The sequence below is a fragment of the Ruegeria sp. YS9 genome, from assembly GCF_024628725.1.
Taxonomy (GTDB): Bacteria; Pseudomonadota; Alphaproteobacteria; order Rhodobacterales; family Rhodobacteraceae; genus Ruegeria; species Ruegeria atlantica_C.
Genome location: NZ_CP102409.1, coordinates 965,628 through 1,077,378 on the forward strand (window position 1 = coordinate 965,628; position 111,751 = coordinate 1,077,378).

General features: G+C 58.6%; 115 protein-coding genes, 3 tRNA genes and 1 riboswitch (2 of these 119 only partly in view). Of the genes, 60 read left to right on the top strand and 58 right to left on the bottom strand.

What is annotated here, in order from left to right; translation table 11 throughout:
• The 5 genes in view from NOR97_RS04970 to NOR97_RS04990 are tightly spaced (at most 30 nt apart) and all read left to right on the top strand, a layout consistent with a single transcriptional unit that may run on beyond the window.
• Positions 1–141: the 3' portion of a PKD domain-containing protein gene (locus tag NOR97_RS04970; protein WP_257600401.1), read on the top strand. The gene continues 4,089 nt to the left of window position 1, outside the view; 141 of the gene's 4,230 nt are visible here — the last part of the coding sequence; its start codon lies beyond the left edge, outside the window; it ends in the stop codon at positions 139–141.
• A gap of 16 nt (positions 142–157) precedes the next feature.
• The gene (locus NOR97_RS04975; protein WP_170346492.1) at positions 158–1,555 is read left to right on the top strand and encodes a S8 family serine peptidase; all 1,398 of its coding nucleotides are present in this window, start codon (positions 158–160) and stop codon (positions 1,553–1,555) included.
• 30 nt (positions 1,556–1,585) lie between these two features.
• Positions 1,586–2,041, top strand: a complete 456-nt coding sequence (locus tag NOR97_RS04980) for a hypothetical protein (RefSeq protein ID WP_170346493.1) — start codon at positions 1,586–1,588, stop codon at positions 2,039–2,041.
• Entirely contained in the window at positions 2,034–3,008 is a 975-nt protein-coding gene (locus NOR97_RS04985) for a polyprenyl synthetase family protein (RefSeq protein ID WP_257600402.1), read from the top strand. Before NOR97_RS04980 ends, NOR97_RS04985 begins: the two co-directional genes overlap by 8 nt.
• Position 3,009: 1 nt before the next feature.
• Complete coding sequence (locus NOR97_RS04990) at positions 3,010–5,244, top strand: geranylgeranyl reductase family protein (RefSeq protein ID WP_257600403.1); 2,235 nt, start codon at positions 3,010–3,012, stop codon at positions 5,242–5,244.
• 119 nt (positions 5,245–5,363) lie between these two features.
• On the opposite strand, the gene NOR97_RS04995 is transcribed toward NOR97_RS04990, so the two are convergent.
• Complete coding sequence (locus NOR97_RS04995) at positions 5,364–5,876, bottom strand: lantibiotic dehydratase C-terminal domain-containing protein (protein ID WP_257600404.1); 513 nt, start codon at positions 5,874–5,876, stop codon at positions 5,364–5,366.
• On the opposite strand from NOR97_RS04995, the gene NOR97_RS05000 reads away from it, so the two are divergent.
• From NOR97_RS05000 to NOR97_RS05010, 3 genes are read left to right on the top strand one after another with little or no spacing between them, the layout of a single operon-like run.
• The gene (locus NOR97_RS05000; protein WP_257600405.1) at positions 5,809–6,303 is read left to right on the top strand and encodes a branched-chain amino acid ABC transporter permease; all 495 of its coding nucleotides are present in this window, start codon (positions 5,809–5,811) and stop codon (positions 6,301–6,303) included. The two genes, NOR97_RS04995 and NOR97_RS05000, sit on opposite strands and share 68 nt — an antisense overlap.
• Positions 6,300–7,031 carry an ABC transporter ATP-binding protein gene (locus NOR97_RS05005; RefSeq protein ID WP_257600406.1) on the top strand — a complete coding sequence of 244 codons (732 nt, stop codon included), beginning with the start codon at positions 6,300–6,302 and terminating at the stop codon, positions 7,029–7,031. Before NOR97_RS05000 ends, NOR97_RS05005 begins: the two co-directional genes overlap by 4 nt.
• Positions 7,031–7,738, top strand: coding sequence for an ABC transporter ATP-binding protein (locus NOR97_RS05010; RefSeq protein WP_257600407.1), 708 nt, complete (start codon positions 7,031–7,033; stop codon positions 7,736–7,738). The genes NOR97_RS05005 and NOR97_RS05010 overlap by 1 nt, the downstream gene beginning before the upstream one ends.
• Before the next feature lie 62 nt (positions 7,739–7,800).
• On the opposite strand, the gene NOR97_RS05015 is transcribed toward NOR97_RS05010, so the two are convergent.
• Both NOR97_RS05015 and NOR97_RS05020 read right to left on the bottom strand, forming a co-directional pair.
• Positions 7,801–8,805 carry an Ldh family oxidoreductase gene (locus tag NOR97_RS05015; RefSeq protein ID WP_257600408.1) on the bottom strand — a complete coding sequence of 335 codons (1,005 nt, stop codon included), beginning with the start codon at positions 8,803–8,805 and terminating at the stop codon, positions 7,801–7,803.
• Between the two features lie 31 nt (positions 8,806–8,836).
• On the bottom strand, positions 8,837–11,266 hold the full coding sequence (locus NOR97_RS05020) for an FAD-dependent oxidoreductase (RefSeq protein WP_257600409.1): 2,430 nt from the start codon (positions 11,264–11,266) through the stop codon (positions 8,837–8,839).
• Positions 11,267–11,584: 318 nt separating this feature from the next.
• On the opposite strand from NOR97_RS05020, the gene xylB reads away from it, so the two are divergent.
• Genes xylB through NOR97_RS05035 form a run of 3 tightly spaced genes read left to right on the top strand, consistent with a single transcriptional unit; the run spans position 11,585 to position 15,284 of the window.
• The gene (gene xylB / locus NOR97_RS05025) at positions 11,585–13,042 is read left to right on the top strand and encodes a xylulokinase (RefSeq protein ID WP_257600410.1); all 1,458 of its coding nucleotides are present in this window, start codon (positions 11,585–11,587) and stop codon (positions 13,040–13,042) included.
• The gene (locus tag NOR97_RS05030; protein ID WP_257600411.1) at positions 13,042–13,989 is read left to right on the top strand and encodes an aldose epimerase family protein; all 948 of its coding nucleotides are present in this window, start codon (positions 13,042–13,044) and stop codon (positions 13,987–13,989) included. The genes xylB and NOR97_RS05030 overlap by 1 nt, the downstream gene beginning before the upstream one ends.
• Positions 13,986–15,284 carry a cytochrome-c peroxidase gene (locus tag NOR97_RS05035; protein WP_257600412.1) on the top strand — a complete coding sequence of 433 codons (1,299 nt, stop codon included), beginning with the start codon at positions 13,986–13,988 and terminating at the stop codon, positions 15,282–15,284. The genes NOR97_RS05030 and NOR97_RS05035 overlap by 4 nt, the downstream gene beginning before the upstream one ends.
• Here NOR97_RS05035 and NOR97_RS05040 read toward each other — a convergent pair whose 3' ends face one another.
• Positions 15,285–16,784, bottom strand: a complete 1,500-nt coding sequence (locus NOR97_RS05040) for a CRTAC1 family protein (protein ID WP_257600413.1) — start codon at positions 16,782–16,784, stop codon at positions 15,285–15,287.
• 1 nt (position 16,785) lies between these two features.
• A complete protein-coding gene (locus tag NOR97_RS05045; RefSeq protein WP_170346505.1) occupies positions 16,786–18,003 on the bottom strand; it encodes an ROK family transcriptional regulator in 1,218 nt (405 codons plus the stop codon).
• A gap of 153 nt (positions 18,004–18,156) precedes the next feature.
• On the opposite strand from NOR97_RS05045, the gene xylF reads away from it, so the two are divergent.
• The 5 genes from xylF to NOR97_RS05070 all read left to right on the top strand — a co-directional run bounded on the left by xylF (position 18,157) and on the right by NOR97_RS05070 (position 24,219).
• Positions 18,157–19,176: a D-xylose ABC transporter substrate-binding protein gene (xylF, locus tag NOR97_RS05050; RefSeq protein WP_170346506.1), complete on the top strand. Its 1,020-nt coding sequence runs from the start codon at positions 18,157–18,159 to the stop codon at positions 19,174–19,176.
• Between the two features lie 75 nt (positions 19,177–19,251).
• Complete coding sequence (locus NOR97_RS05055) at positions 19,252–20,550, top strand: sugar ABC transporter permease (protein WP_257600831.1); 1,299 nt, start codon at positions 19,252–19,254, stop codon at positions 20,548–20,550.
• Positions 20,550–21,347, top strand: coding sequence for an ATP-binding cassette domain-containing protein (locus NOR97_RS05060; RefSeq protein WP_171614469.1), 798 nt, complete (start codon positions 20,550–20,552; stop codon positions 21,345–21,347). The genes NOR97_RS05055 and NOR97_RS05060 overlap by 1 nt, the downstream gene beginning before the upstream one ends.
• A 10-nt stretch (positions 21,348–21,357) precedes the next feature.
• Complete coding sequence (xylA, locus tag NOR97_RS05065; protein WP_257600414.1) at positions 21,358–22,665, top strand: xylose isomerase; 1,308 nt, start codon at positions 21,358–21,360, stop codon at positions 22,663–22,665.
• 198 nt (positions 22,666–22,863) lie between these two features.
• Entirely contained in the window at positions 22,864–24,219 is a 1,356-nt protein-coding gene (locus NOR97_RS05070; protein ID WP_257600832.1) for an MATE family efflux transporter, read from the top strand.
• Positions 24,220–24,229: 10 nt separating this feature from the next.
• Here the strand turns inward: NOR97_RS05070 and NOR97_RS05075 are convergent, their stop codons facing one another.
• The 8 genes from NOR97_RS05075 to NOR97_RS05110 all read right to left on the bottom strand — a co-directional run bounded on the left by NOR97_RS05075 (position 24,230) and on the right by NOR97_RS05110 (position 31,788).
• A complete protein-coding gene (locus tag NOR97_RS05075) occupies positions 24,230–25,327 on the bottom strand; it encodes a M56 family metallopeptidase (protein ID WP_257600415.1) in 1,098 nt (365 codons plus the stop codon).
• Positions 25,314–25,709, bottom strand: coding sequence for a BlaI/MecI/CopY family transcriptional regulator (locus NOR97_RS05080; RefSeq protein WP_170346648.1), 396 nt, complete (start codon positions 25,707–25,709; stop codon positions 25,314–25,316). Before NOR97_RS05080 ends, NOR97_RS05075 begins: the two co-directional genes overlap by 14 nt.
• A gap of 65 nt (positions 25,710–25,774) precedes the next feature.
• Entirely contained in the window at positions 25,775–26,176 is a 402-nt protein-coding gene (locus NOR97_RS05085) for a DUF2160 domain-containing protein (RefSeq protein ID WP_170346511.1), read from the bottom strand.
• Between the two features lie 8 nt (positions 26,177–26,184).
• Positions 26,185–26,982 carry a carbohydrate ABC transporter permease gene (locus tag NOR97_RS05090; RefSeq protein ID WP_170346512.1) on the bottom strand — a complete coding sequence of 266 codons (798 nt, stop codon included), beginning with the start codon at positions 26,980–26,982 and terminating at the stop codon, positions 26,185–26,187.
• Complete coding sequence (locus NOR97_RS05095; protein WP_257600416.1) at positions 26,979–27,842, bottom strand: carbohydrate ABC transporter permease; 864 nt, start codon at positions 27,840–27,842, stop codon at positions 26,979–26,981. Before NOR97_RS05095 ends, NOR97_RS05090 begins: the two co-directional genes overlap by 4 nt.
• Positions 27,842–28,915: an ABC transporter ATP-binding protein gene (locus NOR97_RS05100; protein WP_170346514.1), complete on the bottom strand. Its 1,074-nt coding sequence runs from the start codon at positions 28,913–28,915 to the stop codon at positions 27,842–27,844. The genes NOR97_RS05095 and NOR97_RS05100 overlap by 1 nt, the downstream gene beginning before the upstream one ends.
• Before the next feature lies 1 nt (position 28,916).
• On the bottom strand, positions 28,917–29,966 hold the full coding sequence (locus NOR97_RS05105; protein WP_257600417.1) for an ABC transporter ATP-binding protein: 1,050 nt from the start codon (positions 29,964–29,966) through the stop codon (positions 28,917–28,919).
• A gap of 82 nt (positions 29,967–30,048) precedes the next feature.
• Complete coding sequence (locus tag NOR97_RS05110; protein ID WP_170346516.1) at positions 30,049–31,788, bottom strand: ABC transporter substrate-binding protein; 1,740 nt, start codon at positions 31,786–31,788, stop codon at positions 30,049–30,051.
• Between the two features lie 243 nt (positions 31,789–32,031).
• Between NOR97_RS05110 and NOR97_RS05115 the strand changes: the two genes are divergently transcribed.
• From NOR97_RS05115 to NOR97_RS05150, 8 genes are all read left to right on the top strand, one after another.
• Entirely contained in the window at positions 32,032–33,393 is a 1,362-nt protein-coding gene (locus NOR97_RS05115) for a V-type ATP synthase subunit B (RefSeq protein WP_257600418.1), read from the top strand.
• Positions 33,371–33,976: a V-type ATP synthase subunit D gene (locus NOR97_RS05120; protein WP_257600419.1), complete on the top strand. Its 606-nt coding sequence runs from the start codon at positions 33,371–33,373 to the stop codon at positions 33,974–33,976. Before NOR97_RS05115 ends, NOR97_RS05120 begins: the two co-directional genes overlap by 23 nt.
• A complete protein-coding gene (locus NOR97_RS05125; RefSeq protein ID WP_257600420.1) occupies positions 33,973–35,769 on the top strand; it encodes a V-type ATP synthase subunit I in 1,797 nt (598 codons plus the stop codon). The genes NOR97_RS05120 and NOR97_RS05125 overlap by 4 nt, the downstream gene beginning before the upstream one ends.
• On the top strand, positions 35,766–36,209 hold the full coding sequence (locus NOR97_RS05130) for an ATP synthase subunit C (RefSeq protein ID WP_152457528.1): 444 nt from the start codon (positions 35,766–35,768) through the stop codon (positions 36,207–36,209). The genes NOR97_RS05125 and NOR97_RS05130 overlap by 4 nt, the downstream gene beginning before the upstream one ends.
• Positions 36,209–36,886, top strand: coding sequence for a hypothetical protein (locus NOR97_RS05135; protein WP_170346520.1), 678 nt, complete (start codon positions 36,209–36,211; stop codon positions 36,884–36,886). The genes NOR97_RS05130 and NOR97_RS05135 overlap by 1 nt, the downstream gene beginning before the upstream one ends.
• Before the next feature lies 1 nt (position 36,887).
• Positions 36,888–37,580 carry a hypothetical protein gene (locus tag NOR97_RS05140; RefSeq protein ID WP_257600421.1) on the top strand — a complete coding sequence of 231 codons (693 nt, stop codon included), beginning with the start codon at positions 36,888–36,890 and terminating at the stop codon, positions 37,578–37,580.
• Positions 37,577–39,418: a V-type ATP synthase subunit A gene (locus NOR97_RS05145; RefSeq protein WP_257600422.1), complete on the top strand. Its 1,842-nt coding sequence runs from the start codon at positions 37,577–37,579 to the stop codon at positions 39,416–39,418. The genes NOR97_RS05140 and NOR97_RS05145 overlap by 4 nt, the downstream gene beginning before the upstream one ends.
• A 142-nt stretch (positions 39,419–39,560) precedes the next feature.
• Positions 39,561–40,283, top strand: a complete 723-nt coding sequence (locus NOR97_RS05150) for a hypothetical protein (RefSeq protein WP_257600423.1) — start codon at positions 39,561–39,563, stop codon at positions 40,281–40,283.
• Positions 40,284–40,510: 227 nt separating this feature from the next.
• Here the strand turns inward: NOR97_RS05150 and NOR97_RS05155 are convergent.
• From NOR97_RS05155 to NOR97_RS05180, 6 genes are all read right to left on the bottom strand, one after another.
• Positions 40,511–40,585 (bottom strand) — tRNA-Glu (locus tag NOR97_RS05155).
• A 24-nt stretch (positions 40,586–40,609) separates the two neighbouring features.
• Positions 40,610–40,684, bottom strand: a tRNA-Glu gene (locus NOR97_RS05160).
• A 98-nt stretch (positions 40,685–40,782) separates the two neighbouring features.
• Positions 40,783–42,525 carry a single-stranded-DNA-specific exonuclease RecJ gene (recJ, locus tag NOR97_RS05165; RefSeq protein WP_257600424.1) on the bottom strand — a complete coding sequence of 581 codons (1,743 nt, stop codon included), beginning with the start codon at positions 42,523–42,525 and terminating at the stop codon, positions 40,783–40,785.
• A gap of 93 nt (positions 42,526–42,618) precedes the next feature.
• Positions 42,619–43,602: a class II fructose-bisphosphatase gene (gene glpX, locus NOR97_RS05170; RefSeq protein ID WP_257600425.1), complete on the bottom strand. Its 984-nt coding sequence runs from the start codon at positions 43,600–43,602 to the stop codon at positions 42,619–42,621.
• 69 nt (positions 43,603–43,671) lie between these two features.
• On the bottom strand, positions 43,672–44,958 hold the full coding sequence (locus NOR97_RS05175) for a homoserine dehydrogenase (RefSeq protein WP_257600426.1): 1,287 nt from the start codon (positions 44,956–44,958) through the stop codon (positions 43,672–43,674).
• A gap of 127 nt (positions 44,959–45,085) precedes the next feature.
• A complete protein-coding gene (locus NOR97_RS05180; protein WP_170346526.1) occupies positions 45,086–45,334 on the bottom strand; it encodes a hypothetical protein in 249 nt (82 codons plus the stop codon).
• Positions 45,335–45,436: 102 nt separating this feature from the next.
• Here NOR97_RS05180 and NOR97_RS05185 point away from each other — a divergent pair, with 102 nt between their 5' ends.
• Complete coding sequence (locus NOR97_RS05185; RefSeq protein WP_257600427.1) at positions 45,437–46,024, top strand: TetR/AcrR family transcriptional regulator; 588 nt, start codon at positions 45,437–45,439, stop codon at positions 46,022–46,024.
• Positions 46,025–46,045: 21 nt separating this feature from the next.
• Here the strand turns inward: NOR97_RS05185 and NOR97_RS05190 are convergent, their stop codons facing one another.
• Positions 46,046–46,957 (bottom strand): pirin family protein, encoded by a 912-nt coding sequence (locus NOR97_RS05190; protein WP_170346527.1) that lies wholly within the window; start codon positions 46,955–46,957, stop codon positions 46,046–46,048.
• 157 nt (positions 46,958–47,114) lie between these two features.
• Between NOR97_RS05190 and NOR97_RS05195 the strand changes: the two genes are divergently transcribed.
• Positions 47,115–47,597: a hypothetical protein gene (locus NOR97_RS05195; RefSeq protein WP_257600428.1), complete on the top strand. Its 483-nt coding sequence runs from the start codon at positions 47,115–47,117 to the stop codon at positions 47,595–47,597.
• Here NOR97_RS05195 and NOR97_RS05200 read toward each other — a convergent pair.
• Genes NOR97_RS05200 through NOR97_RS05210 form a run of 3 tightly spaced genes read right to left on the bottom strand, consistent with a single transcriptional unit; the run spans position 47,556 to position 50,384 of the window.
• Positions 47,556–48,155, bottom strand: a complete 600-nt coding sequence (locus tag NOR97_RS05200) for a TadE/TadG family type IV pilus assembly protein (protein ID WP_257600429.1) — start codon at positions 48,153–48,155, stop codon at positions 47,556–47,558. The two genes, NOR97_RS05195 and NOR97_RS05200, sit on opposite strands and share 42 nt — an antisense overlap.
• A 4-nt stretch (positions 48,156–48,159) precedes the next feature.
• Positions 48,160–48,690, bottom strand: coding sequence for a TadE/TadG family type IV pilus assembly protein (locus tag NOR97_RS05205; protein WP_257600430.1), 531 nt, complete (start codon positions 48,688–48,690; stop codon positions 48,160–48,162).
• Positions 48,687–50,384: a Tad domain-containing protein gene (locus NOR97_RS05210; protein WP_257600431.1), complete on the bottom strand. Its 1,698-nt coding sequence runs from the start codon at positions 50,382–50,384 to the stop codon at positions 48,687–48,689. The genes NOR97_RS05205 and NOR97_RS05210 overlap by 4 nt, the downstream gene beginning before the upstream one ends.
• A gap of 333 nt (positions 50,385–50,717) precedes the next feature.
• Here NOR97_RS05210 and NOR97_RS05215 point away from each other — a divergent pair, with 333 nt between their 5' ends.
• The 4 genes from NOR97_RS05215 to rpoD all read left to right on the top strand — a co-directional run bounded on the left by NOR97_RS05215 (position 50,718) and on the right by rpoD (position 56,693).
• Entirely contained in the window at positions 50,718–52,148 is a 1,431-nt protein-coding gene (locus NOR97_RS05215; protein WP_257600432.1) for a Glu/Leu/Phe/Val dehydrogenase, read from the top strand.
• Between the two features lie 119 nt (positions 52,149–52,267).
• Positions 52,268–52,564, top strand: a complete 297-nt coding sequence (locus NOR97_RS05220) for a hypothetical protein (protein ID WP_152457544.1) — start codon at positions 52,268–52,270, stop codon at positions 52,562–52,564.
• A gap of 80 nt (positions 52,565–52,644) precedes the next feature.
• Positions 52,645–54,591 (top strand): DNA primase, encoded by a 1,947-nt coding sequence (gene dnaG, locus NOR97_RS05225; RefSeq protein WP_257600433.1) that lies wholly within the window; start codon positions 52,645–52,647, stop codon positions 54,589–54,591.
• A 113-nt stretch (positions 54,592–54,704) separates the two neighbouring features.
• The gene (gene rpoD / locus NOR97_RS05230) at positions 54,705–56,693 is read left to right on the top strand and encodes an RNA polymerase sigma factor RpoD (RefSeq protein ID WP_170346534.1); all 1,989 of its coding nucleotides are present in this window, start codon (positions 54,705–54,707) and stop codon (positions 56,691–56,693) included.
• A 161-nt stretch (positions 56,694–56,854) separates the two neighbouring features.
• On the opposite strand, the gene NOR97_RS05235 is transcribed toward rpoD, so the two are convergent.
• Positions 56,855–57,895, bottom strand: coding sequence for an AraC family transcriptional regulator (locus NOR97_RS05235; protein WP_257600434.1), 1,041 nt, complete (start codon positions 57,893–57,895; stop codon positions 56,855–56,857).
• Positions 57,896–58,354: 459 nt separating this feature from the next.
• Here NOR97_RS05235 and NOR97_RS05240 point away from each other — a divergent pair, with 459 nt between their 5' ends.
• The 4 genes from NOR97_RS05240 (at position 58,355) to ribD (ending at position 60,882) form a co-directional block, all read left to right on the top strand.
• The gene (locus tag NOR97_RS05240) at positions 58,355–58,759 is read left to right on the top strand and encodes a hypothetical protein (RefSeq protein ID WP_257600435.1); all 405 of its coding nucleotides are present in this window, start codon (positions 58,355–58,357) and stop codon (positions 58,757–58,759) included.
• 21 nt (positions 58,760–58,780) lie between these two features.
• The gene (locus NOR97_RS05245) at positions 58,781–59,194 is read left to right on the top strand and encodes a secondary thiamine-phosphate synthase enzyme YjbQ (RefSeq protein ID WP_257600436.1); all 414 of its coding nucleotides are present in this window, start codon (positions 58,781–58,783) and stop codon (positions 59,192–59,194) included.
• A 120-nt stretch (positions 59,195–59,314) separates the two neighbouring features.
• Complete coding sequence (gene nrdR, locus NOR97_RS05250; RefSeq protein WP_117869416.1) at positions 59,315–59,785, top strand: transcriptional regulator NrdR; 471 nt, start codon at positions 59,315–59,317, stop codon at positions 59,783–59,785.
• Positions 59,786–59,805: 20 nt separating this feature from the next.
• Positions 59,806–60,882 carry a bifunctional diaminohydroxyphosphoribosylaminopyrimidine deaminase/5-amino-6-(5-phosphoribosylamino)uracil reductase RibD gene (gene ribD / locus NOR97_RS05255; protein WP_257600437.1) on the top strand — a complete coding sequence of 359 codons (1,077 nt, stop codon included), beginning with the start codon at positions 59,806–59,808 and terminating at the stop codon, positions 60,880–60,882.
• A 2-nt stretch (positions 60,883–60,884) separates the two neighbouring features.
• On the opposite strand, the gene NOR97_RS05260 is transcribed toward ribD, so the two are convergent.
• The 3 genes from NOR97_RS05260 to NOR97_RS05270 all read right to left on the bottom strand — a co-directional run bounded on the left by NOR97_RS05260 (position 60,885) and on the right by NOR97_RS05270 (position 65,401).
• Positions 60,885–62,885, bottom strand: coding sequence for a capsular polysaccharide biosynthesis protein (locus NOR97_RS05260; RefSeq protein ID WP_257600438.1), 2,001 nt, complete (start codon positions 62,883–62,885; stop codon positions 60,885–60,887).
• A 3-nt stretch (positions 62,886–62,888) separates the two neighbouring features.
• The gene (locus NOR97_RS05265) at positions 62,889–63,998 is read right to left on the bottom strand and encodes a polysaccharide biosynthesis/export family protein (RefSeq protein ID WP_257600439.1); all 1,110 of its coding nucleotides are present in this window, start codon (positions 63,996–63,998) and stop codon (positions 62,889–62,891) included.
• Between the two features lie 104 nt (positions 63,999–64,102).
• Positions 64,103–65,401 (bottom strand): capsule biosynthesis protein, encoded by a 1,299-nt coding sequence (locus tag NOR97_RS05270; RefSeq protein ID WP_257600440.1) that lies wholly within the window; start codon positions 65,399–65,401, stop codon positions 64,103–64,105.
• 141 nt (positions 65,402–65,542) lie between these two features.
• On the opposite strand from NOR97_RS05270, the gene NOR97_RS05275 reads away from it, so the two are divergent.
• From NOR97_RS05275 to NOR97_RS05295, 5 genes are all read left to right on the top strand, one after another.
• Positions 65,543–66,130 carry a riboflavin synthase gene (locus NOR97_RS05275; RefSeq protein ID WP_170346542.1) on the top strand — a complete coding sequence of 196 codons (588 nt, stop codon included), beginning with the start codon at positions 65,543–65,545 and terminating at the stop codon, positions 66,128–66,130.
• 99 nt (positions 66,131–66,229) lie between these two features.
• A complete protein-coding gene (gene ribB, locus NOR97_RS05280) occupies positions 66,230–67,351 on the top strand; it encodes a 3,4-dihydroxy-2-butanone-4-phosphate synthase (protein WP_171726588.1) in 1,122 nt (373 codons plus the stop codon).
• A 2-nt stretch (positions 67,352–67,353) separates the two neighbouring features.
• Positions 67,354–67,905, top strand: a complete 552-nt coding sequence (locus NOR97_RS05285; protein WP_170346544.1) for a 6,7-dimethyl-8-ribityllumazine synthase — start codon at positions 67,354–67,356, stop codon at positions 67,903–67,905.
• The gene (gene nusB / locus NOR97_RS05290) at positions 67,902–68,384 is read left to right on the top strand and encodes a transcription antitermination factor NusB (protein ID WP_171119535.1); all 483 of its coding nucleotides are present in this window, start codon (positions 67,902–67,904) and stop codon (positions 68,382–68,384) included. The genes NOR97_RS05285 and nusB overlap by 4 nt, the downstream gene beginning before the upstream one ends.
• Positions 68,385–68,443: 59 nt before the next feature.
• Positions 68,444–68,749 (top strand): hypothetical protein, encoded by a 306-nt coding sequence (locus NOR97_RS05295; protein ID WP_257600443.1) that lies wholly within the window; start codon positions 68,444–68,446, stop codon positions 68,747–68,749.
• 214 nt (positions 68,750–68,963) lie between these two features.
• Here NOR97_RS05295 and NOR97_RS05300 read toward each other — a convergent pair whose 3' ends face one another.
• Both NOR97_RS05300 and NOR97_RS05305 read right to left on the bottom strand, forming a co-directional pair.
• Entirely contained in the window at positions 68,964–69,389 is a 426-nt protein-coding gene (locus NOR97_RS05300) for an SRPBCC domain-containing protein (RefSeq protein WP_257600444.1), read from the bottom strand.
• Positions 69,382–69,705, bottom strand: coding sequence for a helix-turn-helix transcriptional regulator (locus tag NOR97_RS05305; RefSeq protein ID WP_170346548.1), 324 nt, complete (start codon positions 69,703–69,705; stop codon positions 69,382–69,384). The genes NOR97_RS05300 and NOR97_RS05305 overlap by 8 nt, the downstream gene beginning before the upstream one ends.
• 114 nt (positions 69,706–69,819) lie before the next feature.
• Between NOR97_RS05305 and NOR97_RS05310 the strand changes: the two genes are divergently transcribed.
• Positions 69,820–70,251: an MmcB family DNA repair protein gene (locus NOR97_RS05310; RefSeq protein WP_170346549.1), complete on the top strand. Its 432-nt coding sequence runs from the start codon at positions 69,820–69,822 to the stop codon at positions 70,249–70,251.
• 2 nt (positions 70,252–70,253) lie between these two features.
• Here NOR97_RS05310 and NOR97_RS05315 read toward each other — a convergent pair whose 3' ends face one another.
• Positions 70,254–70,442, bottom strand: a complete 189-nt coding sequence (locus NOR97_RS05315) for a DUF6324 family protein (RefSeq protein WP_152457562.1) — start codon at positions 70,440–70,442, stop codon at positions 70,254–70,256.
• A gap of 77 nt (positions 70,443–70,519) precedes the next feature.
• Here NOR97_RS05315 and NOR97_RS05320 point away from each other — a divergent pair, with 77 nt between their 5' ends.
• Positions 70,520–71,002 carry a GNAT family N-acetyltransferase gene (locus NOR97_RS05320; RefSeq protein WP_170346550.1) on the top strand — a complete coding sequence of 161 codons (483 nt, stop codon included), beginning with the start codon at positions 70,520–70,522 and terminating at the stop codon, positions 71,000–71,002.
• Positions 71,003–71,049: 47 nt separating this feature from the next.
• Positions 71,050–71,126 (top strand) — tRNA-His (locus tag NOR97_RS05325).
• Between the two features lie 94 nt (positions 71,127–71,220).
• Here NOR97_RS05325 and NOR97_RS05330 read toward each other — a convergent pair.
• The 12 genes from NOR97_RS05330 to secG all read right to left on the bottom strand — a co-directional run bounded on the left by NOR97_RS05330 (position 71,221) and on the right by secG (position 80,462).
• Positions 71,221–72,027, bottom strand: a complete 807-nt coding sequence (locus NOR97_RS05330) for an ABC transporter permease (protein WP_257600446.1) — start codon at positions 72,025–72,027, stop codon at positions 71,221–71,223.
• Complete coding sequence (locus NOR97_RS05335; protein ID WP_257600833.1) at positions 72,024–72,911, bottom strand: ABC transporter permease; 888 nt, start codon at positions 72,909–72,911, stop codon at positions 72,024–72,026. The genes NOR97_RS05330 and NOR97_RS05335 overlap by 4 nt, the downstream gene beginning before the upstream one ends.
• Positions 72,912–72,992: 81 nt before the next feature.
• Positions 72,993–73,742 carry a transporter substrate-binding domain-containing protein gene (locus NOR97_RS05340; protein WP_152457566.1) on the bottom strand — a complete coding sequence of 250 codons (750 nt, stop codon included), beginning with the start codon at positions 73,740–73,742 and terminating at the stop codon, positions 72,993–72,995.
• A gap of 33 nt (positions 73,743–73,775) precedes the next feature.
• Positions 73,776–74,552: an ABC transporter ATP-binding protein gene (locus NOR97_RS05345; RefSeq protein WP_257600447.1), complete on the bottom strand. Its 777-nt coding sequence runs from the start codon at positions 74,550–74,552 to the stop codon at positions 73,776–73,778.
• A 109-nt stretch (positions 74,553–74,661) separates the two neighbouring features.
• Positions 74,662–75,429 (bottom strand): phosphate/phosphite/phosphonate ABC transporter substrate-binding protein, encoded by a 768-nt coding sequence (locus tag NOR97_RS05350; RefSeq protein WP_257600448.1) that lies wholly within the window; start codon positions 75,427–75,429, stop codon positions 74,662–74,664.
• Positions 75,426–75,863, bottom strand: a complete 438-nt coding sequence (locus NOR97_RS05355; protein WP_170346554.1) for a TerB family tellurite resistance protein — start codon at positions 75,861–75,863, stop codon at positions 75,426–75,428. The genes NOR97_RS05350 and NOR97_RS05355 overlap by 4 nt, the downstream gene beginning before the upstream one ends.
• A gap of 20 nt (positions 75,864–75,883) precedes the next feature.
• Positions 75,884–76,333 carry a TerB family tellurite resistance protein gene (locus tag NOR97_RS05360; RefSeq protein ID WP_257600449.1) on the bottom strand — a complete coding sequence of 150 codons (450 nt, stop codon included), beginning with the start codon at positions 76,331–76,333 and terminating at the stop codon, positions 75,884–75,886.
• A gap of 42 nt (positions 76,334–76,375) precedes the next feature.
• Positions 76,376–76,666, bottom strand: a complete 291-nt coding sequence (locus tag NOR97_RS05365; protein ID WP_257600450.1) for a DUF1330 domain-containing protein — start codon at positions 76,664–76,666, stop codon at positions 76,376–76,378.
• 78 nt (positions 76,667–76,744) lie between these two features.
• Positions 76,745–77,521, bottom strand: coding sequence for an isocitrate lyase/phosphoenolpyruvate mutase family protein (locus NOR97_RS05370; RefSeq protein ID WP_257600451.1), 777 nt, complete (start codon positions 77,519–77,521; stop codon positions 76,745–76,747).
• Positions 77,522–77,689: 168 nt separating this feature from the next.
• Entirely contained in the window at positions 77,690–78,172 is a 483-nt protein-coding gene (locus NOR97_RS05375; RefSeq protein WP_170346557.1) for a bacterioferritin, read from the bottom strand.
• A gap of 123 nt (positions 78,173–78,295) precedes the next feature.
• Positions 78,296–79,939, bottom strand: coding sequence for a CTP synthase (locus tag NOR97_RS05380; protein ID WP_170346558.1), 1,644 nt, complete (start codon positions 79,937–79,939; stop codon positions 78,296–78,298).
• Positions 79,940–80,099: 160 nt separating this feature from the next.
• Positions 80,100–80,462 (bottom strand): preprotein translocase subunit SecG, encoded by a 363-nt coding sequence (secG, locus tag NOR97_RS05385; protein ID WP_170346559.1) that lies wholly within the window; start codon positions 80,460–80,462, stop codon positions 80,100–80,102.
• A 151-nt stretch (positions 80,463–80,613) separates the two neighbouring features.
• On the opposite strand from secG, the gene nthA reads away from it, so the two are divergent.
• The 5 genes from nthA to NOR97_RS05410 all read left to right on the top strand — a co-directional run bounded on the left by nthA (position 80,614) and on the right by NOR97_RS05410 (position 83,984).
• On the top strand, positions 80,614–81,228 hold the full coding sequence (gene nthA, locus NOR97_RS05390; RefSeq protein ID WP_257600453.1) for a nitrile hydratase subunit alpha: 615 nt from the start codon (positions 80,614–80,616) through the stop codon (positions 81,226–81,228).
• Entirely contained in the window at positions 81,225–81,902 is a 678-nt protein-coding gene (nthB, locus tag NOR97_RS05395) for a nitrile hydratase subunit beta (protein WP_257600454.1), read from the top strand. Before nthA ends, nthB begins: the two co-directional genes overlap by 4 nt.
• Positions 81,899–82,228, top strand: coding sequence for a nitrile hydratase accessory protein (locus NOR97_RS05400; protein ID WP_170346562.1), 330 nt, complete (start codon positions 81,899–81,901; stop codon positions 82,226–82,228). The genes nthB and NOR97_RS05400 overlap by 4 nt, the downstream gene beginning before the upstream one ends.
• Positions 82,229–82,452: 224 nt before the next feature.
• Complete coding sequence (locus NOR97_RS05405; protein ID WP_257600455.1) at positions 82,453–83,748, top strand: adenylosuccinate synthase; 1,296 nt, start codon at positions 82,453–82,455, stop codon at positions 83,746–83,748.
• The gene (locus NOR97_RS05410) at positions 83,748–83,984 is read left to right on the top strand and encodes a DUF2842 domain-containing protein (protein ID WP_170346564.1); all 237 of its coding nucleotides are present in this window, start codon (positions 83,748–83,750) and stop codon (positions 83,982–83,984) included. The genes NOR97_RS05405 and NOR97_RS05410 overlap by 1 nt, the downstream gene beginning before the upstream one ends.
• Positions 83,985–84,137: 153 nt before the next feature.
• Here NOR97_RS05410 and NOR97_RS05415 read toward each other — a convergent pair whose 3' ends face one another.
• Positions 84,138–85,841 (bottom strand): hypothetical protein, encoded by a 1,704-nt coding sequence (locus NOR97_RS05415; protein ID WP_257600456.1) that lies wholly within the window; start codon positions 85,839–85,841, stop codon positions 84,138–84,140.
• Between the two features lie 123 nt (positions 85,842–85,964).
• Between NOR97_RS05415 and NOR97_RS05420 the strand changes: the two genes are divergently transcribed.
• Entirely contained in the window at positions 85,965–86,672 is a 708-nt protein-coding gene (locus NOR97_RS05420; protein WP_257600457.1) for a thiamine diphosphokinase, read from the top strand.
• Here NOR97_RS05420 and NOR97_RS05425 read toward each other — a convergent pair.
• The 4 genes from NOR97_RS05425 to NOR97_RS05440 are packed head-to-tail and all read right to left on the bottom strand — an operon-like array spanning position 86,617 to position 90,092.
• Positions 86,617–87,531 (bottom strand): DMT family transporter, encoded by a 915-nt coding sequence (locus NOR97_RS05425; protein WP_257600458.1) that lies wholly within the window; start codon positions 87,529–87,531, stop codon positions 86,617–86,619. The genes NOR97_RS05420 and NOR97_RS05425 overlap by 56 nt on opposite strands.
• Positions 87,532–87,576: 45 nt before the next feature.
• A complete protein-coding gene (locus NOR97_RS05430) occupies positions 87,577–87,993 on the bottom strand; it encodes a GFA family protein (RefSeq protein ID WP_257600459.1) in 417 nt (138 codons plus the stop codon).
• 22 nt (positions 87,994–88,015) lie between these two features.
• Entirely contained in the window at positions 88,016–89,389 is a 1,374-nt protein-coding gene (locus tag NOR97_RS05435; RefSeq protein WP_257600460.1) for an L-serine ammonia-lyase, read from the bottom strand.
• A gap of 1 nt (position 89,390) precedes the next feature.
• A complete protein-coding gene (locus tag NOR97_RS05440; RefSeq protein WP_257600461.1) occupies positions 89,391–90,092 on the bottom strand; it encodes a glutathione S-transferase family protein in 702 nt (233 codons plus the stop codon).
• 167 nt (positions 90,093–90,259) lie between these two features.
• Here NOR97_RS05440 and rpiA point away from each other — a divergent pair, with 167 nt between their 5' ends.
• From rpiA to NOR97_RS05470, 6 genes are all read left to right on the top strand, one after another.
• Positions 90,260–91,048, top strand: coding sequence for a ribose-5-phosphate isomerase RpiA (gene rpiA, locus NOR97_RS05445; protein WP_257600462.1), 789 nt, complete (start codon positions 90,260–90,262; stop codon positions 91,046–91,048).
• A gap of 126 nt (positions 91,049–91,174) precedes the next feature.
• The gene (gor, locus tag NOR97_RS05450) at positions 91,175–92,533 is read left to right on the top strand and encodes a glutathione-disulfide reductase (protein ID WP_170346572.1); all 1,359 of its coding nucleotides are present in this window, start codon (positions 91,175–91,177) and stop codon (positions 92,531–92,533) included.
• A 72-nt stretch (positions 92,534–92,605) separates the two neighbouring features.
• Complete coding sequence (gene hflK, locus NOR97_RS05455) at positions 92,606–93,748, top strand: FtsH protease activity modulator HflK (protein ID WP_257600463.1); 1,143 nt, start codon at positions 92,606–92,608, stop codon at positions 93,746–93,748.
• On the top strand, positions 93,748–94,644 hold the full coding sequence (gene hflC / locus NOR97_RS05460) for a protease modulator HflC (protein WP_170346574.1): 897 nt from the start codon (positions 93,748–93,750) through the stop codon (positions 94,642–94,644). Before hflK ends, hflC begins: the two co-directional genes overlap by 1 nt.
• Entirely contained in the window at positions 94,644–94,838 is a 195-nt protein-coding gene (locus NOR97_RS05465) for a DUF2065 domain-containing protein (protein WP_257600464.1), read from the top strand. Before hflC ends, NOR97_RS05465 begins: the two co-directional genes overlap by 1 nt.
• 110 nt (positions 94,839–94,948) lie before the next feature.
• Positions 94,949–96,463 carry a Do family serine endopeptidase gene (locus tag NOR97_RS05470; protein ID WP_374041603.1) on the top strand — a complete coding sequence of 505 codons (1,515 nt, stop codon included), beginning with the start codon at positions 94,949–94,951 and terminating at the stop codon, positions 96,461–96,463.
• 223 nt (positions 96,464–96,686) lie between these two features.
• Here the strand turns inward: NOR97_RS05470 and NOR97_RS05475 are convergent, their stop codons facing one another.
• From NOR97_RS05475 to NOR97_RS05495, 5 genes are all read right to left on the bottom strand, one after another.
• Entirely contained in the window at positions 96,687–97,355 is a 669-nt protein-coding gene (locus NOR97_RS05475; protein ID WP_171170683.1) for a Crp/Fnr family transcriptional regulator, read from the bottom strand.
• A gap of 115 nt (positions 97,356–97,470) precedes the next feature.
• Positions 97,471–98,076: an inner membrane-spanning protein YciB gene (locus tag NOR97_RS05480; RefSeq protein WP_257600465.1), complete on the bottom strand. Its 606-nt coding sequence runs from the start codon at positions 98,074–98,076 to the stop codon at positions 97,471–97,473.
• A gap of 16 nt (positions 98,077–98,092) precedes the next feature.
• A complete protein-coding gene (locus NOR97_RS05485) occupies positions 98,093–98,995 on the bottom strand; it encodes an EamA family transporter (RefSeq protein ID WP_170346579.1) in 903 nt (300 codons plus the stop codon).
• Positions 98,996–99,084: 89 nt separating this feature from the next.
• On the bottom strand, positions 99,085–100,224 hold the full coding sequence (gene ftsY, locus NOR97_RS05490) for a signal recognition particle-docking protein FtsY (RefSeq protein ID WP_170346580.1): 1,140 nt from the start codon (positions 100,222–100,224) through the stop codon (positions 99,085–99,087).
• A gap of 58 nt (positions 100,225–100,282) precedes the next feature.
• Positions 100,283–100,921 (bottom strand): lysoplasmalogenase, encoded by a 639-nt coding sequence (locus NOR97_RS05495; protein ID WP_210092176.1) that lies wholly within the window; start codon positions 100,919–100,921, stop codon positions 100,283–100,285.
• A gap of 140 nt (positions 100,922–101,061) precedes the next feature.
• Between NOR97_RS05495 and NOR97_RS05500 the strand changes: the two genes are divergently transcribed.
• Positions 101,062–101,457, top strand: coding sequence for a hypothetical protein (locus NOR97_RS05500; protein ID WP_257600466.1), 396 nt, complete (start codon positions 101,062–101,064; stop codon positions 101,455–101,457).
• Here NOR97_RS05500 and NOR97_RS05505 read toward each other — a convergent pair whose 3' ends face one another.
• Positions 101,458–102,099: a glutathione S-transferase family protein gene (locus NOR97_RS05505; RefSeq protein WP_257600467.1), complete on the bottom strand. Its 642-nt coding sequence runs from the start codon at positions 102,097–102,099 to the stop codon at positions 101,458–101,460. It abuts the gene before it with no gap.
• Positions 102,100–102,102: 3 nt separating this feature from the next.
• The gene (gene xseA, locus NOR97_RS05510; protein WP_257600468.1) at positions 102,103–103,587 is read right to left on the bottom strand and encodes an exodeoxyribonuclease VII large subunit; all 1,485 of its coding nucleotides are present in this window, start codon (positions 103,585–103,587) and stop codon (positions 102,103–102,105) included.
• A gap of 75 nt (positions 103,588–103,662) precedes the next feature.
• Here xseA and purD point away from each other — a divergent pair, with 75 nt between their 5' ends.
• The gene (purD, locus tag NOR97_RS05515; protein ID WP_170346585.1) at positions 103,663–104,931 is read left to right on the top strand and encodes a phosphoribosylamine--glycine ligase; all 1,269 of its coding nucleotides are present in this window, start codon (positions 103,663–103,665) and stop codon (positions 104,929–104,931) included.
• A 133-nt stretch (positions 104,932–105,064) separates the two neighbouring features.
• Here purD and NOR97_RS05520 read toward each other — a convergent pair whose 3' ends face one another.
• Together NOR97_RS05520 and NOR97_RS05525 are read right to left on the bottom strand one after the other, a co-directional pair.
• A complete protein-coding gene (locus NOR97_RS05520) occupies positions 105,065–105,808 on the bottom strand; it encodes a VCBS repeat-containing protein (RefSeq protein ID WP_257600470.1) in 744 nt (247 codons plus the stop codon).
• Positions 105,808–106,131, bottom strand: a complete 324-nt coding sequence (locus NOR97_RS05525; RefSeq protein ID WP_152457603.1) for a 2Fe-2S iron-sulfur cluster-binding protein — start codon at positions 106,129–106,131, stop codon at positions 105,808–105,810. The genes NOR97_RS05520 and NOR97_RS05525 overlap by 1 nt, the downstream gene beginning before the upstream one ends.
• A gap of 127 nt (positions 106,132–106,258) precedes the next feature.
• Between NOR97_RS05525 and NOR97_RS05530 the strand changes: the two genes are divergently transcribed.
• Both NOR97_RS05530 and NOR97_RS05535 read left to right on the top strand, forming a co-directional pair.
• Positions 106,259–106,651, top strand: coding sequence for an OB-fold nucleic acid binding domain-containing protein (locus NOR97_RS05530; protein WP_152459842.1), 393 nt, complete (start codon positions 106,259–106,261; stop codon positions 106,649–106,651).
• Positions 106,652–106,876: 225 nt separating this feature from the next.
• Positions 106,877–107,263, top strand: a complete 387-nt coding sequence (locus tag NOR97_RS05535) for a hypothetical protein (RefSeq protein WP_257600471.1) — start codon at positions 106,877–106,879, stop codon at positions 107,261–107,263.
• A gap of 69 nt (positions 107,264–107,332) precedes the next feature.
• Here NOR97_RS05535 and NOR97_RS05540 read toward each other — a convergent pair whose 3' ends face one another.
• Positions 107,333–108,031: a glutathione S-transferase N-terminal domain-containing protein gene (locus tag NOR97_RS05540; protein WP_257600472.1), complete on the bottom strand. Its 699-nt coding sequence runs from the start codon at positions 108,029–108,031 to the stop codon at positions 107,333–107,335.
• Positions 108,032–108,152: 121 nt separating this feature from the next.
• Positions 108,153–108,230, top strand: a riboswitch (SAM riboswitch).
• Positions 108,231–108,292: 62 nt separating this feature from the next.
• Between NOR97_RS05540 and metZ the strand changes: the two genes are divergently transcribed.
• Both metZ and folE2 read left to right on the top strand, forming a co-directional pair.
• A complete protein-coding gene (metZ, locus tag NOR97_RS05545; RefSeq protein WP_257600473.1) occupies positions 108,293–109,483 on the top strand; it encodes an O-succinylhomoserine sulfhydrylase in 1,191 nt (396 codons plus the stop codon).
• Between the two features lie 246 nt (positions 109,484–109,729).
• Entirely contained in the window at positions 109,730–110,833 is a 1,104-nt protein-coding gene (folE2, locus tag NOR97_RS05550) for a GTP cyclohydrolase FolE2 (RefSeq protein WP_170346591.1), read from the top strand.
• A gap of 340 nt (positions 110,834–111,173) precedes the next feature.
• Here the strand turns inward: folE2 and NOR97_RS05555 are convergent, their stop codons facing one another.
• Positions 111,174–111,751, bottom strand: the 3' portion of a protein-coding gene (locus NOR97_RS05555; protein ID WP_257600474.1) for a hypothetical protein. The gene runs 58 nt beyond the window's last position; 578 of the gene's 636 nt are visible here — the last part of the coding sequence; the start codon falls outside the window, past its right edge; the stop codon is at positions 111,174–111,176.

Sequence of the window (111,751 nt, forward strand, 5' to 3'; positions counted from 1 at the left end):
ACCGAACTGTGGCTGATCGACAGTGTTGCCGTTGAACTTTCGCCCGGGGCCATCGCGACAATGGCCAACGATCCTTCCGTGGTGATGATCACCCACTCCACCGAGCGCCAGGCCATTCCTGAAAACCCCATAAGACCATGATCCAAAGGAGCACGAAATGACCGAGTTAAGTCGGGAACACGTTGATCGCTTCGAAAGAGCGGAACGTCGTGAAATCGAGAAGCTTCGTGCCGAGTTCGGCAGCGAGTCCATCTCCAAAATGGACAGCATTGTTCTGCGTGACCTCTTGGCCAACCGAAAAGAGGCGCGCCTGAACGCCCTGCTTGGCCAAACGGAAACAGCCCAGCTTCCCCGGCATCGTGTGCTGGTCTTGCTGCGAAGCGGCAGGACATCACCTGATCGCGCGCCCCGTGCGTTCGACCGGCGCCAGCGCCGCCGTTCGATCATGCAACATCGCCGCCATGGCGAAGACGTGGTGGGAAAGATTGCCAAGAGCTTTGGCGAGCGTGAAATCGAGGTCGAGCAGACCTTTTGGCTGAACCACAGCCTGGTGGTCTGGGCCGATGATCAGCGCCTGACAGATATTGCCGGGCGCGCCGATGTTCTGAAGGTGGCTCATTGCAAGAATCAAATCCTGATTGATCTGGATAACAGCCGTCCGCTTATCAATGCCGATGTCGTGGAAGCCAGCGGGATCAACGGAGGCGAAGTGGATGTTGCCGTTCTGGATACGGGGGTGGACCAGACGCATCCTGAACTTGCCGGGAATTTTGGCACGCAACAGGATTTTACCGGCGAGGGGCTGGGAGACCTGAATGGGCACGGGACCCATTGCGCGGGCGTTGTTGCCAGCAATGGCGCGACGTTCCGTGGTGTCGCCACGGGGGCGGTCATTCACGATTACAAGCTTTTGAACCAATTCGGCAGCGGCAACGCTCCCAACTGCGTTGCGGCAATTCAACAGGCCGTGGCGGACGGGATGGATGTTCTTTCCAATTCTTGGGGCTTTTCCCACAGAAACGGCAATTGGGTCGATCCGGACGGGACATGCGTTTTATGTGTCGCCGCTGATGCGGCTTCGACCGCCGGGGTGACCTTCGTGGTGGCCGCGGGCAACGAGGGCAATGACAGTTGCGGCACCTATGACACGCGCATTCGCTGTCCGGGTATTGCGCAGAGCGTGATTACCGTCGGGGCAAGCGATGATAGTGACAACATGGCCGGCTTCTCCAGTCCCGGACCAACGCCGGATGGGCGCGACAAACCGGATGTCACCGCCCCCGGCGTGGATATCGTGGCATCGCGATCGGCGACCGGCAATGACATGAATGGCGGCGCGACGGTGATAGATCCGCTTCATCTCGAGGCCAGCGGCACCTCGATGGCGTGCCCTCATGTCGCCGGGGTCGCGGCGCTGATGTTGCAGCGAAACCCGACACTGCTGCCGGCTGACATCAAGGCAGTTCTCATGGCCACCGCCGTCGATATCGGCGCACCGACCACGCAGCAGGGTGCCGGGCGTGTGGATGCTCGGGCGGCGGTCGGCTCGGTCTGATTTGGATATTTTGGAACGGAGGATACGAACGTGGCAGACTATGAACAGCGGATGCAGCCGGAAGAGGGTGCAAAGGCAGTCGAAAAACTGGCCGAAGATGCTTTGGCGGGTTTCAAGGCGGACGCCAAGAAGGAATATGCTGAACTGGTCAAGCAGTACGAGGGCGCCAGTGCAACGGTTGGTGTTTTTGGTATGGGGTCGGTCGAAGTTTCGGTGATGAGCGGTGAAGTTCACATCAACCCGAACCAAAAACACAAAGGGAAGGGCCGGGGCGTCGGCGCGATCTCACCGGAAGCACTTGTAGCCATTTCCGAAGGCAGGATGACCGTAATGGACGCCTTCCACCGTGGAGAAATTGTTGTTCGCGCCGAGTCCGCAGCGTTGCACGAAGGCTATGACAGTTTCATCAGGAACTCCGAAGCGGCGCTCAGGTCGAAGCGTTTGCAGAAGACGCTGGCGCAGTTCCGCAAGATCGCGGATGTCTGACTGGTTGCAAGACGAACAGGTCCGGGCCACGATACCCCAGGTTGAAGCATCCATGTTGGATGCCGTCGCCTCGGACCAGCCGGGGTTCGAAGAGATTGCACACTGGCTTATCGGCGCTGGCGGGAAACGGTTGCGGCCAATTCTTCTGCTGCTTACAGCACGACGCCTCACCGACACAGAAGGCCGCAAACGCGCAATTCAGGCGGCGGCGGCTGTCGAAATGATCCATGTGGCGTCGCTCTATCATGACGATGTCATGGACCGGGCCGAACTTCGGCGTGGAGCGGAAAGCGTGAACCGTCGCTGGTCTTCACCCATCGCCAGCTTCGCCGGAACATTCATTCTGGCCCGTGCAATAAACCTGTTGGATTCCGTCAGCCCCACGGCCTCCGAGCTGGCCGGCAAACACTGTGCCGCGCTGTGTCTTGGGCAATTGCGCGAAGCAGAAAACGCCTACAACGCCGATTGGACCATTGAAGAGCATCTTGAAATGCTTGAGGGCAAGACAGCCGAACTGTTTGTCCTCGCCGCATCGCTGGGGGCGATGTTGGCTGACGTAAGTGATCAGGATCGAGACGCACTGATCACCTATTCAAAGTGCCTTGGCCTTGCGTTTCAGCTTCGCGACGATGTTCTGGACTACATTGCAAGCAGTGCGGAACTTGGGAAAGGGTCCGCCTCTGATCTGCGTGAAGGGGCGTATACGATGCCGGTGCTCCTGTGCCTGGGTCAGAACGGTCAGGCCGCCGATGAATTGCGGGCTAGGTTGAGGCTGGCCGACATGCAGGATGCGGATATTTCGCGTGCTGTAGAGATCATTCGCAATTCGGGCGCGGTCGAAGCTACGGAACAGTTGGCGCGGCACAAATCTGAAGCGGCCGTCAAGGTCATTGCCGGGCTTGACGATCATGTGCTGCGCGACTCGCTGGCAAACCTCGCCCGGCTTTCTGTCGAAAGGCGGGCCTGACATGGACGGCTACGGCCCTTTTGCCGACGATCTGCCGCTTGCGACGCCCAAGGAGGCCGCGGCCGAGACTTGGGACGCCATCATTGTCGGTGCGGGGCCCGGCGGCAGCGCTGCCGCCATCGAACTGGCACGCAGAGGTCGAAAGGTCATTCTGGTCGACCGTGAGGATTTCCCTCGGGACAAAAGCTGTGGAGACGGAATCACCCGGTCCGGCATCTCTCAGTTGAAACGCCTCGGCATTCTGTCCGCGCTAACCGATCAGCAGGAGGTCGAAGGTGTGCGCGTCCATATGCGCAACAGGGGCCACCGGGATTTTCGATACGAGGGCGAAGACGACTATGGGCTGGTTGTGCCCCGTTTGATACTGGATGACTGTCTTTTGCGTCAGGCCCGTGCGGAAGGTGCAGCTTTCTTGCCGAAATGCCGCGCCGACGATCTGGTAACGGATGAAAGCGGGACTGTCACAGGCGTCAGTGCGCACATGCAGGATGGCACGACAATGGTTCTGACCGGGTATACGGTCATCGCCGCAGACGGTGCCGCGTCTCGATTGGCGAAAGCGGCGGGATTGCGGGAAACACCCGAGCAAGGCTACGGCACGGCGCTTCGCGGTTATGTCGATGGCTGCGGTGATACTCCGCCACTGCTCGAAATAATGCTGCCGTTGACTGATGTTACGGACCGGTATTTGTTGCCTTCCTATGGCTGGGCGTTCCCAACGGGGAAGGGAACTGCAAATGTCGGTGTCGGACTGTTCTGTCGGGCGTTTGACACCAATGTCAGGACCCTTTTCGATCAATTTCTGGACGTGCTCCGCAAGGATTATCCAGAATATTCGGGCATTCAATTGTCCGGTATGACCTTGGGGGCACCGCTGAGGTTCGATTTCGCACCGGAACGTGCCGCCAACTCGGGTCTGTTGCTGGTTGGGGACGCCGCCGGTCTTATCAGCCCGTTTACAGGCGAAGGAATCAGCTTTGCGCTGGAATCCGGTGCGCTTGCGGCGCAAACCACTGATCGGTGCCTCCGCACCGGGGCAGGCCCCTGGGTGGCAGCGGAAGACTATGCGCTTCTGCTGGGGGATCGCTTTGCCGGGTACTTCACGCTCGGGAACCGCGCAAGCCGCCGATACGAGTTCATCTGGCGCGTGTTGGACGATACGTTCGAAAGCGAAAAGCCGGTTCACAACATGCTGCGCCGTGCCGTTTTGGTGCCTGAAGGCACTGGCGGTGATGTGGAAAGCGCCATGTTGGATGACGTATCGCCCCTTGTGCGAGTGCCCGAGATGCCGCTTGGGGACGACCTGCGCGATGTGGGCGCACGCCTCAATCACATCGTGCGCACCGATTGGCCGTTTCTGACGCGCATGTCCTTCGCGGGCAAGCGGGCTGACATGGTTGCCTTTCGACCTTCGCTGTTGCTTTTGCTGACGTCCTATCTGGGTGATGTCGAGGCAAAAAGACGTCGTGCCGCGGCCACGGCGCTGGAACTCGCGTATTTGGGATTTCTTGCCCAAAGCGGCATTCGGGGGATCGAGGCTGCGGCAGCAACAGCCGACGCCAAGGCCAACTGGGGCGACAAGCTTGGGATACTGACAGGCGACTACTTGTTGGCGAAAGCACACGAAGTCGGCGCACGGGACTGCCCGGATCTGGTGCCATCAATTCTGAGCGCCATGGCCTCGGCATGTGAAGGCCGAGTGTCCGAGCTTCGGACCGCATGGCAACCGGATCTGGCGGTCGAAATGCGCATCGCGCAGATGCGGCAATGTATGGCTGCATTTTTTCGACTGCCTTGCGAACTCGGTGCGATGCTTGCCGAACAAAACGATCTGTCAGCCGCCCTTCGCGATTATGGCGAAAATCTTGGCCTGGCTTACCTGCTGACCGAGGATGAACTTGCCCTGGACCGCCCTGCGGGCAGCACACCTTTTGCGTCAGACCTTTCCAGCGGGCTATTCAGCGTGCCTGTTCTTGAGGCGGCCCAGCGGCAAACGGGGGGCGCGGCAGCCCGTGCTTTCCTCAGTCACCGCGACCCCGCGCGGTTTTTGGCAGAGCTTTCCCCGGCCACGCGCCATATCACGCGCCATATCAAGAGGCAGCAATTGCCTGAAGAATACCGCGATCAGGCAATCGCAGCGCTCAGCCCCGTGCCACGGGGCGGCGTGGCAAAATCGCTTTCGGCGCTCGCAGGCTACGCGGTCAGTCGGCAGGTTCCGAAACGCCGCGTGCTGTAAAGGTGAGATGCAGGTTCCGAGGTGTCCCGTCTTGGTCCGAAGCGCGATCCAGTCCTTGTTGGGCACTTCATTCGGGGGGGCGAGGTATCCGTCGATTGCACACACTTCAGAGGGGCAGTTCAGGTCCTGTTCTGGTGCCGTTTGAATTCCGCCTGTGACGATTTCCAGCCGTGGTACAATTTGGTTCGATAGTGCCGACACAGCGCCTCAAGGATAACCGCCTCTTCTGCGGCAGTTCCCCAGTGAAGGATCCGGTTGATGGACATATGAGCGAGGCTTCCCAGAATGTCGGCCAAGCTGCTTCCCAACCGGCCATCCTGTTCTTCTCGTTGGAGACGTCCGAGATCCGGATGAAGCCTGGCCGCACGTGCGTTCCAGCGCGATGGCCGCGAATGAATGCCCTTGCCCACACCAAGTTCACTCAGAACAACGCACGCACTTTTCCATTCCTTTCCAGTGGCCCGCCGCGCAATCCGGCGCGACGCCGGGCCGCCGCCGTAGTATTGTGAACAGCGCTCGGAGATCGCCAGCCGAACACCTGTGGGCAGTTCCAAATCCTCAAACATGGCATCGATACTGGCGACTGACGCCATCCATCGCCGGGATCGGCTGATCTTCGGATCGTTGAGCACGTCAAGCGCAGCGATCGAGTCGGCGCCGAATATCCTCTCGCAGGCGCCGAGCCCCAGTTCGGGGCTCAGCACCACGCGGTTGAAGGCCTTTGCGTTTCTGACCAGCGCGTTCATCGCCGGTCTGGGTGGGGCGTTCTATGTCCATTACCTGGGCTCGCTTGCACCGCGGGCCCTGTTCGACATCAACTTTCTCTTCACCATCATAGTTGCGGCATTGCTGGGCGGAACATCGACCATCATCGGCCCCATGATCGGTGCGTTCTTCATGACGTTCCTTCTGGAATACCTGCGTCCCGTGCTTCCCGGGGCTGAACGGTATTTCGTCTACGGTGCTTTCGCACTGCTTCTCTACATGTATCAGCCAAAGGGATTGGTTGAACTTGCTCAACGCGGCTTTCAACGGCTACGGAAAGGGGGGCTGACATGACCGTTGCGCTGAAAGTTTCCGGTCTTGTCAAACGGTTTGGCGGGCTGGTGGCCACGAACGATCTGTCCTTTTCCCTGCAAGAAGGAGAGTCGCTGGGCCTGATCGGTCCGAATGGCGCGGGAAAGACGACGGTATTCAGCCAGATCATGGGCGAACTGCGGCAGAACAGCGGTACGATCGAGCTGTTCGGCAATGAGATTTCGGCGCTGTCGACGCCTCAGCGTATCCGGGCCGGGGTCAGTAGAACCTATCAGATACCTCGGCCGTTCGGCGACATGAGTGTTGCAGAAAACATCAGGGTGGGCCTGATGCCGGACGACATCTGGCGCATGATCGTTTCGCCGCCGGATACGGATAGGGAAAAAGAGCTTGCGCTGAGTGTCGGGTTCACGGAAGCGGATCTGAGCCGCTCCCCCGCCGAACTGGCAATGGGTGATCTGCGCAAGCTCGAAATGGCCCGAACCATGGCCACGGCACCGCGAGTCATGTTGCTGGACGAGGTGTTTGCAGGTTTGACAGTCGGTGAAATCGCGCAGATTTCCGATCTCATACAATCCATGCGCAAGGACGGGATGACCTTTTTGATCGTCAGCCATGATTTGCCGGCGCTGGAACCGCTGATCGACCGCGCCATCGCCATCGAGCGGGGCACCATGATTGCCGAAGGCGCGTTCAGCGACGTGATGAACGACACGGCCGTTCAGGCCTCGTATCTGGGGAGCGTCTGATGTCCTATCTGGAAATCGAGAACCTGTCCGCGTTTTACGGCAAGGCCCAGGCGTTGACCGATATTTCGATCACGGTGCAGCCCGGTGAGATTGTCGCCGTGGTCGGCCCGAACGGTGCAGGTAAATCCACCTTGTTGGACAGCATCATGGGCCTTGTGAAAATCGAAGGCGACATCCGCTTGCGCGGGCACAGCCTTGCCGGTCGAAGCCCTTCGGAAATCGTGCGTCACGGGGTGGGCTATGCGCCCGAGCGGTTCAACCTGTTTCCCTATATGTCGGTGCGCGACAACCTGATGGTGGGGGCCTTCACCGCACGAGACGACATCGAAAACAACCTTGAGATGGTGCACAGTCTTTTCCCGCGTCTGCAAGAACGGGAAGGGCAGGAGACGTCGACCCAATCCGGCGGGGAAAGGCAGATGGTGTCTTTTGGCAGGGCCTTGATGACCAGCCCGGAACTGCTGCTTGTCGATGAGCCGACGATCGGTCTTGCCCCGAAGATCTGTCACGAGATTGCCGAAGTCGTCCGTCAGCTGAACAAAGAATACGGGCTGACCGTCGTCATCACGGAACAGAATGCCAATTTTGCCCTGTCACTTGCCAGCCGCATCTATGTGCTGGAGTCCGGGCGGATGCAGACGTCGGGCACGTCTGACGAACTGAGAAATGACAAACGCTTGCTCGAGGCCTATTTCGGCGGCCATTGAGTGGCGTGGTTGGCAAGCCGGGCGGGTGCTGTCCGGCCATTCGATGGCGGGTGATTTCAGTTTCAGCCAAGTGCGGCCAGAACCTCGGCGCTCACGTCGATGCCATGGGCCTCGGCGGCTGCCCGTTTTGCAAGGCGACCGTCCCCCGGAACCCGCGCAGACCCGTTGCCGGAAATCTCGGCGCAGATGCGGGCGACATATTCGTTGAAGGCCGCGTTGCCGAACCGGGTGGGGTCGATGGCAATCAGGGTCGCACCACCTTTGATATTCAGGGCGCCGAAGGTTTCGCGCTCTTTGTTGTCCACGGACAGGGTCCCACCGGCCAGTGCTGCGCCCAACACCTCAACCATGAAGGCGATCGCGGCCCCCTTATGCTCTCCGAACGGCAACAGGCTGCGGGTTTCAAGGATGGCATTCGGGTCTGTTGAGGGCTGGCCTTGGGGATCAAGGCCGGCAGGGCGGGGCAGGTCGTGTCCCTCAGCAGCGGCCATGCGGATATCCATGAGGGCCACCATGGACGAGGCCTGATCCCAGACCACGGGCGCGTCGCCGTCACGCGGGCAGGCAAAAGACATGGGGTTGGTGCCAAAAACCGGGCGAACCCCACCTTGCGGAACCACCATGGACAACGAGTTGATCACGGCAAAGGCCGCCAAGCCGGCTTCGGCCAAAGGTTCGGTGTCAAACCGTAACGCACCTAGATGGTGGCAGTTCGCACAGGTGAACGCGGCAATCCCGTTTTCCCGGGCCATCGCGATCAGATCCTCGCGGGCTGCTGCCGCTGCAACCTGATAATACCCGTTGTCGGCGTCACAGCGCAAAACGCCCGGGGCAACCTTTTCGGTTTTGGGCTTCGCGTGCCCGTTGGCATAGCCGGACGTGAAGCTTTGGACATAGACCGGCAACATGCGCAACCCGTGGCTGCGCGGGCCGTCCCGTTCAGACCGGGTGACGATATCGGCAAGTACATCACTGCTGCGCGTGTCCGCTCCGGCAGAAACAAGAACCGATTTGGCCAAGTCCCGAACTTCGGCAAGTGAAAGCGTTTTTGTCGGTTGTTCGGTCATCCGTTCGAGTCCAGTCTTTCTGTTTTCGCACTCAAGCGCGCGGGCGTGTGTTTGCGGGATCAACAGCACATGTGTCGATGACCACGGCGTCGCGCATCTCATTGTGGACCAGCACCTGCATTTTCGTTCCGGGCGCCGTCATGTTCTGTGGCACTAGTGCCATCGCAATGTCGTGGTTGCAATAATAAGAGAACCCGCCCGAGGTGACACGGCCGATCAGCTTGCCCTGAGCATAGACGCCCTCGTCAAACATTACCGATGTTTCGCCAAAGGGCAGTTTCAGCGTGACCAACCGCCGGTACGCACCTTCCTTTTTCTGTTTCAAAAGAGCGGCCTTGCCTATGAAGTCGCGACCATCAGTTACCACGAACCGATCAAGGCCGGCCTCGTATGGCGTCATGTCCTTGCAAATCTCGCGATTGATGGCGCGATAGGATTTTTCAAGACGCATGGATTCCAGTGCCTCTAGCCCGAAAGGTTTCACACCGGCCTTCAGTAGCAGGTCGACAAGATGGCGGTTGTAACCGACCGGGTGATGCAATTCCCACCCCAGCTCGCCGGTATAGGACACGCGAAGCAGATGAACGCCCTTGGCGTATCCGACTTCACCCATTTGCGCAGAAAGCCACGGGAAGGTTTCGTTCGACAGATCATTGTCGGTCAATGGTTGCAGGATCTCTCGTGCCTTGGGGCCAGCCAGAGCAATCACGCCCAATTGTTCTGAAACATCTTCAAGAAGGACAGAGCTGTCATTGGGCAGCAAACGTCGCAGTTGATCCCAGTTGTAGGCGCGCCAGTTCGGGGTGGAAACCAGGTAAAAATCATTATCGGCATAGCGGACGACCGTATATTCCGCATCCATGCCGCCCTTTGGGTTCAACAAAAGCGACAGGGTCATTCGCCGCACTTTGGGCAGCCTGTTCGCCATGAGGCCATCCAGCCATTCGGCGGCCCCCGGTCCGCGCAGGGTGAACTTGGTCATCGGCGACATCTCGATGAAACCGGCCACGTCACGGGTGGTGCGCACCTCTTCCTGAACGCGTTCCATGTGGTTGGTGCGACGGAAGGAATGTTCCGGAACAGCGTCCTCGCGCGATTTGGCAAACCAGCGCGGAAACTCACATCCGTTGAAGCTGGTCCAGACGGCACCATGCGCGCTCAGCAAGTCATAGGACCCCATCGTTTTCATCGGGCGCGCGTCGGGAAAGTCCTCTCCGGGAATGTGCGCGTTCATGTGGGTCCCCCACGTTTCGCGCACCTTGTCCATGGTCCACCGCTTGGACGCGTAATCCGAAAAACGGCGCGGGTCGAGTTCGGACATGTCCATGCCCGGATCCCCATCGACAATCCAGCGGGCCAGGCGTTCACCAACAGTGCCACCCCACAATATGCCGCCGGGCATGCCTTCGGCCAGCCACAGGTTTTCATGCCCCGGTGCGGGTCCCGCAAGCGGCAACTCGTCCGGTGTCATCTGGAACGGACCTCGGGTGTTGGCCTTGATACCCACCTCACCAAGTGTTGGAACCCGCTCGATGGCACGCTCCCACTGCGTTTGGACCGCGTCGAAATCTTCGGGCAAGAGGTCGGCGCCAAAGTCAGGCGGCACGTGATCTTCGGCGAATAGCTTGAGGTCTTTGGTGAACTCATAAGGGCCGAACTGAATGCCGCCCACATCTTCGCGCAGATAGGCGCCGTAATCTTCATCCCGCAGGATCGGGAACTCGGGCAACCCTTGTGCACGGCGTTCTTTCAGCAGCGGAACGGTGTCCGTTGTCCAGTATTGGTGAACGATTGGAATGCAAGGCAGATCCAGGCCAACACGGCGCGCGTTTTCGCGGGCATAGTTTCCGGTCGCGAAGACAAGATGTTCGCAAGTGATCTCACCCTGATTGGTTGTCACCTTCCAATGACCGTTTTCCAGTTTTTCATAAGCCGCCGCTTCGGTGTTCTGAAACACTTTGGCGCCTTTCTCGCGCGCCAGCCTGGCCATTGCCATGGTGATGTCGGCCGGGTTCACATAGCCGTCCTCGGTATGCAGGATGCCACCGCGAATATGTTCCGATTGGTTGAGCAGAGGGTGCAGTTCGGCGATTTCCTCTGGTGTCAGCAGTTTGCAGGGTACACCGGCAGCTTCGGCAATCGAGACATAGGACAGGAACTCGTCCCAGCGTTCCTGCGTATTGGCGACGCGCAACTGACCCACCTGGCGCAGCCCGACCGAAGCGCCGATCTTCTTTTCGACTTCGGAATAGATGCGGATGGTCTCCATCGTCATCTTCGAAACGTTGTGGGACCGCACAAAGGTGACCAGCAGACCTGCCGCACGCCAGGTGGAACCGGAGGTCAACGTGGTTCTCTCAAGCATGACCGCATCGGTGCAGCCGTGCTGCGTCAATCCATAAAGAACCGAAGCCCCGACGCATCCGCCGCCAACGACGACAACCTTGGCATGTGACTGCATTCGCTGAATTCCTTCTTGCGACTGATTTCGTTTTCAGACGGACCGTCAGCATGAAATCAGTAAACCCAGAACTGCTTGAACTGTTCACGTGAAGTCAGCGTCAGACAATTCGAAAAATTTTCGGGCCCAGCTTAGTTGAATTAAACCTTGGTCGTGTGTGCTGATGATTCCACGCGTTCTGTGAGGGTTTTCATAAAATTAAGTGCCATCTCTTGCTTGGCCTTGTTATGTTAGCGCAAACTGTGCTGATAAGGTCTGACATGGGTTCAAAGTGCTTAGTGGCACCATCAGCCTGTGCTGCATTTAGGGGGAAAACGCGTGTATCTCGGTCTGGATTTGGGGACGTCAGGTCTTCGGGGAATTGTGGTCAGCGAAGAGGGTAACGTCGTTGCCGAAGCCGAAGCAGGTGTCGTGACATCCACGCCACGCCCCGGTTGGTCAGAACAAGATCCGTCCGATTGGGTAGAAGCCTGTCAAAACGTCGTTGCCCAATTGCGTGCGTTGAACGGTTCCGCATTTTCCGCGGTGCGTGGCGTCGGTCTGAGCGGCCACATGCATGGTGCCACGTTGCTGGATCGGGATGGCAATGTGCTGAGGCCCTGTATCCTTTGGAACGACACGAGGTCAGCGCAGGAAGCTGCCGAGCTGGATGGTCTGCCATCGATGCGCGCGATCACCGGGAACATCGTTTTTCCGGGTTTCACGGCACCCAAGCTGGAATGGGTGCGCGGGCATGAGCCTGACATGTTTGCGAAGACATCCAAGGTGTTGCTTCCGAAAGATTATCTGCGTTTCTGGCTCACCGGTTCCTATGTCAGCGACATGTCCGACAGCGCCGGTACGGCATGGCTGGACGTTGGAAAACGTGAATGGTCAGACACTGCGCTGGATCAAAGCCATATGCGCCGGGATCAAATGCCAGAGCTGGTTGAAGGCAGTTCGGCAGGCGGAGAACTGCGATCAGAGATCCTTCGGCAATGGGGCCTGACCGGGCCGGTCGTGGTTGCCGGCGGGGCCGGTGACAACGCAGCAGCGGCCTGCGGCATCGGAAGCATCGGTGAGGGCAGCGGATTTCTTTCATTGGGCACGTCGGGTGTGTTGCTTGTCGCAAAGGAAAGCTATGCGCCCGCGCCGGAAACAGCCGTTCATTGTTTTTGCCATGCGGTGCCGGATCGCTGGATTCAAATGGGTGTGATCCTGTCGGCCACCAACAGTCTCAACTGGCTGTCCCGTCACCTCGGTCAACCCGTCGGCACGCTGGCATCGGAACTGCCGGATTCGGTGAAAGGGCCGTCAAAGATCACCTTCCTTCCGTACCTGTCCGGTGAACGGACGCCTCATAACGACAGCGCCATACGCGGAGCATTCCTGGGCCTGGATATTGCATCGGAACCCGCTGATCTGACCCAGTCCGTGATGGAAGGAGTTTCCTTTGCCATGCGCGATTGTTTGGAAGCACTCAAGAGTACGGGCACCAAGCCCGAAAGTCTGCTGGTCGTCGGTGGCGGGGCGCGGTCGCGATTTTGGCAGGAGACACTGGCCACAGTTCTGAACACACCGCTTGCTCTGCCCAAGGGAAGTGAGTTCGGTGCCGCCATCGGCGCGGCCCGTCTTGCTGCCTGTGCTGTGCAGGGCGCCGACCCCGGGGATGTCATGCTTTCCCCGGAAGTCGCTGAGCGTGTCGAACCTCGGGTCGAGCTGTCCAGCGCATATGAGGCGGAATACCAGCGGTATCGCGAGTACTATGCTGCTTTGTCCCCTCTGGCCGCGCGCTGATGGCTGATCCCAAATCCATGCCTGTCGAGCAGGTCCTTCTGGAAGACGGCAACATGTCCGTTTCCCTGTTGAATTATGGCGCAATCACGCAAGGATGGTGGCTTGGCAAAACGCCTTTGATATTGGGCTACGATAATCCGCAGGATTACCTGTCGGACCCGTTTTACCTCGGCGCGATAGTTGGGCGAGTGGCCAACCGCATCGGCGGGGCGCAGTTTGCATTGCAAGGGCGCGTTCGTCACCTGACAGCAAACGAAGGGCCGACCACGCTGCATGGTGGTCCGGGCGGGCTGTCACGCAAACACTGGGATATCGTGAAAACCGCTCCAAATCAGGCGGTTCTGTCTTTGACTTCGCCTGACGGTGAAGGTGGTTTTCCCGGAGAAGTCGAATTCAAGGTGCATGTCAAACTGACCTATCCGTGCCTGACTTACACGATCACGGCGCGACCGGATCGCCCCACGCCGATCAGCATCGCACAGCACACTTATTACTCTCTGGGCTGTCCAGGGGATATCCTGGGCTGTCGGCTCAGGCTAAGATCGAACCTGGTGCTGGAGTTGGACGCGCGTTCCGTTCCTTCCGGAGATATCTCCGCTGCCGGCGAAAATGTGCCAAATTTCGCGTTGTCCCGCACCGTCGGGGCAGAGGGGCGCGAGCTGGACCATTATTTTGTATTTGAGGAAAGTGGAAACCATGACCATCCGGTCGCAGAGGTCAGGGCACCTTCGGGATTGAGGATGAATGTGTATTCAGATCAACCCGGGGCACAGGTCTATACCGGGGCTCATCTGTCAGGCCGATTTAGCCCGGGTGCGGGGCTGTGTATTGAACCGTCAGGATATCCAAACGCCGTGAATATCCCTGCGTTCCCATCCGTCATCCATACGCCGGACAACCCGTATCGACAAACACTGACACTTGAGATTTCCGAGGGACGATCATGAGATTTCAGATCGCAGCAACTGCCGTGGGCATCTGGATGTCTCTTTCAGTTGCTCAGGCGCAAGACCTTGGTTCGCGCCCTGAATTCATCGAACCTGACCTTTCCAGCGTAGAGTTGGGGCAACTGCTGTTTTATGATCCGATCCTGTCGGGGAACAGGAACATCAGTTGCGCAACCTGTCATCATCCGAAACTGGGAACGTCCGACGGTCTTTCGCTGGGTATCGGCGAAGGTGGGGTCGGCTTGGGGGGAAACCGCAAGCTCACTCAAGACAACAAGCCCGAGCAGCGCATTCCCCGAAACTCACCCGCGATGTGGAACCTCGGAGCGCTGGAATTCACGACGTTTTTCCATGACGGCCGCCTCGAGACGGATACGTCACAGCCCAATGGCATCAGAACCCCGTTGGGGACGCATATGAGGCCGGGGTTCAAATCGGCTTTGGCGGCGCAGGCGATGTTCCCGGTGCTGTCACCTGACGAAATGGCGGGGCACTATTCTGAAAACGAAGTCAGCAAGGCCGTGCGTCTCGGCTTGCTGACCCAAGAGGGTGGCGCCTGGGATCTGATTGCCGCGCGTGTGGCGGCGATACCAGAGTATCAAAGGCGATTTGATGACATTGCGCCCGGAGAAGACATCACCTTTACCGCAATCGCCAATGTCATTGCCGATTTCATCGCGTTTGAATGGCGGGCTGACAACAGCCTCTTTGACCGAGCGATGCGAGGCGAAGACGCGCTGCCCGAACAAGCGCAGCTGGGGATGGAGCTGTTCTACGGAAAGGCTGGATGCAGCACCTGCCATTCCGGCTGGTTCCAGACCGATCACGGATTCCATTCCATCGCCATGCCTCAGATCGGTCCCGGAAAAACAGCCCGTTTCGAAAATCATGTGCGGGATGACGGGCGACTGCGCGTCACCGGTGACAAGGATGATGCGTTCGCATTTCGCACGCCTTCGCTGCGCAACGTGACCCTGACGGCGCCATATGGCCACAGCGGTGCCTACACACGGCTTGAGGATGTCGTGCGCCATCATCTGGATCCGGTTTCCGCATTGCGGAACTACGCCATCGAACTGGCTGATCTGCCAGAGTTTGACGGGGCAGAGGATCAAAAGGCTTTGCTGGACCCCCGGCATGTCGAAGCCATAGCAGCGTCAAATGATCTGGCGCCCATCAATCTGAGTGAGGGCGAGGTCGATGCCATCCTGAGTTTTCTGGGCACGCTGGAAGATCCGTCAGTGCGGCTGGGTGTTCCTCAATCGGTTCCCAGCGGATTGCCCGTCGATCAGTGATCAACGGCCGAGGTGGATTACCTGATTGGCATCTACCTTCTGCCAATCTCCATGTTCTCCATCAGGCCAGATCACCCGTACTTCTGCGGTTTCGAAGTCTCCTAGCCCAAAGTGGTGGAACCCGGCAATTCCGCTGGCGTGCCCCCCGCCAATGGTCACTTCACGGGTTTGAATGCCCTCGGTCGTCCTGACTTCGATAAAACTGCCGACTGCCTGTCTGTTGGGATGGCTCTGGCCGAGATCAATCATGAGCCAGTTGCCGGTCTTCGGTTCATTCTGAAAAACCTCAAGGTCCGAGCCACGATTGACCACCACCAAATCCAACCATCCATCCCCGTTGAAATCCGCGAGGGCCCCGCCGCGGGATTTTGCCATGGACGCGACACCGGCTTGTGACGCTGTTTCGACAAACCGACCGTCGGCGGTCTGCATCAACAGGTTGTTGGGGTCGTCCTGCGCCGCGTCGGGCATCTGCTCAACATTGCCTTTGGCGACAAAAATGTCGTCCAGCCCGTCATTGTTGACGTCCCCGAACTGAGCATGCCAACCGGTCGAGGGGCGGCCGTCTCCTCCTGCGTGTGGCCTGTGTGCGGTAGTGCCTCGGTCATAGGTTGCATCCCGCCATGTCGGCCCATCCTTTGCGGGATCGAAAACCTGGAATTTCTGGTCCCCCATGGACGTCAGATAAACATCGGGAAACCCATCACCGGTCAAATCCCGCGAGGCAATCCCCATGCCCCAGATCGAGTAGGGCAGCCATCCATCGTCCTCGCTGTACAGGCGCGGGGGGTCTTCCATGGCCCACAGTTGCTCTTGTCCGCCACGCACATAGTAGTGGCGGTCATTGCTGACGCGCAGATCCGCGCGACCCGTGCGGGCCCAGTCGGAAAACAGGATGGACAAGGAACAATGACCGGGTTCCAAACGGATAGGATCGCCATATTCGCTCCCTTCCGGGCGGTACAGAAGCGTCGGCCCGCAAGCCTCGAAAGGTCCATCTGGATTGCTTCGGTCGACATAGGTCCCAAAGGCCAGCGTTGGCAGGGTTTGCCCGCTTTCCCAAGTGGCGGAAAAGCCGGTGGTCCAATGGTCCTGAGATTGAAAACTCAGTGCCGTGAAAGGCTCGAACGCGCAGTTCGGTTTGCCGCGCAGCAACAGGTCTTTGCCTACGCGCAAAACCGCAAGGTCCAGGATCCCATCGCCATCAATGTCCACCGGGTATGCGCCGGTCACACCGGTCAAGGATAACGGGCTGGGCGTATCCGGAAGAAAACTGACCTTTGTGTCGGATGTGTTGATGAACAATTGCGCTGGGTTTGATCCGCCTGCCACGAACAATTCAGGGCGGTCGTCATCATTGCAGTCGAAGACCGCGCCCCCCCCACCGACGAAGTGTTCCCAGCCGCCATCGTAAACATGGCTGGGGGTTTCCACCTTTTGAAAGCGTGGAGGAAAGGTTTCCGCAGCAGCAGCGGAAGCCACCGCAAGCAAGATTGTCATCTTAATTCGCATGAGCCGCCAGTTCCCTGACCTTCAGGATAGAGACCTGTTCAATTCCATAAGCCGCTGCCCCTTTTGCCCACATTGAATCACCCCAGTGGTTGACCTTGATTTCGGGCAAAGGCGCGTCGACGCTGACGACACCGTTTTGGACACGTGCCATCACCTCGTCTGAATGCAGGTAGTCAAAGCGGCCTCTGGCGCCGGACAGGATAATGCATTCGGGGTCGAACAGATTGATCAGGTTCGAAACCCCCATGCCGAACATTTGGCCAGCGCGGGCCAGAACGGAAATGGATCGGGCGTCGCCGGCTTTTGCTGCTGCGAGTATATCGACAAGAGTGCGGGGGTCCGTTGCTTCACTGGCGATCGTCGCTTCGCGGATCAGGGCGTATTCGCCCACATAGGCCTCGAGGCATCCGCGCTGCCCGCACTGGCACAACGCACCGTCCAACTGAACTTTGAGGTGCCCGAATTCTGCTCCGCATCCGCGTTCGCCGCGATAGAGCTTGCCGTCAAGAACGATGCCCAGGCCGATGCCGTGCTCGATCGTAACAACCAAGAAGTTCTTCAGCCCCTTTCCCAATCCGAAAAGCTGTTCCGCCTTCGCGACCAGATTGGCGTCGTTTTCGATGAAGGCAGGGCAGGGGAGCACCTTGGACAACAGCGGGCTCAAATCCACATTTCGTTCCGTCAGGGAAGATGACCAATGCACAAAGTTCTGATTTGCATCAATAAGGCCGGCGATGCCGATGCAGACACCGGACAAATCGGCAAGGGATCGGTTTGCCGAGGCGCAGGCCTGATCAAGCACGGCGCGGATCTTCGCGGCAAACGCATCCGGGGCCATGCGGGCTTGGTCCAGCGGATGCGTGTACGAAGTGATTTCGGTTCCTTCGAAGTCCACGAGAATGACTGAAACCTGCTGGCGGGCGATTTTCACGCCCGCGATCAGATGTGACGCGCCATTCAGTTTCAGCTGTACTCGCGGCCTGCCGCGGCGCGCTGATTTGGAAGGTGTTTCGCTTTCTATTTCCTCAATCAGACCAGCGGACAGCAGATCGGCAGTGGCGGACGTGATGGTCGCTGGGCTGGTCTCCAACGCGCTGGCGATGTCGATTCGTGAAATGGCTCCCCTGGCCCGGATTTTTTCCAGAACGCGCAGGCGAGTGATGTTCCTTTGGTCCGTGGCATTTGAAGAAGCTTTGCTTTTCAGCATCTTGCCCTCGCGAATCTAATCTCTGTTTCAACCTAGGTGGTTTTTTCTGTTACCGATAGCATAAATATTTTACCGACTGAAATAAATATGCTACTCAGAATTATCGGGGCCACGAATCATGAAACGATGGCTCATTGAAACCGGGAGGAAATCATGAAACGAATTCTCAGCGCCTCTGCTGTGGCGGTCCTGATGGGGACAGTTGCATTCGCAGAGCCCACGGTCGGTGTAAGCTGGTCGAATTTCCAGGAAGAGCGTTGGAAGACCGACGAAGCGGCGATCAAGGCTGCACTGGAAGCGGGCGGTGCGGAATACATCTCGTCTGATGCCCAATCTTCTTCCGCCAAGCAATTGTCGGATATTGAAAGTCTGATCGCCCAGGGCGTTGATGCGCTGATCATTCTGGCGCAGGATTCCCAGGCCATCGGCCCGGCAGTGCAGGCCGCGGCAGACGAAGGCATTCCGGTCATCGCGTATGACCGTCTGATCGAAGATGACCGTGCCTTCTATCTGACATTCGATAACGTTGAAGTTGGCCGGATGCAGGCGCGCGCGGTGTTCGAAGCGATGCCCAAAGGCAACTATGTGATGATCAAGGGCTCGCCCACGGATCCGAACGCGGATTTCCTGCGCGGCGGTCAGCAAGAGATCATTCAGGCCGCCGTTGACAGCGGCGATATCGTCATCGTGGGTGAAGCTTATACCGACGGCTGGCTGCCTGCGAACGCGCAGCGCAACATGGAACAGATCCTGACTGCGAACGAAAACAACGTTGATGCCGTCGTGGCCTCGAATGACGGTACTGCCGGCGGCGTTGTCGCCGCGCTGACCGCGCAGGGCATGGAAGGCATTCCGGTCTCGGGTCAGGATGGCGATCACGCGGCGCTGAACCGGGTCGCCAAGGGCACGCAAACCGTTTCTGTCTGGAAGGATGCGCGTGAACTGGGCAAAGCTGCCGGTGAAATTGCAGTTGCGTTGAGCAACGGAACCAGCCCCGAGGACATTGAAGGCGCCATCAAATGGACGTCGCCCGGCGGAACCGAGATGAACTCGGTCTTCCTTGCGCCTGTACCGATCACCAAAGACAACCTGTCCGTTGTGGTCGATGCTGGCTGGATTCCGTTGGAAGACCTGTGTCAGGGCGTCGAAAACGGCCCTGCACCCTGTAACTAGTCCAAGTTCCAAACCATGATATCTCTGGCCCGCAAGGGTGGGCCAGAGATCATAGCTGAACATGAAAGATCGGATATGACCGAAACTTCGTCTCAGCCGGTACCCCAAAAAGCAAAGGCCAACCTGTTTCAGCAACTGGAACTGGATATGCGGCTATTGGGCATGATCGGCGCCTTCATCATCCTGTGCATCGGCTTCAACATCTTTACGGACGGCCGCTTTCTGACGCCCAGAAACCTGTTCAATCTGTCGATCCAGACCGTCTCGGTCGCCATCATGGCATGTGGCATGGTGTTCATCATCGTCATGCGCCACATTGACCTATCAGTTGGGGCGCTTCTGGCGACCACATCTGCTGTGATGGCGATGACACAGACCGAGCTGTTGCCGAATGTTCTGGGCATGGGTTTGAACCACCCGGCGACCTGGGCGATCACGTTGGTGGTGGGCCTTGTGGTTGGCACATTGATCGGCGCGTTCCACGGTTGGATGGTGGGGTATCTGACCATTCCGGCTTTCATCGTAACGCTTGGCGGGTTTCTGGTCTGGCGCAACGTTGCCTGGTACATGACTGACGGCCAGACAATCGGCCCGCTGGACAGCACATTCCTGATGTTTGGCGGCACCAACGGAACCTTGGGAACAACCGTCAGCCTCCTGTTCGGCCTTGCCGCCACCGCTATCGCGATCTGGGCGTTGTGGAGCGGTCGCCGGTCCAAAGCGGCTCATGGGTTCCCTGTCAAGCCAGTCTGGGCCGAAGCGACACTTGCCGGGATCGTTGGCATTGCCATCATGGGCTATGTCTTTATCGTCAACAGCTATGCCATCCCGACACGTCGGCTTGAACGCATGTTCGAAGCGCGGGGCGAGACCATGCCGGAAGGGCTGGTTGTGGGATACGGCATCCCGATTTCGGTCCTGATCCTGATCATTGTGGCGGTGACGCTGACCGTTGTGGCCCGCAAAACCCGCTTTGGACGCTATATCTTTGCAACTGGCGGCAACCCGGATGCAGCCGAATTGTCGGGCATCAACACCCGTTTGATGACCGTCAAGATCTTTGCCCTGATGGGGTTCCTGTGCGCGCTGTCGGCGGTTGTGGCCTCGGCCCGTCTGGCCAACCACTCGAACGATATCGGAACGCTGGATGAGCTGCGCGTGATTGCCGCCGCCGTGATCGGTGGAACGGCGCTGTCCGGCGGCATCGGAACGATCTACGGCGCAATCCTTGGCGCGCTGATCATGCAGGCGCTGCAATCGGGCATGGCCATGGTCGGCGTGGATGCGCCGTTTCAGAACATCGTCGTCGGCACCGTCCTGGTTCTGGCCGTCTATATCGACATCGTCTATCGCAAACGTCTGGGGGCGAAATGATGCAAGCACAAGAAACACAAAACCGGGCTTCGGGTCGCGGATCGGGCCAGCCTCCGCTGGTGGAAATGCGCGATATCTCGATTTCCTTCGGGGGCATCAAGGCGGTAGACCATGTGTCGGTTGATCTCTATCCGGGCGAGGTCGTGGGCCTTCTGGGGCACAACGGGGCCGGCAAATCCACCCTGATCAAGGTGCTTTCGGGTGCCTATCAGATGGACCACGGCGAAATCCTGATCGACGGCAACAAGGTCGAGATCAACAACCCCCGCGACGCGCGCGCCAACAATATCGAGACGATCTATCAGACGCTGGCGCTGGCGGATAACCTGGATGCCAGTTCGAACCTGTTTCTGGGCCGCGAAATGGTCACGCCCTTTGGTTTGGTCAACGACGCCGCGATGGAGGCGGAATGCCGCAAGATCATGGCACAGCTGAACCCGAACTTTCAGAAGTTCAACGATCCGGTCTCGGCCCTTTCGGGCGGTCAGCGTCAATCGGTGGCCATCGCGCGTGCGGTGTACTTCAACGCCCGTATCCTGATCATGGACGAGCCCACGGCCGCACTTGGCCCGCACGAAACACAGATGGTGGCGGACCTGATCCAACAGCTCAAGGCGCAGGGGATCGGGATTTTCCTGATCGACCACGATGTGCACGCGGTGATGGAGCTGTGCGACCGGGCCTCGGTCATGAAGAACGGGCAATTGGTTGGAACGGTTGATATTGCAGACGTCACCGATGACGATCTGTTGTCGATGATCATTCTGGGCAAAAAGCCCGGCGAAAAGACGGAATGAGGTAAATGAAATGACGAGCGGTTTTTTTCAGGGAATTGAAAAAGTCCAATTTGAAGGCGAGGACAGCAAGAACCCGCTCGCGTTCCGTCACTACAACCCGGACGAGATCATCTTGGGCAAGCGCATGGAGGATCACCTGCGGTTTGCCGTGGCGTGGTGGCATTCCTTCGCCTGGGAGGGTGGAGATCCCTTTGGCGGCCCCACTTTCGAACGTCCTTGGCACCCACAGGATGATATGGGCCGCGCCAAGATGAAGGCCGATATCGCGTTCGAGATGTTCCAGATTCTGGGACAGCCCTATTTCTGCTGGCATGATGCCGATATCCGCCCCGAGCAGGGGAACTTTGCCGACAATCTGCGTACTCTGAACGACATCGCCGACTATATCGGTGAAAAGATGCAGGCGTCCGGTACCAAGCTGCTGTGGGGCACGGCCAATATGTTCAGCCATCGTCGCTGGATGGGAGGGGCCAGCACGAACCCTGACCCGGATGTCTTTGCCTTTGCCGCCGCCACGGTGAAATCCTGCATGGATGCCACTCACAAGCTGGGGGGCGAAAACTATGTGCTTTGGGGCGGGCGTGAAGGGTACGAGACGTTGCTCAACACCGATATGAAAACCGAACTGGATCACATGGGCCGGTTCCTGAACATGGTGGTCGAGTACAAGCACAAGATCGGATTCAAGGGCGCGATCCTTGTCGAACCCAAGCCGCAGGAGCCATCGAAACATCAATATGATTTCGACGCCGCCACCTGCATCGGTTTCCTGCGCAAATATGGGCTTGAGGATGAGGTCAAGCTGAACCTTGAACAGGGGCACGCGATCCTGGCAGGTCACAGCTTCGAACACGAAATCGCTGTGGCTGCGGCCGAGGGGATGCTGGGATCCATCGACATGAACCGGAACGACTATCAGTCAGGATGGGATACGGATCAGTTCCCCAACAACACGCCCGAGGTTGCGTTGGCCTATTACCACATCCTGAAAGCGGGCGGGTTCACAACCGGCGGCACCAATTTCGATGCCAAGCTGCGCAGGCAGTCTATCGATGCCGAAGATCTGATCGCCGCGCATGTGGGCGGGATGGATATCTGTGCCCGGGGCCTGAAAGCAGCGGCAGCGATGATGGAAGATGGCGGACTGGAACAGGCGCTGGCTGATCGGTACGCGGGCTGGAATACGCCCGAGGCGCAGGCGATGCTGACCTCTGGTCTTGACGAAATCACAGCACGGGTTCTGGACGAGGATCTCAATCCAAAACCGCGCTCGGGGCGTCAGGAAATCCTCGAGAACTACGTGAACCGTTTTGTCTGATCCCTGTGGGTTACGCCGGTCCGTAAAATAACTTGTGTACAATGCCCCGGAAACGCGTGAGTTTGCTTCAGCGTTGGCCGGGGTTTTTCCTGGCCGAGCGCAACGGAATCAGAGGCCCGTCCGGGTCGAACAGGTGGGGCGAACTGGGTTTTGGCGGATCGATCGGCAGGCAAAGCGGTGTTTTTGAGCGGCAGCCTGATGCTGCATGTGACCCGCATGTCGCTGACCACCAGCATTGGCCTGATGGCCATTTTTGCCGTCGACTTTGTCGATATGATCTTCATCTCGATGTTGGGCAAAGACGCCCTTGCGGCGGCAGTGGGCTATGCCGGTACGCTGCTGTTTTTCACCAACGCGATCAATATCGGATTGTCGATTTCGGCCGGGGCGCTGGTTGCGCGCGAACTCGGGGCCGGGCGGGCTGAACAGGCAAGGCATTACGCGTCCAGCGTGGCCGTTATCGGGCTGATTGCCGGGCTGATGACATCGGGCCTGGTCTTGTTGAATCTCAGTTACCTGCTGTCCTTGCTTGGCGCAGAAGGTGAGGTTCTGAGGCTGGCGACGCGATATGTGTCTATCATCCTTCCCACCATGTGCGTGATGTCGATTGCGATGGCGGCAATGGCGGTGCTGCGCGCCCACGGCGATGCGCGACGGTCGATGATGGCAACGATTTATGGCGGTGTGGTGAATGCTGTTCTGGATCCGATTTTGATCTTTGCTGTCGGGTTGGGGCTGGACGGGGCCGCGATAGCCTCGGTCCTGGCGCGGCTGTGCATGTTGGGGGCGGCATTGTGGCCCGCGCTGCGGGTGCATCGGGGATTTGCACGCCCTTCACTGAAGCAAGTGGGACAGGATTTGCGCCCCGTGCGGGCAATAGCAATTCCTGCTGTTCTGACGAATGTCGCCACGCCGATCGGGAATGCCATCGTGGTGCGGGAGATCGCGCAATATGGTACGGATGCGGTTGCGGGCATGGCTGTGATTGGGCGTCTGTTGCCAGTGGCGTTTTCGGTCATCTTCGCGCTGTCTGGCGCGATAGGGCCGATCATCGGGCAGAATTTCGGGGCCGAAAAGTTCGATCGTGTGCGTGCTGCCTTTTTGGCTGGAATCAAGTTTACGGCCATTTATGTACTTTGCATGTCGGCCATTTTGTTTTTGCTGCGCGCACCGATTGCGGACCTGTTCGCAGCCGAGGGCGAAACCCGAAGTCTGATATATCTGTTTTGTGGCCCGCTGGCATTGGCTTCGTTCTTCAATGGTGTGATTTTCGTGACAAATGCCAGCTTCAACAACTTGGGGCACCCGGTCTATTCCACATGGATAAACTGGGGTCGCCACACAATCGGAACATGGGTTTTCGCGACGATTGGTTCACAGATCGCCGGGGCATCCGGCGTTCTGTTGGGTCAGGCCTTCGGAGGCGTCATCTTTGCGGTCATAGGTTGGGTTCTGGTCGCGCGCGTCGTGGCGCGGTTGGAGCGCTCACAAGCGCTGGAGCCTTTTTCCGATCAAGGTCGACTCCATTCACTGTTCGGGCGTCGCGGATGGTGATCAGGTCGGATCAGTTCCCCTGATTGCGCGCTTCCAGCCGTTCCAGATTGACCACGGTCGACAGCATCAGGCGATCATGGCTCCAATCCTGTGTTTGCTGTAGCGACGCAGACCCCAGTGCAAGAAGGGTGGCGAAGGTGAATGCCATCCCCAGAAACAGAGCGGGCAGGGTGGGCACCGTCGGTTGCGCATCAGTCAGCGCAAGCACGCGCTGGCGCAGCACACGCTTGGCCTTGCCGCCCGTCACAAAGGCAACATTCAGAACGCGGGGATTGTTAACCGAGATGGTACGTGCGCAATAATCCAGCAGGCACGCGGTGTACTCGCGCGCATCGATCCGTTTGCGGGCCACCACGGACTGGTCGCATGCCAGTTCACGCAAGCGGCCGAACTGATACTTGAGCATCAGATAGGCAGGGTTCCAGAACAACAGCGGGCGCAGCATTTCAAAGCCCAGTTCCCATTCCACGTCACCGGCCCGAACATGCTGAAGCTCGTGCGCCAACGCAAAGCGCAGTTCGTGCGGGGTATCCAGCAGGTGGCTTGGCAGAACGACATGGCGACGGCGCAATCCGCGCACGGCGAACGGTACGGTGATGCGATCAGAAAGACGGATGTCAACCTTGGCCGACTGCCGCCAAAGAAAGCTGGACTTGACTGTCTGACGGATCATTGCCGCGTCCCGCAGCGCGCGGGCCGCAAACACCGCTGCGACCATAACAAGCAGGGCTGCAAGGGCAGTGATCACCGGCTGTTGCCCCGACAATGCAAGATCCACCCATCGTTCACGGGTGTTCAGCAAGGCTTCGAACTGGGTGGCGGGCATGGCGATGTCGCCGCGCAGATAGGCGGCAACGGCGATGTCACCAAGCGCCATGGCGCCGCCCGGCCATGCGTAAGAGGCGAATGATGACACGCCGAACGCAAGAAACGGGCTGATCAGTACGCAAACGCACAGCGCCTTGAGCGCACGCAACTGCGCGACATAGCTGTGGCGCAGGGCTGTTCGGTTCAGGGCTGCGCGTGCCACCAGCCAGATGACGGCCGACAAGGCCAGCACGATGTTGAGTTCAATGAATGCGTCGAGAACCGGTCTAACCGCTGTCATTTTGCAGTCTCCTTTCTACCAGCGCTCGAATTTCCTCAAGATCGGCTTCGCTCAGCCCCGCATCATCGACAAGCCGTGCCACCAATGTGGCGGGGGTGTCGTCGAACAGTGTGCGGGACAGGTTTTGCAGCGAACGGGCCTGATATCTGTCCTTTTCCAGAAGTGGCGTATAGATCAGGGTCTTTCCTGTCTTGCGGCTTTCCACAAAACCCTTCTCGTCCAGAATACGCAGGATCGTGGCGCCGGATGTGTAGGCCAGATTGCGTTCCGACGGCAGGCGGTCAAGGACATCGCGCACCGAGCCTTGCCCGAGGGCCCAGAGCTCGTTCATGAACTCCAGTTCAACCTCGGTCAGCAGATTTGTTGTCTTTTTCTTTCGCATCGATCTCGGTGTTGTCATGTTTAGTATGCCTGACAGACAAGCATCCTTTCGCGATTTCTCAAAGTCTAAACTTTCCAGAACACAAAAACGCCCCAGCCGATAGACAGGAAAAGAGGTATCCAGACCGGTTGCCCGACAAGACCCAGCCAGGCGAGGAAGATATAGGCGGACCCCAGAAGGGTGATGAAAAGCCGGTCGCCTAATGTGGTTGTCAGCCCCAGTACGCCGCGCCGTTCTATCCCGTCGCGATACTTGAAGCCCTCAAGAACGCCTATCACAGCGATGGCCGAAAAGATTCCGACGAATACGGCCAGTGTCGCCGGGGTCCAGGCCATCCAGAAATCGGGCCACAGTGGGGCCGTCCAGGAAAAGCCTTTTTCCTCTGGCTGGCCGACGCTGCCCCATCCGGCCTGCTGGGCAAAGGTCGTGGAAGGCAGGAAAAGAAGGGTGAGAAGAAGTTTGCGCATATCGAACCTCACACACGTCCCATCGCGAAACCACGCGCGATGTAGTTGCGGACAAACCAGATGACGATGGCGCCGGGGATGATGGTCAGGGTGCCGGCGGCGGCCAGCAGGCCCAATTCGTACCCTGCGCTGGATGCGGTGCGGGTCATCACGGCGGCGATGGGTTTGGCCTCGACCGCGGTCAGGGTCTTGGCCAGCAGCATTTCCACCCACGAGAACATGAAGCAGAAGAAGGCCGCGACGCCGACGCCCGCTTTGATATTGGGCAGGAAGATCGTCACGAAGAAACGCGGGAAGGAATAGCCGTCGACATAGGCGGTTTCATCCAGCTCCTTCGGAATTCCCCGCATGAAGCCTTCCAGAATCCAAACTGCCAGCGGCACGTTGAACAGTGTGTGGGCTAGCGCCACGGCCAGATACGTGTCGAACAGACCGATGGAAGAGTAGAGCTGAAAGAATGGCAGCGCAAATACCGCAGCCGGAGCCATCCGGTTGGTCAGCAGCCAGAAAAACAGCTGTTTGTCACCTAGGAACCTGTAGCGAGAGAACGCATAGGCAGCAGGCAGAGCGACACAAACCGAAAGTACCGTGTTCAACGTCACATAGGTGATCGAGTTGATATAGCCCCAATACCACGTCGGATCGGTGAAGATGGTGATGTAATTCTCCAGCGTAAAGGTCTGCGGGAACAGGGAAAAGCCCGACAGGATCTCGTTCGTTGTCTTGAAGGACATCGCCACCAGCCAATAGATCGGCAGCATCAGGAACGCGATATAGAGGATCGGGATAAGAGACCGCTTCTTCATTGCGCGTCATCCTTTGTCATCAGAGTGTAGAAGAGCCATGAGACCAGCAGCGTGATGGCGAAGTAGATCAGGCTCATCGCCGCCGCAGGACCAAGGTCGAACTGTCCCAGCGCGATCTTCACCAGGTCGATCGACAGCAGTGTGGTCGAGTTGCCGGGGCCGCCCCCGGTCAGTACGAAAGGCTCGGTGTAAATGTTGAAACTGTCCATGAACCGCAGCAGGACCGCGATGGTCAGAACCGTTTTCATCTTGGGCAGCTGGATGTACCGAAACACCGACCATGGGCTTGCGCCGTCGATCTTGGCCGCCTGATAGTAGGCATCCGGGATCGACACGAGGCCCGCGTAGCACAGCAACACGACCAGCGACGTCCAGTGCCAGACATCCATGACGATGACGGTGATCCAGGCCGAAAGCGGCTGTTGCGTCATGTCATAGTTGATGCCCAGAACGTCATTCAGGAAATATCCCAACAGACCGATCTGGGGCAGGGTAAAGATATTCCACATCGACCCAACGACGTTCCATGGGATCAGCATCGGCAGGGCCATCAGCACCAGGCAGACCGGAACCCAGAAACCTTTGCGCGGCATCGACAGGGCAACGATGATGCCAAGCGGCACCTCGATGATCAGGATCAGGAAGGTAAACAGGAACTGTCGTCCAAGTGCGGCCTGAAACCGGTCCGACCGCAGGATCTGTTCGAACCAACCCAGGCCCTCCCAGAAAAACTGGTTGTTGCCAAAGGTTTCCTGCACCGAATAGTTGACCACCGTCATCATCGGCACCAGCGCGTTGAACGCGACCAATGCCAGCACGGGCAGGACGAAGAACCAGGCTTTTTGGTTTTCTGTTCTCATCAGCTGCGCTCCTCGGTTGCGATCCAGCCGTCCCGATAGACGCGGGATTGTTCGGGTTTGAATTGAAGGAAAACCTGTGATCCGGGTTCGGGCACGCTGTGTTCGGTCACGGCCTTGAGAGCGGTATTGCCGACCATCGCGCTGACCACAAAGTGGCGACCGATGTCGGAAACCTTGGTCACATGCGCCGGGATGCCGGTCTCGCCAAATCCCACATATTCCGGGCGAATACCCAGATCGGTGCGGCCGCCATCACCGTGAATGGGACCTTCCAGTATGACTTCGTGCCCTTCGAACAGGGCGCGGTCGCCGCGCGCCTCGCAGGGCAGAACATTCATGCCGGGCGAGCCGATGAAATGGCCCACGAACGTGTGCTGCGGGCGCTCGAACAGTTCGACCGGCGTTCCGATCTGCACAACTTCGCCTTCCTGCATCACAACCACTTCGTCGGCGAAGGTCAGGGCCTCGGTCTGGTCATGGGTGACATAGATCATCGTCGCCTTGACGCGCTGGTGCAGTTCTTTCAGCTTGGACCGCAGCTTCCATTTCAGATGCGGGTCGATCACGGTCAGGGGTTCATCGAACATCACCGCGTTCACGTCGTCGCGGACCAGACCGCGACCCATCGAGATCTTCTGCTTGTTGTCGGGGCTGAGGCCGCTGGCACGGGTGTTCAGCATGTCGGTGACATCCAGCATCTCGGCAATCTCGTCGACGCGGCGCTTGATCGTCGCCGGATCGACGCCGCGGTTCTTCAGCGGAAAAGCCAGGTTTTCGCCCACGGTCATCGTGTCGTAGATCACCGGAAACTGGAACACCTGTGCGATGTTGCGCTGATCGGGGGGCAGGGCGGTCACGTCACGGTCACCGAACAGGATCTGCCCCTCGGACGGGGTCAGCAGGCCAGAGATGATGTTGAGCAGCGTGGACTTGCCGCAGCCCGACGGCCCCAACAGCGCATAGGCCCCGCCATCACGCCAGGTCACGTCGATTTCCTTCAGCGCATAGTCCTCGGGGCCTTTTGGCGACGGCATGTAGCTGTGGCGGAGGTTCGAAAGTTTGATCTGTGCCATGTCAGGCCACCCTTTTGCCGTCTTGGCCGAAATACCGGCAATGGGCCGGGTTCATGAAGAATGTGTGATCCTCGCCCACCTGATAGGGATGGACCCCGGCGGCCAGCGACACCCAGGCGTCCTCGCCATGCTGGAAATGCGCGCTGGAATCCGAGCCCGAAAGCTCGGTCACGATCACGCGGCCGGTCAGTTCCACGTCCGCGTCAGACGTACGGAACGGCGTCACACGATGCGGCCGCACCGCGACCATGTAATCTCCGTCGGCCATGTCGGTGACGGCCCAGCCACCTCCACCGGCCAGTTGCGCCTGCGCAGCGGAAACGGTGATGCGTGCGATATTGATCGGGGGGTCTGAAAAGACCCGCGCGGCGGCGATGTTCTCGGGGTTGCGATAGATGTCAGCGGTTGGCCCGAACTGGGTCACGCGGCCATCTTCCATCAGGGCGGTGTAGCCGCCCAGCAGCAGCGCCTCTTCGGGCTCGGACGTGGCATAGACCACCACGGCCCCGCGCCCGGCGAATAGCTCGGGCAGTTGCTCGCGCAATTCCTCGCGCAGCTTGTAGTCCAGGTTGGCCAGCGGTTCGTCCAGGAATACCGCGCGGCTGTCCTTGGCGATGGCACGCGCCAGCGCGGTACGCTGCTGTTGGCCACCCGACAGCTCGTGCGGGCGGCGGTGCAGCATCGGGCGCAGTTGCAGCAGGTCGGCGGCCTCTTCCACGCGGCCCTCGATCTCGGACTGCGCCATGCCTGCCACGCGCAGGGGCGAAGCGATGTTGTCGAATACGGTCATATGTGGGTAGTTCACGAAGAACTGGTGCACGAGGCTGATTTTTCGCTTCTGCGTGTTCAGCCGTGTGACGTCCTGCCCATCCATCAGGACCTTGCCCGAGGCGATCGGGTCCAGCCCGGCCATCATCTTGATCAGAGAGGTCTTGCCCGAGCCCGTCGCGCCCAGCAGCACGTTGAAGTGGCCTGTTTGAAGGGTCAGGTTTGTGGGCTTGATATGGATGACGTTGCCGACCCTTTTGGTCGCGTCTTGAAGTTCGATCATGTCCGTGGGTTCCGGTCCTTCAGTGCAATGCACTGGTCTTGAAGTGGGGGTGCCTGATGCGGCACCCCCGGGTTTCAACGGCTTACTGAGACTGCCAGCGCTGAACCAGTTCGTCATAGTTGACGGTCTGGCCTTGCGGCTTTTCGTTCTCAAGCTTGGCCTTGGGCGAACCCGGCTTTTCCAGCCAGAAAGACGGATCCTGCGGCTCGTTCAGGCGTGGACCACAGCCGCCGTAGACACCGGCGCTTTCATCCGCGGCCTGCATACGGGCCATGGTGATGTCCATCTCTTCGGCCAGACGGTCCATCGCCTCTTGCGGGGTGAAGGCGCCCGAGTTCACGTCACCGATCTGCTGCCACCAGATCTGGGCCAGCTTCGGATAGTCCGGCACGTTGATGCCGGTCGGCGACCATGCCACACGATCAGGCGAGCGATAGAACTCGACCAGACCACCCAGCTTGGGCGCGCGTTCGGTGAACGACTCGTGGTTGACCGAGCTGTCGCGGATGAAGGTCAGACCCACATGGGACTTCTTCACGTCGACAGTTTTGGAGGTCACGAACTGGGCATAAAGCCAGGCTGCCTGAGCACGATCCGCAGGGGTCGATTTCAGGAAGGTCCAGGAACCCACGTCCTGATACCCAACCTTCTGGCCTTCTTCCCAGTAGGGGCCGTGCGGGCTGGGCGCCATCCGCCACAGCGGCGTGCCTTCGTCATCCACGGTGTTGTTGCCTTCGGACTTCGGCTTCACCATGTCGGCAGTGAAGGCTGTGTACCAGAAGATCTGCTGGGCCACGTTACCCTGGCTCAGTGCCGGCAGCGACTGGTAGAAGTCATAAGACGCGGCACCCGGAGGCGCATAGGCCCGCAGCCATTCGTCCCATTTCCGGATCGCATAGACCGCAGCCGGACCGTTTGCAGCACCACCACGCGACACCGAAGCGCCAACAGGGTTGCAGGTGCCCGCTTCCATGCGGATGCCCCATTCGTCGACAGGCACACCGTTGGGTTCGCCCTTGTCGCCGGCACCGGCCATCGACAGCCAGGCATCGGTCATGCGCCAACCGAGGTCGGGCGCGCGCTTGCCGTAATCCATGTGCCCGTAGATCGTGGTGCCATCGATTTCTTTCACGTCATTGGTGAAGAACTCGGCGATGTCCTCATATGCGGACCAGTTGACCGGGACACCCAGATCATAGCCGTATTTTTCCTTGAACGCGGCTTTGTTGGCCTCATCATCGAACCAGTCCTTGCGGAACCAGTAAAGGTTCGCAAACTGCTGGTCGGGCAGCTGATACAGCTTGCCGTCCGGGCCGGTGGTGAACTGAATGCCCATGAAGTCATCCAGATCCAGCGTCGGCGAAGTTGTCGCCGCCCAGTCACCGTTCATCATGTCCGTCAGCGCATAGGCGAGCTGCAAACGCGAATGGGTGCCGATCAGGTCACTGTCGTTGACATAGCCGTCATACAGGTTCCGACCCGTTTGCATCTGGGTCTGAACGGCCTGAACCACTTCACCTTCACCCAGAATCTGGTGGTTGACCTTGATACCGGTGATTTCCTCGAACGCCTTGGTCAGCACCTCGGATTCGTAGGAATGTGTCGGGATACCTTCGGACAGGACGTTGATTTCCATACCTGCGTAAGGCTGTGCAGCTTCGATGAACCACTGCATCTCGGCCATCTGTTCGTCTTTCGACAATGTCGATGGCTGGAATTCGTCGTCGATCCAACGTTGTGCTGCGGCTTCGTCGGCCCAAGCAGGACCGTGCCCCGCAATGACGGCAGCCGCCGCCACTGCGGAAAGTAGATGTCTCCGCATCTGTCTCCTCCCAAAAATTATGGTTCTCCGGCAGAAACCGGATGCCGGACAGCATCAGCGATTTCTTGCGTATGTGTCAAACTAAAAATTTAGTAATTGACGTTCAGGCATCCCGAAAGAGGGGGGCTGAACTCATTTGCCAATTTTTGAATTCGCTGTAAGCTGGCATTGTTAATACAAAAATTACCGCTGAACCGTGCAGCGCGAATTACGAAAAACGACTTGGAACAGTGAGGATAAGCAATGTCCCGAAGTCTGTTGAAGTACACGCGTGTTCTGGAAATCGTCGGGGACACAATCAAGGTTCGAGTGCCAATCGGGGGCACTCGTGAACCGACTGTCCGGTTCAACGACCTCGCTGTGATCGAGACGGTGGATGGCCGAAAATCACTGGCCCAGACGATCTTCATCGACCGGGATGTCGTCACGTTGCAGGTGTTTTCCGGCACCAAGGGCATATCGACCGAAGCAACGGCGACCTTCCTCGGTCACCCGATGCAGACACCTTATTCGGACAATATTCTGGGCCGCGTCTTTGATGGCGCCGGTGTGGCAATAGATGGAGGTCCCGACCTGTCTGCGGAACCGCATATCGATATTGGCGGACCGACCGTCAATCCGGCGGAACGCGCGGTTCCAAACAGAATGATCCGCACGGATGTGCCGATGATCGACGTGTTCAACACATTGGTCGAGAGCCAGAAAATCCCGATCTTCTCGGTTTCAGGAGAGCCATTCAACGCGTTCCTCAGCCGAATCGGTATCCAGGCAGACGCAGATATCGTGGTCTTTGGCGGGCTGGGATTGATTTTTGACGACTACCACACGTTTCGCACCTCGTTCGAAGATGCGGGCGTGTTTTCGCGCACCGTCATGTTCGTCAACCAGGCGATGGATCCTTTGGTCGAACGTTTGCTGGTGCCCGACATGGCGCTGGCGGTGGCCGAGAAGTTTGCTGTGGAAGAGGGCAAGCGCGTACTGGTCCTGCTGACCGACATGACCGCCTATGCTGACGCGATGAAAGAGGTTGGCATCAGTCAGGAGAGGGTGCCATCTCAGCGCGGCTATATGGGGGACCTGTATTCGCAGCTTGCGCGCCGATACGAGAAGGCCTGTGACTATGCCAAAGGCGGGTCGGTCACGGTGCTGACCGTCACGACCATGCCCGGAAATGACGTAACGCACCCGGTGCCTGACAACACCGGCTATATCACCGAAGGGCAGTTCTATCTGCATTCCGGTGTGATCGATCCGTTCGGCAGCCTGTCGCGCCTCAAGCAGAACGTGATCGGCAAGACCACTCGCGAAGATCACGGGCAGATCATGAACACGATGATCCGTTTCTATTCTGAAAGCCGCGATGCCGCGCAGAAACAGGCGATGGCCTTCGACCTGTCAGACTATGATCACCAGTTGCTGAAATTCGGCGGCCTGTTCCGGTCTCGGTTCATGGACATCAATGTTTCGATCCCGCTGGAAGAGGCGCTGGATCTGGGTTGGAAGACTCTGGCAGAGTGCTTTGCGCCTGAACAGTTGCTGATGAAGCAGGCACTGATCGACAAGTATTTCCCGAAGGATGCCAATGGCGCGGTTGCAGCTGAATAAATCGTCGCTTGCACGCGAGCAGACACAGCTGAAAAGCTATGAGCGGTTCCTGCCGTCGCTGGACCTGAAGCGGCAACAGTTGATGGCTGAACGGGCCCGGGCCCGGGAAGAGGTCGACCGTCTTGAGCAAAAGGTGCAGGCACTGGTGCAACAGGTTGGTGAAAGGCTTCCGATGCTGGCCCAGCAGGGTGTCGTTCTGGATGGGCTGGTCGCGCTCAGAGACTACAAGGTCAAAGAGGTCAATGTGGTGGGGGTCAAACTGCCTGACCTTGATCGGATCGACGTGGTGGTGCGCCCGTATTCCGTTTTGGCCAAGCCCCATTGGGTCGATGCTGCTGCGCTTTTGCTGCACGACGTCATCGAAGCGCGGGTGCGGGTGAAAATTGCCGAAGAACGGGTTCGCATCTTCGAAAGGGCGGTGGCCACCATTACCCAGCGGGTCAACTTGTTCGAAAAGGTTCTGATCCCGCGCGCCAAGGCCAACATCAAAAGAATCCGCATCTACCTGAGCGACGAACAGATGCAGGCTGTCGTGCGGTCAAAGATCTCGAAACGCAAGCACGCGCAGGAAGCTGTGACATGAGCGTTGCGCGTTTGAAAAAGATGTCCCTGATAGGGCCGGCTGCAAAAAAGGCGGACACGCTTGAGGCGCTTCAGACCCTTGGCTGCATGCATGTTTTGCCGCTTGTACCGCCGCCAAACGAACCGGAAAAGATCAGCGATCGTGGTGCAAGAGAGGCGTATAAGGCGTTGCGTTTCCTTGCAGAAGTGCCTGAACCACGCCGTCAGATCAAGCGCGCCCCGGATTTCGACATGGACCGTTTCGTGCGCGAGGTGACCGACCTCATGCAGCGCACTCGGGATACGATGGACCGGCGTGACTTTCTGGCCCATCGCATCGCCCAGGTGCGACCCTGGGGTGATTTGGATTTTCCGCCGAGCGATGCGCTGGCTGGCAACAGGCTGTGGTTCTATCAGCTGCCGCTGAAGCACCGGGATGCCCTGTCCGAGGTCAGATTCCCATGGGCAATATTGGCGGAAGACCACCGGTACCTGTATGCCGTTCTGATTTCACCTGACGAACCCGATGATGGCGTTCTTCCTGTTCCGCGAACGCATGTTGGCTCGCTGCCTGTGCACGAGCTTGAGGCCCAGTTGGAAGAGGCCGAGATCGCCCTCGAGGCGTTGGAAGCCGAACGCGTTGCGCTGACGCGCTATCTGACATTGATGCGCCGGAACCTGTCCGTCGCCGAAAGTGCCGCTGAGCTTGCCCATGCGACGCAGAAAGTGCGCGACGAAGAGGCAGTGTTTGCTTTGCAGGGGTGGGTTCCCGTGGATCAGGTGGAGACTGTTCTTGCCATGGCAAACGCCAAGGGCTCGGCCGTACTGATTGAAGATCCGGGGCCGGGCGACACGCCCCCGACCTTGCTGGAGCAGCCTCAAAACCGCAGTGCCGCTGTCGATCTGGCGTTGTTCTATCAAGTGCCCGGATATCAGGACTGGGACCCCAGCGTCATCGTCTCGGCGTCCTTCGCGATCTTCTTTGCCATGATCGTGGCGGATGCCGGGTACGGTGCTGTCATCCTGCTGGCGGTGCTGGCCTTTTGGAGACGGATGGATGGCACGGCAGGTCAAAGATCCTGGCGTCTGTTCGGTCTGATCATCTCGGCTGTTACGATGTTTTACGGCGTCATGGTGGGCAGCTATTTTGGGGTATCACCGGCTGCCGGCTCGATTTGGGCAAGGCTCAAGGTGCTGGATTTGAACGATTTCGGCGCGATGATGATGGTCTCGATCGTCGTTGGCGTTATACACCTTGTCCTGGCCAACGCACTTGCGGCCCGCGCGGCGTGGGGGCAACGCAAGGCGGTTGCCAATCTGGGCTGGATTGCGGCCCTGATCGGCGGGTTTGTCCTTTGGCTCGGCTACATGAACGGCAAATCGCCGGTGCCGGGCGCGGCTATTCTGACCGCCGGCATCGTGGCGATTGTGCTGTTTTCCAGCGAGCGGGTCATCCAGAGGCCGATGGACTGGATCTGGCGTTTGATCGAAGGGTTTCAAAGCCTTGCCGGGGCGATGGGCGCGTTTGGGGATGTTCTCAGCTATATGCGCCTTTTTGCGCTGGGCCTTGCTTCGGCCTCGCTGGCGATCACGTTCAATGATCTGGCGGTGTCGGTCATGCAGGCCCTTAAGGGGCCGGGCATTCTGTTTGGGTTGCTGATCCTGATCATAGGTCATGTTTTGAACTTCGCGCTCGCGATGATGAGCGGCGTCGTGCACGGTTTGCGTCTCAATTACATCGAATTCTTTAAATGGGGTCTGCCGGATGAAGGCATCATCTTTCGTCCGTTTGCCCGCAAGGAGGTTCAGGAATGAATGAGCTTGTTCTTACACTGGGTTGGCTGGGTATTTATGCGCCAATGGCATTGGGGGCTGCGGCCAGCGCCATAGGGTGTTCGATCGCCGGGATGGCCAGTATCGGGGCCATGACGGAAACCGAGGGCGGCTATGGCCGTTTCGTGGGTGTATCCGCGTTTCCCTCAACGATGGTCATCTATGGGATCGTCATCATGTTTACCCTGAACCGCGACGTGACGCCTGAAAACGCGGGCGGTCTGTTCGGCATCGGCATCCTGTCGGGCATCGCGCTGATGTATTGCGGCATCTGGCAGGGTCGGGCCTGTGCGGCTGCGATCAACGCGACCAAGGAAAAGCCCGAGATTTTTGGCCTTGCCCTGGCCCCCGCCGCAATCATCGAAGGGTTTGGTGTTTTTGCCTTCGTGTTTGCACTGGTCATTAGTGCGGGGATCAGCTGATGGCACAGAACGGAACGATTTCGCACGGCGTGGACGCCCTGATCGACAAATTGCGCAACGATGGGGTTGCCGCAGGTCAGGCCGAAGCCGAAAAGCTGCGCGCAGAAGCAAAAGCCGAAGCCGCGCGCATCGTGGCAGAGGCAAAGCGCGAAGCCGAGGAGTTGAAAAAGAAAGCCCGCACAGAGACCGACAATTACAGGGCTGCCGGGGAAGAAGCATTGAACACGGCGATGCGGGATGCCGTGCTGACCATGAAGGCAGGTCTGACGGATCGCTTCAAGGCAGATGTCGAACGCCTTGTAACCAAAGAGATGTCCGATCCCGAGCTTCTCAGGCAGATGATCCTCGAGGTGGTAGGCCGGGCCGGGGCAAGTGCAAACCTGGACGGCAAGGTTTCCGTTATCCTGCCTGCCAGGGTCGCCACGCAGGAAGACATCAAGCAAAATGCCGATGACATTCAATCCGGCAAGCTGACGAAATATGTTCTTGGGCTGACCGCGAAGATGCTGCGCGAGAATGTCGAGTTGCACGCAGCCGATGACGTGCAGGAAGGCATCCGCGTCCGCGCAGAAGATCAGGGTGTTGTTCTGGACCTGACGGATAAGGCGGTGGCGTCGCTGTTGATGGAGCATTTGCAGCCCCGGTTCCGCGCCGTGCTGGAAGGGGTCATCCGCTGAGATGTCAAAGCAGGACGCCTATATCGCGTTGATGTGCAGCCTTCCGGGTTCGGAACGGCTGTTCGTTGCCAGGCAGCCGCCCCTGTCACGTATCAGGCTGGACCGTCGATTGACGGCTTTGACACCGGAGGACAGCAAAGTTCTGAAGATCCTCGAGCATGCGTTGAGCTGGAGCGCCTACGACATGGATGTCACCGACGCTCAGGCGATCCAGCGCTGCAAACAAGCGATGCTGGACATCCCTCAGCCCACCTTGCGCAAGCTTTTCATGGAACGCATGGAACTGCGCTCGGCGGTCGCGGCATTGCGATTGAGAAAACGCGGAGAACCAGCGCCATCAGGCCCTTTTGGGGTCGGACGATGGAGCCGCCACATTCCCGCCAATTGGAGTGATCCCAGCTTTCGTCTGGAACGGCTCATGCCCTGGATCAAAGAGGCAACCCAATTGCTGGAAAACGAAGATCCGCTGGGTCTGGAACGTCTGCTTTTGTCGATAAGCCACAAGCAGCTCAAGCGGCACGCGGCTCGTCACATGTTCGATTTCGAGGCGGTCGCCATTTACGTTCTGATCTGGAACATCTTCGACCGCTGGGCGCAAAGCAGCGCTGCGGAAGCCGCCAAGAGATTTGAGAAACTGGCACAACAGGCCATGGCCGATTTCGCTGAAGTCGATTTTGAGGGAGCAAGCGCATGACAGCCCCAATCTCAGCCAAACACTCATCGACCGCACGTGTCGTCCTGGTTCAGGAAGGGCTTGTGCGGATACAGGCCAATTCGGACACGACCGGCCACCCCGGTCAACTGGTCAAAAACGAAGTGGTTTACATATTGCCTTCGCGTTCCGGCCCCGGTGGGCGTCAGGAAAGGCTCAAGGGCGAAGTGCTGCGCGTACGTGGGGATATGGCGGACGTTCAGGTCTATGAAAGCACTGATGGGGTGGCGGTTGACGACCCGGTGGAGCAATCAGGTCAGCTTTTGTCGGTAGAGCTTGGTCCGGGGCTGCTGGGGCAGGTTTTTGACGGGTTGCAATCGCCTTTGCCCAAGGTGGCCGCCGAATTTGGAACCTTCTTGCCGCGCGGCGCAGATGTCGCGCCCTTGGATGAACATGCGAAATGGTCCTTTACGCCGTCGGTGACGGTGGGCGATACGGTCACTGCCGGGGACAACATCGGAACAGTGCCCGAAGGCCATCTCAGCCACAAGATCATGCTGCCTTTCAACTGGACCGGCGCGTACAAGGTGGTCTGGGTGCAAAAAGGCGCGGCCACGATCCATGACATCGTGGCCCGTCTGGAAGACGAAGACGGTGGCGAGCATACGCTGACGCTTTCGCAGAAATGGCCGGTTCGGCGACCACTGCCGGAAAATGTACTGAAGCGCGCGCTGTCCGAACGGTTGTATCCGACGGAACCGGTTCTGACGTCGCAACGACTGATCGACACGTTCTTTCCGATTGCGCGCGGCGGCACCGCCTGTATTCCCGGTCCGTTCGGAGCGGGCAAGACCGTGCTGCAAAACCTGATCGCACGGAACGCGAAGGTTGATATCGTGATCGTCGTGGCCTGCGGCGAACGTGCAGGTGAGGTGGTCGAGACCATCGAGGAATTTCCGAAGATGACCGATCCAACCACCGGCGGCAGCCTGATGGATCGGACGATCATCATCTGCAACACGTCATCCATGCCGGTTGCCGCGCGCGAGGCGTCGATCTTCACCGGCATTACGTTGGGCGAGTATTATCGCCAGATGGGCCACGATGTCTTGTTGATCGCCGACAGCACCAGCCGGTGGGCGCAAGCCATGCGCGAGACCTCTGGCAAGCTCGAGGAAATTCCGGGCGAAGAAGGGTTCCCGGCCTATCTGGAAAGCTCGATCAAGGGTTTGTACGAACGCGCCGGGGCGCTGAAAACGAATGATGGGGATCTTGGCAGCCTGACGCTGATCGGAACGGTTTCGCCTGCTGGCGGCAATTTTGACGAGCCGGTAACCCAGTCAACCTTGTCGACGGTCAAGTGTTTCCTCGGGTTGTCATCCGAACGCGCCTACAAGCGGTTTTATCCAGCGGTCGATCCGATGCTCAGCTGGTCCCGGTATGCTGACCAATTGTCCGACTGGTATGACAGGAACGCCGAGCCAGGGTGGACAGCCAAAGTGCGCACCCTTTTGGCCCTGATCGAAAAAGGCGAACAGGTCGATCAGATGATGCAGGTCACCGGGGAAGAGGGCGTCACACTTGACGACTTTGTAACCCAACAGAAAGCGTTGTTCGTCGATATGGTCTATTTGCAGCAGGACGCATTTGACACAGTCGATGCGACGGTGCCGCTTGAACGGCAGATAAAGACGTTCAAGCTTGTGTACGATGTGACGCAATCCAGGGCGGTCTTTGTCGACAAGACCGAGGTAAGGCAGGTGTTCACGCAACTGACCGGGCTGATGAAAAACTTTCACTACGCGGCAGAAAACACACCCGAATACAAATCCACCTGGCAAAAGATCGAAAACCTGTGCCAGGAAAAGTTCGGAGTGTGATCAGGTGAAATGGTAGCCCGTAGGGGATAGCATATTTTTTTAGTAGTTTCCCAAAGCTGACCAATTGCAAAATGCTCGGCTTGCAGCTTTTTTGTGGGAGCCGAGTAGCAAGCTTAGTTGATCAATAATTCACGAGGTATACGTGGTAGAACCATATTTTTTCTCGGGCCGAATTCTCCCCGAGAGAGCCCAGTTGTCCTTCCAATCGGATTTGACAGTACACCGAAAGGAGACTGACACCACCTTTCGGGCTGAAGTAAGTATTATCCTGAACCAGCTTGTAGTTCGCGTCCACTCAGAACTGGAATGGAACATTTTCGACCTTCGCAATATTGTACAGAATGCGGTTCGAGTGGATTTGACTGCACTTGGCTACCTATTGGGTAGAGGATACGAAATTGAAATAACTCGCGTGGTCAACCATTCAAAAGGCGTTGACTACGTGTACGGCATTGAGGTTCCTTGTATTTCAGAGCCTAGGGGCAAAATAGACGTAGATGCCCGACTTAGAAAGTTGCGGACTTTGTTTCTAAGCGAAGGCGGAATGTTCGTTTCACGTTGCTTCAACGACTTAACGAGCGCCATTCAGCATGCTGATGACAGTCCATTCTATTGTTATCGTGCTATTGAAGCTATTCGTCGTCACTGCGCAGTTTCGCACGGACTTTTGGATAAGGATCGGTCGACCCAGTGGCAGAAATTTCGAGAGGTAGCAGGTATAACTAAGGGTGAGATCAGCTTCATATCTGAAGCGGCCAAAGACTTACGTCATGGAGGATTACCAAATTTTTCAGAGAATTTTCGCGAGGACATTCTCACAAAAACTTGGGCAATCGTCGACAAATACCTCGACGCGTTTGAGTGATTGGGGCGTGTGTTATTGAGATCTGGAACCAAAAGCTTCTGTAATCGGTCACACACTTCTTTTTGAAACAGTATTCGGCATTGTGTGGGCCCCGCAAAGTCTATGAGGCACTCCGCCGACGAAAATCAATTCACATTTTTTTGAATGATCAACTTATTCAAAAAACGGGAAACCCTGCGCCGGCTAAGCAGATACGCTCCATTTTAGTTATCATTTGAAATGGAAAATGGTAGCCCGTAGGGGAATCGAACCCCTCTTTCCAGGTTGAAAACCTGGCGTCCTAACCGATAGACGAACGGGCCACTTGGTAGTGACGCAAGCACAAGTGGTAGCCCGTAGGGGAATCGAACCCCTCTTTCCAGGTTGAAAACCTGGCGTCCTAACCGATAGACGAACGGGCCACGCTGGCTTGTGGGGGGCCTTTTACGGTTTCACCGTGACCCCCGCAAGCCGAAAAACGCAGGGACTTGAAAGTTTTTTGCGCGGTCAGAGCGAGATGTCAATTTGCCTCTGCCGCGTCCTCGAGCCTGAGCTGCACGGATTGCCGTCCACCCCAGGTATTCACCTCAAGCCTGCCTGCAAAATGAAAGCGCGCGCCTCCATGATTTGACAGTTTCTCGCCCATCGGACCGTCAAAGGCACCAAAGGCAATCGCATCCAGCCCACCGCCCATGCCATCGGACAACGATAGCTTCAGGTGCGTTTCCCCCACACGTTTGGCAAAACGCACCTGTAGATCCGGAATCGCGTATCGCGGGGCAGGGGCTCCGGCGCCGAACGGTCCGGCCTGTTCGATCTGTTCGACCAACTCCACTGTTGCGGCACCGGGCATAAGGGCACCGTCCAGCTTCAAATCCGCCGGGCCGCCCTGACCTGCGCCTTGTTTTGCCAGCAGTTCACTGAGACGTTCCATGGCAGGTTCCAGTTTGTCGCGCATGACGGTAAGTCCAGCAGCCATCTTGTGACCACCGCCCTTGACCAGCAACCCTTCGGCCGCGAGCCGCTGGATCGACGCCCCCAGATCCACGCCCGAGACCGAACGCCCCGAGCCTTTGCCCTCATCACCGTCAAAACCGATCACGATGGCCGGACGGTTGGCGGTTTCTTTCAATCGAGACGCCACGATGCCCACCACCCCCGGATGCCAGCCCTCACCGGCGGCCCAGACCAGTGGCGCGTCGAGTCCGCGACCCTCGGCCTGCTCCATCGCGGCGGCGCGCACGGCGTTTTCGATATCCCGGCGTTCTGTGTTCAGCGCGTCCAGACGTTCGGACAGGGCCTGTGCCTCGTGCAGGGAATCCGTGCTCAGCAGGCGGGCACCCAGATCGGCCTGCCCGATGCGACCGCCTGCGTTCACGCGGGGGCCAAGCAGAAAACCCAGGTGATAGCTGTTGGGCGCCGTATCCATGCGCGAGACATCGGACAATGCGACAAGTCCGGGGCGTTGCCTTTGCGCCATCACTTTCAGGCCCTGTCGAACCAGGGCGCGATTGGCACCGATCAAAGGCGCGACGTCAGCTACGGTTGCCAGGGCCACCAGGTCCAGCATCGATATCAGGTCGGGCCCCTTTGCGCCCGCCGCGCGCAATTGGCGCCCAGCTTCGACCAGCATCAGAAACACGACACCCGCCGCGCAGAAATAGCCCAGATCGCCGCTTTCATCCTGCCGGTTGGGATTCACGACGGCAACGCAGTCCGGCAGGGTTTCGCCGCCGAGGTGGTGATCCAGAACAATCACGTCCGCCCCCGTGGCTGCGGCGATCGGTTCATGGCTGGGCGTACCGCAATCGACGCAAATGATCAGGTCGTGGCTGGTTGCCAGTTCCCGCATTGCCGGAACATTCGGACCATATCCCTCATCAATCCGATCCGGCACATAAAGCGTCGCCTGCAAGCCCATCTGCCGAAGCCAGACCAACAGCAGCGCGGCAGAACTGCCGCCGTCAACATCGTAATCCGCGAACACCGCGATCTTCTCGCGACGGCGTACGGCGTCCAGGAAGCGTGCGGCCGCGACTTCCATGTCTTTCATGTCTCGAGGATCGGGCAGCAGCTCTTTGAGCTTGGGGTCCAGAAAGCCGCGCGCCTCCATGACCGGCACGCCACGACGGGCCAGAACCTGACATACCGCACGCGGCAGGTCGGTCTGTTGAGTCATCATCTCGGCAGCCCGTTCCAACTCGGCTTCCGGGCCAACCCAGCGCCGCCCGGTCAGTGATTGTTCTACGCCAAGAAAACCCATTGCCCGCCCCTTATGAACCAAGGCCGGATCCTTTCGGACCCGGCCTCTTCATCTTTTCCCAAATACTCCCGCCGGAGGCAACGGCGCAAGCCGTTAGGCGTTATCATGCGGCCACGTGGGGGTACGATACGACATGCGGCGTACGGACCCGGTTTTTGAACGCATCAGCAGCGTCGTGGTTTCCACCCAACCCGGCTCGCGCTTGATGCGCGGCAACAGAGAGCCGCCGGTCACACCCGTTGCGGCAAAGATCACATCCGCAGTCACCATCTCGTCCCGCGAATAGACCCGGTCCAGATCGGTGATGCCTGCCTTGGCGGCACGGCCTCGTTCGTCATCGTTGCGGAACAACAGACGACCAAAGATCTGTCCGCCCATGCATTTCAGCGCAGCAGCAGCCAACACCCCCTCGGGGGCGCCACCCTGGCCCATATACATATCGATACCGGTCACTTCGCTTTCCGCGCAATGCATGACGCCAGCCACATCACCATCGGTGATCAGGCGGATCGATGCTCCGGTTTCGCGCACTTCGGCAATCATGGCTTCATGACGCGGGCGTTCCAGAATGCAGACGGTGATGTCCGCAGGCTTGCAGTTCTTGGCCTTTGCCAAGGCTTCCACCCGTTCGCGTGGAGACATGTCCAGACTGACGACGCCCTCGGGCAGGCCCGGACCAACGGCAAGCTTGTCCATGTAGACGTCGGGCGCATGCAGCATTGAGCCGCGCGGGCCCATGGCAATCACGGTCAGCGCGTTGGGCATATCCTTTGCGGTCAGCGTTGTGCCTTCCAGCGGGTCCAGCGCGATGTCCACGCCGGGGCCGTTTCCGGTGCCGACTTCTTCGCCGATATAAAGCATCGGAGCTTCGTCGCGTTCTCCTTCACCGATCACCACGACGCCAGCTATGTCCAGCAGGTTCAGCTGTTCGCGCATTGCGTTCACGGCGGCCTGGTCGGCGGCTTTCTCGTCACCTCGCCCCACCAGAAAAGCCGAGGCCAGCGCAGCCTGTTCCGCCACCCTTGCCAGCCCCAGAGACAGCAGGCGGTCGTTGAAATCGGTTTTGGCAGCACTCATTGTTCAGTATCCTCTGGTCATTTAAGCCGTTTCTATGGGCATAGCTTGCGTTTCATGCAGGCCGCAAGTTCAAACCTCTTCAATCCGCAATGCGACGGGGGCACCGGCGACCACATCCGTTTCCCGGAAACCGTCCAGCGCAACGTCCAGCGCGGCGCGGGTGGTTTTGTGGGTAACGATCAACACAGGCGCCGTGCTTTCGGCATGGGCATACTGGCGCATCCTGTCTATGGAAACGCCGGCATCGCCCAGAATGGCTGCAACCTTGGCCAGGGCGCCCGGTTTGTCCAGCAGGCCCAGCCGCAGATAATAAGGCGCCGGCAGGCCCGTGACGGCGGGGGCCGCGGCCTCAAGCGTTTTGGCCGGTCGGCCAAAGGTCGGGATTTGCAGCCCGCGTGCCAGATCGCAGACGTCGCCCATCACGGCGCTGGCGGTCGGGCCTTCGCCTGCGCCGGGGCCGCGCAGAACAACCTGTTCCACCGCGTCGCCTTCGATCACCACCATGTTGGTGCCGCCTTCCAATTGACCCAGCGGCGAGTCGCTGGGCACAAGGCAAGGCTGCATGCGTTGCTCCAGCCCGCGCGCGGTGCGCTGTGCCACGCCCAGCAGCTTGATGCGAAAGCCCATATCCTCGGCCTGGTCGATATCGTCGAGGCTGATTTGCTGAATGCCTTCGATCTCAATCCCGTCGAAATTGGGCTTGGTGCCAAAAGCGATCGAGGCCAGCAAAGCCAGTTTGTGCGCGGCGTCGATGCCACCGACATCCAGATTGGGGTCGGCCTCAAGATACCCAAGTTCGGCGCATTCGTCGAACAGAGCGTTGTAGCCCTGACGCTGCGATTGCATCCGGGTCAGAATGTAGTTGCAGGTGCCATTCATCACGCCCATCACGCGCGTGATCTCGTTTCCGGCCAGTCCTTCGGTCAGGGATTTGATTACGGGGATACCGCCCGCGACCGCGGCCTCAAACCGGATGACGCGACCTGCGGCTTCGGCCTGTTCGGCCAATTCCTGCCCGTGAATGGCCAGCAATGCCTTGTTGGCAGTCACGACGTCTTTGCCGCTGGCCAGCGCGGCTTCGACCGAGGCTTTGGCAGGGCCGTTTTCTCCGCCCATCAGTTCGACATAGACATCGATATCGTCGCGTTTTGCCAGCGCAACCGGGTCGGTTTCCCACGCATAATCCGACAGGTTCACGCAACGGTCCTTGTTTGGATCCCGCGCAGATACGGCCACGATTTCAATCGACCGGCCCGTGCGCGCCTTCAGCAAATCTGCATGGCGGCGGACAATCTTGACGACACCCACGCCGACAGTTCCCAAGCCCGCAATTCCCAGCCGCAGTGCCTGTGTCATTTCGTGGGTTCCTTTCCGCTCGAAACTTGTCTGATTTCGGACGCCCGCCCGATCAGCGCTGCCTTATCGGGTTCAGGCCAAGGGTGCAATCCGTCACCGGGGGATTGTAGGCGTGAAATGCCGCGCTTTAGTTGGTTTGCGCGTTTTGCAGCGCCTGGGCCTTTTTCGCCAGCGCCTCGCTGCGCTGCGTCAGGTCTTCTTCCACCTCTGCGGCCTGACTGACGGGATCAATCGAAGGCCCCAACGTTTCCTGCACCGGAACAAGACGCGGGTAGGGGGCCGATTTGACCGAGGCCGGTTCGCTGCCTTCAAGTTCGGGAAAGTCTGAACACCCGGCAAACACAAGAATAATAGGCAGAACAGGCAGCAGTTTCATGTGGCACGCTTTTCGGTTTCGTTGGTCCTTTCGTGATGCACCTTTTGCCGGCGTCGATCAAGCGGGGTTCTATATGAACATTTGTTCAGATACTGTGGGCGCATGGCACGTACTCAAGGCTCCCACTCTGATATCACAGGTCCGCGCATCCGAAAGGCGGCCCTGAACCTGTTTGCCCGCCACGGCTATGCGGCGGTTTCGATGCGGCAGATCGCGAAAGAGGTCGGCGTTCAGGCAGGGGCTTTGTACAATTACACGCCGGACAAGCAGAGTTTGCTGTACCGGTTGATGCGGGAACATATGCAGGATCTGCTTTCAGCGCTCAATGCGCTGGAGCGCTGCGATGACTGCCAGCAAGCGTTGCGCCGATTTGTCGGTTTTCACATTCGTTTCCACCTGCAACGCCCTGACGAGGTGTTCATCGCCTATATGGAGCTGCGCAACCTCTCACCCGAATACTTCGCCGAAATCGAAGATCTTCGGCGTCAGTACGAAAACGCGTTGGAAGACATCCTTCACTCTGGCCAGCAGGCTGGTCAGTTTGCGATACCGGACACCAAGATCGCCACGCTGGCGGTGATTGCCATGTTGAACGGTGTGATGACCTGGTACAGGTCCGGAGGGCGGCTGTCACTGGACGAGGTCGAACAGATTTATTGGAACATGGTGCATAAGGCGGTGACGGCCTGACACGGCCAGACCGTCACAGTGTCAGTGCGCAGGGCGAATGAAGGTCCCGTTGCGCAGGTCCCGAAAGGCTTGTTCAAGTTCGGCCCGCGTGTTCATCACAATGGGCCCGTGCCATGCGACGGGTTCATTGATCGGAGCCCCCGAGATCAGCAGAAACCGCACGCCTTCGGGGCCAGCCTGAACGGTGATTTCGTCCCCCGTTCCGAAACGGACAAGCGTGCGGTCACCCGACATATCCCGGATATTCACCTCTTGCCCGGCAACCTCTTTCTCCAACAGCACACCGGACGGGCGTGATGCATCTGCAAAGGCGGCCTGACCTTGAAAGACATAGGCGAAGGCTCGGCGGTAAGTGTCGATGCGGAACGTCTTTTTCACACCTGCGGGGACCGAGATGTCCAGGTACTGCGGGTCTGCCGCAATGCCGTCCACGGGGCCGGTTTTGCCCCAGAACTCTCCGACAATCACCCGAACGGTGGTGCCGTCGTCATCAGTGACCTCGGGGATGTCCTTGCTTTGAACATCCTGATAGCGCGGGGCAGTCATCTTCTGATCCGAGGGCAGGTTGCCCCAAAGCTGAAATCCGTGCATCTGCCCCGAGGAGTTTCCCTGCGGCATCTCCTGATGCAGGATACCGGACCCCGCTGTCATCCACTGCACGTCACCGGCGCCCAGAGTGCCGGTGTTGCCCAGCGAATCCGAATGCTCGACCGATCCGGCCAGAACATAGGTGATCGTCTCGATCCCGCGATGCGGATGCCAGGGAAAACCGGCCTGATAGTCCTGCGGGCGTTCGTTCCTGAAGTCGTCGAACAGCAGGAAAGGATCAAGTTCGGACGGGTCCTGAAACCCGAACGCGCGGTGAAGTTTCACGCCAGCCCCTTCCATCGTCGGGGTTGCCCTGCGTGTTTCCAGTGTGGGTCTAAGGGACATGTTGGCCTCCGGTTCGTTTGATCAGCATGTAACCGCTGCGTGAATGTGGTCAATTTGCGTGAACTAACCGGGGCTGTGCAAATTTGCGGCACAACCAAGCCCCTGTTGTTTCCCCCGGAAAATCGCTAAGCCGAAGCTGAACGGACAGGAGACATCCATGCAGGACGAAGTGCTGGCAACGATTCAGGCGTCATCCCCCAGACGGTGGACCGGAGTAGGGATGCTGTCGACGGTTGGTGCGCTGGTTACATATGTTGCTCTGGCATCGCCGCCAGAACCGGTGTGGCAGGTTTTTCTGTTTGCCGTTGGTGGCGCGTCGCTTTGGCTGGCCTATCGCGTTTGGCAGGCGACCCAGGACCATATTGAGCTGACTCAGTCGGAATTGCGTACCGGGTCAGGCCAGGTGATCGCAAAAGTGGACGATATTGAATCGGTGGATCGCGGTGCGTTTGCATTCAAGCCTTCAAACGGCTTTCTGGTTCGTACCAAGCACAAAGATACGAAACAATGGGCGCCCGGGTTGTGGTGGCGGATCGGTCACCGGGTCGGCGTGGGCGGCATGACGTCTGCCGCCGAGGCCAAGTTCATGTCAGAGGTTCTAAGCGCCATTATCCACGCAGACGACCGGAGGGCGCACTAGGTTGCAGGCGACCTTGGTGGAAAAGCGGGGACGGGTGAAGATGAAGTTCTGAAAGTTAATGCCGGTCGCCAGATCCCAACCGGGTTTGAACTGGGGAATATACTCGTTGGACGTTTCCACCAGAATGACCGTGTCCTGATCCGGCATTGGCGGCAGGCGGTTTGCGATTTCCTGGATGTTGTTGTCGTTCCATTCCGTGTCATAGCCGCGCACGGTCGACCAATCCACGTAATGGCGGTCGTCAGTCTCGTCAAACCGGATCAGCGAGACACGCATGCGCACTTCAGACCGGTTGTTGATCATTTCGCCCATGAGTTCGTGAAGTGAGTCGATGTAGACATCCGTCACAGCGGCCGATTCACGTGAGATCAGATCGCTGACCGTATAGGCGGCCTTCAGGTTTGACGCGCTTTGACGAAACCCCTCGAATGCGGTGAACGTAAATGTAATCGTCCACAGCAACAGCGGGAAGATCATGATGGCCTCGACAGTCAGAATGCCACTTTCGTCCTGCTTGAAGGCCTTGATGCGGTTTTTCACGTTTCTGAACACAGACATAGCTTTACCGTGGCTCCTGCACGAATGCGGTCGTTGCGGTCACTGCATAATGGCCGCTTTCGTCGACAACCGTGTTTGCGATGATCGAGCTTTCCAGAACCGGATCGATACGCAGGCAGGCACGCAAAATCATCAACTCGTTTGAGGCCCCGCTTTTGAAGTCGAGCACTGGTTTGGGGTCTTCGGAACTGTCAGTGCAGGGTATTTCGTCCGAAAGCACGATGCCATTGAATGCGTTCTGGCGGAGCATTTGCAGCCGCAGGTTGGTTTTACAATTCTTGATACCGGAAATGTCGCAAATCCGGTCCTTGATTACATCGTGGCTCCAGTTGGTGCCTGTGCCCAGACGAATATCCCGAACGACCAGGTCAACACCACGTTCCAGCGCGGCGTGCTTGGTGGTGATCAGTGACATTTCTCCACCGATACCAATGAATGCCAGGAAAAACGGAATGATCATGACAAATTCGATCGTCGCGTTCCCGGACTCGGATCGCTGGAAAGTACGGAGTTTTGTCAGTGACTTGCGGATCATTGCGTCAGCCTCAATTTGCGGATGGACGAAGCAATCGCTGTAAACGCCTTGTCCAGATCCAATCCAGCTACATTGTGTACATGGCTGTCCGAGCTTGCGCAGGACCTGATGGTGTTCAAGCCGCTGGTGGGGGCCTCGAAAGCGATGCCATAGATGATGACACCCTTGTCTTTGGCGGCGCCACAGATACTGGCCGTGCGCGCGTTCTTTGTGGACGATCCCACTGACTTCCTTAGGCTGTAGTACCAGTTATTCTCGTGGTTGCTTTGCCAGTAGAAGTTGTTCTTGGCGTTCCACCACAGCGAAGCCCGATTGAACAGTTCTGGATACGAAAGACGGGTAGCAGTTCCAACTTCTTCATTTGTCGGATTTTCATTCGGTGGATTGCCGAAAGGATGTTCTGCGGTAACGTAGTTGCCGTTTTCTTCGGTGTGTTGCATCCAAACCCACCGGTCCGGATTGTTCCCCTGCGGGTCATGGTAGTAGCGAATACTGTACTCACCTTTACTGCCGTCCGCGTGTTCAAATTCTGGATTGAACCAGACGTCTGTCTGTCCGCTGCGAACCGACGGGTCCAACATGTACTGCGAGGTGTTTTTTCCGTCAGTCATTACGATCACGACCTTAAGCACGTCCGAGTCGTAAGCTTCCGGGCGATTGGCAAATTTGGCAGGCACCTTGTTTTCGGTGGCCAAGGCGTTAATCACGGGCTTGAATGAAGGGTCCAGCATACCGACGCCCCATTTCATGCCAACATCAATGGATGTGTTGCCGCTTGCGGTCAGGGCATCGATACGATTGTGCAGATATTGGACGTTGTCGGTGACGGCTGTAATCTCACTGCCTGTGCGAACGGGGCAAACAAGGTAGGCAGGAGGTTCGCCATCAGTCGTCCGGCCGTTTACAGTTGCTTGCGTGTAGCGCCATGGATCGAAATGTCCGGTGCGCTGAAAAAAGGTAGTGGGATCAAGGGTTGCAGACCCAAATTGTCCCGACGTAAAGTTCACGCAATGGGAATAGTTGTGCTCTGAGGTCACGTTGGTGAATTTGTCCAGGATATCCTGCCCGGCATTGACCTGAGTGGCATAGGGAACAATCGACATCGAAATCTTCGTTTCGCCCGATTCCTCAAGCATTTTCGTGACAAAACCTTTCGCCGCAGTCTTCAACACATCGATCTTCGATTTTCCGGCGGTCGCCGAAGACCGTGACATGGACCCGGACATGTCCAGAACCAACGAGATTTCGACGGACCCGATGGATTCTATGGCGGTGCTTGCCGCTTTCATATTCAGTTCGGTAACTTTTCCGAATCTCATGAAACGCGTCGGAACAACGGCATTGGCGGTTGCGGCCACTTTTCTCGAGCCAAACCCTTCGGTGACGGTCACTGTTTTCTCAAGATGGCCCAACCCGGCCTTTTCCATATAGGCGTCGACAACGTCCTTGGGCGGCAGTTTCTGGTCAAGATCCGCGGCAGCAAGCACCGCGCGGTCCAGCGTGGATTGCAGGCTGGCCCGGTCGCGCTCGTACGTCATCAGATCCATCGCCATTCCGGTGATTGCCAGCATCAGGATCAAAATGAGCAGGGTGAATATCGTAAAAGTGCCGTCTTCTTCTCGGGAAAACAGCCGCAACCGGGAAATCTTGTGTTTCGGCTTCGAGCCGTCGTTCTGAAGCGAGAAAATTATCATTTGATGACTCCGCCTCGCACATACAAGTCGTGCGTCAAAGAAAGGAAATTCCGGTTAAATTTAGTTTTCAAACGTGGCGTGAATTGGGCGAAAAAGGCTTGGTTTTGGCCTTTTTGGGCACTCAGGGGGTATAATTTTCACGTTTTCCCATGGTCTGTCGATGAAATGAAGACAATCCGTTAAGCGATTGACCGGATTGGGCGACTCACCATCAGAAGCTCAAGTCTCTGTTAAGAAGGTGATGAAAAAAAGTGCATTGTTTGATTGCAGCCAGACTTGAGTGGTGCGACAAAACGTCGTGACGTTTCGTCATCCAGCGGTACGGAGGATTTTATGACCGGCATCCAAGAACCAAGCTTTCGCGAGAGTGTTGACCTGATGTTCAACAGGGCGGCCGCCCTGATGGAACTGCCGCCGGGGCTGGAGCAGAAGATCCGGGTTTGCAACGCGACCTACACCGTTCGGTTCGGTGTACGCCTGCGCGGCGAGATCCATACCTTCACTGGGTACAGGTCCGTCCATTCCGAACATATGGAGCCGGTCAAAGGCGGCATTCGCTATGCTACTGCGGTGAACCAGGATGAGGTCGAAGCGCTGGCTGCGCTGATGACGTACAAGTGTGCTCTTGTCGAAACACCGTTCGGCGGATCGAAAGGCGGGCTTTGCATCGATCCGCGGAAATACGAAGAACACGAACTGGAACAGATCACGCGACGCTTTGCCTATGAGCTTGCCAAGCGGGATCTGATCAACCCGTCGCAAAACGTTCCGGCACCCGACATGGGCACGGGCGAGCGCGAGATGGCCTGGATGGCCGACCAATACGCGCGGATGAACACCACCGACATCAATGCGCGTGCCTGTGTGACCGGTAAGCCATTGAACGCAGGTGGCATTGCCGGGCGGGTCGAGGCGACCGGACGCGGAATCCAATACGCTCTGCGCGAGTTTTTCCGTCACCCTGAAGACGTCCAGAAGGCTGGCCTGTCGGGCAAGCTGGATGGAAAGCGCGTCGTGGTGCAGGGGCTCGGCAACGTGGGCTATCACGCTGCGAAGTTTCTGAGCGAGGAAGACGGTTCAAGCATTGTCGGTATCATCGAATGGGACGGTGCGCTCTATAACCCGGATGGTATCGACGTCGAAGCCGTCCGCCAGTGGATCGTCAAGCATGGCGGCGTCAAGGATTATCCGGACGCGACTCATTCAGCGGAAGGCGCAAGTGTTCTGGAGGCCGAGTGTGACATCCTGATCCCGGCTGCCCTGGAGGGTGTCATCAATCTGTCCAATGCGGAACGGATCAAGGCTCCTTTGATCATCGAGGCCGCGAATGGCCCGGTCACCGCTGGCGCGGATGAGGTTCTTCGCAAGAAAGGCACCATCATCATCCCGGATATGTATGCCAACGCAGGCGGTGTGACGGTGTCTTATTTCGAATGGGTCAAGAATCTCAGCCACATTCGTTTCGGCCGGATGCAGCGCCGCCAGGAAGAGGCGCGACATGAACTGATCGTCAGCGAACTGGAGCGGCTGGACCGTTATCTGGGTGACGCGTGGTCGATGTCGCCGGACTTCAAGGCCAAATACCTCAAAGGTGCTGATGAGCTTGAACTGGTGCGCTCGGGCCTCGACGACACGATGCGTATCGCCTACCAGTCGATGCGTGAAGTGTGGCACAGCCGCGACGATGTCGAAGACCTGCGAACTGCGGCCTATATCGTGGCGATCGACCGCGTGGCCAAAAGCTATCGCGCCAAGGGGCTCTGAATCAGGCGGGCGGGGTGATCATTTCGCCCCGCCGCTGCGCGCTGCGGCTTGAATGTCGATGGCGGCCCGTTAGTTTGACGGATAATAGACACTCAGAGAAACGAATCCCGGAGACCTCCATGTTGCGTATAGCCATTGTCGCGGCTCTGCTGGCCACCCCTTTGGCCGCTCAGGAAACTAAGGAACAAAGCTGCAAGTATCAGGCGGATGTGGTGGCAGCGATCCAAAAGGCGCGGCTGGACCGTGTGAAAGAACGCGATGTGGCGCAAGCCGTGGCGGATAGTGGCCCGACATGGCCCGAGAACTACAATGCCGCGATTCCGCTGATCACGCCGTGGGTTTATGAACAAAAGATGCGCGATGTGCGCAAAAAGGATCTGGGCGCCGCTTGGCTCGAGCTGTGTTTGCAGCAATAATCCACAGCACCATCATTTCCCTGTGGACAAACGCGCGTCATACCCTTGGCGCGCGTTCCTGTTTCTGTCAGGTTTGATCCATGTCACTGCCCCCCGGATTTCTGGATGAACTGCGTACCCGCCTGAGCCTGTCTCAGGTCGTCGGGCGCAAGGTGATGTGGGATCAGCGCAAATCCAATCAAGGCAAGGGTGACATGTGGGCGCCTTGCCCGTTTCATCACGAAAAGACAGCCTCATTCCATGTCGATGATCAGAAGGGGTTTTATTACTGCTTCGGCTGTCACGCCAAGGGCGACGCGATCAGCTTCGTGAAAGAGACTGAGAATGTTTCGTTCATCGAAGCGGTGGAAATCCTCGCCCGCGAGGCTGGCATGCCGATGCCTGCGCGCGATCCGAAAGCGCAGGAAAAGCAGGATCGCCGCAGTCAGCTTGCCGATGTGATGGAACAGGCCGTGCAGTTTTTTCGCTTGCAGCTCAAAACAGCGGCGGGCGCAGAGGCACGGGATTACCTGTCGCGCCGGGGTTTGGATCAAAGCGCGCTGGATCGGTGGGAGATCGGGTTTGCTCCTGACGGTTGGCAGGCGCTTTGGGATCACCTGCGCGGCAAGAGCATCCAAGAGGAGCTGATCCTTGGCGCCGGGCTGGCCAAGCCTTCAAACAAAGGCAAAAAACCCTATGACACTTTCCGCAATCGGATCATGTACCCGATCCGTGATCCGCGTGGGCGCTGCATTGCGTTCGGTGGCCGCGCGATGGACCCGAATGACAACGCGAAATACCTGAACTCGCCCGAGACCGAGTTGTTCGACAAGGGGCGCAGCCTTTACAATCAAGGTCCTGCGCGGCAGGCGGCGGGCAAGGGGCAGCCGCTGATCGTGGCCGAAGGGTATATGGACGTGATCGCGCTGGCCGAGGCGGGGTTTGGCGCGTCGGTTGCGCCTTTGGGAACGGCCATTACGGAACATCAGTTGCAACTGCTCTGGCGGATCGCGGATGAACCGATCATAGCGCTGGACGGGGATGCCGCGGGTCTGCGGGCGGCCATGCGGGCGGTTGATCTGGCACTGCCGCTGCTGGAGGCCGGAAAATCCCTGCGGTTTGCCTTGATGCCCGAAGGCAAGGACCCGGATGATCTGTTGCGCGCCGAAGGGGCAGGGGCCGTGAAGGCCGTTCTGGAAGGGGCCGTGCCGATGGTCAAACTGCTGTGGCAGCGCGAGACCGAAGGAAAGGTATTCGACAGCCCGGAACGCAAGGCTGCACTGGACAAGGCGCTGTGGGACAAGATCAAGCTGATCCGGGATCCCTCGATCCGCCAGCATTACGGTCAGGAAATCAAAGATCTGCGCTGGCAACTGTTCCGCCCACAACGACAACCACAAAATCGTCAGTGGAAACCGCGGGGAAAATGGCAGCCGCCGCAGACCGCGACGCCGGGCGCGCGCCGTTCGTTTCTGGCCTCATCGGAAAACGCGGATATCCAACTGCGTGAAGCCGCTATTCTGGCGATCTCAATTCTGAATCCCAAGGTTGTTGTCCAATTTGAGCAACAGTTGGAAGAAATGGAATGTCACAATCCTGACTATGCGGCATTGCGCGACGCTGTGCTGCGTCACGCGATCGATGATCCGGACAACCTGAAAGACCACATTATCGCATCAATGGGGCCGGACGCCCTTGAAAACCTGCTGACCCTTCGCCATGTGGCAGTCATCCCCTGTGTGTCCAAGCCAGGCGACGTTGAAAAGGCCGAGATGACACTGGCCGAGGAACTCGCAAAGATCAAAGCGCTCCGGGGGTTGGATGCCGAGATTGCCGAAGCGGCAGAGGAACTGTCCGATCTGCCCGATGAGGCGCTGACATACCGGCTGGCGCAAGCCGCCGAAGAGCGCAACCGCGCGAGTCGAAGCCAGAACGAAGATAGGGCCGTTTTCGACATTGCTGACAATGGGGCGCGAATCAATCGTGACGAGAAAGACGCGTTTGCGGCGATCATGTCTGGCATCAAATTCGAGCGGAAACGCCGATAGGTGGTGTTTTCGTAAGGCACTGGAAAAGAAAAACGGGTAAACGGGTGGCCGAATCACTTATACGCGCTAATGATTCGGCTGAGACGAATCACCCATCCCTGCAGGAGCATTGAATGGCCGCCAAGGATACGAACGAAGACCGCAAATCCGACGAGCAGGAACAGGAAATCTCGCTGGACATGAGCCAGGCGAACGTCAAGAAGATGATCGCCGAGGCTCGCGAGAAAGGTTACATCACCTACGACCAGCTCAATCAGGTGTTGCCGCCTGATCAGGTCAGTTCGGAACAGATCGAAGACGTAATGTCGATGCTGTCCGAGATGGGCATCAACATCATCGAAGATGAAGAGGCCGAAGAAGAAGAGAACAAGGGCTCGACCGAACTGGTTGCCGCGGAAAGCAACCGTGAGGTGGCACTGGCCGGTTCCGGTACTGAAAAGCTGGATCGCACCGACGATCCCGTGCGCATGTATCTGCGTGAGATGGGTTCGGTTGAACTGCTGAGCCGCGAGGGTGAGATCGCAATCGCCAAGCGGATCGAAGCCGGTCGCAACACGATGATTGCGGGCCTGTGTGAAAGCCCGCTGACCTTCCAGGCGATCACCATTTGGCATGACGAATTGCTGTCCGAAGACATTCTTTTGCGGGATGTCATTGATCTGGAAACCACGTTCGGCAACCAGTTGGACGAAGACGGCGACGTTGATGAGCCGGTCGTTGATACGACGGCGGTGCAGGCGAACAAGCCAGCCAAGGATACCGGCCCCGAGCTGGATGCGGATGGCAATCCGCTGAACAACGACGACGATGACGATGACGACGACCAAGCCAACATGTCGCTGGCCGCGATGGAAGCGGCGCTGAAGGATCAGGTCCTGACCACGTTGGAACGTATCTCGACCGACTTTTCGATGCTGTCAGAAATGCAGGACAGCCGGATTTCGGCCACGCTGAACGAAGACGGCACTTTCAGCGAAAAAGACGAGGCTACTTATCAGAAGTTGCGGGCCGAGATCGTCGAGCTGGTGAATGGTCTTCACCTGCACAACAACCGGATCGAAGCGCTGATCGACCAGCTGTATGGCATCAACCGCCGTGTCATGTCTCTGGACAGCGCGATGGTCAAGCTGGCCGATCAGGCACGTATCAACCGCCGTGAGTTCATCGAAGCGTACCGGGGCCGTGAACTGGATCCGAACTGGCTGGCCGAGATGGCCGAGAAGCCGGGCCGTGGGTGGCAGATGTTCATCGAACGCTCGACCGCGAAGGTCGAAGAACTGCGCAACGATATGGCTCAGGTCGGCCAGTATGTCGGTCTGGATATCTCGGAATTCCGCCGCATCGTGCAGCAGGTTCAGAAAGGCGAGAAAGAGGCCCGGCAGGCCAAGAAGGAAATGGTCGAAGCGAACCTGCGTCTGGTGATTTCGATCGCCAAAAAATACACGAACCGCGGCCTGCAATTCCTTGATCTCATTCAGGAAGGCAATATCGGCCTGATGAAGGCGGTGGACAAGTTCGAATACCGTCGCGGCTACAAGTTCTCGACCTATGCGACCTGGTGGATCCGCCAGGCGATCACCCGCTCGATCGCGGATCAGGCCCGCACGATCCGTATTCCGGTTCACATGATCGAAACGATCAACAAGCTGGTGCGCACGGGCCGTCAGATGCTGCATGAAATCGGCCGCGAGCCGACGCCGGAAGAACTGGCCGAAAAGTTGCAGATGCCGCTCGAGAAGGTGCGCAAGGTGATGAAGATCGCCAAAGAGCCTATTTCTCTGGAGACGCCGATTGGCGACGAGGAAGACAGCCAGCTGGGCGATTTCATCGAGGACAAGAATGCCGTGCTGCCCTTGGACAGCGCCATTCAGGAAAACCTCAAGGAAACCACCACAAGGGTTCTGGCCTCGCTCACCCCGCGCGAAGAACGGGTTCTGCGGATGCGTTTTGGAATCGGTATGAACACCGACCACACTTTGGAAGAAGTCGGCCAACAGTTCAGCGTGACCCGCGAACGGATCCGTCAGATCGAGGCCAAGGCGCTGCGGAAGCTGAAGCATCCCAGCCGTTCACGAAAACTCCGGTCTTTCCTGGATCAATAAGAACAAAGATCAATCAGAACAAAGGCGCCCCGTCAGAGGCGCCTTTTTTCGTTCACATTGGCTGGTTCTCGCATCACGTTGGCGCGAATGCACAAGGCCGGGGCGGTGTGCCTTTCTATATCGGTCTTGTCCACTCATGGGACAGGCCGGGGCGAGGCTTTTCAGGCTGATGACCCCCGGCCAGCTGTCCGAATGGGATGTTCCACTCGGGTCTTGAAGGCGCTGGGCGGCTGACCTGTCCACCGTTTGAAGGCCGTAGAAAAAGCTGCCTGATCGGCATACCCCAGCGCATATGAGATTTCAGACAGAGTCATGCCGTTTGTGATGAAAGTCTGGGCCAGATCACATCTTAGATCGTCCACAATATCGCGATAGCTTGTGCCTTCATCCTTGAGGCGTCGACTGAAGGTTCTGAGGCTCATCCCCAGATCAGCCGCCGCATCTTCGGCTTGCAGGATTGCGCCGGGCAGGGATCGGGTGATCAGACCTTCGACACGGGCGCGGGTCTGGTGCTTGGGAAGTGGTTTTTCGGCCAGCAGACGTTCACCGTATTCCAGCAAATGCTCCCGCAGCTTGGGATCATAGGTCGGCACTTTCAATTCCAGTGCAGATAGCGGCAGAATGATCTCAATCTTTTCAGCGCTGAAAACCACCGGGCAGCCCGCCAGCTTTTCGTAGGTTTTGGCGTGGCTTCCAACTTTGTGCTGAAAGCGCATCTCGATCGGGCGCAACTTCACCTGCGTGAGGTTTCTCATCCTGGCCAGCGCAGCGAACAACAGGAATTCCGTGCGCCGATGATAGCGGGCAAAGCTGGCGTCTTTCCAATCGGCCTCAAGGGCCGCGAAGTTACCGGCAACACGGAAGCTGAGCCCGATGGCCGGATCGATGATGCCGTGAAAACGGGACAGGTTTTCCATCACCTGCCTCAAATCGCGGGAGTATTTACTGATATACCCCGTCACGGTCGAAGCCGACGTGACCTCGAGCCCAGTGCGCGCCGCAAATGTGATGTCACCAACGGCGTCACAGGCGTGCCGGATGAACAGGGCCTCTTTGTGTGCGCTGTAGACTGCGGCAGGGGGCGCGATATCCTGCTGACGCAGCCCGGCCTGTTTCAATACCCGCTGGGATACTTTGCTGTTGCCGGCGTGGCGATCCAGTGCCTGGATCAAAAAATGTAGTCGGTCGATATCTACATCCATCGTGGTACAACACCTTACGTTCTCAAATACACTAACAGTTTATCAGGGAAATACCTTTGTTGACTTTGGCTTTTGGCAGAAAGGATTTTGCACTTGAGTACTACTTGTTGGCAAGTTCTCGAAAGGTTTTGACCGGAACGCGCATGAAGTGCAGAGCGGGGCTGTCCAAATCAGCTTTGTTGCCGGGTCGGGACCTTTATGGGGATGAGGTCAGAGCCTCGGAGAAATCACCAATCTCTGCTCAGGGCTCCCCGGCACGCTCTTTTTCCCGCAAGCGACGCGTTGTATTGCGACGCCGGGCTTGGGCCTGCTGATCCGCCGTCAAGGCTGGCTCACACCGGATCACGCTATGTACAAGGTGGGCTGAATTGATCGTGAGGCACCCTGTGCGCGCGGTGAAGTTCGTCTAACCTAATTGGAGGTCACCATTTGGAACAAGCAATCAGGGAAGAAATTACCATGAAACAGTCATTCACTTTCGCCGCGCTGGCAGCCTTGGCCTTCAGTGTTCCATTGACAGCAGACGCAGCGCGGAACGGGTTTCGAACGGAACCCATCAACGCCACTGATTTCGAAGTCATCCCCCGCGGCGACATGCGCGCCGAAGGCTATTGGTGCGCGGCCGCGGATTATGCGCGCCGAACCTTGGGGTTGGGCTGGACGGACCGGATTTACGTGCTGCGGGGGTACGGGCCCAGTGTCACAACCGGTCGCAGAACAGCGGTTCAGTTTTCCATCAAGCAACCTCAAACGGTTGATGTGCAACCAAGCAGCTTTGTCTCGTTCGGGTTTCAGCCCGGCAACAGTGAATCTGTACAAGGTGCGAATGCACGGTGTAACTATCGACCGTTCTTCAACGACTGACAAACGGGCAGGATAGTCACGATGCAGACCGAGTTCGTTTTGCACACCCATGGACCGGGGCTGTACGAATTCACGTCCGACGTTCTGCAATGGCTTGAACGGGTGGCGAAAGATGGGGTTTTGACCCTGTTCGTTCGCCACACTTCCTGCTCATTGCTGATTCAGGAAAACGCGGACCCCGAAGTTCAAGCAGATCTTCAGGCGTTCTTCGAACGGCTGGTTCCACCGTCAGACAACCCTGCCATGTCCTATCTGCGGCACACCTATGAAGGCCCGGACGATATGCCTGCGCATATCAAGGCCGCGCTCTTGCCGGTTTCGTTGACGATCCCGGTGTCGCAGGGACGACCTGTTCTGGGAACATGGCAAGGGATTTACCTGTTTGAACACCGCACTGCGCCGCATCAAAGGAAGGTTGCGGCGTATCTGGCCTGACCCACTATTTAGCGGTTTGAATTTCCGACTACCCAAACTCTAGCGGCTGCCCTATAGTTGTGGATAAGTAAGCCGCAGCGCTTACAAAAAGAGGCCGAACATGGGACGAGGAGACGGCGGATGCGCTGCCCGTTTTGCGGAAATATCGACACTCAGGTGAAAGATTCACGCCCGGCAGAGGACCACGTGGCAATCCGCCGACGCCGGTTCTGTCCGGCCTGTGGCGGACGGTTCACGACCTACGAACGTGTGCAACTGCGTGATCTGGTTGTCATAAAAACCAATGGTAAACGCGAAGATTTCGATCGCGACAAGCTGGAGCGTTCGATCCGTATCTCGATGCAGAAACGCCCCGTTGATCCCGAACGGATCGATCAGATGATTTCGGGCATCGTGCGCCGTCTGGAAAGCATGGGCGACACGGATATCCCGTCCAACAAGATCGGTGAGATCGTTATGGAAGCTCTGGCACGGATCGACACTGTCGCCTATGTTCGCTTTGCGAGTGTGTACAAGAATTTCCAGGCGGCCGATGATTTCGAGGAGTTCGTCCACGAACTGCGCCCGCCGCAGCCTTCGACTGACGAGTGAACGAAACAGATAAGCGATTCATGGCGCTTGCCCTGTCTTTGGGGCGGCGCGGTCAGGGGACGTGCTGGCCGAACCCCGCTGTGGGGTGTGTCATCGTTCGTGATGACCGGATCATCGGGCGGGGCTGGACGCAACCGGGTGGCCGCCCTCATGCCGAGACCGAAGCCTTGGCTCAGGCCGGGCAGGGTGCGCGAGGTGCAACCGCCTATGTAACGCTGGAACCCTGTGCCCATCACGGCAAAACGCCGCCCTGCGCCGAGGCCTTGATTGCGGCAGGTGTGTCCCGTGTTGTGGCCGCTGTCGAAGACAGCGATCCGCGCGTGGCCGGGCAGGGTTTTGCCATGTTGCGCGAGGCGGGGATTGACGTCGTAACTGGCGTTCTTGCGCAACAGGCAGAACGGGATCTGGCGGGCTTTTTCCTCAAGACTGAACAAGGCCGGCCTTTTGTGACGCTGAAGATGGCCAGCAGTTTCGACGGGCGCATCGCAACCTTGACAGGGCACAGTCAATGGATCACCGGACCGCAGGCACGTCGTGTGGTCCATGCCATGCGTGCACGTCACGATGCGGTGATGGTCGGGGCAGGGACGGCGCGCGCCGACGACCCCTCGCTGACCGTTCGGGATCTTGGGGTTGAGCATCAACCCGTCCGCGTCGTGGTGTCCCGCCATATGGATATTTCTCTGATGGGGCAGCTGGCGCGCACGGCCTCAAAGATACCTGTCTGGCTCTGCCATGCGCATCACCCGGATGCCGAACGCGCACAGGCGTGGGAGGGATTGGGGGCAAAGCTGATCCCCTGTGCGTTGAAAGATCATCATATCGATGCGGTGGATCTGCTTCAGCAACTGGGTCAGGCCGGTTTGACCAGTGTCTTCTGCGAAGGCGGTGCCGCGCTTGCGGCCTCGCTGCTGGCCGAAGATTTGGTGGATGAGCTGATCGGGTTCACTGCCGGCTTAACCATCGGGGCCGAGGGCCTGGCCGCAGTTGGGACACTAGGTCTGGAAACGCTGGAGGCCGCCCCCAGGTTCGAATTGATCGAGACGCAGGCGGTCGGCGGGGATGTATTGCACCGTTGGCGCAGAGCGTCGGAATAACGTCAACGCCAAAGATGAGCGTGCGTTGCGAACGCGCCCTGAAGCTTTGACAGAAACCGGTTGAACGGACCGGACGGTGCCGAATACCCCAGCGCCAAGCGTTCAACGGCCACTTCGACAGGGCAGGGTTGTCTGGTGATCGGATCGAAATAGCGTGGATAGTCAATCAAGGTGGCGTGCACCAAGCCCATCAGCGACGGCCGTGCACCTCGCCTGACGGGGACGGTATCCAGATCGGTGGTCAGGCCCCATCCCGCATAGAAGGGCGCGCCCAGGGTCGTGACCTTCACCCCGCGCAACAATGCCTCGAATCCCAACAGCGATGTCATCGTCCACACCTCGTCCATCTGCGTCAGCAACGAGGCGGGGTCAGTCCGGGTCACGACAAGGTCCGCAAGTGACTCTGCGTCTATCTGGCCATCCCGCAACCCGGCTTCGACATCAGGGTGCGGTTTGTAGATCAGGATTGCATCGGGGTTGGCCTCGCGCGCCTTTTGCAGCAGGTCCAGATTGCTGCGCACCGTGTTGGTGCCCAGCAGGATCGAGGCGTCATCTTCAACCTGTCCGGGTACCAGAATTCGGTGCCCATGGGGCAGAACCGGCGCGGACTGGCCCGTGTTGTATTTGCTCAAACCATCGGCCAGCAATCTCTCAACAAGCCGTTCAGCACGTAATTCCTGATCCGGGCGCAATGTTGCACGCTCGCCTATCAGGTTTTCCAACTGGCTGGGTTTTGTGGGGTCGTAGTAGATGCCGATTTCGTCGGTTACCAGGGATAGAGGCGGAACAAGTGCGGCCCCCAATCCGCGTGAACGCAAGAAGCCGTCTTCCACACGAACGGCCCCTTCGGCGTCGCGCGCCTGACTGGCCCACACCATATGGGGGCGATCCGAGGTGTCGGGCTGTGTGGACGTAAAGCGCAACTTGCCATGTCGCCCGAAAATCTGCTGCATGTGCCTGCGTTTCCACAGACGCATGCCAGCGGCAGTCCAACCGTGCCTGTCCTGACGCCATGCGCGGGTCTGTGCCTCCAAAATGTCCAGAACCGTTTCCAGTTCGCACAGCTGATCGCGAAAGGGGTCGTACCAGGTCGGGTAAAGCAGCATCGCGGCCGCGAACAGTTGCGCGCGGGTCAGGTTGCGCTGTCGGCGTTGGACCGGGAATTCATCCTGCGTCAGGCTCCAACCGGCATAGAACGGTTGACCGAAAATGCGCGGCTTGTGACCGGCCAGGATTGCTTCAAAGCCCAGTTGCGACGACACGGTATAGACCGCAACGGCGCCGTCGAGCAGGGGCCAGGGGCTGATCGGTTTGTCAAACCACGTGACCCGGTCTGACAGGTCCTGATCGGTGAAATGCCCCTGACGATGACCCGCCATCGTTTCTGGATGCGTCTTGATCAGAATGCGCGCGCCGGGGTTTTCCTCCTGTGCGACCACGAGCATTTCAAGAAAACGGGCACGATCGGCACCGCTTGCCGTGACGGCGGCATCGCCAACCGTCTGGTCGACGACCAGTACATAACCGGGGTCGGGTGCGACAAGGTCGGGGTCAAACGCGGAATACTTGCTGAGGTGCAGTTCCCGGACTCGCTCCATCGCGGCACGCGCGCGGTTCAGCAGCGCGGTGTCGTCCAAGGGATCGGTGTTCAGCAGCTTCTCAAGGTCGGAAGGTTCTGCTGCATCGAAATGCGGGCCTGAACGGTCCAGCAAAAGGCCCAACGGGGGTTCACCGGCACGGCCCGGGTGCAGAGACCTGAGAAAGGCATCTTCGACCCGCAGAACCGGGGCATTGTGTTTTTCGGCGATGCGCAGGCCGCGATACGCGGTCGGGCTGTTGCCCCATATGCCCACGCAATCGCCATCCTTGGGAAGACCCAGACGAATGTCATATCCGGCAAGTGTCAGAATCCGTCTCAGGCGTTTTTGCGTAAGAAACCCGCCGTTGTAGACGAACAGCCGGGTGCGCTCGGCCCCGGCTGCGCTGTCCGGATCGGGTGCCATGCATCAGTTGCCGGTCAGCGTGGCGACGTTTGCGATGGGGGTCAGGCCACCAGCGATCAGCGAGATCGATTTGCTCCACTGTGCATAGGGTGCTTCGGTCACATAAATCGTATCATCGTCGCGGATCACGAAATCACGCGCGATGAACAGACCGTTGGGAGCCGTCAGATTCAGCAGGTAGATCATGCGTTGATCCCCCTTCAGGTCGGCGCGTCCCGTGATGCTGCGGGCCACGTCCTGGCGCTCTTTTCGCAGAATGAAAATGCCGGTTGGATCAGAGGACAGCGTCAGCAGACCACCGACCTGAGCCAATGCTTCCAGCGCAGACAGATCCTGGCTTTCAAAGGCGACGCGCGATTGGCCGCCTGTGGCACCTAGTGCGATGTATGATCTGCTGTCTTCTTCCACCAAAATGCGGTCTCCGCCACGCAATGCGACGTCCAGTTTCGGGTTGCGGAACAGGTCTTCGTACCAGACGGTGCCCTTTTGATCCCCTCGGATCAGAGTCACCAACGCGATATCTGACGCTACAGAAACCCCGCCCGCCTGAGACAGCATGCCAAGCAGGGAACGGGTTGGGCGTTCGATCGGATAGATGCCGGGGGATGCGACAGTTCCCGTAAGCGAGACGGTGGAACCGTCACCCGCAACACGCCGCACTTCGATCTGTGGGTCCGGTGTCTGTTCCCGCAGCTTGTTCGTGATCAAAACGCGAAGCTGTTCCGGCGTGTTTCCCGCGGCCCGGATCCGACCCGCGTAGGGGACGAAAATGAACCCATCGCTGTCGACCTGAACTTCATCCAGGGCGGTTGCCGTACCGGTTTCGCCGGATAGCAACCCGTCGTCCACGTTTTCCCATATGGTCAGGCCCAGCACGTCGCCGGGGCGAACAGTGTCGGCGGTCAAGGCCTGGGCGCTGCTGAACGAGGAAGAAAAGCCAAACTGAGGCACGGCGGATGTAAGGCGTGTCACGCGGTCATCGACTTCGACGACAAACGCGTTGCCGCCATTCTGGACCGCACCAGCCAGAATTTCGGTCTTGTTTGGCCCAGATTTCGGAAGTTGGCAGGCCGCCATCAAGCCGATTGCGGCCACAAGGGAAACCCCCCGCATCCATCGCTTAGGAGAGAATTGCACTGCCGGATATCCTCAGTCTTTTGTTGTTGCGGCGAGATTAGCCGGTAAGCAGCTCAACTTCCAGTCACAGAGCGCCCGAACTACTCGACGATTTTCAACTGTGGCGTCGGTGCCTCGTTCTTGTTCAGAAGGGCCTGATAAGGGTCGCTGCTGCTGAGCATCATGTCCACGGCGCGGCGCAACAACTGCCGACGGCCGCGCCGGGAATAAAAACCGCCCGGCACCTGGCTGGTTTCCAGCAGGAATTGCCGGTAACAGCGATAGGCGTCGACATCCGGCGCGTCTGGCTCAGCAAAAAAAGCGGCGATCGACTGCTGTGATACGAAGTCGGTCTTGTCATAAACCGAACGTCCGAAAATACGCAACGGAATACCCCGCCACAAGACCTGCTGCCCCGCAGTGGAATTCACGGTGACGGCCGAATTTGCCTCATCCAGCAAACCTGCCAGTTTTCCGCCGGGGACATAGTGAACACGGGTCTGCACCCCGTGTTTCCTGGCAATCTCCATGGCGCGCAGGTGCAATGGTTCACGGTGGTTTTCCAAAGGGTGCTCTTTCACGACCAACCTGTGATGCGCCGGTGCGCCTTGCGCGAATCCTGCGATGACCAGTTCCAGAAAATCGGACATGCAGGCGAATTCAGAATGGGCCTGAACCGAACTGTCATGCCCGAGTTGCAGCAGCACGAGGTGATACGGGAAGCCCCCCCATCTGACGCGCGCCGTGGCCACGCTGCGTTGCAGGCGATGAACAGGCATCAGCATCAGACGTTTGAAATACAATCGGAATTCCTGTGAAACCGGTAGATCACGATGAGGCCGGAAGTTGCGGTATCTCTTGTTCAGGAACATGACGAACCAATGATAGAGGGCACCGTAGAAGATGTGTTGCCGCATATCCCCCCAATGTGACGGAGGCGGCGGCGCTTTGCTGTCCGACTGGGCCAGAGCCTGCCGCATCCGGTCGACATCCAATGACATCAGGCGCGAGTGCCCGTTTGATCCATCCCGCTCGTACGTGACCCACCAGGGCCGCAGGTAGCCTTCTTCGAAAACGTGAATTGTCAGCCCACGCGACTTCGCAATCTCAACTGCGCGGGCGTGGACCGGTCTCGTGTCGCCATAAAGAACGATATCCGTGACGCCCTTGTCGGCAATCAATCTGTTCAATGTCTCGGGCCAATCGCCGGGCGTGTTCCGGAATGCGATGAAACTTGCCTTGTCGAACCAGAACGCCTGATCGCCCGCATTGAAGCCAACCCGCCAGACCTGTGCCCCCGTGGCGCGCAACATCTGCCCGAGTGACGAGAAAAACGGCCCGTGAGGTCCCTGAAGGAACAGAAAGACCCGTTTATCTGAGCCTGAAGGCATTTGCGGCATCTGGACTGCTCTTTTGGTTTTTGTTGCGGAAACTATGCCTGTTTGGGCCTGGTACGGCAAGGCGGGGCTTGCCCGCGCGGCCCATTGGGCTTACCTCGACTTTGAAAAGCAGGCACAGGTTAGGAACTGAGGGTTAACGGAATGTTCACAGGGATCGTCACCGACATCGGCACCGTCACCGAGCTGGAACAGCAGGGGGATCTGCGCGCCCGGATCAGGACGGCCTATGACACGGCCAGTATCGATATCGGTGCTTCGATCGCCAGTGATGGTGTGTGTCTGACGGTGATCGCGCTGGGCGACGATTGGTATGATGTTCAGATCAGCGCCGAGACGGTTTCGAAGACCAACCTTGATACATGGGCCGTCGGCAAGCGTGTCAATCTGGAGCGTGCGCTGAAAGTCGGCGATGAACTGGGCGGTCACATTGTTTCGGGTCATGTGGATGGCGTGGCCGAAGTGGTCGCGGTCGAGGATGAAGGCGACAGCACACGTGTCACCTTGCGCGCACCGAAGGAACTGGCCCGGTTCATAGCGCCCAAAGGGTCGGTTGCGTTGAACGGGACATCGCTGACGGTGAATGACGTGAGTGATTGCGAGTTTGGCATCAATTTCATCCCTCACACCAAGGAAGTAACGACTTGGGGCGATGTGGGTGTGGGCGATCGCGTCAATCTTGAGATCGATACGCTGGCCCGGTACGTCGCGCGCTTGGCCGAGATGTCCTGATACGTCGCGTCGGAAAGCACCTGCGCCGTTTGTGGACTGGTCTTTGCGCCCTCAGTGGTCTATTCCGCCGAGCAAACCCGCCATGTGAAAGGCTGCCCCATGAGCTTTGAAACCCCCGGACCGGTCGAGGCCCAGTTGCGTGACGCGATCAGCCCGATCGAAGAAATCATCGAAGAAGCGCGCGCAGGCCGGATGTACATTCTGGTCGATCACGAAGATCGTGAAAACGAAGGCGATCTGGTGATCCCGGCCGAGTTTGCGGATGCCGAGGCGATCAACTTCATGGCCACCCATGGGCGCGGTCTGATCTGTTTGCCGATGACGGCGGAACGGATAGATGCGCTGGGCTTGCCGATGATGGCCGTGAATAACTCGTCCCGGCACGAGACGGCCTTTACGGTTTCGATCGAGGCGCGCGAAGGTGTCAGCACCGGGATTTCAGCCGCCGACCGGGCGCTGACCGTGGCGACCGCAATAAATGAACAGAATACGATGGCGCATATCGCTACCCCGGGCCATGTCTTCCCGCTGCGGGCAAAGCGTGGCGGGGTGCTGGTGCGCGCAGGCCATACCGAGGCCGCCGTGGATATCTCGCGCCTTGCCGGGCTGAACCCGTCAGGCGTGATCTGCGAGATCATGAATGCAGACGGAACCATGGCGCGCCTGCCGGATCTGGTCGAGTTCGCCAAAAAGCACAACATGAAAATCGGCACGATCAGCGACCTGATCAGCTATCGGGCGCGCAATGACAATCTGGTTGTCGAGACTTCTCGTCAAACAGTCACCTCGGAATACGGCGGTGAGTGGGAAATGCGGATTTTCACCGATCAGACCCACGGCATTGAACATGTTGTCATGATCAAAGGTGACATCACCACGCCCGAGCCCGTTCTGACGCGTACACACGCCCTGCACGAAGCGCCGGATATCCTGGGGCTTGGCCCGAAATCATCCCGCGAGCTACCGCGCGCGATGGAAAAGATCGCCGAGGAGGGCCGCGGTGTGGTCTGCCTGTTCCGCCAGCCGCGCAACTCGTTGTATGCGGTCGAGGACGAAGGCCCGCGCACCATCAAGCAAACCGGTCTGGGGGCGCAGATCCTGTCCAAGATGGGGATTCAGGAACTGGTGCTTCTGACCGACTCTCCTGAAACGGTGTATCTTGGGCTGGACGCGTTTGGCCTGTCCATCGTCGGTACCCGCTCGATTCTGAAGGAAGACTGAACATGGCTGAACAAGACAAACACGGAATTCTGCCGACACCCAGCTTCGACAAGCCGGTGAAACTGCTGATCGTGGCGGCTCCGTTCTACCGCTCGATCGCCGACAACCTGATTGCGGGTGCCACGGCCGAGATCGAAGCGGCTGGCGGCACCTGCGAAGTGGTCGAAGTGCCCGGAGCGCTGGAAATTCCCACAGCCATCGCCATGGCCGACCGACAGTGCAACTTTGACGGCTATGTCGCGCTGGGCTGCGTCATTCGCGGTGAGACCACGCATTACGAGACCGTCTGCAACGATTCCAGCCGCGCGATCCAACTGCTGGGCCTACAGGGGCTGTGCATCGGCAACGGCATCCTGACGGTCGAGAATGACGAGCAGGCCGAAGTCCGCGCCAATCCCGAAAAGATGAATAAAGGGGGCGGCGCGGCTGCTGCGGCCTTGCATCTGATCGCGCTCAGCCGTAAGTGGGGCGCTTCGAAAAAGGGCGTCGGATTCAAGCCGCCGTCCGAGTCCATCCTGGTGGCGGGCGACAACAACGGACCCACGACAGCATGACCCAGACAGACACGCCGAAACCGGCAAACAGGAAACGCCTGATGAAATCCGCCGCGCGGCTTTATGCCGTGCAGGCGCTGTTCCAGATGGAGCAGTCGGGCCAGACGACCGAGCAGGTGGTCAACGAGTTTCTGGACCATCGGTTCGGCGCGGTCTACGAGGGTGACGAGATGCTTGAGGGCGACAGCACGCTGTTCCGCAAGCTGGTGGATGACGCGGTGAACTATCAGGCGCCGATCGACCAGATGACCGACCGCGCGCTGGTGGCGAAGTGGCCGATCGCGCGCATCGACCCGACCCTGCGCGCGCTGTTTCGCGCGGCGGGTGCGGAACTGACCCAAAGCGGCACACCGCCCAAGGTGGTGATCACCGAGTTTGTCGATGTGGCACGTGCCTTTTTCCCTGAGGGTAAAGAACCAAAATTCGTCAATGCCGTGCTGGATCACATGGCGCGCGAGGCCCAGCCCGAGGCGTTCTGACACGTTTACCTGAACCAGACTTGCGCTAGCATTGTCAACAAAGCGCAAGGAGGTTCGCCATGCCCAAACTGATCCGCCTTTATATCACGCAAGTCGCCTGGGGTTTTGTCATTTCGGCCGTGTTTGTCGGGGTGCTCTTGGCGCTGAATGTCGCGAATCTTCGGCACCTGATCACCGGGTCGGAAATCGGCCTGATCGCGTTGGTGATGATCTGGTTCATGAACGGTATCGTCTTTGCCGGCGTTCAGTTCGCGTACAAAATCATGAGCATGGCGGAAAAGCCGCAGGGGCCACGTCGGGGAACACCGGTCGCACACAGTTTCGAGCCGGCAGCCGTGAAACAGGAAGCCCGCGCAGGGCGCTGATATTTCAGGGAAAGTGCGGCGGGACCACCAGTCAACCGTGCGGTTTGATTCCCGAGGACCTGTATGTACAGGTGGGCGCCGGGTAATCAGGCCAGGACCTGAACAGAGCCAGCCCCCTCGGAATTGCTTAAGGCCACCAGAATGCTACCTGTCACAAGAAGGGCAGAACCCGCCACGCGCTTAAGTAGGGTGTCTGACGGGTTCGCGCAAGAGGTCAGGCGACAACAGTTTCGTGCAATGCCAAACGCAACTTGCCGAAATGTTCGTCCCATCCTTTGTCCAGGGCCAAGATCAGATCAAAAGCTGCGACGCCTTGCGGTAATCCTTCGTGCACAAGCTCAAGACGCGTGCCGCCCAACACCGGCTCCAATGTCCATTTGACCAGGCTTACAGCGTCTCCCATCGGTTTGACGGTAAAGGTGTGTTCAAGGTATTTCGGCGGGCGGGCGACACGGACCTCTCCCCAGATCAACAAGTCGCCGCTTGTTGTGCCGAACATCTCAAGCTTCTGACCTTCTGCCAGTGTTCTTTCAGGTTTGTGGAACCATTCCGCCAGATGCTCAGGTTCCGTCAGATAGGCCCAAACGGTTTCCGGTTCCGCCCTAAGGAAGATCGATTTCTTCAATACGGCATCAGTCATTTTGTTTCCTTTCAATGGCTTCCTTGAGAGAGTTGAGGCGATCGTCCCAGAACTGGTCAAAATAGCTGAGCCAATCGAGCACCGGGGCCATACCCTGTGGTTCAAGTCGATTGATGCGTTCCCGGCCGCGCGCTTCGACTGTGATCAATCCACCGTCGGACAGAACCGTCAGGTGCTTTTTGACCGCAGCCCGGGTCATGTCGAACCGGTCGGTCAACTGCCCGATCGTCATGTCCTGTGACGAGAGCAGTCGCACGATGTTCCGGCGTGTGGGATCGGCCAGCGCGCGAAACGCGTTTTGAGTTTGATTCTCCATAAGTAACCCCCGAAATAATACCTTTTGGTGTCACATTAATGCGATACCAGAAGGTACTATGTCAAGGTGCAAAGATACTTTACTTTTGTTCGCTAATTGTTCACATTTTCAGCTATGACTTTGGATCTGCAACCTGGACAGAGACTGGCACGTGGCGTCGCGCGGCATCTTTCGGCGCATGGCTTTGTTTCCGTAGAGGAATTCGTGCCTGCGCGCGGATTGCGCGTAGATGTCATGGGGCTGGGGCCAAAGGGTGAGTTGTGGGTGATTGAATGCAAATCCAGCCGTGCCGATTATCAGTCGGATTCGAAATGGCAGGGCTATTTGGAATGGTGTGACCGATTCTTCTGGGCCGTCGATACAGAATTCCCGACCGATTTGTTGCCTGATGAAACAGGCCTGATCATCGCCGATGCCTATGATGCGGAAATCGTGCGCATGGCGCCCGAGGACAAAATCGCACCGGCGCGGCGCAAGAAGATGATCCAGAAATTTGCAACGGATGCCGCGCGCCGCCTGCATGCGCTACGGGATCCCAGGCTGTAAGGTCAGCCTTTGACGGCAAGGGCGGCTTGTACCGCGGCGCGAATTTCGTCGGCGATTTCTTCTGCTTCTTCCGGGTCAAAATCCATCGGTATTTCGATGCCGTCAGCTTCGATGAACAGGCGGACCATACCCTGATCGGTCGGACCGATTTGCAGGTTTGCCTGAATGTCGCGTTCGGTATTGATGCCCATCTGTGCCTCCGAGACTGAGCGTTCCTGCTAGCGCGCACGGGGTTGAGAATCAAGTCACCTTTGCGGTCAGATGAGACATGGAAGACGCCGTTCTCAGATCCTTTCGCCCCGATGACGCCGCGTGGCTGGTTGAGCAGCACGGTCTGCTTTATGCGCGCGACGAAGGGTTTGATGACAGCTTTGCCCCCTTGGTGGCCAGCATCCTTGATGATTTCATGGACAGCAGTGACCCCGAGCTTGAAAGAGGCTGGATCGCGGAACGGGAAGGGCAACGTCTGGGCAGTATTTTTTGCGTTTCTGTTGACCGAAATACCGCCAAGCTGCGGCTGTTTCTGCTTGTCCCGAAAGCACGAGGGCTGGGGCTGGGAAAGCGCCTGCTGCAAGCGTGTACTGCCTTCGCGCGCGAGGCAGGATACCGGGAAATGGTCCTTTGGACGCATGAAAGCCATACCGCCGCATGCGCTCTGTACAAGGCGTCTGGCTGGGAGCTGATGGACAGCAAAGCGGTGCATTCCTTCGGTGTCGATCTTGTCGAACAAAGCTGGAAATTTCGGCTTTAATCCTCTTGCATTCCGCGGGCGTGTTCGGTACATCGCCCCTCACGAGTGCCGCCTTAGCTCAGTTGGTTAGAGCGCTGGATTGTGGATCCAGAGGTCCCCTGTTCAAGCCAGGGAGGCGGTACCACTTCCCCCCCTTTGAATGTGCGGAAAAGCGCGCGGGCGCGCGGTGATTGGCGTTGATTTGGTTTGGTGTCCAGACGTGGCTGGCGCGCCGAAACTCAGCGCGCCAGGTTCAGTTTGAACCGCATCTTGGCCCGTTTTGCGACTGGCAGGTGCCGGTTCAGGTGTTTGTTGATCAGGCCAAAGCCTCCGACGATCACCAGCGTCAGCAGGATGAAATAGAACGCCAGTATCGGGTACGGGATGAACGGGTTGAACGTCTTGTCTGCAAAGTAACTGGCGTAATACAGGGCGTCTCCGCGTTGCTGCCATGCCGGGAAGGCTGAAAAGAAGACCAGCGTTGTTGCGTGGAAGAGAAAGATTGCTTCGTTTGTGTAGGCAGGCCAGGCAAGCCGCAACATGGTGGGCCAGACGATCCGACGAAAACGGGCCCAGCCTGACATGCCATAGGCATCCGCAGCTTCGATATCGCCCTTGGGAATGGACCTTAGCGCGCCATAGAAAATCTCGCCCGTATAGGCCGCGGTGTTGAGGAACAACACGATCAGCGCCCCAAGCCAGGCCGAGGTGAAGGCGTCGAACATCGGGTTGGATTTCTTCAGCGACAGGAACAGGAAATAGGCGAAGAAAAACTGGATAAACAAGGGCGAGCCGCGGAACAGGAAGATAAACCATTCCGAAGGCTTGCGGAGCCATTTGTTGCTGGATGCCTTACCTACTGCGAGGGCGGTGGCCAGGAAGAACCCGGTCGCCAGAGCCATGATCCCGAAATAGACATTCCAGATCATGCCCGACCCGATCAGTGTGAACTGTTCGCACAGGGTGAAGTCACTTTTGGGCAGCAGACGCTCGCCGATACCCAGGGACCGCAGGCCATAGTCTTGAATGGTTTGCAAGCAGCTCATGCCGTGGTCTCCTTGCGCAGAAGCTCGCCGCCTGATGTGGCCTGCCCGTGGGACAGCCGCCGCATCAGCTTCTCCAGCCCAAGTTCAGACATGCGCGTCATGCCGAGGTAGAAGACAAGCAGGAACAGGAAGTACCACATGCGCCAGTCGCCATGCGGATACTGGGTAAACTTGGACGTCTTGGTGCCGCCAAGTTCGCGGGCCCAATAGACGATGTCTTCGATACCCAGCAGGAACAGCAGCGGCGTGGCCTTGATAAGAACCATCCAAAGGTTCGACAAGCCAGGCAGGGCATAGACCCACATCTGCGGCACAAGGATGCGCCAGAAGGTCTGGCGACGGGACATGCCATATGCTTCGGCGGTTTCAAGCTGCGCGTGGGGCACGGCGCGCATTCCACCAAACAGTACGTTCGCGGCAAACGCGCCGAAAACGATTGAGAAAGTAATAACAGCCAGGAAAAAGCCGTAGGTTTCATGCATCCATTCCGGTGCGGTCCCCAATGGCAGCTTGGCCGCCTGACAGACGATAAAATCATTTCCCTGACGGATCGGGTCGGTCCATTCAGGGCACAGGATCTTATGCCGAGTCCATTCGAACGCCTGGTCCAAGGCTATCACGAAAAACAGGAAGAAGGCGATGTCCGGAACACCGCGCACAACGGCAATATATCCTTTACCCAGCCAGCTCAGAGGTGGGAAATGTGATCGGGCGGCCATTGCGCCCATAAAGCCAAACGCCAATGCAACCGGCGCGGTCACCGCCAGCAATCCCAACACCTTGAGGAAGGACAGGTAGAAGGACCAGTGCACGCCGTTGGTCAGGTAGCAGGAGAACCAGCGGAATGTTCCGAGCGTGTCAGGGTCAGCGCAATAGGAAAACATGAAGCGTCTTTCGAACGTCATACCCGGATTTCAACCGGGCAGGGTTCGGCGCGACGGACGCGCCGAACCGCTTGATACGGATTAGTTTGTAACGACCGAACCGTCAGCGTTGTAGGTCGGAACGCCTTCGCCGAACCACTTGATGATCAGTTCGTTCAACGAACCGTCCGCTTTCATCGAGGTAATAGCCTCGTCGAACTTTCCGCGCAGTTCGCCATCCGATTCACGGATGCCCAGTCCGATGCCACCGCCCAGCGGCACGTCATCACCCACGAAGACCAGCTCTCCGGCGGATTCTTCGACGATCGGCACCAGGAAGTCCTTGTCGGCAAACACGGCATCGGCTTCACCGTTGCGGACGGCAGCGATGGTTTCTTCCGGAGTTGCAAACTCGACCAGTGTCGCGCCCGACTCGGCTACGTGGCCTGCCTGAATGGTGGCGGTCTGTGCGGCAACGACGCCGGTGGTGACATCAACATCCTCAGACGCACCGACATAGGCCGAAGCCGCAGGCGGGAAGTAGTTCTGTGTGAAGTCGATGACTTCGTCACGTTCGTCAGTGATCGACATGCCTGCGATGATGGTGTCGTAGTTGCCCGAGACCAGGTTCGGAATGATCGAATCCCAGTCGTTCTTGACCCATTCACATTCCAGGTTCGCGCGCTTGCACAGTTCGTCGCCGACTTCACGCTCGAAGCCGTCGATTTCGCCCGCATCATTGATGAAGTTGTACGGAGGGTAGGCGCCCTCGGTCCCCATGCGGACCGTGTCGGCCATGGCGATACCGGCGGTCAGCGCCAGTGCGGCAGTGGACAGAATCAGATTTTTCATTGGTTGCTCCCCAGTTTGGTTCTGTTTTTGAAGTTAGGCCGCCTGAGTGGCGGAGAGAAAACCCCGAAGCCGTTCGGATTCAGGAGATGTAAAGATATCTTCCGGCGTGCCTTCTTCCTCGATCAGGCCCTGGTGCAGGAACACCACGTGGCTTGAGATGTCGGCGGCCATTTTCATGTCATGCGTCACGATGATCATGGTACGCCCTTCGACGGCCAGGTCCTTGATCACCTTGATCACTTCCTGTTCCAGCTCGGGATCCAGTGCCGAAGTGGGCTCATCGAACAGCAGGGCTTCGGGTTCCATGCACAGGCCGCGGGCGATGGCGGCGCGCTGTTGTTGTCCTCCGGACAATTGCGCCGGATAAGCGTCGCATTTGTCGCCGATGCCAACCTTGTCCAGATACTTACGCGCGCTGTCTTCCACCTCGGCCCTGTCGCGCCCCAGAACGGTCACTGGGGCCTCCATCACATTTTGCAGGATGGTCATATGCGCCCACAGATTGAACTGTTGAAACACCATCGACAGGTTGGTGCGTATGCGCAGGACCTGTTTGGGGTCGGCAGGACGGCGCCCGTGCTTTTCCCCGGACCATTTGACAGGCTCACCCTTAAAAAGGATTTCGCCCTGCTGGCTGTCCTCCAAAAGGTTGCAGCACCGCAGAAGCGTCGACTTTCCGGACCCGGACGACCCAATCAATGATACCACGTCACCGCGATGTGCCGTGATATCGACCCCCTTCAACACCTCTAGATTTCCGAAGCTTTTGTGAAGGTCTTTGATTTCGATGACGGGGGCAGTTTCTGTCACGGGCAGTCCAGTGGTTGGTGGTGTTGGTGCGGTACTAGGACCGAAAAAAAAGGTCAATGCAATGCGCAAATGACAGAATCAAGCGGAGAAACACCCAAATTGGCCAGAATCAGTCGACAAATCGGGCAGTCGCTGATCCGCCATCTTTGGGAGAAGGCGGAGTGGGCACAGCCAAGTAGTGCGCCGCGGGAATGTCGATCAACCCGCGTATATGCAGCAATCGTTGATCATCGTCGCAAAGCTGGTCAATCGCGGCCCGTACAGCGCCCGCAATGACCTGCGGATTCCGACCCATCGACGTGATGTAGGGAAGGGTCGGAGTCGGAGACGTTCTTGCCAGTTCGCGCAGTTTGGTCCCCAGATTGGTATGTTGTTGCAGCATCAGCCATGTCAGTATGTCCAGCGCGGCAAAGTCGGCTTTGCCGTCTGCGACGGCTTGGGCGGACAGCGCATGCCCGCCGGTTTCCAGCAGTCCGGCGGGGCGCAGGTTTGCCTGAGCCATATGTGTAATCGGGGCTGCCCAGCCGGATTGGGACAAGCCCTCATTATACGCGAACACGCCTGTGCTCAGCCCCGCCAGATCCCGGTCGTCGTCATGCCGCGCCACAAAGACCGAGCAATAATAGCCAGGGGGACATCCGAGCAGGCCATAGTCCGGGGTGCCAACCAGTTGCACGTCACCGTGCAATCGGGTTCGAAACGGCATGCCACAGGTTTGGGCCAGAACCAGGTTCGGGGCTCGCCAGACCTCCCACACATCTTTGTCGCGGGTAAGGGTTTGGGGGCCTGATCCAAGTTCGGCGCGAATCAATCCCCAGAACCTGTCATTGGCGGCTTGCAGGGAGGGCATGTCATACATGCCCAGCATGGCAATCACGATTTTGCAGCCTTTTGCCGTGCCAAAGCGGAATCCACGTCACTGACGCCCAGAAGACTGACCACCAGGCGCAGCAGCGAATCTTCCTCGCTGGTGCGGTGCCCATCGGCCAAAGCCACGGACCACAGCGCCTGAACGACCGCCAAGCGGTCTTCATAAGCAACCGCCTCTTTGATGGCTCGGGTAAAGCGGACGGTGTCCGGGGCCTCGGCCTCAAGATCTTCGGCGCGGGTGCGCAGGGCGGCGCTTTCGAACGGCGACAGGCCATAACGTTGCGCCGAGATTCGGTCGATACGGGCCATTTCGGAATCGGAATAGTCATTGTCGGACCGCGCCAGTCGCACCAACAGGGCCGTCAGGGCAAGGCGGGCGTCATCGTCGACAAGAGGATCGGGCTGAGGCTGCGTAAGCCTGGAAAGAAACTCACTGAACATGCGTTAGATATAGCGAGCGCCTAACTCATATCCAAGCGGCTTTGAACGCGTTCACGTGCGGCCTTGCTGTCATTGAAGCTCAACCCCATGGCAACGCGGGCTTCCTCGACGATTTTCACCTCGCCTTCGTCGGTGTTTCCATCTGCCAGGACAACTTCCCACAGCGCATCCAGTGCCGCCAGGCGTTCCTTCAGATCCGTGGTCTCGCGGATCAGCTTGCCGAAGGTATCGGTATCCGGCGCGGCCGCGTGAAGCTTTTCGCAAGTGGCGCGCACCTTGGCTGCTTCGATCGCGTTATGCTGGTAAAGACGGGCGAGGATTTTGTCGATCAGGCGGATCTCTTCCAGCTTGTAGTCCCGATCAGCCTGCGCCACGCGCACCATGAGCGCGCCCAGAGCAAGTTCGGCATCCGGGTCCGGAAGATGTTCATGCTGGGGCGGTCTGAGCGCCTGAAGGAACTTTTTCAACATGGCGAAAGGTTATTCCATATTTTGTGGTGCGCCAAGCGTAGTCTACCCGTCATAGCCCTGAATGATCACAAGATCGCCCATCGAGACCGGGGCGCGCAGTGCTTTGGCTTTCTGGTATGCTTCGCTTTCGTAACAGGCAAGCGCATCCTCATAGCTGGGAAATTCGATCACGACGGTCCGGGCGCGCGCTGCGCCTTCCTTCACTTCGCGTTCTCCACCGCGCGCCAGAAAGCGCGCACCGTAAGCTGCAAAGGGTTCTGCATTTGCAGCAATGTAGGTCTTGTATGTGTCCATGTCGTTCACATCGACATGTGCAACCCAATAGCCTTTCATCGGGCTTGCCTCCTGTTCGGTTTCAAAAGCAGGGTGATGAGAAGTGGCGGCAATTGCAATCCCACAACTTCAGGGTGATCAGGTGCGGTAGTGAATAGCGGCATGCGCCTGATCTGTTAACCACTTGATCATCTGGCGATAAGGAACCGGACCATAGCTGACGCGCGCAACCCCCAGTTCAGCCAGACGCGGTGTGCCGGGGGTGCCGGGCAGGGCGATGATGTTGACCGGTAGGTTCGTACGCTCGCACAGATGGCCGATCATCGCCTCGTCTTTCAGCCCCGGAGCAAAAAAACCACTGGCGCCCGCTGCCTCATAGGCCGAAGCACGGGCAATGGCGTCGTTCAGCATCGCCTCATCATGTGTTTCCGCCGGGGCCTTCAGGAAAATGTCCGTTCTTGCGTTGACATAGGCAGGTATGCCCGCGTCTTCGCAGGCCGCGCGCATGGCTTCGACGCGTTTGGCCTGAACCGTTGTATCGTACAGCCCGTCGCCGCCGATGATCTGATCTTCGAAGTTGAAACCAACCACGCCGCAACCCAGCGCACGCTTGACGTTTTGTGCAATGCCCTGTGGATCTTCGGCATATGCCCCTTCGAAATCCAGTGTCACCGGAAGATCAACCGCTGCAACGATGCGGCGCGCATTGTCCAATGCGGCCTCTAGCGGGATGTTCTGACCGTCGCCAAAACCCTGTGCCATGGCAACAGGTGCGCTGCCGGTGGCAATGGCTTGCGCGCCTGCATCCCGCACCGCGCCGGCACTGCCGGCATCCCAGATGTTGAACAGAATGACGGGGTCGCCCTTTTTGTGAAGGCTGGTAAATGTCTTCGCGCTTTGGGATTGATCGCTCATCGGGGCACTCCTGTCGTGGTGTGATCAACAGTTAACCCCATGAGGGCAGACCGAGTAGAGGTTTTTTTGCTCGGTCGCGTCACATTGAAGTGACGGAAACCGCATGACCCGGTCCACGGCAAGATGGTCCGAGCCATGCTGGTGCATGGGCAGGCGGCGGTGCGTGCCTCAGGCTTCTTCTGCCGCGCCGGATACGAATTTTGCGCTGAAGTTGGCCTCACCCAAACGCTTCAACAGGTTCAACTGGGTGTCCAGCCAGTCCTTGTGGCCTTCTTCTTCCAGCAAGATGCGTTCGAACAGGGTCCTTGACCCGACATCGCCGACCTCGGCGGCCTGCAACGCGGCCTTGGTATAGAAGTCGACCGCCTCGGTTTCATCCTTCAGATCCGCGGCAAACATGTCTTCCAGAGACCCCGCGGCTGCCGGACTTTTCTGAAACGCAAGCTCGGGCACGCCGCCAAGGAACAGGATACGCTCGATGAACGCGTCGGAGTGACCCAGTTCTTCCTGCATTTCAGCGCGCATTTTTTCGGCAAGGATGTCCAGCCCCCAGTCCTCCAGCACATGGGCATGCAGCTGATACTGGTGCGCCGCCGTCAGCTCCATGTGAAGCGCTTGTTGAAGGTTGGTAATCGTTGTTGCGTTGCTCATCGGACATCTCCTGAAACTCTGAACGGCATCGAACATGTGTAAGCAGAAATTCTGCTTACACCCACAGTTAAGAGATCAGCCCACACAAAACAACGCGGGGTGACAGTCCGACACAGCCCAAGGTCAGACCAGGCGCGAGGTGTCTTTCGCAGCGCGGACAAAATCGCGGAAGAGGGGATGCGGGTCGAACGGTTTGGATTTCAGTTCCGGATGGTACTGCACGCCGATGAACCATGGGTGATCCGACCATTCCACGATCTCTGGCAAGCGACCGTCCGGCGACATGCCCGAGAAGTTGAGCCCCGCCTTTTCAAGCTGCTCACGGTACTTGATGTCCACCTCATAACGGTGACGGTGGCGCTCTTCGATTTGTGTGCCGCCATAAACCTCGGCGACTTTCGATCCCTCTGCCAGCACCGCGTTGTAGGCGCCCAGACGCATGGTGCCGCCCTTGTCGTCGCCGACTTTGCGCTCGACCTTGTGGTTGCCCTGCACCCATTCCTTCAGATGGTACACGACGGGCTCAAAACGCTTTTTCCCGGCTTCATGGTCGAATTCCTCGGACCCTGCTTCGGTGATGCCAGCCGCATTCCGGGCGGCCTCGATCACGGCCATCTGCATACCCAGGCAGATGCCCAGATAGGGGACTTTGTGTTCGCGCGCATATTGCGCGGCTTTGATCTTGCCTTCGGTCCCGCGCTCACCAAAGCCTCCGGGGACGAGGATGGCGTGGAAACCTTCAAGATACGGTGCGACGTCTTCGTTGTCGAACACCTCGGCGTCAACCCATTCGACCTTGACCTTGACCCGGTTGGCCATGCCGCCATGGGTCAGCGCCTCGGCAATCGACTTATAGGCGTCTTCAAGCTGGGTATACTTGCCCACGATGGCAACTTTCACTTCGCCCTCGGCGTTGTGTATACGGTCGCTGACATCTTCCCATTTGGCCAGATCGGGCTTGGGCGCCGGGCTGATCTGGAACGCGTCCAAAACGGCCTGATCCAGACCTTCGCGGTGATAGGCCAGCGGCGCGTCATAGATGGTGCTCAGGTCCTGCGCTGCGATCACACTGTCGGGGCGCACGTTGCAGAACAAGGCGAGTTTTTCGCGTTCCTTGGTCGGGATCGGCCCTTCCGAGCGGCAGACCAGAATATCGGGTGCCAGACCGATCGAGCGCAGTTCCTTTACCGAGTGCTGAGTCGGTTTGGTCTTCAGTTCGCCCGAGGCCTTGATGTAAGGCAACAGTGTCAGGTGCATGAAAATGCACTGCCCGCGCGGTTTGTCCTGACTGAACTGGCGGATCGCCTCGAAAAACGGCAGGCCCTCGATATCGCCCACGGTGCCGCCGATCTCACACAGCATGAAATCAACCTCATCCTCGCCAATGGCGATGAAATCCTTGATCTCGTTGGTGACGTGCGGGATCACCTGAATGGTCTTGCCCAGGTAATCGCCGCGGCGTTCCTTTTCGAGCACGTTTGAATAAATCCGCCCCGAACTGACCGAGTCGGTCTTGCGTGCGGCCACGCCGGTGAAGCGTTCATAGTGGCCTAGGTCCAGATCGGTTTCCGCCCCGTCATCGGTGACGAAAACCTCACCATGTTCGAACGGCGACATCGTGCCCGGATCGACGTTCAGATAGGGGTCCAGCTTGCGCAGGCGTACCGAGTATCCCCGGGCCTGCAACAAGGCGCCCAACGCCGCCGAAGCCAGTCCTTTGCCCAAGGACGAAACCACACCACCAGTGATGAAAATAAAACGCGCCATAGTTTTTCGGCTGCTCCCGTGAGACGTCAAAATCAGCTGCCCGACGGTTTCGAAAAACCGCTGCATCACGGGACTTCACGTATAAAGGATTCGCGCCAAAAGCGCAAGAGAACCGCAAGATGCTGTTGCAGTCCTCTTCCTGGTTTCTAGGTTTTGTAGGTCAGTCGGCCTGCGGGATCAGCGGCGCGTTGTCGCCCTGTGCAGGCGGAAGAAGGTCATCCGCCGACGGAATTGCCGGAGTGTTTTCTTCGCTTGAAGCCGGAGCCGGGACGCCCAAACGGTCGATCACCGAGCTGCCCGAAGACTTCTGCGCCGCCAGAATGGTCAGCGTGATCGAGGTCACGATGAAGCAAGCGGCGAGGATCCATGTCAGTTTGCCCAAAGCGGTCGCTGCTGCACGGCCTGTCATGGCACCACCGCCGCCGCCCATGCCAAGGCCACCGCCTTCGGACCGTTGCATCAGAACAACGGCAATCAGGCCCAGAGCCAAAAGAAGGTGGATGATGAGAACGACGTTTTCCATGGTGGTCCTGTACAGCGTGGCGTGTATCGCGTGGTACTTATGCAAGTTTGCCAGCGGGGGCAAGTCACGAGTTCGCATCACCGCACGTGATATGTCATATCACGTCAAAGGGACTGGACAGAACGCCGATGCGTGACGCAGGCTGCGGCCCATGCCACATGACGACCACGACCACCCGCACGCCCTTTTGCCGCCCGAACCCGCGCTGCGCGTCAAAGCGCTGGAAACGATTCTGACCCGCAAGGGCCTGATCGACCCGGCGGCTCTGGACGAAATCATCGACACCTATCAGAACAAAATTGGCCCGCAGAACGGCGCGCGTGTTGTCGCAAAAGCCTGGAGCGACCCAGCTTTCAAGGCCGCGCTGCTGAAAGACGCCACCCCGGTGGTCGCGGATCTCGGCTATTATGGTCGCCAGGGCGAACACATGGTTGTCGTCGAAAACACGCCGGCCCGGCACAACATGGTCGTCTGCACCTTGTGCAGCTGCTATCCTTGGCCGTTGCTGGGTATCCCGCCGGGCTGGTACAAGTCTGACGCCTACCGGGCCCGAGCGGTGCGTGAGCCCCGCAAAGTGCTGGCCGAATTCGGTGTCACCTTGGACGAGCGAACGTCCGTAAGGGTCTGGGATTCGACGGCCGAGGTTCGCTATCTTGTTCTGCCGATGCGTCCCGAAGGTACCGATGGGATGAGTGAGGAGGCGCTTGCCGCACTTGTGACACGTGACAGCATGATCGGCACGGGTCTGCCGAAGGCCCTTTCATGACCCGCGTTCACGATATGGGCGGCCGCTTTGGAGATGGTCCGATAAATCCCGAGGCCGAAGATGCGCCGTTTTTTGCCGAAGACTGGCACGCACGTGCGCTGGCGGTGACACTTGCCTCCGGTTTTCTGGGGCAGTGGAACATAGACATATCCCGCCACGCAAGGGAACGGTTGTCGCCAAAAGACTATTCGCGGTTTTCCTACTACGAGAAATGGATCTCGGGCCTGGCTGACCTGTTGGTGGAACGCGGCGTTCTTTCCCTGGATGACCTGCGCGGCGGCGGAGAGGATGGGCCGCATCCGTTGGCAGAACGGATGCTCAAGGCGGAGGCCGTGTCAGCGGCTCTGGCCAAAGGTGGGCCAGCGGACAGGCCTTCGAACGTGTCGGTGCAGTTTTCTGTCGGTCAACAGGTGGTCACGACCCGCCCAGCGGGAAATCGCATTGTGGATGGCGGGCACACACGCCTGCCGAATTATGCGTCCGGTGCAAAAGGGCGAATACTTCGCCTGCACGGAACCCATGTCCTGCCCGATTCCAATGCTCATGGGCTGGGCGAAGCGCCTGAACCGATCTATGCGGTGGTCTTCCCCGCTTCGGAACTTTGGACCAGCCCGGAGCATCCGGATGACGAAGTGGTGCTGGATCTCTGGCAAAGCTATCTGGAACCGGCATGAGCGGATGCAACGAACATTCAGCCCCAGAACCGGTGTTTGCCGAACCCTGGCACGCTCAGGTCTTTGCCGTCACCGTTGCCCTGAACGAGGCGGGACGGTTCGATTGGTCCGATTGGGCGGCGCGATTCTCGGACACGTTGAAGCGCCACGGGCTCACGCGAGAGCTGGATGGCGGCGACGACTATTTCCAGGCATGGCTGGAAACGCTAGAGGGGTTGCTGGCCGAGCAGGGCGTCGCGCCGCCACAGGAGGTAAAAGGGCTACATCAGTCCTGGGAAGAGGCTTATCTGATGACACCTCATGGGCAACCGGTGCATCTGCGTTGATGTCGGGCAGGGGGCTCTGCCCCCGCCGCCCGTTCCGTGCGGCTCCCCCGGGATATTTTCAGCCAGTTGAAGCAAGGGATCCGCTTTTCATCTGGCCATAAATATCCCCGCCGGAGGCATCGCGCGTTCGCGCGATTTTCATCTGCGGCGAAATATCGGTTTCCCTGCCGTTTGCGCCCCGCTATATGAGCCGGGTTTGATAACTCAGCGCAAAAGGACCAGATATGGCCAACGTGGTTGTTGTCGGCGCCCAGTGGGGTGACGAAGGAAAAGGCAAGATCGTCGACTGGCTCAGCGAGCGGGCGGACGTGATCGCGCGTTTTCAGGGCGGGCACAATGCCGGACATACGCTGGTGATTGATGGCGAAGTTTACAAGCTGCACGCTCTGCCGTCCGGTGTCGTGCGGGGCGGTAAGCTGAGCGTCATCGGCAACGGCGTGGTGTTGGACCCATGGCATCTGGTCAAGGAAATCGCGACCATCCAGGCACAGGGTGTAGAGATCACCCCCGATACGCTGATGATTGCCGAGAACACCCCGTTGATCCTGCCGATCCACGGAGAGTTGGATCGTGCGCGCGAACAGGCAGCCAGCAAGGGGACCAAGATCGGCACCACTGGTCGTGGGATTGGACCGGCCTACGAAGACAAGGTCGGGCGCCGTTCCGTTCGCGTCGCGGATCTGGCGGATGAGGCTACGCTCGAGGCTCGGGTGGACCGTGCTTTGCAGCACCATGACCCGCTGCGCAAAGGTCTGGGGATCGAACCGGTCGACCGCGACGCGCTGATCGCCCAATTGAAAGAGATCGCGCAAGAGATACTGCCGTTTGCCGCGCCTGTGTGGAAAGTTTTGAACGAAAAGCGCAAAGCCGGAAAACGCATCCTGTTCGAAGGGGCGCAAGGCGCGCTGCTGGACATTGATTTCGGCACCTATCCCTTCGTGACCTCGTCCAACGTGATCGCAGGACAAGCTGCGACAGGTGTGGGGATTGGACCGGGCTCGATCGACTTTGTTCTGGGGATTGTAAAAGCCTACACCACCCGAGTCGGCGAAGGCCCATTCCCGACAGAACTTGAGGATGCGGATGGTCAACGCCTTGGGGAACGCGGACATGAGTTTGGAACAACAACAGGTCGCAAGCGCCGCTGTGGCTGGTTCGATGCGTGCCTTGTCCGTCAGACCTGTGCGACCAGTGGCGTGAACGGTATTTCTCTGACAAAACTGGACGTTCTGGACGGGTTCGAAACCCTGAAGATCTGTACAGGGTATGAGCTGGACGGTGAACGCTTGGACTATCTTCCGACAGCGGCTGACCAGCAGGCGCGCTGCACCCCGATCTACGAAGAAATGCCGGGCTGGAGCGAATCCACCGAAGGCGCGCGCAGCTGGGCCGATTTGCCTGCCAACGCAATCAAGTATGTCCGCCGCGTGGAAGAGCTGATCGAATGCCCTGTGGCCCTTTTGTCCACCAGCCCGGAGCGGGACGACACCATTCTGGTGACCGACCCGTTTGCTGATTGATGAACAAAGAGCAGAAAACAGGTCTGAGCTACAAGGCGCGCCGGCGCTGGTCGTTGGTTATACTTGTGATCGGCCTGCCACTTTATATTGTGGCGGTGGTGACGGTTCTGAACTGGCTGGAGCGCCCCAAAATATGGGTGGAACTTCTGGTCTATATCGTTCTGGGCATTCTTTGGGCCCTGCCGTTCAAGTTCGTTTTTCGCGGCGTTGGCAAAGAGGACCCGGATCAATCCTGAGCCGGGCCATTGCTCGGACCAAGGCGGCAGGTCGGGCCCGGTACAATGGGCAACGTCGAGTCGTGTTTGACTAACGGGCGTTTGTCTCTGGACGCGCCATAGCAAAAGGGCCGGGGTGCACCCGGCCCATTTTTTGTCAATTGGCGAGGTTAGTCAGCCTACCGCGCGCTCATCATCAGGACGGAAGCCGATCAGGTCAGAGGCCGCAAAACGGCCGCCACCGGCTTTTTCGATCTTTCCATCGCGCAGCAGCTGTCCGAAGGAACGCAGGCTTTCTTCGCGATTGAACTCATCCTGCTTCAAAGAACGGACCTTGTTCATCAGTTGCGGGCGCGAGAATTGCTGCTGCCCTTCGATGAAGGACAGGTAGGCCGCCGCGGCTTCAAGCAGGTCCTGAAGCGACTGTGCACCCTGATCTTGTGCGAATTGCGCAAAACCGCCTTCTTCCGACCCGGCTTCCTCCACCTGAGTGGTCACGCGACGCGGCATCACGGGGCCGTTGGATTCGCTTTGATCGTCCACGCGCTGCTCGGCAACCAGCTTCAACGGAGCCGGAGCGTCTGCTTCCGGGCGTATGCTGGTCACGTTTACCTCGGGGCGGCGCGGGCTGACCGCTGACGCCAGATCGACGCGATACTCATCGACAGGCGAGGTGTCCGGGGCCGGTTGGCCATCACGGTCGGCCTCGGTCGCGGCAACGGCGGTGCGAAGGTGCGAATAGGTTTCTCGCGCGTCGCTGCTGGAGGGGTCCTCCATATGTTCACCGGTTTTGGCCATCAGCCGCGAGATATCCTGATCAGGATCGGCGTCATCAGTCAGTTTTTGGCTTGAACGGCCTGCCATGTCTTTTTCGATCTCGGAAATCTCGGACAGCAGCTGAATTTCGTCCTCTTCCGTCAATACTCCTTGCGCCTGATCGTCTTGCGCCTCATCACCTGGTTCATCTTCGGATTCGATCGCCACGTCTTCGACGTTGAGGATGTTTGGAACATCCTCTTCGTCGATTTCCTCGTCGGTATCCTCTTCCAGATCCGAGAACAGGGGCTCAGCAGGAAGCTGCGCGTCGTCCGTTGCGACCTCAACTTCTTCATCCAGCAGGTGGTCGGGGGTCAGTTGCACCTGCTGTTCGGAATCGTTCTCGATAATCGGCTCTGCGGTTTCGAAGGCCTGGTTTTCAGATGCTGCCGGCGCGTCGTCGGTTTGTACGTCTTCCGCGTCAAGCGCTTGCAGATCCTCGATTTCTGCGGCCTCGGCCTGGGCGGGTTCCGCAAAGTCCTCTTCATTGAGAGCACCTGCTTCGAACGCGGCGGCCACGGCGTCCACCGGGGGGGCGGTGTTGGCCAGCAGCGAAGATTCTTCGTCTTCGGAATAGGCAGTGGGGGGGACGTCCGAATGGGAAACAACGGCCCGGATGCGTTGCAGTTTTGCTGCAATGCTATCGGCCGGCGGAGATGTGGTGGCGTCGACGGCCTTCGCGTCCGTGAATGCGGTCTGCACCGGGCTTGGTTGCGCATATTCGGGGGGCTGGGTGGTCATAGCATCTGCATCTGGCGCGTGCCGGACCGGTGCGTCAGAACCGACCGGTGCCGGGGCTTCGGTATTTGGAGCGGCACGCAGCAGAAGCCCGGATTCGTTTTGGCTGGCTTCGACGCGTTGCGATGCGTCGCGGCGTGCGATGCGGGTCAGCATTTCGGCGTCTGGTTGGGGAGGCTCCGAGCCGAAGTAACGATCATCCGCAGCGAGATCGCGGAAATACTCGGCAATGGCTTTCATCGTTTCAAAGGAATCGTCGAATCCTTCCAAAGTGCAGGAGAAGGTTCCATATGAAACGGTCAATACCTTGTTATTCTGTACCATCAGACGCACGTCCTTTACAAACTACAAGAGCCCACTTACCCGGAATCGGGAGCACACGGAGGCTCTGAACTTTATGCATGAACCTATCATTTTGTGGTCTTAATGTGTCCAAATCCGGGAAAAATGGCCAATCTTAGGAAAAATGAACCAATTGTACGCTCTGCTGATCCAATCGGGTTGTTTGGGGGCGGTTATGTTGGTTTCGAGGACCTGAATTTGGTGCTGAACCGCGTCACTTCAGTCGTTGCAGCGGATGGTGGGGCGGCGGTTCTGGCAGAATCAGGCCGGATTCCGGACGCGGTCATCGGGGACTTCGATTCGCTGGACACCGCGTCGAAAGCCAAAATCCCGTCTGAACGGCTTTTTGCCATTCGCGAGCAGGACAGCACCGATTTCGACAAGACCTTGCGCAATGTGCAGGCTCCACTGATTTTGGGGGCCGGTTTTCTGGGCGGGCGGCTTGATCATCAGCTTGCCGTTCTGAACGTGCTGGTCAGACGTCAGGAACAGGCCTGCATTCTGCTGGGTGCGCATGAGGTGGTTTTTCACGCGCCTCGCCAAATCCGGCTGCCGGTTGCGCCCGGAGATGTGGTTTCCCTGTTTCCAATGCGCCCTGTGACGGGGCGCAGCACCGGGCTGGAATGGCCCATCGACGGCCTGCGGTTGCAACCGGACGGGCAGGTCGGAACCTCCAATCGCGCACTGTCGGATGTTGAATTGCAGATGGATGGGCCCGGCCTGTTGGTGATGGTTCCCCGCGCCGCACTCGATCCGCTTATGCAGGTGTTTCTGTCGGGGCAGATCGAGCGGTGGCCCGTTCGCGAAGAATAACGTACAAACCGGCGGCGACGGTGATCATGATCCCAACCGCCGCCAGCCCGTCCGGCAGGTCGCTGAAGATTGCCCAGCCAATCAGGGTTGCCACCGGGATTTCCAGATATTGCATCGGGGCCAGCGTGGCCGAAGGTGCATAGCGCAGTGACCATGTCATCAGCAGATGCGCGACAGTTCCCAAAACTCCTATCGCGATCAGCAGCCAATACAAATCGGCGGCGGGCAAGGCGGCTGACAGGTTCCAGATACCAAGCGATGTTCCGATCACAAGGACAGGAACCAGCCCCACAGTGGCCATGACGCCAGACACAGCCTGCAAGGAAATCGGGTCAGTTTCCTTGGCAATCTGCCGCGTGACCAGCATGAACAGCGCAAAGACCACGGCGACGATCAACGGCAGCAGGGCAGGTAGGCCCACCTCGGCAAAGCTGGGCTGTATGACCAGAAGTGTGCCGATGAAACCGACGATGCAGGCCACGAGGCGCCGCGCGCCGACCTCTTCGCCCAGAACGTATCTGCCCAGAAGCAACATGATGAACGGCATGACAAAGGCAATGGCGACGGCGTCAGCCAAAGGCAGGAACTGGAGCGCGCTGAACATCGCAGTTATGCCGATGATGTGCAGCAGCGTGCGGATGACTGTCAGGCGCAGAATCCGCCCGCGCATCCGCCAGGGCCGGCCCGTCATCACCACAAGGGGAATGAGTATCAACGCTTGCACCGCGAAGCGGACAGTAACCAGCAGACCTAACGGGGTCGTCTCACCCAACAGCTTTGCCATCGCATCCCCCAAGGGCGCGAGCACGCAAAAACCGAGCATCAGAAAGATGCCGAAGACGGGACGATCCTGAGTCATGCGCGCGACGCTATCTGCTTCGCGGCGCAGTGGAAAGGTCGAATGTCAGGCGTCCGGCAGGGGTTGAACCTTTGTATAATCCGGCCCGGTGCAGGTGGGCAGGTTGTCATCCAGATGCAGCCAGCTCAGCCTTTCTTCATGAGACACGTGCAACGTGGGCTGTAACGCCTCTGGGGTCTCCAAAGTGGCTACATACAGGTGCAGCACATCCGACATCTTGGCTGACCGGAATGAGATTGGTGTGCCGCAATCCGGGCAAAAGCTGCGCTCGACTCCGGGCGAAGAGTTGAAGCGTTTCGGCTCTTCCCCGATCCAGCGCCACTGACCGTCACGAACCGCGAAATAGGTTGTCATCGGCGCGGCGCATTGGCGTCGGCAACTGTCGCAATGACAGGTGACACAGGACAGGGCAGGAGGGTCAATCTCGTACTTGATGCTGCCGCACAGGCAATGTCCACGCATATCGACCCCCTTTGTTGCGATCTCAGCAGTTTGGCACGTTCACGGCCAATCCACCAAGCGAGGTTTCCTTGTATTTTTCGTGCATGTCATGGCCGGTCTGACGCATCGTCTCGATCACCGCATCCAGCGGCACGAAATGCTCTCCATCCCCGCGAAGGGACAAAGACGCAGCGGACACAGCCTTGATGGCCCCCAGCCCGTTACGCTCGATGCAGGGCACCTGAACCAGACCGGCAACGGGATCGCAGGTCATGCCCAGATGATGCTCCAACGCGATCTCGGCCGCGTTTTCAACCTGTTCGGGCGTGCCGCCCATCACGGCGCAGAGCCCCGCCGCGGCCATGGCTGATGCGCTGCCGACCTCGGCCTGACACCCCGCTTCGGCCCCCGAGATGGACGCATTGTATTTGACCAGCCCGCCAATCGCGGCCGCAGTCAGAAGGAAGTCTTCGATATGGCTCTCCGAAGCACCGGGAACGTGGTCCAGGTAATAGCGCAGTACCGCGGGAAGAACGCCCGCCGCCCCGTTGGTCGGTGCCGTGACGACTTGCCCACCGGCGGCGTTTTCTTCGTTGACCGCCATGGCGTAGACACTCATCCAGTCGTTGATCGTGTGCGGCGCGGTCAGGTTCATGCCGCGTTCGGCCATCAGCGCGTCATAGATACCCTTCGCCCTGCGTCGCACTTTCAGCCCGCCGGGCAGAATGCCGTCGGTGGTCAGACCGCGTTCGATACAGGCATTCATGACGTCCCACAGGCGGGTGCAGCCCTTGGCGAAACTGTCGGCGCAGCCGCGCGCGATCTCATTGGCGCGCTTCATCTCGGCAATGGTTTTGCCGCTGGATTTGGCCATCTCCAGCATCTCGGCCGCGGTGTGGAACGGGAAGGGCACGGGCGGCCCGTCGTTGGTGTCCTTGCCTTGGGCCAGCTCTTCTTCGGTCAGGACAAAGCCGCCACCGATGGAATAGAACACCTGGCGCAGGATCACGTCCCCCTGCGCGTCCGTGGCCATCAGGATCATCCCGTTAGCGTGTCCCGGCAGGTTGGTGTCATAGTCGAAAACCAGGTCTGCTTTTGGATCGAACTGAAGCGTCGGCAGGCCGTCGGGGGAAACCGTGTGTGTCTTGGCGATGTCCGCCAATGCGGCCTCGGCCTTGTTGTTGTCGTAGGTGTCCGGAACAAAACCGGCCAAACCCAGAATGGTCGCCCGGTCGGTCGCATGGCCGACGCCGGTAAAGGCGAGCGAGCCATGCAACGAGCCCTTCAGACCCGCAAATTCAAAGGGTGAAGCACGCATCATATCCAGAAAGCGCGCCGCCGCCACCATGGGGCCCATGGTGTGCGAGGAGGACGGGCCGATGCCCACTTTGAACATATCGAAGACAGAGAGGAACATGTCAGGTAGCTGAGCCTTCTAAGGGGTTGGCGTAAATAGGAGAGGTGTAGGGTGCGGGGCCCAGACCCTCGGCCGCGATGGCTGCGACGGTGGCGGGGCGTGTCTCAAGCTGTGCCAGGATGGTTTGCAAGGCCGGGGTGTCAGTCAGTTGATACCAACTGCGATCTGCCTTGGCCGGGTACAAGGCCATCCAGCGCATCATGCATGCGACGTAATAGGTCAGAACCGACGGGCATTCCGCGCGGAACCAGGCTGGCGCGCGTTTTGCCAGCGCGTCCAGCAGTTGCAGGTGTTGCTTCAAACGAGGGCGGATACCTGCACGCAGGGTATCGGCCTGTGGCGGGGCGATGTATTTCTCGGCATAGAACAGAATGCGCAGATCGGCGTGCAGCGTGTTGGACGCAAAGAACAGCCATTTCAAAAACTCGGCGCGTTCGGGGGCCTCTGTCGCCGGGGCCAGTTGCCCGTGGCACTCGGACAGCCACAACAGGATTGCCGCCGTTTCAAAGATCGGCCCTTGCGGAGTTTCAAGCACCGGGATCAGCCCGTTGGGGTTCAATGCCCTGTACACCGCGCTGTCCTGTTCGTTGCGACGGCGATCGACCAGCACGGTTTCATAGGGCGCACCCATTTCCTCCAACACCAGCCGGATCACCAGCGAGGCGTTGTCAGGGGCGTAGTGCAGGCGGTAACGGGTCAACATGCGGGCAATCTATATGACAAAGATGAGGGCGTAAGACATGATTGCGACGTTTCCGATAGGAAACGCGCAGTCTTCAGGCATCTTTACGCTTGCCGAACCTCAAATTGTGGTCGCAGTCGCGCGGCGCATTCCCTATAACTCGGGCAGGCCAAACTGGGAAAGCTGCCATGACCGGAGAACTGTCGCCCATCGACACCGCAAAATACGTGGCCGCATGTCGTGCCGCCCAAATGGTCGAGGACGGCATGCGCGTGGGTCTTGGAACGGGATCCACTGCGGCCTGGCTGGTCCGTCGTTTGGGCGAACGGGTGCAGGACGAAGGTCTGCGGATCAAGGGCGTTCCCACATCCACCCGCACCGCGCAGCTGGCACGCGAAGTCGGGATCGAAGTCATTTCTCTGGATCAGGCCGGGTGGCTGGACATGACCATCGACGGCGCGGATGAATTCGATGCTGACCTGAACCTGATCAAGGGCGGCGGCGGCGCGCATTTGCAGGAAAAGATCGTTGCCACGGCCAGTGATCAGATGATCGTCATCGCCGATGCCGGGAAAGAGGTGGAAACGCTGGGTGCTTTCCCCTTGCCGGTCGAGGTTGTTCCATTTGGCTGGCAAACCACGCGGACACTGATCGAAGAAGCGCTGGACGCGATGGATGTACTTGGGACCTCGTCGGCGCTGCGTATGAATGGCGCGGCCCCGTTTGTGACGGATGAGGGCAACCACATTCTGGACCTGCATCTGCAACGCATCGGCAATCCCCGTCAGATGGCCTTGATCCTCAATCAGGTTCCCGGCGTGGTGGAAAACGGCCTGTTCATCGATATCTGTGACAAGGTCGTCATCGGCCATGGCGACGGGCGGGTCGAGCTGCGGGATATCAACGCGGGCACCCTTGAACTGGATCAACTGTTAAGTGGAACCCGGGAAAACCTGTTTTCCGACCAAACGGACTGAGTTTTATGCAAGCCAATCTGACAAGCGTCGGCAAAAGACCGAAAATTCCACGCCCGGGGGTTGGCACCGCGGTTTTCGCGCCCAGATATCCAGAGGATTTTTGCAAGTTGAACGAAGGAACCCGGCATGAGCTTTGACTATGATCTTTTCGTCATCGGCGGAGGCTCGGGCGGGGTCCGGGCGGCACGTGTGGCGGCGGGTGAAACCGGTGCAAAGGTCGCGCTGGCTGAAGAAGACCGCTATGGCGGCACCTGTGTGATCCGGGGTTGCGTGCCAAAGAAACTGATGGTCTTTGCCAGCGAATACTCGGGCATGGTCGAAGACGCACAAGCCTATGGTTGGGCCGTTCAGCCCGGCGCGTTTGACTGGGACACGTTTCACGGCAAACTGGTTGCCGAACTGGACCGGCTGGAAGGAATTTATCGCAGCATCCTGAAAAACAACGGTGTCGAAAGCTTTGATCAACGCGCGCGCCTGGTGGATGCGCATACGGTCGAACTGACCGACGGCACCCGGAAAACCGCCAAACACATCCTGATTGCAACGGGCGGCCGCCCGGTTGTACCGGATTTCCCGGGATCGGATCTTGCGATCACGTCGAACGAGATTTTCCATCTGGACAAGCTGCCCCAGAGCATTCTGATCGTCGGCGGTGGCTATATCGCCAGCGAATTCGCCGGGATCATGAACGGTCTGGGCGTCAAGACCACGCAATTCTACCGCGGTGCGCAGATCCTGCGTGGCTTTGATGAAGAAGCGCGTGGGCTGATCTGCGAAGAGATGCGCCAGAACGGCATAGACGTGCGTCTGGGCACCAATGTTCTGGAAATGGCCAGAGACGGCGACCAGATCCGCGTCAAGGCAACCGACGGCACCGAGGATCGTTTTGACGTGGTCATGTACGCCACGGGCCGCGCGCCGAATGCCGACAATCTCGGGCTGGAAGATCTGGGCGTCGAACGTGGTCGCAAGGGTGAGATCGTCGTGGATGAATACAGCCAGACCGCTGTTCCGTCGATCTATGCCATCGGCGATGTGACCGACCGGGTCAACCTGACGCCCGTGGCCATCCGCGAGGGTATGGCTTTTGTGGAAACCGTTTTCAAAGGCAACCCGACACCGGTGGATCACGACCTGATCCCGACCGCGATCTTCACGCAACCTGAATTCGGCACAGTTGGCCTGAGCGAGGAAGAAGCCTCGGCCCAGGAACCGATCGAGGTCTATGCCACGTCGTTCAAGCCGATGCAGAAGGCGTTTGCCGGTGGCACGCAGCGGGTTTTGATGAAACTGATCGTCTCTCAGGCCACGCGTAAGGTTCTAGGGTGTCATATCGTGGCCCCGGGGGCCGGTGAGATGATCCAGCTGGCTGGTATCGCCGTAAAGATGGGCGCGACGAAAGAAGATTTTGACCGCACGGTTGCAGTTCATCCGGTGATGGCCGAAGAACTGGTGACAATGCGGCAACCTGTACGCACCGCTTGATTTGCAAGCGCGCGCACACACGTTACAAGGGAACCCGTGATCACACGGTCCAATACAAGGGAAAAGATACATATGGCGGGCAACAGCGGCGGCCCCTGGGGGGGCGGAGGCTCATCCGGAGGCGGAGGAAATCGGGGTAACAACGGGGATGGGCGCAAGCCCCCCGAAGGCGAAGGCCCGCAGATTCCCGAAATCGACGAGCTGATGAAAAAAGGCCAGGAGCAGCTGCGCGTCCTGATGGGCGGTCGCGGCGGCGGTGGCCGTGGTGGCAGCGGTGGTCAGGGCGGTGGAGGCCCGGCCTTTACCAAAGGTACTGTTGCGATCGGCCTGGTGGCGGCTGCCGTTTTGTGGGGGCTGGCCAGCTTTTACACTGTAAAACCGGAAGAACAGTCAGTTGAGCTGTTTCTGGGTGAGTTCTCGGCCGTTGGCAATCCGGGTCTGAACTTTGCGCCATGGCCGTTTGTCACTGCCGAGGTGATTCCGGTCACTCGCGAACAGACCGAAGATATGGGCGGAGCCCGCGGCAGCGACGATGGACTCATGCTGACCGGCGACGAAAACGTGGTCGATATCGACTATCAGGTCGTCTGGAACATCAGCGATCCGGCCAAGTTCCTGTTCAATCTGCGTGATCCACGCCAGACCATCCGCGCCGTGTCGGAATCGGCGATGCGCGAGATTATCGCGCAGAGCGAGCTGGCACCGATCCTGAACAGGGATCGTGGCATCATCGCGGATCGTCTACAGGAACTGATTCAGGCGACCATGGACAGCTATGATTCGGGGATTAACATTGTTCGCGTCAACTTCGACAAAGCCGACCCGCCGCAGGACGTGATCGCCGCCTTCCGCGACGTTCAGGCCGCCGCGCAGGAGCGTGACCGGCTGCAAAACGTCGCCGACGCCTACGCCAACCGGGTTCTGGCTGAGGCGCGCGGTGAAGCGGCACAGGTTCTGGAAGAAGCCGAAGCCTACCGCGCACAGCAGATCAACAGCGCCATGGGTGAAGCCAGCCGTTTCAGTGCGGTTTTGGAAGAATACTCCAAAGCGCCCGAGGTGACCCGCAAGCGTCTGTATCTGGAACGGATGGAGCAGGTTCTGGGTGACGTCGACAAGATCATTCTGGACGAAAACTCGACCGGATCGGGGCAGGGCGTTGTACCTTACCTGCCGCTGAACGAACTGCGCCGCAATTCCGGACAGGAGAGCAACTGATGCGTAAAACGACCTTTATTCTACCGATCGTTTTCATCGCGATTGTTGGTGTTCTGTCCTCGATCTTTATCGTGGATGAACGTGAGCGCGCGTTGGTTCTGCAATTTGGCCGCGTTGTTGCGGTCAAGGAAGAGCCGGGTCTGGCGTTCAAGATCCCGCTGATTCAAGAAGTTGTCCGCTATGACGACCGGATCCTGTCCATCGACGTTCAACCGTTGGAGGTTACGCCTCTGGATGATCGTCGTCTCGTGGTGGACGCTTTTGCACGTTACCGGATTTCGGACCTGAACCAGTTCCGTCAGGCCGTTGGTGTCGGTGGTATTCCGGTCGCCGAAGACCGTCTGGATCGTATCCTGCGCGCCGAAACCCGCGAAGTACTGGGTTCGGTGTCGTCACGTGACATCCTCAGTTCGGACCGTGCCGCGCTGATGCTGCGCATCCGCAACAGCGCGATTGCCGAGGCACGTGCGCTGGGCGTCAACGTGATCGACGTACGCCTGAAAGCGACCGACTTGCCGCAAGCCAACCTCGAGGCAACCTTCGACCGGATGAAGGCCGAACGCGAACGTGAGGCGACCGACGAACGCGCCCGCGGCAACGAAGCTGCGCAGCGTGTACGCGCGCAAGCTGATCGTACCGTGGTCGAGTTGGTTTCGGATGCGCGCCGCGAGGCCGAGATCATCCGTGGTGAAGCTGACGCCGAACGAAACGCGATCTTTGCTGAAGCCTACGGTGCAGACCCGGAGTTCTTCGAGTTCTATCGCTCGCTGACCGCGTATGAAAAAGCGTTACAGGGCGGCAATAGCTCATTGATCCTGAGCCCGGATTCCGAGTTCTTCAACTATCTCAGTTCACCAACGGGACGGTCGGCCCCGGCTGCCGCGCCGTCTGAATAATGGGTATGATCCTTCTGGCCTTCGGGCTGGTGCTGATTGTCGAGGGGCTGGCCTATGCGCTGGCCCCTTCGCTTGTCGAACGGATGCTTGAAGCCCTGCGGGACATGCCAGAGCAAGCCCGGCGTCTGGTCGGATTGCTGTGTGTGATCAGCGGGCTGCTCCTGCTTTGGGGCGCGCAACACCTGGGATTTTGACGCTGCGGTTTCACTTGCCGGTGATTTCGTTGCGATCCCGAGTTGCTCGTGGGGTCAAACTGACTACATTGGTTTGTAAGAAAGGCCGTGAACAAGCGGTCTTGACGAGAATGTCGACAAGGAGAGCTCAAGTGCAGGCGAAAGCGCGCAGTGTATCCGTCCGGTGGGACGAAGTGAGTATTTGGATGCGGCTGATGTGGCTGGCTTTTGCCGGTTCACTGCTTTTGCTGGCGCAATCGGCGGTGGCACAGGCGAGGGGCGAAAGCCTGGCACCACTGGCCGAGAAAGTCAGCCCGGCGGTTGTGAACATCACCACCAGCACCCTGATCGAGGGCCGGACCGGCCCGCAGGGCATCGTGCCCGAAGGCTCTCCGTTTGAAGACTTCTTTCGCGAGTTCCAGGACCGAAACGGCGGAGAAAACGACAACGCGCCGCGTCGCAGCAATGCGTTGGGGTCGGGGTTCGTGATCTCGGAAGACGGCTTTATCGTCACGAACAACCATGTGATTGCCGAAGCTGATGAGATCCTTGTGGAATTCTTTCCCGGCGATGGTCAGCCCAAGAAAGAACTGGTGGCCAAAGTCATCGGAACTGATGAGAAGACCGATATCGCTCTGCTCAAGGTCGAGGCTTCGGGTCCGCTGAAATATGTGAAGTTCGGCAACAGCGATGTGGCACGTGTCGGGGACTGGGTCATCGCCATGGGCAACCCGCTTGGGCAAGGCTTTTCGGTATCGGCAGGGATCGTTTCAGCCCGCAACCGAGCGCTGAGCGGAACCTATGACGACTACATTCAGACGGATGCGGCGATCAACCGGGGCAACTCGGGCGGGCCACTGTTCAACATGGACGGCGAAGTAATCGGTGTGAACACCGCAATCCTGTCGCCCAACGGCGGTTCGATCGGCATCGGTTTCTCGATGGCATCGAATGTCGTCGTGAAGGTCGTGGATCAACTGCGCAAATATGGCGAGACCCGTCGCGGCTGGCTGGGCGTCCGCATTCAGGACGTAACCGAAGACATGGCAGAAGCCATGGGCCTGGAAAAGCCGGGCGGGGCGCTGATCAGCGATGTACCGGACGGCCCCGCCAAGGAAGCTGGGTTGAAGGCGGGTGACGTGATCCTCAGCTTTGACGGCGTCGAGGTGGAAGACACCCGTGGCCTGGTGCGTCAGGTCGGCGAAGCAGAGGTCGGCAAATCCGTCAGAGTGATCGTGCACCGCGACGGCGGAACGCAGACCGTACTTGTGACACTGGGGCGTCGGGAAGATGCGGAACGCTCCGACAGTGGCGAGGAGGAACCGCAGGAAGCTCCGATTGAAGAGAACGCGGATATTCTGGGCCTCACGATTTCCCCCCTGACTGATACCCTGCGTGCAGATCTGGGGCTGGATTCTGATGCAGACGGTCTTGTGATTACGGATGTCGATGAAGCATCTGAGGCCTATGCCAAGGGAATGCGGGCAGGTGATCTGATCACCGAAGCAGGCCAGCAAAAGGTGGAAACCATCGGAGATCTTGAAGCCCGCATGGAAGAATCGCGCGAAGCTGGTCGCAAATCTTTGCTGCTGTTGGTGCGCAGGGGCGGCGATCCGCGTTTTGTGGCGCTGAGCCTCGAGAACTGATTGAACAGGCCGGGAAACCCTCCCGGCCTTTTTTCTGATTGCGGGCCAGACCAGGTATCACTGATGCGCCAAAAAAATGAGCCATACGCAGTGATTGCGTATGGCTCAGATACAGGGAGAGGTCAGTGGACAGATATCGGGGATGATTCTCTGACCTCCTACGGTAACAATCTCACGTTAGGTCAAAGCGTAATCGATGGTCTGTGAACCAGATCACACCGGATCAAATAAGATCTGAATCAGCCAATTCTCGCAGGGCTTCAAAGTCCTGGATCAGCAAACCACCTCGAGAGGCTTCGACCATGTTGTCGCGTTTCCAGATCGAGATGGTTTTGGATACTGCCTCGCGTGTGGCACCGACAAATTCGGCCAGTTCGCTCTGCGACAGGGTGATGCGCGCGGCCGGGTCGTCCTGTAAACTGGACAGGTGCAGCAGCTTGCGGGCCAGCCGAATAGGCATGGGCAGAAAGACCTGCTCGTTCAATTGCAATCCCATCCATCGCATCCGCAATCCGGCCAGACGGATCATATCCACGGCAAGGTCTGGCTGTTGTCTGATCTGGTTCATAACGTCGTTGCGGCGCACGCGCAGTACACGCGACTTTTCTGCCGCCGCAATGGTGGCCGTACGCGGACCATTGTCGAACAACGCGATTTCACCGAAGACTTCGCCGGGGCGCATCAAGGTAAGTGTCAGTTTGCGGCCGCTCATTGCCAGAAAGGAAACCTCTAACGTGCCTTCCAAAATGGCATAGAGAGAGTCGCCCTCGTCACCTTGTTCAAAAAGTATTTCACCTTGGGACAGAGATATTTCGGTCGCCTGCGCCGAAAGCATTTCTCTGAGCCCGTCGGAAGCTTCGGCAAGGAAGCCGCTGGTGGGAAAGGCCGTCATGTATGCACCGATCTTGGGCAGGGTATGAGAGTGGGTGGTGGCACAACTTCCCATAGCTGGGCGCTCAAGCCAAGAATTTTGTTTGTTTTGGCAGGTCTGGCGGGTGTAAAGGCCGCTATTTCTGCTCGGGATCGTCCATATAGCGTTGCAGAATGCTGAACTGAAGCATCAGGAAGGCCATCAGCGCGATGGGAAAGCCGAAGGTCTCGATCTTGACCCACAGATCCGTCGACATGGTGCGCCAGACGAATTCGTTTGCGGCGGCCAGAACGGCGAAACAAGCACACAGACGGCGCGTGAGTATCATCCAGCCTTCGTGTTTCATCGGCAGCATTTCGTCCAGAACATAGGCCAGATAGGATTTCTTTTGCATCAGACCAATGCCGAGGATCAGGGCAAACAGCCCATAGACAAGCGTGGTTTTCATCTTGAAGAACCGCTCGTCGTTGAACCAGGCTGTGAGGCCGCCGAAGAAAATCACCATGAAGGCCGTGAAGATCTGCATCCGGCTGAGTTTGCCGGTCAGATACCACAGGATACCCATTGCCCCCAGCATCAGCGGGACGAAGATTATCGTGGCGATGATAAACCCGGAATACTCGATGCCGCCGATCAGAAAGCTGTCGTCGCGCAGGCGCAGGTAGATGAAGAAGAAGGCCAGCGGGGGGCCAAGTTCCAGAACCTGTTTCAGAAACGGGTTGATGTCTTTTTTGCCTGTCATCTGTACTTCCTGCTGCTTACCCGCCCATTTCAACTATTACGGCGCCAAGTGCAATCAATGCCATCAGGGCAATGCGTCTTGGGCCGACAGTTTCCTTTAGCACAAGCCAGCCGATCAGCGCAGCGAAGACCGTTGAGGTTTCGCGCAGAACGGCTGCTTCACCGACCTTGTCCAACCGGGTGGCCAGCATGATCGCCCCGAAGGACAAAGGGGCGATGATACCGCCGGCGAGGCCGCGCAGCATCAGCGGGCCAGGTGCAGGTCTGTGCGCCATCGCGCGCCACCTGAGAAATGCGTAGATCGGCATGGCCGCGCCGTCGATCATGAAGAACCAGGCCAGAAAGGTGAACGGATCGGCGGTGGCGCGAATGCCATAGGCGTCATAGGTGGTGTACAGAGCCACAAACAGGCCTGTGATGATCGCCAGTGTCAGCGCGATGCCCAGCGTATCCCTGTCGGTTTCCAGGAACCTGAAGTTGTAGGCGGCCAACCCGAATATCCCGGCCAGCAACGTAGCTACGCCCAGCCATTGCACGGCCGAGAATGTTTCCCCGAACAGAAGATAGGCACCGATGACGGTGAACAGCGGACCCGTCCCGCGCACCACCGGATAGACGACGGTGTAAGAGCCTTTGGTGTATGCCATGGCTTGCAGGGTCTTGTAGGCGATGTGGATCAGCCAGACGAGTGCGAAGATCGGCCACATATGAGGTTCGGGCCATGGGACCACGAAAAAGGCGAAGGGGGCTGCCATAAGGCAATAGCAGGCGTCGATCGCGCCGCGGGACAGCCACGGGTCGTGCCTGCCTTTTTGCAATGCACCGAAGACCGCGTGCAGGAACGCCGCCATCAAGGCCAGCGCCAATGCCAGTTGGTGTCCGGTCTCGGTGCCTTCGAGAGAGATCAGCCAGTCGCTCAAATACGCGGACCTTTTGCGGAGCGGAGAAGTGGGGGGCTGTCTGCCCCCCACACCCCCCGAGGATATTTGGGGCCAGATGAAGCCTGGGATCAGCCTTTGTCGAGACCGGTGAGGGCGGCGGCGAATTCTTCGGGGTCGAAAGGGGCAAGGTCGTCGATCTGTTCGCCGACTCCGATCGCGTGGATGGGCAACCCGAATTTGTCTGCCAGGGCAACAAGAACACCGCCCTTGGCCGTGCCGTCCAGCTTGGTCATGACCAGACCGGAAACGTCCGCCAGATTGCGGAACGTTTCCACCTGGCTCAGTGCGTTCTGTCCGGTGGTGGCGTCGAGTACGAGCAAGGTATTGTGTGGAGCGGTGTCATCAACCTTGCGGATGACGCGGACGATTTTGGCCAGTTCCTCCATCAGGTCGGTGCGGTTTTGCAGGCGGCCTGCCGTATCTATCATCAGCAGATCGGCGCCTTCTGCCTGTGCACGGGTCAGCGCGTCAAAGGCGAGGCTGGCAGGGTCCGAGCCTTCTGGTGCGGTCAGAACCGGAACTCCGGCGCGATCGCCCCAGACCTGCAACTGTTCCACGGCCGCAGCGCGGAAGGTGTCGCCGGCGGCGATGATGACCTTTTTGCCGGCCTCTTTGAACTGGCTGGCCAGTTTTCCAATTGTCGTGGTCTTGCCCGAGCCGTTGACGCCGACGACCAGCACCACTTGTGGCCGTTTGGGATAGATCGGCAGAGGCTTGGCCACAGGCTCCATCACGCGGGCGACTTCCTGGGCCAGAAGTTGCTTGATCTCTGTGGTCGACAGTTTGCGGCCAAAGCGGCCCTCAGCCATGTTAGACGTGACCCGCAAGGCCGTGTCGACGCCCATGTCCGAGGCGATCAGCAGCTCTTCGAGCTGTTCCAGCATGTCATCGTCCAGGGTGCGGCGCATTTCCGTGGCGGCGCCTCGATTGAACAGGCGGTTCAGGATACCCTTGGATTCCGGTATTTCCGGCGGTGGAGCGACAGGCGTGGGGTCAGCCGGGATCGGTGCCGGCGGTTCAACCGGTTGCGGGGCCGGGGCAGGCTCTGGCACTTCTGGAACGGGTTGCGGATCGGGCTGCGGCTGGGGGATCACCGGGTCCGGCGCCGCCGTTTCCTCGCCGCCATCCTCGACGATGGCTTCCAGCCCTTCTTCAAGACGAGATGAAGATTTGAACAGCTTGTCCTTTAGCTTTGAGAAAAACGCCATACTTGGTCTCCACAGGTGTTCCCTTCACCTAATGCGGATTTGCGGCAGTTGCAAAGGGTCACACAAACGCAAGGACAAAGCCAAGCTGAGCACCCCAGTAAAGGGGCCACACCAGATAAGGCGTTACCTTGAGGGCAGGGTGGTTCGGTGGCAGCAGGAATTTCTCGGTTGCGAGGATCAGATCTGACGCGATGAAGGCCATGGCGGCGGGCAAGGCCCACTGAAGCGGGCCGGCATCCGGCAGTGCCAGCACAGTGATCCCCATTCCGAGAATGATCGGGATATAGGCCAGAACGGGCCCCTTCAGGTCTCCGGCGCGGGGCGCAAGCAGTGTGGCCATGATGATGCCAAGAATGATCAAGGACCATACAATCGCTGGTGCGTTCCAAATCAGCGCAACGGAACTTGTCGGATGAGACAGGAACAGAGCGATATAGGCCAGATGCCCGGCGGCAAAAGCGGCGATGCCCGCCATGAACGTGGCATCTGTTTCGCGTGACAGCATAGCGTCGCCGGACGCACACAGAGCGAGCGCAAGAACCAACAACCAAGGCCCACCGTGCAAGACGGCTATGACCGCCAACAGGACGACCGAAGCGGTTTTCAGCACGGTGCGCAAAGATCCGGCAGGTCGGGAGGTCAGCGGCAGATAACCAAGGGCACTGCCAAGGGCGATCCAGAACAGTATGGTTGTCATGTCATCTCCTCGCCGATTGAGAATAATCTGATCTGGGGCGTGACGTGAAATCAACCGCTTACGTCGAGTTAAGTGTTATGTGATGACACCGGTCCAACAGGCGAATGGCATGACCGGAGCGCTTCTGCCAAAATGGAAACATGTTCAGATCCATTATGATTCTTGCAACTTTTGCCGCACAGTCAGTGGCGGCACAAACGCCTTTGTCTGACTCGGAGTTCGACAAGTATACGCAGGGCAAAACTCTGTTCTACGGGTTCGAAGGTCAGATTTACGGGGTGGAGCGGTATCTTCCGAACCGTCGTGTGATCTGGTCTTTTCTCGACGGGAATTGCAAGGAAGGTATCTGGTACCAGCAGGGTGAACAGATTTGCTTTGTCTACGAAGACAGGCTGGATCCGCAATGCTGGGTTTTCACTCAATCCGGTGGCGGTTTGATTGCGCAATTCGAAGGTAATCCGGAAGCGACCGAACTGTATGAGGCAGAGGATCTTGGGGAAGAAATGGTTTGTTACGGGCCCGACGTTGGCGTTTGATCAGTTTCGGCGCAGCTCGTCATAGCTGATCATGACATGGGTCTGGTAGGCTGGCCTTTCGGTCAGCGTGTCATAGTACCGGCGCAAATTGGGCAGTGATGTACGTGATATATCGATGTCATAGTAGCGATAGAGAACGTGTCCCAACTGGATATCGGCCAAAGTCAGGCAGGAACCGCACAGGAACGCATGTTCAGACAGTTGCGCATCGGCGATTGCCAGCGTGCTTTCTAGCGCTGTCAGGGCTTTTTCGATTGCATGGTGGTCGTGCTCTGCCTCCGGTGTCCGCACAACCCGCCAGAACACAGGTACCGTGAATGCCATCGCGACGTTGATCTTGGCCCATTCCGCCCACTTGTCCACTTCGGCTTGCCGGGTCGGGTCGCGTGGCCAGAAATCATCTTCACCATACGCGGAGGCCAGATACCGCAGGATTGGGCCCGTCTCCCAAAGCGGGGGGCGTTCGCCATCCTGTATCACCGGGATGGTGCCGTTTGGGTTCAGTTTGCGAAAGCCATCCTTGTTCAGCCCACCGAACCTGTGCCCCACATCGTGGCGTTGAAAACCTAGTGCCAGCTCACCTACGCACCACATCAGGGCCTGTACATTGGATGATGTTCTTCGGCCCCAGATGGTCAGCATGGCCTAGAACAGCGATCCTTGATCCGGGGCGCCCGGTTTGGGTTTCTTCGAAGACGGTTTCGCGGCCGCGCCGGTGCTGAGAATGCCGTCGGCGAATTCGATCTCGAGCGCCGTTTGTTTGGCGGCCTGAGCCTTGGTGGTGATCACATTCCCTTCGGCCCGGACGACCGCGTATCCGCGGTCCAAAGTGGCCTTGTAGCTCAACGTCTCGCGCAGGCGATCCGTCGCTTCGAGTTGCTGTTTGAGGCGGTCCAGTCGCGTGGTTTGGGCCGTGTGCATTCGATCGCCAAGACGGTTGAGGTTTTGCCGCTGCTGATCGATTTCCTTTTGAATCGGTCGCAGGGACAGGCGCGAGGACAGGTTGTGTAGTGATTCCCGTCGTGCAGATACCAGACTGCGCAGGGTTGAGGGGCGCAGATGGGCAGACAGTTCCACCACTTGAAGGCGACGGTTCTGAACCCCGCGGATCAAGGCGGGTGTGAGTCTATCTGCAATCAAATCAAGGCGTTGCCTCGGAGAGTTCAACAGGCTATCCGGGCGCGGCAGGGCGCGGGACAGATCGCGCAGCCTTTGCGTTCGGCGTTGGACTGCATCCGTTGCCGCGCGTGACAGGCGTGCGCCTTGCTCGCCAGTCCAGGCAAGCAGTTCCATGCGCACCGGAACGGCCAGTTCGGCGGCCGCGGTGGGTGTTGGCGCGCGCTGGTCCGAAACGAAATCAATCAGGGTGGTGTCGGTTTCATGCCCAACGGCCGAGATCAACGGTATGTCCGACGCAGCTGCGGCGCGGGCGACGATCTCTTCATTGAAGCCCCAGAGGTCTTCGATCGATCCGCCGCCACGGGCCACGATGATCAGGTCGGGCCGGGGCAACGCGCCGCCGGGTGTCAATTGGTTGAAGCCTTCGATGGCGCGGGCAACCTCGGGCGCGCAGTTGGCCCCTTGAACCGCCACAGGCCAGATCAGCACCTTGCGCGGGAACCTGTCCCTGAGCCGATGCAGAATGTCGCGGATCACGGCGCCTGAGGGGGATGTGACCACGCCAATAACCTGCGGCAGGTATGGCAGGGGCTTTTTGTGTTCGGGCGCGAATAATCCTTCGGCCTCAAGCTGTTTCTTGCGCTTCTCCAGCAGCGCCATCAGCGCGCCCTGACCCGCGACGGAAACCTCATCGACATTCAGGTTGTATTTGGATTGCGCCCCGAAAGCCGTGAGGCGACCGGTGGCGACGACCTCCAATCCTTCTTCGGGCACAACGGACAGGCCGGAAATCTGACCTTTCCACGTGGTGCAGGCCAAAACGTTCCTGTCGTCCTTGATGTCGTAGTACAGATGCCCGGATCGGGCTTTGAACACGCGCCCAACCTCACCGCGCACGCGGATTCGACCGAACGAGCCTTCGAGCGTCCGTTTCACCTCACCCGAAATTTCGGACACAGTGTATTCAGGGGTGTTTTGGCCTGGAATCGGGTCATCAAGCAGGTCGGACATTTCAGCGCCTTGTTTCAAATGCGCGCCCAGCTTAGAACGCCGCGCAGGCAAGGCCAAGCAGATCGGAGAGCTTTCATGAATATCCTCATTCTCGGCAGCGGCGGGCGCGAACACAGCCTGGCATGGGCAGTGCTGCAAAACCCCAAATGCGACCGTCTGATCGTGGCTCCGGGGAATGCGGGGATCGCTCAGATCGCTGACTGTGCCGCTCTGGATATTGAAAACGGCGGCGCTGTTGTCGGCTTTGCCGAAGAAAATGCGATTGATTTCGTGATTGTCGGACCCGAGGCGCCTTTGGCGGCCGGTGTGGCCGATCGGTTGCGCGAAGCCGGTGTATTGGTTTTTGGACCTTCAGCCGAGGCGGCGAAGCTGGAAGCGTCGAAAAGCTTCACCAAGGAAATCTGCGACGCGGCCAACGCCCCCACCGCGGCTTATGCCCGGTTTACCGAGGCTGAGCCTGCCAAAGCCTATATCCGCGAACAGGGCGCGCCGATTGTGGTCAAGGCCGATGGTCTGGCCGCAGGCAAGGGCGTGATCGTTGCGATGGACGAGAAGACCGCATTGGACGCCATTGACGACATGTTCGGCGGTGCCTTTGGCGGTGCGGGCGCGGAAGTCGTCATCGAAGAATTCATGGATGGTGAAGAAGCCTCGCTGTTCGTTCTGTGCGATGGTGAGGACATTCTTTCAGTCGGCACGGCCCAGGATCACAAACGGGTTGGCGAGGGCGATACCGGCCTGAACACCGGCGGAATGGGGGCGTATTCTCCGGCGCCGGTGTTGAGCGAAGAGGTGGAGGCGCGTGCGATGGAAGAAATCGTGCGCCCTACTATCGCCGAGATGAAGCGCCGGGGAACGCCGTTTCAGGGCGTTCTTTATGCAGGTTTGATGATCAAGGACGGGCAGCCAAGGCTGGTCGAATACAACGTCCGCTTCGGTGACCCGGAATGTCAGGTTCTGATGATGCGTTTGGGCGCGCAGGCGATGGACCTAATGCACGCGGCTGCCGAAGGCAGGTTGGGTGAGATGCGGGTGAATTGGGCGGATGACCATGCCATCACGGTGGTGATGGCGGCCAATGGCTATCCGGGTGCTTACAAGAAAGGCACTGCGATCAAAGGGCTTGAAGGCCTGCCGGAAGACAGCCGGAACATGGTGTTTCACGCTGGTACAAAGAGTGCCGATGGGCAGGTGGTTGCATCGGGCGGGCGCGTGCTGAACGTGACCGCCCGTGGGAGCACACTGAAGGAGGCGCGCGACCGGGCCTATGAAATGGTTGAAGCCGTGGATTGGCCTGACGGGTTTTACCGGCGCGATATCGGATGGCGTGCATTGGATGGTTGATCGGGCAGGGGGTTTGCCCCTCGGCCTTGCGGCCTCCCAGCGCTGCGCGGGTTCGCGGTCGAATTCGTCCACTGGACGATTTCCTTTCAACCGCTCATCCCTCAGGATGTTTTTGGCCAGATGAAGAGGCGGATCAGCAGTTCAGGGCTTGGGCTAGGCTTTTGCGGCCGTTGAACGGGCCCCGGTCGGATGTGATCCAGCCGTTGTCGTAAGAGACGCTGACGATCCGCGTCCAGTCGGCGCTGGCCACGATCAGTTCCGGGCGGTCGCCGCAGGTGCGCAGGCCACCGGAAATGAAATCTTCACCGATCCTGTGGTTGGTCAATCCGGGCAGAGCCGCGATTTCGCTCAGGGCGTTGTCTTTGTAGCGCCAGATGCGCAGTGTTTTGGCCAGATGAGGACGGTCGATATAAGCGATTTCGATATGCCCGTCGCCGTCCAGGTCGGCGGCCCCGATCGGGGCAAGCCAGCGGAAGCGGGTGCCGATATGAGGCGTGGCCGCGATCTTGTCTCCGGCGGCGTCGTAAATCGCAAGTTGAGCCCCTGCTTTGTCGTGGGATTCAACGACAATTGCTTCGCGTGCGCCGTCCAGGGTGACGTCTGCCAAGCGCGGGGCGATGTCTTCGAACACGCGATCCTGTGGCAGGCGAACAGTTACGACCGTACTGTCGGTCGTGAATTCCAGCGCGCCATATTCGATCGTATCACCCAGGACGCCATGGGCGTAACGAGTGGTTGGTTCTGTGAAGCGGGCGTCGTTGATGGTTTCCGCCGCGTCAGCCGGTTGCAGCGTGAGCCAAAGTCCGAAAGATAGCAAAGCGCCGCGTGCCCGAGATTGCCAAAAGCGGCGGGGCAGGCGCGGCGCATTGTTGTGCATCAGATCTGCTTTTCAGGCATCTGAACGACCAGACCGTCCAGCGCATCGGTGACCTTGATCTGGCAGGTCAGGCGCGAGCGGGCCGGGTCGGGCTCATAGGCAAAGTCCAGCATGTCTTCTTCCATGTCATCCTTGGCCGGGATTTTCTCGACCCAGTCGGGGTGGACGTAGACATGGCAGGTCGAGCAGGCGCAGGCGCCGCCGCAATCGGCCTCGATGCCGGGGATGTTGTTGTCACGGGCCCCTTCCATGACGGTCAGTCCGTTGGCGACCTCGACTGTGTGTTCGGTACCGCCGTGCTCGACATAGGTGATCTTTGCCATTGCGTGCGTCTTCCTTTTGCGATGTTCGATTTCTTCCTTAGTGAAGGCATTTAGGTCTTTCCAGCCTCATTTGCGACTCAGCGCGCCGTGTCTGGACTTTCTTGTCGTTTGTTCTATTTTTGTTCTTATGCTTGTTACACCCATTCGCCCTGTGGTTTCAAACCGGGATTGGCCGCGCCCGCCGTCCTGTCTGCCTTCCAGCCAACTGGATTCCCCGCCCGAGGGCGCGCGCGTGGCTGTGGCCGGGCTTGTGATCCTGCGGCAGAGGCCGGGGACGGCCAAGGGCGTGATCTTTCTGACGCTTGAAGATGAGACCGGGATCGTGAATGTGGTGGTGTGGCGCAAAATCTACGAACGGTTCCGCCGTGCGGTGATTTCGGGGCGGTTGCTGAAGGTGACGGGCCGGATGCAGCGGGCGCATTCAGTGACCCATGTGATTGCGGAAGAAATCGAGGATATTTCGGGGATGCTGGATATGCTGGTTCAGGGCGCAGGGGCGGCCTGCCGTGACGGACAATAGCGAGCGGCTGCCTTGTTGCCTTGCGCGCAACAAGACCTGTACGCCGATGAATGTCGGTAAGTTTCCGCATATCACGCTGGGTCAAAGGCGCTTTTCCGCCAATTCGGCATTGGTCGGTCGACTCTTCGATGCCGTGTTAGTACTGCGGGCATCTCTATGCGTCGGCCTGTGTCTGAACGCAGGCGCGACGGCACGCCACTCAACATCTTCTCAGAGTCAGTTCAGATGCCTGAAGTAACACGAAATGGATCGTTCGAAAAAACCGTCCAGATGGATGAGAGCCAGATTGCCGGTCGCCTTGGCGAACTGTTGGAGCATACGCGTTCAAAAGGATACGTGCATACCGCCAGAATGATCGAGGAAGCATTGAGTGCCCACTCTTTCGAGCGCAGACACCTTGGGAACACCCAAAAGTACCTCTCGGAATTGCAGCGTCTAAAGCGCAAAGAGATGACACGCTTGGTGCGGGAAACGGGTGCGAAGAAGCAGGCGGCTTTTGTCCTGACGCCCCGGATGCGCGTTGACCACAGAAATCCTGCCGCGCTGCGCAGTGGGGTTTGGAGGAACACCCCGATGCCTTTCCCGGCGGAACCCGAATTCAAGTTTCGCTAGCCGAACCTGCCGCGGCCAAGGCAGCCAGGGCTGATAATCAGCGTCAATCCAAGCGGATTTTCAACGCAGTCATCGTTTGAACAAGACCTCCTGCGCCTGCTTGTCACGATTGTCTCCACGTAGATCTGCGTGCAGAGCGCGCCCGGCCTGAACACCGGGGCGGGCGCCGACGGCCTTCAGCCAGCGCGCAAAGTGGGGTTTGTCCTCCAGCACTTGCTGCTGCCCTTCCCACAGGCTGGCCCAGCCCCAGATCGACATGTCTGCAATCGAATAGAAGTCTCCGGCAACGTATTCGTTCTCGGCCAGCCGTCTGTCGAGCACCCCGTACAGACGACCGACCTCGGCCCGGTAACGATCTTTGGCATAGGGCAGGTCCTGTGGCGGGTTCAGTTGCGGGGCGTATTTCAGGAAGTGATGCGCCTGACCGGCCATCGGGCCAACACCGCCCATCTGCCACATCAGCCATTCTTCGACGGCGATCCGATCACGCTCGGTCTTGCCATAGAACTGCCCGGTCTTGCGGGCCAGATACATCAGAATTGCCCCGCTTTCAAAAACCGAGATCGGTGCACCATCCGGCCCGTCAGGGTCCACGATTGCTGGCATCCGGTTGTTCGGGGCGATCTTCAGGAACTGCGGGTCGAACTGATCACCCTTTCCGATATCGATCAGATGAGTGGTGTAGGGCAGTTCCATCTCTTCCAGAGCGATGGACACTTTCCAGCCGTTTGGTGTGGGCCAGAAATACAGATCAATCGGGTCGGCCATGTGTTCTCCTGATGTTGGGGGGATCATGCGGGTTTCTGCCGGTTCGGCAAGGGCCGCTTACGAAAGCGTGACCGAATGCAAGCCGGGCTTGACCGCAAACCGCCCGAGGCGTATTGCCATCCCAAAGCTACGTGGCGATTTGTTACCGGATTGCGGGCCACGCTAAACAACACCGCTAAAAGGTCAGGATGAAAGACCCCTTTCGCTTGGCCGCGTCTGGGGTTTTTTGTTTGCCTCCGCCGGAGGCTGAAAGGGAATGAGATGAGCGAGAACTGGAACAAGCGCACACAAGCCGTCCATGGCGGTATCCGCCGCAGTCAGTACAACGAGGTGAGCGAGGCGATTTTCCTGACGCAGGGCTTTGTGTACGAAACTGCCGAACAGGCCGAAGCCCGGTTTCTGGAATGCGGCCCCGATGAGTTCATCTATGCCCGCTATGGCAACCCGACCGTGTCTATGTTCGAACAGCGCATCGCGGCCCTTGAAGGTGGCGAGGATGCGTTTGCGACGGCCTCGGGCATGGCGGCGGTCAACGGTGCGCTGACCTCGATGCTGAAGGCCGGGGACCATGTTGTTTCAGCAAAGGCATTGTTCGGGTCCTGCCTGTATATTCTTGAGAACATCCTGTCCCGATTTGGCGTCGAAGTGACCTTTGTGGACGGCACGGACCTGAAACAGTGGCAGGCAGCGATCCGCCCGGATACCAAGGCGGTCTTTTTCGAATCGATGTCGAACCCGACACTTGAAGTGATCGACATCGCATCCGTGTCCAAGTTAGCCCATGCCGTTGGGGCGATTGTGGTGGTGGACAACGTGTTTTCGACGCCCGTCTTCTCGCGCGCGATGGAACAGGGCGCGGATGTGGTCGTTTATTCGGCAACCAAGCACATTGACGGGCAGGGCCGTGCGCTGGGCGGTGTGATCATCGGCACCAGGGACTTCATCCGCGGAACCGTTGAGCCGTATCTGAAGCATACCGGCGGCGCGCTTAGCCCGTTCAACGCCTGGGTCATGCTCAAAGGTCTGGAAACCATGGCGCTGCGCGTCAATGCGCAGGCCGACAGCGCGCAAAAGATCGCAGAGGCGCTTGAAGGGCATCCCGCGCTGGAGCGTACCCTTTACCCAGGTTTGAAGACTCACGCGCAAAATGCTCTGGTTCAATCGCAACTTGGCGGAAAAGGCGGAACCGTATTGTCCCTGGATATCAAGGGCGGCAAGGACGCTGCTTTTGCGTTCCTGAATGCGATGACCATTCCTGTGATCTCGAACAATCTGGGCGATGCCAAGTCGATCGCGACGCACCCGGCGACCACCACGCACCAGCGTCTGAGCGATGCGCAGAAAGACGAGCTTGGCATTACGCCGGGGCTGATCCGTTTTTCCGTTGGCCTGGAAGACGCCGGGGACCTGCTGGCGGACATCCAGCAGGCATTGGAGGCTTCGCAGAAATAAACTGGAGCACAGTAAAGAACCTCTTGCCGCTGGGGGCATCGCGTTGTCTGTGAACGCGGCGTCTTTTCGGGCGGTATTCGCGGTTGAAGCCTGGTCTTTGTGCCTGCAAAAGGCGTAATTCGTTGCGAAATGACGGTTTTGCGCCGGTTTTTTCAATCCGGACTGCTATTGCCTGCGTATTGGGTTAAACTGGTAAATCACCTGTAGTCGTATATATTCCTACGACCAATCGAGGAACCGCAGCCGATGAACATTCACCCTCGCGACATTGATGAGACCCCGGATCAGGAACAAGCCGCCGAGGCCCTGAAAGTTCTGCGGCAATGGGCGGAATCTGCGACGGCATCCGAGATCAGCCAGCTGGACCCGGCCATTGCGCGGCTGGTGCCCGGCCTGACGCAGGTGAACTATCCTTCGCTGTCGCGCGCGTACCCGGAGGGTTTCTCGGTTGACGCGGATTACCGCGCGTCACTGCCCGACTTGCAAAACGGCCCGTCCAGCCTGATCCGCGGTGCCAAACAGCAGATTCAGCATGTTGGCATCTCGAATTTCCGCCTGCCGATCCGTTTCCACCGGAAAGATGGGGAAGACCTGACGCTTGAGACGTCTGTTACGGGCACCGTCAGCCTTGAGGCCGAGAAAAAGGGCATCAACATGTCCCGGATCATGCGGTCATTCTACAAACATGCCGAGCGTACTTTCAGCTTTGAAGTCATGCAGGCGGCGCTTGACGACTACATGACTGATCTGGACAGCTTTGACGCACGTATCCAGATGCGGTTTTCCTACCCCGACAAGATCAAGAGCCTGAGATCGGGTCTGGAAGGGTACCAGTATTACGACATCGCTCTGGAACTGGTGGAATCCAACGGTGTACGCCAGAAGATCATGCATCTGGACTATGTCTATTCCTCGACCTGCCCATGCTCTCTGGAGTTGAGCGAGCATGCCCGCGTCATGCGGGGACAATTGGCGACACCGCATTCACAACGTTCCGTCGCGCGAATTTCCGTGGTCGTGGATTGCGATGCCGATTGTCTTTGGTTTGAAGACCTGATCGGGCTGTGCCGACGCGCGGTTCCGACCGAAACGCAGGTCATGGTCAAACGTGAAGATGAACAGGCTTTTGCCGAGCTGAACGCTGCCAATCCGATTTTTGTCGAAGATGCGGCGCGCTTGTTCTGCGCTGAGTTGCTGGCAGATCATCACGTCGGTGATTTTCGGGTTGTCGCCAGCCATCAGGAAAGCCTGCACAGCCACGACGCCGTGTCGATTCTGACCGAAGGTCCAACCTTTGCGGCCTCCAGCCTGGATCCAAGACTGTTCACCACCCTGTTTCACGTTGGGTGAATACACCTGCATAAGCGGCTAGAATTCAATCAGAGATTTCATCTGCAAGCGTTCTTTTGCCGCAACGCAGCAAAAATGCTGCATTTGCGTTGTTCTTGTTGTATATCCATAGGGAATGCAGCAGCCGTTTGTATGCCATTTGAATGGTGAACGGCCCCGAAAGGAAGCCGAGACGTGAGACGCCTTGGACTGCAAGACCGCGATCACCGTTCGAGAAATCGAAGCGGACAAGCCACTTTCGTCACAAATCTCGGGCTGCATCGTTTTTACAGGAGAAACATGTAATGAATCCGATTACCCAACCGCTGGAGTTTCAAGCTGCGGCAATTCGCATGGCTGGTTACGCAATGGTCAACCAGATGAAGATCATGCAGATCGTGACCCGTTCAGCGTTTGAATTGCCGATGGCGCCTGTGCACGCGTTGCACGTGGCTGCAGCGTCTCCGGAAAAGCCGGTGGAAAAGGCGCCGGTCAAGGTAAAAGCCACCGCGCCGCGTGTGCCAAAACCTGCCGTCAAAAAGACCGCAGCAGTGAAAAAAACCGTAAAGAAGGTTGCCGTCGTTGAACCCAAACCGGCGGAGTTCTCCGCGAAGCCACGCGCTGCCGTCACGCCACGGGCTGAACCTGCGGCGAAAGCAAAGCCCGCACCCAAGCCGGCGTCGCAGCCAAAAACCCATGCGAAACCGGCCGCAACTGTAGCCAAGAACGCCAAACCGGTTGCGCGGAATACAGCCCCCGCCGCGTCTTCCACTGCTGCGGCGACCCCGCCGAAGAAATCTCGGGCCCGTACGGCGGCTTCGGCGACCAAGGCGTCTTCTGCTGCGCAGTCAAAATCCGCGGCAGCGGCAGAACAAACAAAACCGCAGGCGCGCAAAACGCGACCGCCGTCGAAACCGCCCGCAATGCCGGGGGCAGATA

Bases quoted from the DNA above. Each gene is read 5' to 3' on its own strand.
- NOR97_RS04975 (WP_170346492.1), top strand. From the start codon at position 158: ATGACCGAGTTAAGTCGGGAACACGTTGATCGCTTCGAAAGAGCGGAA.
- NOR97_RS04985 (WP_257600402.1), top strand. From the start codon at position 2,034: ATGTCTGACTGGTTGCAAGACGAACAGGTCCGGGCCACGATACCCCAG.
- NOR97_RS04990 (WP_257600403.1), top strand. From the start codon at position 3,010: ATGGACGGCTACGGCCCTTTTGCCGACGATCTGCCGCTTGCGACGCCC.
- NOR97_RS05000 (WP_257600405.1), top strand. From the start codon at position 5,809: ATGGCATCGATACTGGCGACTGACGCCATCCATCGCCGGGATCGGCTG.
- NOR97_RS05005 (WP_257600406.1), top strand. From the start codon at position 6,300: ATGACCGTTGCGCTGAAAGTTTCCGGTCTTGTCAAACGGTTTGGCGGG.
- NOR97_RS05010 (WP_257600407.1), top strand. From the start codon at position 7,031: ATGTCCTATCTGGAAATCGAGAACCTGTCCGCGTTTTACGGCAAGGCC.
- NOR97_RS05015 (WP_257600408.1), bottom strand. From the start codon at position 8,805: ATGACCGAACAACCGACAAAAACGCTTTCACTTGCCGAAGTTCGGGAC.
- NOR97_RS05020 (WP_257600409.1), bottom strand. From the start codon at position 11,266: ATGCAGTCACATGCCAAGGTTGTCGTCGTTGGCGGCGGATGCGTCGGG.
- NOR97_RS05030 (WP_257600411.1), top strand. From the start codon at position 13,042: ATGGCTGATCCCAAATCCATGCCTGTCGAGCAGGTCCTTCTGGAAGAC.
- NOR97_RS05035 (WP_257600412.1), top strand. From the start codon at position 13,986: ATGAGATTTCAGATCGCAGCAACTGCCGTGGGCATCTGGATGTCTCTT.
- NOR97_RS05040 (WP_257600413.1), bottom strand. From the start codon at position 16,784: ATGACAATCTTGCTTGCGGTGGCTTCCGCTGCTGCTGCGGAAACCTTT.
- NOR97_RS05045 (WP_170346505.1), bottom strand. From the start codon at position 18,003: ATGCTGAAAAGCAAAGCTTCTTCAAATGCCACGGACCAAAGGAACATC.
- xylF (WP_170346506.1), top strand. From the start codon at position 18,157: ATGAAACGAATTCTCAGCGCCTCTGCTGTGGCGGTCCTGATGGGGACA.
- NOR97_RS05055 (WP_257600831.1), top strand. From the start codon at position 19,252: ATGACCGAAACTTCGTCTCAGCCGGTACCCCAAAAAGCAAAGGCCAAC.
- NOR97_RS05060 (WP_171614469.1), top strand. From the start codon at position 20,550: ATGCAAGCACAAGAAACACAAAACCGGGCTTCGGGTCGCGGATCGGGC.
- xylA (WP_257600414.1), top strand. From the start codon at position 21,358: ATGACGAGCGGTTTTTTTCAGGGAATTGAAAAAGTCCAATTTGAAGGC.
- NOR97_RS05070 (WP_257600832.1), top strand. From the start codon at position 22,864: ATGCTGCATGTGACCCGCATGTCGCTGACCACCAGCATTGGCCTGATG.
- NOR97_RS05075 (WP_257600415.1), bottom strand. From the start codon at position 25,327: ATGACAGCGGTTAGACCGGTTCTCGACGCATTCATTGAACTCAACATC.
- NOR97_RS05080 (WP_170346648.1), bottom strand. From the start codon at position 25,709: ATGCGAAAGAAAAAGACAACAAATCTGCTGACCGAGGTTGAACTGGAG.
- NOR97_RS05085 (WP_170346511.1), bottom strand. From the start codon at position 26,176: ATGCGCAAACTTCTTCTCACCCTTCTTTTCCTGCCTTCCACGACCTTT.
- NOR97_RS05090 (WP_170346512.1), bottom strand. From the start codon at position 26,982: ATGAAGAAGCGGTCTCTTATCCCGATCCTCTATATCGCGTTCCTGATG.
- NOR97_RS05095 (WP_257600416.1), bottom strand. From the start codon at position 27,842: ATGAGAACAGAAAACCAAAAAGCCTGGTTCTTCGTCCTGCCCGTGCTG.
- NOR97_RS05100 (WP_170346514.1), bottom strand. From the start codon at position 28,915: ATGGCACAGATCAAACTTTCGAACCTCCGCCACAGCTACATGCCGTCG.
- NOR97_RS05105 (WP_257600417.1), bottom strand. From the start codon at position 29,966: ATGATCGAACTTCAAGACGCGACCAAAAGGGTCGGCAACGTCATCCAT.
- NOR97_RS05110 (WP_170346516.1), bottom strand. From the start codon at position 31,788: ATGCGGAGACATCTACTTTCCGCAGTGGCGGCGGCTGCCGTCATTGCG.
- NOR97_RS05115 (WP_257600418.1), top strand. From the start codon at position 32,032: ATGTCCCGAAGTCTGTTGAAGTACACGCGTGTTCTGGAAATCGTCGGG.
- NOR97_RS05120 (WP_257600419.1), top strand. From the start codon at position 33,371: ATGGCGCGGTTGCAGCTGAATAAATCGTCGCTTGCACGCGAGCAGACA.
- NOR97_RS05125 (WP_257600420.1), top strand. From the start codon at position 33,973: ATGAGCGTTGCGCGTTTGAAAAAGATGTCCCTGATAGGGCCGGCTGCA.
- NOR97_RS05130 (WP_152457528.1), top strand. From the start codon at position 35,766: ATGAATGAGCTTGTTCTTACACTGGGTTGGCTGGGTATTTATGCGCCA.
- NOR97_RS05135 (WP_170346520.1), top strand. From the start codon at position 36,209: ATGGCACAGAACGGAACGATTTCGCACGGCGTGGACGCCCTGATCGAC.
- NOR97_RS05140 (WP_257600421.1), top strand. From the start codon at position 36,888: ATGTCAAAGCAGGACGCCTATATCGCGTTGATGTGCAGCCTTCCGGGT.
- NOR97_RS05145 (WP_257600422.1), top strand. From the start codon at position 37,577: ATGACAGCCCCAATCTCAGCCAAACACTCATCGACCGCACGTGTCGTC.
- recJ (WP_257600424.1), bottom strand. From the start codon at position 42,525: ATGGGTTTTCTTGGCGTAGAACAATCACTGACCGGGCGGCGCTGGGTT.
- glpX (WP_257600425.1), bottom strand. From the start codon at position 43,602: ATGAGTGCTGCCAAAACCGATTTCAACGACCGCCTGCTGTCTCTGGGG.
- NOR97_RS05175 (WP_257600426.1), bottom strand. From the start codon at position 44,958: ATGACACAGGCACTGCGGCTGGGAATTGCGGGCTTGGGAACTGTCGGC.
- NOR97_RS05180 (WP_170346526.1), bottom strand. From the start codon at position 45,334: ATGAAACTGCTGCCTGTTCTGCCTATTATTCTTGTGTTTGCCGGGTGT.
- NOR97_RS05185 (WP_257600427.1), top strand. From the start codon at position 45,437: ATGGCACGTACTCAAGGCTCCCACTCTGATATCACAGGTCCGCGCATC.
- NOR97_RS05190 (WP_170346527.1), bottom strand. From the start codon at position 46,957: ATGTCCCTTAGACCCACACTGGAAACACGCAGGGCAACCCCGACGATG.
- NOR97_RS05195 (WP_257600428.1), top strand. From the start codon at position 47,115: ATGCAGGACGAAGTGCTGGCAACGATTCAGGCGTCATCCCCCAGACGG.
- NOR97_RS05200 (WP_257600429.1), bottom strand. From the start codon at position 48,155: ATGTCTGTGTTCAGAAACGTGAAAAACCGCATCAAGGCCTTCAAGCAG.
- NOR97_RS05205 (WP_257600430.1), bottom strand. From the start codon at position 48,690: ATGATCCGCAAGTCACTGACAAAACTCCGTACTTTCCAGCGATCCGAG.
- NOR97_RS05210 (WP_257600431.1), bottom strand. From the start codon at position 50,384: ATGATAATTTTCTCGCTTCAGAACGACGGCTCGAAGCCGAAACACAAG.
- NOR97_RS05215 (WP_257600432.1), top strand. From the start codon at position 50,718: ATGACCGGCATCCAAGAACCAAGCTTTCGCGAGAGTGTTGACCTGATG.
- NOR97_RS05220 (WP_152457544.1), top strand. From the start codon at position 52,268: ATGTTGCGTATAGCCATTGTCGCGGCTCTGCTGGCCACCCCTTTGGCC.
- dnaG (WP_257600433.1), top strand. From the start codon at position 52,645: ATGTCACTGCCCCCCGGATTTCTGGATGAACTGCGTACCCGCCTGAGC.
- rpoD (WP_170346534.1), top strand. From the start codon at position 54,705: ATGGCCGCCAAGGATACGAACGAAGACCGCAAATCCGACGAGCAGGAA.
- NOR97_RS05235 (WP_257600434.1), bottom strand. From the start codon at position 57,895: ATGGATGTAGATATCGACCGACTACATTTTTTGATCCAGGCACTGGAT.
- NOR97_RS05240 (WP_257600435.1), top strand. From the start codon at position 58,355: ATGAAACAGTCATTCACTTTCGCCGCGCTGGCAGCCTTGGCCTTCAGT.
- NOR97_RS05245 (WP_257600436.1), top strand. From the start codon at position 58,781: ATGCAGACCGAGTTCGTTTTGCACACCCATGGACCGGGGCTGTACGAA.
- nrdR (WP_117869416.1), top strand. From the start codon at position 59,315: ATGCGCTGCCCGTTTTGCGGAAATATCGACACTCAGGTGAAAGATTCA.
- ribD (WP_257600437.1), top strand. From the start codon at position 59,806: ATGGCGCTTGCCCTGTCTTTGGGGCGGCGCGGTCAGGGGACGTGCTGG.
- NOR97_RS05260 (WP_257600438.1), bottom strand. From the start codon at position 62,885: ATGGCACCCGATCCGGACAGCGCAGCCGGGGCCGAGCGCACCCGGCTG.
- NOR97_RS05265 (WP_257600439.1), bottom strand. From the start codon at position 63,998: ATGCGGGGGGTTTCCCTTGTGGCCGCAATCGGCTTGATGGCGGCCTGC.
- NOR97_RS05270 (WP_257600440.1), bottom strand. From the start codon at position 65,401: ATGCCGCAAATGCCTTCAGGCTCAGATAAACGGGTCTTTCTGTTCCTT.
- NOR97_RS05275 (WP_170346542.1), top strand. From the start codon at position 65,543: ATGTTCACAGGGATCGTCACCGACATCGGCACCGTCACCGAGCTGGAA.
- ribB (WP_171726588.1), top strand. From the start codon at position 66,230: ATGAGCTTTGAAACCCCCGGACCGGTCGAGGCCCAGTTGCGTGACGCG.
- NOR97_RS05285 (WP_170346544.1), top strand. From the start codon at position 67,354: ATGGCTGAACAAGACAAACACGGAATTCTGCCGACACCCAGCTTCGAC.
- nusB (WP_171119535.1), top strand. From the start codon at position 67,902: ATGACCCAGACAGACACGCCGAAACCGGCAAACAGGAAACGCCTGATG.
- NOR97_RS05295 (WP_257600443.1), top strand. From the start codon at position 68,444: ATGCCCAAACTGATCCGCCTTTATATCACGCAAGTCGCCTGGGGTTTT.
- NOR97_RS05300 (WP_257600444.1), bottom strand. From the start codon at position 69,389: ATGACTGATGCCGTATTGAAGAAATCGATCTTCCTTAGGGCGGAACCG.
- NOR97_RS05305 (WP_170346548.1), bottom strand. From the start codon at position 69,705: ATGGAGAATCAAACTCAAAACGCGTTTCGCGCGCTGGCCGATCCCACA.
- NOR97_RS05310 (WP_170346549.1), top strand. From the start codon at position 69,820: ATGACTTTGGATCTGCAACCTGGACAGAGACTGGCACGTGGCGTCGCG.
- NOR97_RS05315 (WP_152457562.1), bottom strand. From the start codon at position 70,442: ATGGGCATCAATACCGAACGCGACATTCAGGCAAACCTGCAAATCGGT.
- NOR97_RS05320 (WP_170346550.1), top strand. From the start codon at position 70,520: ATGGAAGACGCCGTTCTCAGATCCTTTCGCCCCGATGACGCCGCGTGG.
- NOR97_RS05330 (WP_257600446.1), bottom strand. From the start codon at position 72,027: ATGAGCTGCTTGCAAACCATTCAAGACTATGGCCTGCGGTCCCTGGGT.
- NOR97_RS05335 (WP_257600833.1), bottom strand. From the start codon at position 72,911: ATGTTTTCCTATTGCGCTGACCCTGACACGCTCGGAACATTCCGCTGG.
- NOR97_RS05340 (WP_152457566.1), bottom strand. From the start codon at position 73,742: ATGAAAAATCTGATTCTGTCCACTGCCGCACTGGCGCTGACCGCCGGT.
- NOR97_RS05355 (WP_170346554.1), bottom strand. From the start codon at position 75,863: ATGTTCAGTGAGTTTCTTTCCAGGCTTACGCAGCCTCAGCCCGATCCT.
- NOR97_RS05360 (WP_257600449.1), bottom strand. From the start codon at position 76,333: ATGTTGAAAAAGTTCCTTCAGGCGCTCAGACCGCCCCAGCATGAACAT.
- NOR97_RS05365 (WP_257600450.1), bottom strand. From the start codon at position 76,666: ATGAAAGGCTATTGGGTTGCACATGTCGATGTGAACGACATGGACACA.
- NOR97_RS05370 (WP_257600451.1), bottom strand. From the start codon at position 77,521: ATGAGCGATCAATCCCAAAGCGCGAAGACATTTACCAGCCTTCACAAA.
- NOR97_RS05375 (WP_170346557.1), bottom strand. From the start codon at position 78,172: ATGAGCAACGCAACAACGATTACCAACCTTCAACAAGCGCTTCACATG.
- NOR97_RS05380 (WP_170346558.1), bottom strand. From the start codon at position 79,939: ATGGCGCGTTTTATTTTCATCACTGGTGGTGTGGTTTCGTCCTTGGGC.
- secG (WP_170346559.1), bottom strand. From the start codon at position 80,462: ATGGAAAACGTCGTTCTCATCATCCACCTTCTTTTGGCTCTGGGCCTG.
- nthA (WP_257600453.1), top strand. From the start codon at position 80,614: ATGCCACATGACGACCACGACCACCCGCACGCCCTTTTGCCGCCCGAA.
- nthB (WP_257600454.1), top strand. From the start codon at position 81,225: ATGACCCGCGTTCACGATATGGGCGGCCGCTTTGGAGATGGTCCGATA.
- NOR97_RS05400 (WP_170346562.1), top strand. From the start codon at position 81,899: ATGAGCGGATGCAACGAACATTCAGCCCCAGAACCGGTGTTTGCCGAA.
- NOR97_RS05405 (WP_257600455.1), top strand. From the start codon at position 82,453: ATGGCCAACGTGGTTGTTGTCGGCGCCCAGTGGGGTGACGAAGGAAAA.
- NOR97_RS05410 (WP_170346564.1), top strand. From the start codon at position 83,748: ATGAACAAAGAGCAGAAAACAGGTCTGAGCTACAAGGCGCGCCGGCGC.
- NOR97_RS05415 (WP_257600456.1), bottom strand. From the start codon at position 85,841: ATGGTACAGAATAACAAGGTATTGACCGTTTCATATGGAACCTTCTCC.
- NOR97_RS05420 (WP_257600457.1), top strand. From the start codon at position 85,965: ATGGCCAATCTTAGGAAAAATGAACCAATTGTACGCTCTGCTGATCCA.
- NOR97_RS05425 (WP_257600458.1), bottom strand. From the start codon at position 87,531: ATGACTCAGGATCGTCCCGTCTTCGGCATCTTTCTGATGCTCGGTTTT.
- NOR97_RS05430 (WP_257600459.1), bottom strand. From the start codon at position 87,993: ATGCGTGGACATTGCCTGTGCGGCAGCATCAAGTACGAGATTGACCCT.
- NOR97_RS05435 (WP_257600460.1), bottom strand. From the start codon at position 89,389: ATGTTCCTCTCTGTCTTCGATATGTTCAAAGTGGGCATCGGCCCGTCC.
- NOR97_RS05440 (WP_257600461.1), bottom strand. From the start codon at position 90,092: ATGTTGACCCGTTACCGCCTGCACTACGCCCCTGACAACGCCTCGCTG.
- rpiA (WP_257600462.1), top strand. From the start codon at position 90,260: ATGACCGGAGAACTGTCGCCCATCGACACCGCAAAATACGTGGCCGCA.
- gor (WP_170346572.1), top strand. From the start codon at position 91,175: ATGAGCTTTGACTATGATCTTTTCGTCATCGGCGGAGGCTCGGGCGGG.
- hflK (WP_257600463.1), top strand. From the start codon at position 92,606: ATGGCGGGCAACAGCGGCGGCCCCTGGGGGGGCGGAGGCTCATCCGGA.
- hflC (WP_170346574.1), top strand. From the start codon at position 93,748: ATGCGTAAAACGACCTTTATTCTACCGATCGTTTTCATCGCGATTGTT.
- NOR97_RS05465 (WP_257600464.1), top strand. From the start codon at position 94,644: ATGGGTATGATCCTTCTGGCCTTCGGGCTGGTGCTGATTGTCGAGGGG.
- NOR97_RS05470 (WP_374041603.1), top strand. From the start codon at position 94,949: ATGTCGACAAGGAGAGCTCAAGTGCAGGCGAAAGCGCGCAGTGTATCC.
- NOR97_RS05475 (WP_171170683.1), bottom strand. From the start codon at position 97,355: ATGACGGCCTTTCCCACCAGCGGCTTCCTTGCCGAAGCTTCCGACGGG.
- NOR97_RS05480 (WP_257600465.1), bottom strand. From the start codon at position 98,076: ATGACAGGCAAAAAAGACATCAACCCGTTTCTGAAACAGGTTCTGGAA.
- ftsY (WP_170346580.1), bottom strand. From the start codon at position 100,224: ATGGCGTTTTTCTCAAAGCTAAAGGACAAGCTGTTCAAATCTTCATCT.
- NOR97_RS05495 (WP_210092176.1), bottom strand. From the start codon at position 100,921: ATGACAACCATACTGTTCTGGATCGCCCTTGGCAGTGCCCTTGGTTAT.
- NOR97_RS05500 (WP_257600466.1), top strand. From the start codon at position 101,062: ATGTTCAGATCCATTATGATTCTTGCAACTTTTGCCGCACAGTCAGTG.
- NOR97_RS05505 (WP_257600467.1), bottom strand. From the start codon at position 102,099: ATGCTGACCATCTGGGGCCGAAGAACATCATCCAATGTACAGGCCCTG.
- xseA (WP_257600468.1), bottom strand. From the start codon at position 103,587: ATGTCCGACCTGCTTGATGACCCGATTCCAGGCCAAAACACCCCTGAA.
- purD (WP_170346585.1), top strand. From the start codon at position 103,663: ATGAATATCCTCATTCTCGGCAGCGGCGGGCGCGAACACAGCCTGGCA.
- NOR97_RS05520 (WP_257600470.1), bottom strand. From the start codon at position 105,808: ATGCACAACAATGCGCCGCGCCTGCCCCGCCGCTTTTGGCAATCTCGG.
- NOR97_RS05525 (WP_152457603.1), bottom strand. From the start codon at position 106,131: ATGGCAAAGATCACCTATGTCGAGCACGGCGGTACCGAACACACAGTC.
- NOR97_RS05530 (WP_152459842.1), top strand. From the start codon at position 106,259: ATGCTTGTTACACCCATTCGCCCTGTGGTTTCAAACCGGGATTGGCCG.
- NOR97_RS05535 (WP_257600471.1), top strand. From the start codon at position 106,877: ATGCCTGAAGTAACACGAAATGGATCGTTCGAAAAAACCGTCCAGATG.
- NOR97_RS05540 (WP_257600472.1), bottom strand. From the start codon at position 108,031: ATGGCCGACCCGATTGATCTGTATTTCTGGCCCACACCAAACGGCTGG.
- metZ (WP_257600473.1), top strand. From the start codon at position 108,293: ATGAGCGAGAACTGGAACAAGCGCACACAAGCCGTCCATGGCGGTATC.
- folE2 (WP_170346591.1), top strand. From the start codon at position 109,730: ATGAACATTCACCCTCGCGACATTGATGAGACCCCGGATCAGGAACAA.